The organism is Streptomyces sp. TAA486 (genome assembly GCF_000426165.1).
In genome coordinates, this window is sequence record NZ_AUEV01000018.1 from 1 (window position 1) to 115,343 (window position 115,343).

At 70.2% G+C, this 115,343-nt stretch carries 97 protein-coding genes, 3 tRNA genes and 5 pseudogenes (1 of these 105 running past the window's edge); 60 read left to right on the forward strand and 45 right to left on the reverse strand.

All coding sequences use genetic code 11. The features are described from left to right. From I004_RS35585 to I004_RS39155, 3 genes and pseudogenes are all read left to right on the forward strand, one after another. The coding region (locus I004_RS35585) for a hypothetical protein (protein ID WP_037977500.1) at positions 1-470 on the forward strand (470 nt) is incomplete at its 5' end. A gap of 622 nt (positions 471-1,092) precedes the next feature. After that, positions 1,093-2,688, forward strand: coding sequence for a sodium:solute symporter family transporter (locus tag I004_RS0123395; RefSeq protein ID WP_028437502.1), 1,596 nt, complete (start codon positions 1,093-1,095; stop codon positions 2,686-2,688). A 239-nt stretch (positions 2,689-2,927) separates the two neighbouring features. Next, positions 2,928-3,156: pseudogene (locus I004_RS39155) on the forward strand (tyrosine-type recombinase/integrase); the annotation flags it as partial. A gap of 227 nt (positions 3,157-3,383) precedes the next feature. Here the strand turns inward: I004_RS39155 and I004_RS40480 are convergent. The 3 genes and pseudogenes from I004_RS40480 to I004_RS0123410 all read right to left on the reverse strand — a co-directional run bounded on the left by I004_RS40480 (position 3,384) and on the right by I004_RS0123410 (position 4,055). Next, a complete protein-coding gene (locus I004_RS40480) occupies positions 3,384-3,509 on the reverse strand; it encodes a hypothetical protein (RefSeq protein WP_486580191.1) in 126 nt (41 codons plus the stop codon). 58 nt (positions 3,510-3,567) lie between these two features. Continuing rightward, positions 3,568-3,819 (reverse strand): annotated as a pseudogene (locus I004_RS40485) (PIN domain-containing protein); the annotation flags it as partial. Next, positions 3,816-4,055, reverse strand: coding sequence for a ribbon-helix-helix protein, CopG family (locus I004_RS0123410; RefSeq protein WP_028437503.1), 240 nt, complete (start codon positions 4,053-4,055; stop codon positions 3,816-3,818). The pseudogene I004_RS40485 and the gene I004_RS0123410, both read right to left, overlap by 4 nt. A gap of 139 nt (positions 4,056-4,194) precedes the next feature. Between I004_RS0123410 and I004_RS35600 the strand changes: the two genes are divergently transcribed. The 4 genes and pseudogenes from I004_RS35600 (at position 4,195) to I004_RS38425 (ending at position 8,338) form a co-directional block, all read left to right on the forward strand. After that, positions 4,195-5,244: a beta family protein gene (locus I004_RS35600; RefSeq protein ID WP_037977502.1), complete on the forward strand. Its 1,050-nt coding sequence runs from the start codon at positions 4,195-4,197 to the stop codon at positions 5,242-5,244. A 6-nt stretch (positions 5,245-5,250) separates the two neighbouring features. Then, positions 5,251-5,508 (forward strand): annotated as a pseudogene (locus I004_RS0123420) (transposase); the annotation flags it as partial. Between the two features lie 968 nt (positions 5,509-6,476). Next, positions 6,477-6,965 (forward strand): pentapeptide repeat-containing protein, encoded by a 489-nt coding sequence (locus I004_RS35605; protein WP_051345353.1) that lies wholly within the window; start codon positions 6,477-6,479, stop codon positions 6,963-6,965. Between the two features lie 662 nt (positions 6,966-7,627). Next, positions 7,628-8,338 carry a TIGR02391 family protein gene (locus I004_RS38425; RefSeq protein WP_158677076.1) on the forward strand — a complete coding sequence of 237 codons (711 nt, stop codon included), beginning with the start codon at positions 7,628-7,630 and terminating at the stop codon, positions 8,336-8,338. Between the two features lie 570 nt (positions 8,339-8,908). On the opposite strand, the gene I004_RS39605 is transcribed toward I004_RS38425, so the two are convergent. After that, positions 8,909-9,184 carry a hypothetical protein gene (locus I004_RS39605; protein ID WP_158677077.1) on the reverse strand — a complete coding sequence of 92 codons (276 nt, stop codon included), beginning with the start codon at positions 9,182-9,184 and terminating at the stop codon, positions 8,909-8,911. Between the two features lie 589 nt (positions 9,185-9,773). Here I004_RS39605 and I004_RS38430 point away from each other — a divergent pair. The 7 genes and pseudogenes from I004_RS38430 to I004_RS35620 all read left to right on the forward strand — a co-directional run. Continuing rightward, a pseudogene (locus tag I004_RS38430) lies at positions 9,774-9,938 on the forward strand (DUF2637 domain-containing protein); the annotation flags it as partial. A 19-nt stretch (positions 9,939-9,957) separates the two neighbouring features. Beyond that, complete coding sequence (locus tag I004_RS38435; RefSeq protein WP_078511716.1) at positions 9,958-10,149, forward strand: mobile element transfer protein; 192 nt, start codon at positions 9,958-9,960, stop codon at positions 10,147-10,149. Between the two features lie 15 nt (positions 10,150-10,164). Continuing rightward, the gene (locus tag I004_RS0123435; protein WP_028437505.1) at positions 10,165-10,359 is read left to right on the forward strand and encodes a hypothetical protein; all 195 of its coding nucleotides are present in this window, start codon (positions 10,165-10,167) and stop codon (positions 10,357-10,359) included. Between the two features lie 13 nt (positions 10,360-10,372). Beyond that, a complete protein-coding gene (locus I004_RS0123440; protein ID WP_028437506.1) occupies positions 10,373-10,651 on the forward strand; it encodes a hypothetical protein in 279 nt (92 codons plus the stop codon). A 150-nt stretch (positions 10,652-10,801) separates the two neighbouring features. Next, positions 10,802-12,142, forward strand: coding sequence for a replication initiator (locus I004_RS35615; RefSeq protein WP_037977503.1), 1,341 nt, complete (start codon positions 10,802-10,804; stop codon positions 12,140-12,142). After that, entirely contained in the window at positions 12,139-12,354 is a 216-nt protein-coding gene (locus tag I004_RS0123450; RefSeq protein WP_028437507.1) for a helix-turn-helix domain-containing protein, read from the forward strand. The genes I004_RS35615 and I004_RS0123450 overlap by 4 nt, the downstream gene beginning before the upstream one ends. Continuing rightward, positions 12,354-13,526 (forward strand): annotated as a pseudogene (locus tag I004_RS35620) (tyrosine-type recombinase/integrase). Before I004_RS0123450 ends, I004_RS35620 begins: the two are co-directional and overlap by 1 nt. A 60-nt stretch (positions 13,527-13,586) precedes the next feature. On the opposite strand, the gene I004_RS0123465 reads toward I004_RS35620, so the two are convergent. Next, positions 13,587-13,660, reverse strand: a tRNA-Gly gene (locus tag I004_RS0123465). 222 nt (positions 13,661-13,882) lie between these two features. Between I004_RS0123465 and I004_RS40490 the strand changes: the two genes are divergently transcribed. The 3 genes from I004_RS40490 to I004_RS0123475 all read left to right on the forward strand — a co-directional run bounded on the left by I004_RS40490 (position 13,883) and on the right by I004_RS0123475 (position 15,330). Further along, positions 13,883-14,074: a hypothetical protein gene (locus I004_RS40490; protein WP_078511718.1), complete on the forward strand. Its 192-nt coding sequence runs from the start codon at positions 13,883-13,885 to the stop codon at positions 14,072-14,074. A gap of 136 nt (positions 14,075-14,210) precedes the next feature. After that, complete coding sequence (gene dcd / locus I004_RS0123470; RefSeq protein ID WP_028437508.1) at positions 14,211-14,786, forward strand: dCTP deaminase; 576 nt, start codon at positions 14,211-14,213, stop codon at positions 14,784-14,786. A gap of 31 nt (positions 14,787-14,817) precedes the next feature. Next, positions 14,818-15,330, forward strand: a complete 513-nt coding sequence (locus tag I004_RS0123475) for a phosphoribosyltransferase (protein WP_028437509.1) — start codon at positions 14,818-14,820, stop codon at positions 15,328-15,330. A gap of 13 nt (positions 15,331-15,343) precedes the next feature. Here the strand turns inward: I004_RS0123475 and I004_RS0123480 are convergent, their stop codons facing one another. Then, positions 15,344-15,925, reverse strand: a complete 582-nt coding sequence (locus tag I004_RS0123480) for a DUF5994 family protein (RefSeq protein ID WP_158677078.1) — start codon at positions 15,923-15,925, stop codon at positions 15,344-15,346. A 153-nt stretch (positions 15,926-16,078) separates the two neighbouring features. Continuing rightward, positions 16,079-16,624, reverse strand: coding sequence for a GNAT family N-acetyltransferase (locus tag I004_RS0123485; protein WP_028437511.1), 546 nt, complete (start codon positions 16,622-16,624; stop codon positions 16,079-16,081). A 324-nt stretch (positions 16,625-16,948) separates the two neighbouring features. On the opposite strand from I004_RS0123485, the gene I004_RS35625 reads away from it, so the two are divergent. Beyond that, complete coding sequence (locus I004_RS35625; protein ID WP_037977504.1) at positions 16,949-17,203, forward strand: hypothetical protein; 255 nt, start codon at positions 16,949-16,951, stop codon at positions 17,201-17,203. On the opposite strand, the gene I004_RS0123495 is transcribed toward I004_RS35625, so the two are convergent. The 3 genes from I004_RS0123495 to I004_RS0123505 all read right to left on the reverse strand — a co-directional run bounded on the left by I004_RS0123495 (position 17,200) and on the right by I004_RS0123505 (position 21,528). After that, positions 17,200-18,174: a Yip1 family protein gene (locus I004_RS0123495; RefSeq protein ID WP_028437512.1), complete on the reverse strand. Its 975-nt coding sequence runs from the start codon at positions 18,172-18,174 to the stop codon at positions 17,200-17,202. The genes I004_RS35625 and I004_RS0123495 overlap by 4 nt on opposite strands. Before the next feature lie 162 nt (positions 18,175-18,336). Beyond that, positions 18,337-18,747 (reverse strand): ATP-binding protein, encoded by a 411-nt coding sequence (locus I004_RS0123500; protein WP_028437513.1) that lies wholly within the window; start codon positions 18,745-18,747, stop codon positions 18,337-18,339. Between the two features lie 453 nt (positions 18,748-19,200). Then, positions 19,201-21,528 carry a (Fe-S)-binding protein gene (locus I004_RS0123505; protein WP_028437514.1) on the reverse strand — a complete coding sequence of 776 codons (2,328 nt, stop codon included), beginning with the start codon at positions 21,526-21,528 and terminating at the stop codon, positions 19,201-19,203. Between the two features lie 320 nt (positions 21,529-21,848). Here I004_RS0123505 and dnaK point away from each other — a divergent pair, with 320 nt between their 5' ends. Genes dnaK through I004_RS0123525 form a run of 4 tightly spaced genes read left to right on the forward strand, consistent with a single transcriptional unit; the run spans position 21,849 to position 26,123 of the window. Further along, a complete protein-coding gene (gene dnaK, locus I004_RS0123510) occupies positions 21,849-23,717 on the forward strand; it encodes a molecular chaperone DnaK (protein WP_028437515.1) in 1,869 nt (622 codons plus the stop codon). Further along, complete coding sequence (gene grpE / locus I004_RS0123515; RefSeq protein WP_028437516.1) at positions 23,714-24,418, forward strand: nucleotide exchange factor GrpE; 705 nt, start codon at positions 23,714-23,716, stop codon at positions 24,416-24,418. Before dnaK ends, grpE begins: the two co-directional genes overlap by 4 nt. A gap of 57 nt (positions 24,419-24,475) precedes the next feature. Continuing rightward, positions 24,476-25,663 carry a molecular chaperone DnaJ gene (gene dnaJ / locus I004_RS0123520; RefSeq protein WP_028437517.1) on the forward strand — a complete coding sequence of 396 codons (1,188 nt, stop codon included), beginning with the start codon at positions 24,476-24,478 and terminating at the stop codon, positions 25,661-25,663. A gap of 1 nt (position 25,664) precedes the next feature. Beyond that, on the forward strand, positions 25,665-26,123 hold the full coding sequence (locus tag I004_RS0123525) for a heat shock protein transcriptional repressor HspR (RefSeq protein WP_028437518.1): 459 nt from the start codon (positions 25,665-25,667) through the stop codon (positions 26,121-26,123). Between the two features lie 186 nt (positions 26,124-26,309). On the opposite strand, the gene I004_RS35630 is transcribed toward I004_RS0123525, so the two are convergent. Beyond that, positions 26,310-27,134, reverse strand: a complete 825-nt coding sequence (locus tag I004_RS35630) for a methyltransferase domain-containing protein (RefSeq protein ID WP_037977509.1) — start codon at positions 27,132-27,134, stop codon at positions 26,310-26,312. Between the two features lie 76 nt (positions 27,135-27,210). Here I004_RS35630 and pdxR point away from each other — a divergent pair, with 76 nt between their 5' ends. Further along, positions 27,211-28,710, forward strand: a complete 1,500-nt coding sequence (gene pdxR, locus I004_RS0123535; RefSeq protein WP_028437519.1) for a MocR-like pyridoxine biosynthesis transcription factor PdxR — start codon at positions 27,211-27,213, stop codon at positions 28,708-28,710. Between the two features lie 182 nt (positions 28,711-28,892). Next, a complete protein-coding gene (locus tag I004_RS0123540; protein ID WP_028437520.1) occupies positions 28,893-29,744 on the forward strand; it encodes a trypsin-like peptidase domain-containing protein in 852 nt (283 codons plus the stop codon). 171 nt (positions 29,745-29,915) lie between these two features. Here the strand turns inward: I004_RS0123540 and I004_RS0123545 are convergent, their stop codons facing one another. After that, positions 29,916-30,413, reverse strand: coding sequence for a pyridoxamine 5'-phosphate oxidase family protein (locus tag I004_RS0123545; RefSeq protein ID WP_028437521.1), 498 nt, complete (start codon positions 30,411-30,413; stop codon positions 29,916-29,918). A 106-nt stretch (positions 30,414-30,519) separates the two neighbouring features. On the opposite strand from I004_RS0123545, the gene clpB reads away from it, so the two are divergent. Continuing rightward, on the forward strand, positions 30,520-33,159 hold the full coding sequence (gene clpB, locus I004_RS35635; protein WP_051345355.1) for an ATP-dependent chaperone ClpB: 2,640 nt from the start codon (positions 30,520-30,522) through the stop codon (positions 33,157-33,159). A gap of 91 nt (positions 33,160-33,250) precedes the next feature. After that, positions 33,251-33,784, forward strand: a complete 534-nt coding sequence (locus I004_RS0123555; protein ID WP_028437522.1) for a type III secretion system chaperone family protein — start codon at positions 33,251-33,253, stop codon at positions 33,782-33,784. Positions 33,785-33,838: 54 nt separating this feature from the next. Here I004_RS0123555 and I004_RS37680 read toward each other — a convergent pair whose 3' ends face one another. The 5 genes from I004_RS37680 to I004_RS37685 form a co-directional block, all read right to left on the reverse strand. Next, positions 33,839-37,594 (reverse strand): type I polyketide synthase, encoded by a 3,756-nt coding sequence (locus I004_RS37680; RefSeq protein WP_051345356.1) that lies wholly within the window; start codon positions 37,592-37,594, stop codon positions 33,839-33,841. Further along, complete coding sequence (locus tag I004_RS0123565; RefSeq protein ID WP_028437523.1) at positions 37,591-42,792, reverse strand: non-ribosomal peptide synthetase; 5,202 nt, start codon at positions 42,790-42,792, stop codon at positions 37,591-37,593. Before I004_RS0123565 ends, I004_RS37680 begins: the two co-directional genes overlap by 4 nt. Positions 42,793-42,986: 194 nt before the next feature. Next, positions 42,987-45,434, reverse strand: coding sequence for a SpoIIE family protein phosphatase (locus I004_RS35645; RefSeq protein ID WP_051345357.1), 2,448 nt, complete (start codon positions 45,432-45,434; stop codon positions 42,987-42,989). Positions 45,435-45,597: 163 nt separating this feature from the next. Continuing rightward, a complete protein-coding gene (locus tag I004_RS0123575; RefSeq protein WP_486580183.1) occupies positions 45,598-46,830 on the reverse strand; it encodes a pyridoxal phosphate-dependent aminotransferase in 1,233 nt (410 codons plus the stop codon). Positions 46,831-47,118: 288 nt separating this feature from the next. Beyond that, positions 47,119-47,613: a CHRD domain-containing protein gene (locus tag I004_RS37685; protein WP_051345358.1), complete on the reverse strand. Its 495-nt coding sequence runs from the start codon at positions 47,611-47,613 to the stop codon at positions 47,119-47,121. Between the two features lie 330 nt (positions 47,614-47,943). On the opposite strand from I004_RS37685, the gene I004_RS0123585 reads away from it, so the two are divergent. The 11 genes from I004_RS0123585 (at position 47,944) to I004_RS0123635 (ending at position 58,691) form a co-directional block, all read left to right on the forward strand. Beyond that, entirely contained in the window at positions 47,944-48,228 is a 285-nt protein-coding gene (locus tag I004_RS0123585; RefSeq protein ID WP_037977551.1) for a hypothetical protein, read from the forward strand. 275 nt (positions 48,229-48,503) lie between these two features. Then, positions 48,504-49,073: a DUF2617 family protein gene (locus I004_RS35655; RefSeq protein ID WP_051345359.1), complete on the forward strand. Its 570-nt coding sequence runs from the start codon at positions 48,504-48,506 to the stop codon at positions 49,071-49,073. 126 nt (positions 49,074-49,199) lie between these two features. Then, on the forward strand, positions 49,200-50,858 hold the full coding sequence (locus I004_RS0123595) for a polyamine aminopropyltransferase (RefSeq protein ID WP_028437526.1): 1,659 nt from the start codon (positions 49,200-49,202) through the stop codon (positions 50,856-50,858). Between the two features lie 102 nt (positions 50,859-50,960). Continuing rightward, entirely contained in the window at positions 50,961-52,181 is a 1,221-nt protein-coding gene (locus I004_RS0123600; RefSeq protein WP_486580184.1) for an SRPBCC family protein, read from the forward strand. A gap of 67 nt (positions 52,182-52,248) precedes the next feature. Next, positions 52,249-53,067 carry an aldose epimerase family protein gene (locus I004_RS0123605; RefSeq protein ID WP_028437528.1) on the forward strand — a complete coding sequence of 273 codons (819 nt, stop codon included), beginning with the start codon at positions 52,249-52,251 and terminating at the stop codon, positions 53,065-53,067. A gap of 32 nt (positions 53,068-53,099) precedes the next feature. Further along, positions 53,100-53,636 (forward strand): orotate phosphoribosyltransferase, encoded by a 537-nt coding sequence (gene pyrE / locus I004_RS0123610; protein WP_028437529.1) that lies wholly within the window; start codon positions 53,100-53,102, stop codon positions 53,634-53,636. Between the two features lie 224 nt (positions 53,637-53,860). After that, entirely contained in the window at positions 53,861-54,883 is a 1,023-nt protein-coding gene (gene fbaA / locus I004_RS0123615) for a class II fructose-bisphosphate aldolase (RefSeq protein ID WP_028437530.1), read from the forward strand. A 177-nt stretch (positions 54,884-55,060) separates the two neighbouring features. Continuing rightward, entirely contained in the window at positions 55,061-55,474 is a 414-nt protein-coding gene (locus I004_RS0123620) for a DUF3151 domain-containing protein (protein ID WP_028437531.1), read from the forward strand. 260 nt (positions 55,475-55,734) lie between these two features. Further along, complete coding sequence (locus tag I004_RS0123625) at positions 55,735-56,598, forward strand: tryptophan 2,3-dioxygenase family protein (RefSeq protein WP_028437532.1); 864 nt, start codon at positions 55,735-55,737, stop codon at positions 56,596-56,598. Next, entirely contained in the window at positions 56,591-57,928 is a 1,338-nt protein-coding gene (locus I004_RS0123630) for an aminotransferase class V-fold PLP-dependent enzyme (protein ID WP_028437533.1), read from the forward strand. Before I004_RS0123625 ends, I004_RS0123630 begins: the two co-directional genes overlap by 8 nt. Positions 57,929-57,953: 25 nt before the next feature. After that, a complete protein-coding gene (locus I004_RS0123635; protein WP_028437534.1) occupies positions 57,954-58,691 on the forward strand; it encodes an alpha/beta hydrolase in 738 nt (245 codons plus the stop codon). 87 nt (positions 58,692-58,778) lie between these two features. Here I004_RS0123635 and I004_RS0123640 read toward each other — a convergent pair whose 3' ends face one another. Together I004_RS0123640 and I004_RS0123645 are read right to left on the reverse strand one after the other, a co-directional pair. Further along, positions 58,779-59,240 (reverse strand): cupin domain-containing protein, encoded by a 462-nt coding sequence (locus I004_RS0123640; protein WP_028437535.1) that lies wholly within the window; start codon positions 59,238-59,240, stop codon positions 58,779-58,781. Between the two features lie 132 nt (positions 59,241-59,372). Then, on the reverse strand, positions 59,373-60,656 hold the full coding sequence (locus I004_RS0123645) for an adenylosuccinate synthase (protein WP_028437536.1): 1,284 nt from the start codon (positions 60,654-60,656) through the stop codon (positions 59,373-59,375). Between the two features lie 150 nt (positions 60,657-60,806). Here I004_RS0123645 and I004_RS0123650 point away from each other — a divergent pair, with 150 nt between their 5' ends. Then, positions 60,807-61,700: a hypothetical protein gene (locus tag I004_RS0123650; protein ID WP_028437537.1), complete on the forward strand. Its 894-nt coding sequence runs from the start codon at positions 60,807-60,809 to the stop codon at positions 61,698-61,700. A gap of 150 nt (positions 61,701-61,850) precedes the next feature. Then, positions 61,851-62,198: a hypothetical protein gene (locus I004_RS0123655; protein WP_028437538.1), complete on the forward strand. Its 348-nt coding sequence runs from the start codon at positions 61,851-61,853 to the stop codon at positions 62,196-62,198. A gap of 29 nt (positions 62,199-62,227) precedes the next feature. Here I004_RS0123655 and I004_RS0123660 read toward each other — a convergent pair whose 3' ends face one another. After that, positions 62,228-62,578, reverse strand: coding sequence for a DoxX family protein (locus tag I004_RS0123660; protein WP_028437539.1), 351 nt, complete (start codon positions 62,576-62,578; stop codon positions 62,228-62,230). A 115-nt stretch (positions 62,579-62,693) separates the two neighbouring features. Between I004_RS0123660 and I004_RS35660 the strand changes: the two genes are divergently transcribed. Then, complete coding sequence (locus I004_RS35660) at positions 62,694-63,269, forward strand: TetR family transcriptional regulator C-terminal domain-containing protein (RefSeq protein WP_051345360.1); 576 nt, start codon at positions 62,694-62,696, stop codon at positions 63,267-63,269. A gap of 82 nt (positions 63,270-63,351) precedes the next feature. Here I004_RS35660 and I004_RS0123670 read toward each other — a convergent pair whose 3' ends face one another. Beyond that, on the reverse strand, positions 63,352-63,780 hold the full coding sequence (locus tag I004_RS0123670; RefSeq protein ID WP_106965431.1) for a MarR family transcriptional regulator: 429 nt from the start codon (positions 63,778-63,780) through the stop codon (positions 63,352-63,354). Positions 63,781-63,998: 218 nt separating this feature from the next. On the opposite strand from I004_RS0123670, the gene I004_RS0123675 reads away from it, so the two are divergent. Both I004_RS0123675 and I004_RS0123680 read left to right on the forward strand, forming a co-directional pair. After that, positions 63,999-64,937 carry an ABC transporter ATP-binding protein gene (locus tag I004_RS0123675; protein WP_037977511.1) on the forward strand — a complete coding sequence of 313 codons (939 nt, stop codon included), beginning with the start codon at positions 63,999-64,001 and terminating at the stop codon, positions 64,935-64,937. Next, positions 64,934-66,649 carry an ABC transporter permease gene (locus I004_RS0123680; protein ID WP_486580185.1) on the forward strand — a complete coding sequence of 572 codons (1,716 nt, stop codon included), beginning with the start codon at positions 64,934-64,936 and terminating at the stop codon, positions 66,647-66,649. The genes I004_RS0123675 and I004_RS0123680 overlap by 4 nt, the downstream gene beginning before the upstream one ends. Before the next feature lie 52 nt (positions 66,650-66,701). Here the strand turns inward: I004_RS0123680 and I004_RS0123685 are convergent, their stop codons facing one another. Continuing rightward, positions 66,702-68,576, reverse strand: a complete 1,875-nt coding sequence (locus tag I004_RS0123685) for a serine/threonine-protein kinase (protein WP_028437543.1) — start codon at positions 68,574-68,576, stop codon at positions 66,702-66,704. A gap of 128 nt (positions 68,577-68,704) precedes the next feature. Further along, a complete protein-coding gene (locus tag I004_RS35665) occupies positions 68,705-70,648 on the reverse strand; it encodes a protein kinase domain-containing protein (protein ID WP_051345361.1) in 1,944 nt (647 codons plus the stop codon). A 222-nt stretch (positions 70,649-70,870) separates the two neighbouring features. On the opposite strand from I004_RS35665, the gene I004_RS0123695 reads away from it, so the two are divergent. The 4 genes from I004_RS0123695 to I004_RS0123710 all read left to right on the forward strand — a co-directional run bounded on the left by I004_RS0123695 (position 70,871) and on the right by I004_RS0123710 (position 74,731). Then, positions 70,871-71,527 (forward strand): DUF4956 domain-containing protein, encoded by a 657-nt coding sequence (locus I004_RS0123695; RefSeq protein WP_028437544.1) that lies wholly within the window; start codon positions 70,871-70,873, stop codon positions 71,525-71,527. Positions 71,528-71,791: 264 nt separating this feature from the next. After that, positions 71,792-73,189, forward strand: a complete 1,398-nt coding sequence (locus I004_RS35670; protein WP_037977513.1) for an aspartate aminotransferase family protein — start codon at positions 71,792-71,794, stop codon at positions 73,187-73,189. Between the two features lie 48 nt (positions 73,190-73,237). Next, positions 73,238-73,915 (forward strand): GntR family transcriptional regulator, encoded by a 678-nt coding sequence (locus I004_RS0123705; protein WP_037977516.1) that lies wholly within the window; start codon positions 73,238-73,240, stop codon positions 73,913-73,915. A gap of 162 nt (positions 73,916-74,077) precedes the next feature. Continuing rightward, a complete protein-coding gene (locus tag I004_RS0123710; protein ID WP_028437546.1) occupies positions 74,078-74,731 on the forward strand; it encodes a hypothetical protein in 654 nt (217 codons plus the stop codon). Positions 74,732-74,773: 42 nt separating this feature from the next. Here I004_RS0123710 and I004_RS35675 read toward each other — a convergent pair whose 3' ends face one another. Then, positions 74,774-75,463 (reverse strand): SLATT domain-containing protein, encoded by a 690-nt coding sequence (locus tag I004_RS35675; protein ID WP_158677084.1) that lies wholly within the window; start codon positions 75,461-75,463, stop codon positions 74,774-74,776. 212 nt (positions 75,464-75,675) lie between these two features. Here I004_RS35675 and purD point away from each other — a divergent pair, with 212 nt between their 5' ends. From purD to I004_RS0123740, 5 genes are all read left to right on the forward strand, one after another. After that, entirely contained in the window at positions 75,676-76,932 is a 1,257-nt protein-coding gene (gene purD, locus I004_RS0123720; protein WP_028437547.1) for a phosphoribosylamine--glycine ligase, read from the forward strand. Between the two features lie 413 nt (positions 76,933-77,345). Beyond that, complete coding sequence (locus I004_RS0123725; RefSeq protein ID WP_486580186.1) at positions 77,346-78,926, forward strand: hypothetical protein; 1,581 nt, start codon at positions 77,346-77,348, stop codon at positions 78,924-78,926. A gap of 82 nt (positions 78,927-79,008) precedes the next feature. Beyond that, entirely contained in the window at positions 79,009-80,505 is a 1,497-nt protein-coding gene (locus tag I004_RS0123730) for a N,N-dimethylformamidase beta subunit family domain-containing protein (RefSeq protein WP_028437549.1), read from the forward strand. A 159-nt stretch (positions 80,506-80,664) separates the two neighbouring features. Then, the gene (locus I004_RS0123735) at positions 80,665-81,615 is read left to right on the forward strand and encodes a phosphoribosylaminoimidazolesuccinocarboxamide synthase (protein ID WP_028437550.1); all 951 of its coding nucleotides are present in this window, start codon (positions 80,665-80,667) and stop codon (positions 81,613-81,615) included. A 272-nt stretch (positions 81,616-81,887) separates the two neighbouring features. Next, entirely contained in the window at positions 81,888-82,889 is a 1,002-nt protein-coding gene (locus tag I004_RS0123740) for a response regulator transcription factor (protein ID WP_028437551.1), read from the forward strand. Positions 82,890-83,010: 121 nt separating this feature from the next. On the opposite strand, the gene I004_RS0123745 is transcribed toward I004_RS0123740, so the two are convergent. The 14 genes from I004_RS0123745 to I004_RS0123815 all read right to left on the reverse strand — a co-directional run bounded on the left by I004_RS0123745 (position 83,011) and on the right by I004_RS0123815 (position 96,500). Beyond that, positions 83,011-84,477: a phytoene desaturase family protein gene (locus I004_RS0123745; RefSeq protein ID WP_037977522.1), complete on the reverse strand. Its 1,467-nt coding sequence runs from the start codon at positions 84,475-84,477 to the stop codon at positions 83,011-83,013. After that, positions 84,474-86,495 (reverse strand): ABC transporter ATP-binding protein, encoded by a 2,022-nt coding sequence (locus I004_RS35680; RefSeq protein ID WP_078511722.1) that lies wholly within the window; start codon positions 86,493-86,495, stop codon positions 84,474-84,476. Before I004_RS35680 ends, I004_RS0123745 begins: the two co-directional genes overlap by 4 nt. Positions 86,496-86,502: 7 nt before the next feature. Continuing rightward, entirely contained in the window at positions 86,503-87,261 is a 759-nt protein-coding gene (locus I004_RS0123755; protein ID WP_037977524.1) for a class I SAM-dependent methyltransferase, read from the reverse strand. Between the two features lie 288 nt (positions 87,262-87,549). Further along, entirely contained in the window at positions 87,550-88,266 is a 717-nt protein-coding gene (locus I004_RS35685; protein ID WP_199779454.1) for a hypothetical protein, read from the reverse strand. Then, positions 88,263-90,200, reverse strand: a complete 1,938-nt coding sequence (locus tag I004_RS0123770; protein WP_028437554.1) for an alpha/beta fold hydrolase — start codon at positions 90,198-90,200, stop codon at positions 88,263-88,265. Before I004_RS0123770 ends, I004_RS35685 begins: the two co-directional genes overlap by 4 nt. Positions 90,201-90,512: 312 nt before the next feature. Further along, positions 90,513-90,692 carry a hypothetical protein gene (locus tag I004_RS0123775; protein WP_028437555.1) on the reverse strand — a complete coding sequence of 60 codons (180 nt, stop codon included), beginning with the start codon at positions 90,690-90,692 and terminating at the stop codon, positions 90,513-90,515. A gap of 106 nt (positions 90,693-90,798) precedes the next feature. After that, positions 90,799-90,972, reverse strand: a complete 174-nt coding sequence (locus I004_RS39610) for a hypothetical protein (protein WP_158677079.1) — start codon at positions 90,970-90,972, stop codon at positions 90,799-90,801. 740 nt (positions 90,973-91,712) lie between these two features. Continuing rightward, positions 91,713-92,366 carry a response regulator transcription factor gene (locus I004_RS0123785; RefSeq protein WP_486580187.1) on the reverse strand — a complete coding sequence of 218 codons (654 nt, stop codon included), beginning with the start codon at positions 92,364-92,366 and terminating at the stop codon, positions 91,713-91,715. Next, positions 92,363-93,715: a histidine kinase gene (locus I004_RS35690; RefSeq protein WP_051345362.1), complete on the reverse strand. Its 1,353-nt coding sequence runs from the start codon at positions 93,713-93,715 to the stop codon at positions 92,363-92,365. Before I004_RS35690 ends, I004_RS0123785 begins: the two co-directional genes overlap by 4 nt. 21 nt (positions 93,716-93,736) lie before the next feature. Continuing rightward, positions 93,737-94,549: an ABC transporter permease gene (locus I004_RS0123795; RefSeq protein WP_028437557.1), complete on the reverse strand. Its 813-nt coding sequence runs from the start codon at positions 94,547-94,549 to the stop codon at positions 93,737-93,739. Then, the gene (locus tag I004_RS35695; RefSeq protein ID WP_051345363.1) at positions 94,546-95,529 is read right to left on the reverse strand and encodes an ABC transporter ATP-binding protein; all 984 of its coding nucleotides are present in this window, start codon (positions 95,527-95,529) and stop codon (positions 94,546-94,548) included. Before I004_RS35695 ends, I004_RS0123795 begins: the two co-directional genes overlap by 4 nt. Before the next feature lie 263 nt (positions 95,530-95,792). Continuing rightward, a tRNA-Gly gene (locus tag I004_RS0123805) sits at positions 95,793-95,868 on the reverse strand. Positions 95,869-95,970: 102 nt separating this feature from the next. Then, a tRNA-Gly gene (locus I004_RS0123810) sits at positions 95,971-96,042 on the reverse strand. A 140-nt stretch (positions 96,043-96,182) separates the two neighbouring features. Further along, a complete protein-coding gene (locus I004_RS0123815; RefSeq protein WP_028437558.1) occupies positions 96,183-96,500 on the reverse strand; it encodes a histone-like nucleoid-structuring protein Lsr2 in 318 nt (105 codons plus the stop codon). Positions 96,501-96,882: 382 nt separating this feature from the next. Between I004_RS0123815 and purS the strand changes: the two genes are divergently transcribed. From purS to purL, 3 genes are read left to right on the forward strand one after another with little or no spacing between them, the layout of a single operon-like run. After that, a complete protein-coding gene (gene purS, locus I004_RS0123820; RefSeq protein WP_028437559.1) occupies positions 96,883-97,140 on the forward strand; it encodes a phosphoribosylformylglycinamidine synthase subunit PurS in 258 nt (85 codons plus the stop codon). Then, positions 97,137-97,823 carry a phosphoribosylformylglycinamidine synthase subunit PurQ gene (gene purQ / locus I004_RS0123825; RefSeq protein WP_028437560.1) on the forward strand — a complete coding sequence of 229 codons (687 nt, stop codon included), beginning with the start codon at positions 97,137-97,139 and terminating at the stop codon, positions 97,821-97,823. The genes purS and purQ overlap by 4 nt, the downstream gene beginning before the upstream one ends. Beyond that, entirely contained in the window at positions 97,820-100,099 is a 2,280-nt protein-coding gene (gene purL, locus I004_RS35700) for a phosphoribosylformylglycinamidine synthase subunit PurL (RefSeq protein WP_037977527.1), read from the forward strand. Before purQ ends, purL begins: the two co-directional genes overlap by 4 nt. 144 nt (positions 100,100-100,243) lie before the next feature. Here purL and I004_RS39915 read toward each other — a convergent pair whose 3' ends face one another. Continuing rightward, entirely contained in the window at positions 100,244-101,776 is a 1,533-nt protein-coding gene (locus tag I004_RS39915; protein ID WP_028437561.1) for a GntT/GntP/DsdX family permease, read from the reverse strand. A gap of 341 nt (positions 101,777-102,117) precedes the next feature. Here I004_RS39915 and I004_RS35705 point away from each other — a divergent pair, with 341 nt between their 5' ends. Then, the gene (locus I004_RS35705) at positions 102,118-103,032 is read left to right on the forward strand and encodes a LysR family transcriptional regulator (protein ID WP_051345375.1); all 915 of its coding nucleotides are present in this window, start codon (positions 102,118-102,120) and stop codon (positions 103,030-103,032) included. 70 nt (positions 103,033-103,102) lie between these two features. Then, complete coding sequence (locus tag I004_RS0123845) at positions 103,103-104,167, forward strand: tartrate dehydrogenase (protein ID WP_028437562.1); 1,065 nt, start codon at positions 103,103-103,105, stop codon at positions 104,165-104,167. 144 nt (positions 104,168-104,311) lie between these two features. On the opposite strand, the gene arfA is transcribed toward I004_RS0123845, so the two are convergent. The 4 genes from arfA to I004_RS35710 form a co-directional block, all read right to left on the reverse strand. Continuing rightward, complete coding sequence (gene arfA, locus I004_RS0123850; RefSeq protein ID WP_028437563.1) at positions 104,312-105,841, reverse strand: arabinosylfuranosidase ArfA; 1,530 nt, start codon at positions 105,839-105,841, stop codon at positions 104,312-104,314. A gap of 67 nt (positions 105,842-105,908) precedes the next feature. Beyond that, complete coding sequence (locus I004_RS0123855; RefSeq protein ID WP_028437564.1) at positions 105,909-106,802, reverse strand: carbohydrate ABC transporter permease; 894 nt, start codon at positions 106,800-106,802, stop codon at positions 105,909-105,911. A 5-nt stretch (positions 106,803-106,807) separates the two neighbouring features. Beyond that, a complete protein-coding gene (locus I004_RS0123860; protein WP_028437565.1) occupies positions 106,808-107,746 on the reverse strand; it encodes a carbohydrate ABC transporter permease in 939 nt (312 codons plus the stop codon). Continuing rightward, positions 107,743-109,038 carry an extracellular solute-binding protein gene (locus I004_RS35710; protein WP_051345364.1) on the reverse strand — a complete coding sequence of 432 codons (1,296 nt, stop codon included), beginning with the start codon at positions 109,036-109,038 and terminating at the stop codon, positions 107,743-107,745. Before I004_RS35710 ends, I004_RS0123860 begins: the two co-directional genes overlap by 4 nt. A 493-nt stretch (positions 109,039-109,531) precedes the next feature. On the opposite strand from I004_RS35710, the gene I004_RS0123870 reads away from it, so the two are divergent. The 4 genes from I004_RS0123870 (at position 109,532) to purM (ending at position 114,364) form a co-directional block, all read left to right on the forward strand. After that, entirely contained in the window at positions 109,532-110,539 is a 1,008-nt protein-coding gene (locus I004_RS0123870) for a LacI family DNA-binding transcriptional regulator (RefSeq protein ID WP_028437566.1), read from the forward strand. A 103-nt stretch (positions 110,540-110,642) separates the two neighbouring features. Then, complete coding sequence (locus I004_RS0123875) at positions 110,643-111,461, forward strand: maleylpyruvate isomerase family mycothiol-dependent enzyme (protein ID WP_028437567.1); 819 nt, start codon at positions 110,643-110,645, stop codon at positions 111,459-111,461. 167 nt (positions 111,462-111,628) lie between these two features. After that, positions 111,629-113,230, forward strand: coding sequence for an amidophosphoribosyltransferase (gene purF, locus I004_RS0123880; protein WP_028437568.1), 1,602 nt, complete (start codon positions 111,629-111,631; stop codon positions 113,228-113,230). A 54-nt stretch (positions 113,231-113,284) separates the two neighbouring features. Continuing rightward, a complete protein-coding gene (gene purM / locus I004_RS0123885) occupies positions 113,285-114,364 on the forward strand; it encodes a phosphoribosylformylglycinamidine cyclo-ligase (RefSeq protein ID WP_028437569.1) in 1,080 nt (359 codons plus the stop codon). 150 nt (positions 114,365-114,514) lie between these two features. On the opposite strand, the gene I004_RS0123890 is transcribed toward purM, so the two are convergent. Beyond that, positions 114,515-114,766, reverse strand: coding sequence for a DUF3073 domain-containing protein (locus I004_RS0123890; protein WP_028437570.1), 252 nt, complete (start codon positions 114,764-114,766; stop codon positions 114,515-114,517). Between the two features lie 258 nt (positions 114,767-115,024). Then, on the reverse strand, positions 115,025-115,343 hold the 3' end of the coding sequence (locus tag I004_RS0123895) for a Glu/Leu/Phe/Val dehydrogenase dimerization domain-containing protein (protein WP_028437571.1). The gene runs 812 nt beyond the window's last position; 319 of the gene's 1,131 nt are visible here — the last part of the coding sequence; its start codon lies off the right edge, out of view; the stop codon is at positions 115,025-115,027.

Genomic DNA, 115,343 nt, shown 5'->3' on the forward strand with positions numbered 1-115,343 from the left:
CGCGACGGGCGGCACACCCGATCCGGCCCGGCTGGCGCACCGTGCTCGGCCTGCCGCGTGCCGTGTTCGCGGTTGCCACGTTCGTGGGTGCGATGGTGCTGGGAGTCGGCGCCCTGACAGCAGAGGGTCCCACCGCGCGGTACGGAGCATTCGTCCTGCTCATCGGGCTGTGCGGGGCCACGGTCGGTACGGTTGTCCAGCTGCGCCATGTTCTGACGCACCCGGTCGTGGCCGACGACGAGGTCTCACTGACCGCCGACCGCATCATGCGTGTCGAGGACGCCCGCGACGTCACCACGCCAACCGTGGTGTGGTGCTTGCCGGCCGCCTCGGTGTTCGACACCGCGCCTGGCTGGTGGGTCGCTGCCTGGTGCGTCTTCGTCGCCCTGAGCGCCGTCTCCCTCGCCCTGATCACTGTGTTGACCGGGCTGGCGGCACGGCGGCGCGGAACACCACTGGCACCCCGGTGAACCGATGATCGTCATCGATTCGACCTCCCCCGTCCCGCCGTTCGAGCAGCTCCGCGCCCAGCCCGCCCGGCAGATCCAGGACCACACACTGGCCGTGGGGACCAGTTGTCGACCATCCGCGGCCTGGCCGTCAGCACCGTCGGCCGGGCCTACCGGGAGCTGGAGGAAGCAGGGCTGATCGAGCCTCGCGGACCGGCCGGCTCGTTCGTCTCCGCAGCCGGCGGGCAGGGACGCGAACGGGCACGCCGCGCCGCCGAATACGCCACCGTCATCGCCGGCGTCGGCATCGACACCGACGAGGCCATCCGCATCGTCCCAGGCGGCACTGACCAACGGCACCACGCGGGGCACGGACTGATCGAGCTGCGGACGGTCAACTCACCTCCCAGTCCGCCATCTTGTCCGTTACATCCTCACAACACAGACCCGATCTCCGTGGCCACACCCACAAGCCCCCAAGAGGGCGACGCAAGGGGAAACCAAACTCACGAGTCATCAGATAACCTCCGGTAACACCGACAAGCCACGCCGAGACCGCGAACGCACGGGCGCCCCGCGGGGCCCGTGCTCATCACCGGAGCAACCAAGATGAACTCCCCTCACCGAGCAGGCTGTTCGGCATATGAGTGACTTCCTCGAGCCACGCTTCCTCGCCGTGAGCCTGTTCATGCTGTTCATCGCCGCCTGCCTGTTCCTGGCCATGTGGGTCAGCCCGGATCTGCGCAGCGGCGACGGATTCTTCCGCGAGGGCAAACAACTCGGCACCGTGCCCACAGGCTTGGCCGTCGCCAGCGAAGTCATGCCCACCGCCGCCGTGCTCTACCTGCTCGGCACCGTCGCCTTCAGTGGTGTCGACGGAGTCATCCTCTTGTTGTGCGCGGCTGCGTCTCCCGTGCTGATGCGGCGCTGGCTGGCCGGCAGACTGCCCGCGGCCAGAGGCCGGACCTTCGGCGAGATGGTCACCCGCCACCTGTCACACCGGCCCGCCAAGCGCTGGGTGGGGGCCGCGTGCCTGGTGGCTGTCGTACCCCTGCTCATCGGGCAACTCCAGCCGCTCGGCCATGCCGCCCAACTGATCGGGCTGAGCGATCCGTTCTCCCGGCGGCTGGTTGTCATACTTGCCGGCGGATTGATCCTCGCCTGTGCCGCGATCGGCGCGGCCCGCGGTGCGACCATGCACCAGATCGGCACGGCCGCTTCCTTCCTGCTGATTGCCCCGGTAATGGCGGTCATGGTGGTGCTGCGCTTCGACGGTGACATCGGCACTCTGTTGGAGGCCGCCGAGCGGCAGCAGGGGGGCACAGGGGCTTATCTCGGCATCGGCGGCCTCTTCGGAGGGGGCGTCGCCGGGCACCTGGACCTCCTCGCCTACGCCGGCTGCGTGCTGCTCGGTGCGGCCTTCCTGCCGCACATCGTCGTACGCCTGGCCGGAGCACCGGATGCACGCAGAGCCCGTAAGGCGGCCGGTGTGGGGGCGGCCGCTCTGTGCTTCCTCGTCTCCACCGCCGTGTTCCTCGGCTTCGGCATCGCTGCCCTGGTCGGGCGCGAGGAGCTGGCCCAGGAGGGGCCGTTCGGCGGTGTGAACCTGGCATTGCTCGCCACGGCCCTGGACGGCAGCGAGACAGGCGACGTGGGCAAGCTCATGTTCTTCATCATGTGCGCCGTCTTCCTCACGATTCTCGCCTCCGCCTCAGTGTTGCTGCTGTCCGGATCCGCGTCGATCGTGCACGACTTGGGCCGCGGAGGCGGCGCCGAGGTGCAACCAGACGCCCGCCGCGACGGAGGAGCGGTGCGGGCCCGGCTGGCCATGGTGGGCCTGGGTGTCTTCTCGATCCTGATAGCGGCGCTGACCATCGACGTGAGCCCGCAGTTCTGGCTGGTCCTCACCTACACGGAGACGGTGTCGACGCTGCTGCCGCTGCTTGTGTTCAGCCTGGGCAAGCGGTCGATCCCGGCCGCGGCAATCAAGTACTGCGTCCTGGTGACCACCGTGATCAACCTGGTCCTGATCTTCTTCTCCCCCTTGGTCTCGGGCACCACCCACGCGGTCTTCCCGTACGCAGACTGGAGCATGTGGCCGCTGACCTCGCCGAGCATTCTGAGCGTGCCGACCGGATTCTTCATCTGCTGGGCCTTCACCCGGCGCGCACAGGCCGACAAGGACGCAGCGGGCGATGGCGGGGATGGCCGGCCGGTCACTGCATCGCTTCGACACTGAGCCCCAGCCGGGGGCACTCAACTGCTGACGCAAGCATCGGGAGCGAGGCCGCGCCCGCAGGAACCAAAGCGGGCAGGCATAGGTGCAAGATCGGTCGACTCCCGGCAGCGACGAACGGAAATGGTGCCTCCTCTGTCGGGGTGGCGGGTTCTGAACCCACGGTCTCTTCGTGCCGAAGTAATCCGGCAAGAGCAACGACGTGCGGACTCAGGTGCGTTGACCTTGTGGGGGACGTCCCCGGACACACCCTCTCGACGCAGCGCGGGGCCACCCTCAAGGACACGATGGTCCGTGCGGGCCAGTCCTCCGAGCGGGCCGCGTTGATCTATCAGCACTCGAAGATCGAACTCGGAGCGGCAGCGGGAGGTCGCCGGCGGGATCGACGCGCGGGTACGCGCTGAGTGAAAGAAGGCGGCGCAGAAGGACGGCGACGCGCCTTCTGGTGCGGATCTGGTGCAAGACGCTTAGCGCGGTCTAGACAACAAACAAGCCCCGGGCCTCTGGCCTGGGGCTTTGCGCTGGAGCGGGTGACGGGAATCGAACCCGCGCTCTGAGCTTGGGTATCACCGTGCCGCTGGAGCCAGATCGAGGGCTGACCTGCACTCATGAAGGCTGTGTGCGGCCTGGTACTGGCCCACGCGCGACCGGAGTGACCGTGGCTGTCCGGCCGTTCTGGCACGGTCGCCCAGGTGGTTCTACAGGTCGTCCGGCAGAAGCCGAAAAGCGTGATCGCCGGTGAGAGGGGTGACGGCTCTGAAGTCCCGGCGGTCGAGGGTCAGGATGATCTCGGTGTCGTACGCCTCGGCCAGAACGACGTTCAAAGCAATCGGTCAGATCGAGCCGCAGGGCCGCGTAGTGGTTCTGGACCTTACGGGCCTTGCGAAGTGTGCCGGCGGACAACTCGGGAATGGCAAAGCGTCCGGTTCGCTCTTGACTCAGCACCCAGTCGTTCACCGCGTATGCGGCCTTGCGGTCGACGTTGCGCGTGGTGATGTGTTCGATCTCCAAAATCACCAACGGTGATACCACGATGAGTGCTGCCTGACGCATGGCGGTCCGAGCGGCTCCGTATTCAGGATCCGAGGTGTTCAGTGCGGCCACCAGGCCGGAGGTGTCTCCGACGACGATCACTCGGCGTCCGCCACGCCGTCCGAGACCGCTCGATCGATCTCCTCGGCAGTGACCGATCCGCCGAAGTCCACGCTCGGGATGTCCCAGTCCTCATCCCAGCGACGGGTGCGCAGGGCCGCGAGGTGGAACGCCTCCCGGAAGTACTCCGACTCCGAGCGTCCCTCCCGAGCAGCCGCCTCCTTGATCAGCGCGAGGTCTTCTTCGTCGACCATGACGGTCGTCTTCTTCAAAGCCATATGGTTATGGTACCTCAGCCATAACTGCGTATTCTCGGTCGGAAGTCTGAATCGCGTCCTGTCCGTCCCATGTGTCGGCAGGCAACCTCAAGTCAATCCCTCCGACGAGGGCGGGCGTGCGTGGCTCCTAGGGGCAGTGATGGCGTATGTACCGATCCTGAAAGGCAAACGAGGCGAATTCACCGCGCTCGGGCAGATGGAGCCCGGCGTGCAGGCCGAAGTTCATCCGATCATGGAAGTCGTCGATGACGAGCGACTGCGGGATGTCATGGAGACCTTCCGCAAGAACGCTTGGGGCCAGCTGCCGCAAGGGCTGGATATCGCCGTGGACTGTGGCGGCCTATGGCATCACGGTGTGGTCGGCGGCGTCTGGACTGGACGCCCGATGCACTGGCTCAGCGAGGCGTTCGGAGCCTGGCTCCTCGCCCTGATCCCGGTCTTCCGACCGTATGACCCGCCCGGAGTGCTGACCGAGGTGCGTGACGTTCAGCGCGCTCACGGGCGAGGAGCGGTGCTCCGCGTCGATGTCCTCCTTGTTCCGGTCGGGTCTCCCACGGTGTCGCGTGAGGTGCGCACGGCCTTGCGTGCCGTGCATCTGGCCCCTGAGCAGGTGGACTTGGTGCTGGATGCCGGCCACGTGTCCGGGGATGACGCGGTGACTGACGCGCTCCCGCCAATGCTGGACGCGTTGCGATGGGCGCGGCAGGCCACGTGGCGCAACGTGGTTTTGGCTGCAGGGGCCTTTCCCAAGACTCTTCGGAAGCTGGCGCGAGGAATTCCCAACCGGATGCACCGGTGGGACGCTGCGTTGTGGCGCAAGGTGGTGAACTCTACGGACGGCATGCCACCGCACTTCGGCGATTACGGCGTAACGCATCCGGTCGCGCCGCGACGTGGCCGTGGCAGCATCCCCAACATTCGGTACACGGTCGGCGAGGACTGGCAGGTCTACGTCGCCCCTCAGGCGCTTCCGGGTAATGATGACTTTTTCGTGATCGCGCGGGAACTTCTGCGCTCGGAGTATTGGCCTGCCCGCGGGGAGGCTACTTCGTGGGGAGACGCGGAGTTGGCCATGTGCGCACGGGGACAGCGGGCGAAGGCCGGTGGCGGAGCGGAGTGGCGTGCCTGGGCCACTTCCCATCACTTGGCGGTTACCGCGGAGGCCCTGCGAACGACGGGCCGGCCGTGACCTTTCCACAAAGCCGCCGGCTTACGGGAGTTCGCCGCCCCACGGGACTGGCTGACCATCTACTACCTACCGCCCTACGCACCCGACCTCAACCCGGTGGAAGGGATCCGGTCACTGCTGCGGCGCGGCTGGCTGTCCAACGTCGCCTTCAACACACCGGAACACCTCATCCAGCGCATCCGCCACGGCTTACGCCACATCCAGTACCGCCCCCGGCTCATCGACGGCTGCCTCACCGAAACTGGCCTCACCATCAGCCCCTGAGTCGCAGACGACACCACGAGTTCAACCTCAGTAGATCCGCCATCCCCCCAATGTGGCGGAACCTGCAGCTGGCCACAGCCGCGTCGACTGAAATTCACAGGATTCCCTCCTGCAAGGCGGTAGCCGAAGAGCGCACCTCTCGTGCAGTGGCGTGCTCTCTTGCGCGAGGACGGCACCGGGTGGCACAGAACCGTGCCAAGAGGACACGATGATCCGGGCAAACCCTCCTGCCGGCCTTCCAGGCTCAAGGTGGTGCGGGAGGTGTGCGAGGTGCCTGACCCGGGTTAGGGCCCAGCCCAGGAGAACTGCCTCTGAGCTGGGCCCTCTTGCTGGCATGAGGCGAGACTCGAACTAGCGTAGTGAGCCCTTATGGCGTCGGTACCCTCTGGACGTGCGGGGGTTGAGGCAGCGAGCCAGACAACGAACGCGACCACTCCCGGCGAGGGAGACTGGTCCGTTGAAACCCCCGGCTTGTGTCTGTTCGCTATGTTCGTCCGATGCTGCACCTGTAGGGGTGCTCAGGGGGCAAGGGGGAACGGGTGACTCCACGGCAGACGACACGCCGTACGGGTAGCGGAGAGCGAATAGGACGCGCGCCAAAGGTTCGCCGCCCTCTCCGCACAGCGGGCCCGGACGCTCGAAACCAGTCTGATTCGGCGGGCTCCGACAGGCACCAACGCCTCAACTCCTGGGGGACGGCACTCACCGGGGCGGCAGCCGTCGCGGCGCTGCTGTTCACAGGAATCTCCAGCTACCAGACACAGAATGAGCTCAAGAGCCGGACCCGCGAACTCGATATCGCACAGCAAGGCCAGGAGACCGACCGTCAAGGGCAGACCGCTGACAGGTTCACCACGGCCGTCTCCCAACTCGACGATGACAAGAGCGTAGATGTGCGACTGGGAGGCATTTACGCGCTACAACGCATCATGACGGATTCACCGGATGATCAGCCTACCGTCGTAAATGTGCTCTCTGCCTACGTTCGCACCCACAGTGAGGCCTCGAAACATGGGGGGTCGCAAGACGAAGAGGCCTCCGCGGAAGAAGACGTCCTCGCCGCTGCCCGCGCGCTGGGAGCGAGCGAGCCTGACTGGCGGGCGCAGGTCGACCTGCATGACACGTACTTGCGTGGGGCAGTTCTGCGCGACGCGGTTCTGGGCGGGGCGGTTCTGCGCGGGGCGGATCTACGCGACGCAGATCTGCTTGACGCGGTTCTGCGTGGGGCGGGTCTGCGCAACGTGGACCTGCGCGATGCGGACCTGCGCCGGGCGGATCTGGGTGGGGCGGATCTGAGTGGGGCAGATCTGCGCGGGGCGAAGCTGAGCGACGCGGATCTGGCCTTCGTGGACCTGCGCGATGCGGACCTGCGCGGAGCGGATCTGAGCGGGGCGGATCTGAGCGGGGTGGATCGGGAGGGGGCGAGAGGACTCCCGTCAGGTGACTCACGCTACTAACCTGAAGATCACTCAGGTGGTGCGGAGGTGGTGCAGGGTGCCTGAATCGGTCTAGACAACAGGAAGCCCCAGCTTGGAGACACTGTCCCTGAGCTGGGCCTTTTTCTATGGAGCGGGTGACGGGAATCGAACCCGCGCTCTGAGCTTGGGAATCACAGTGTCTGGGCGAGTAGTTGGCGCTCTGACGCAGCAGGCTGCACGTACGGGTCGTCTGGCAGGGTCCCCAACAGACCGCCGGTGACCGTGGTTTACCGACTCTACGGGCACGCGACGGGCACAGGGGCACGAGCACTCCAGGGAAGGTGACCCGACCCCTTGGCCCTGGCCGAGGGTGGAGGCAAGCGGCCGGCCGAGCGATACTTCGGATGCCTGGCGTCGGGCGGCGAGAAGTCAGCCCCACAGCGTCGACCCGTTGTGGAGGGGACCAGCCGTGGTCAAGCCCGGCAAGGGCGAGGCTCTCGGGCTACCGAATAACAGCATTGACTCAAATGAGTTCTCTGGGCTTCGGCATAGCCGTACCCGTGTCGCAGATCAACTAGAGAGCCCCATGCCGGAGCGGTGCGACGCCAGTCACCATCTGGAATCCACTGAGTCCAAACCCTGCCACATCAAGCCTCGTACGACTTACTGCGCTTAGCCCATGGTTGGACTACTCTTCCTCCGTGATTAAGTGGAGGAAGAAGCGGATCCTGAGGAATCTGCGCGATGAAATCGACCAAATGCGCATTAACCCGGGGACCGAAGGGCGTTGGTATAAATGGCATGCGTGGCACCGGACGGCTGAATTCGCGCTACGTCGTTTCTTTGGGAGCGACCATCCGCTTGTCGAAGAGTTCGGATCCATCTGGCCAGAAATGGCGAAATCCAGTAGCTATACGGTTTATCGAAGGGAGAACGCGTCTCAGTCGGTGGGGATTCTAAGTAACGCCATCTTGGAGTTGGATCTCGCGCATGGTCGAGGAGTGGAGAAGGAATTCGTATATGCGATAGACGAGGGTCTTAGAGCGCGCGTGCAGCACGCAATAGACGTAGAAGACTGGTCGGCTGTAGCGTCACTCGCTGCCACCTACGTTGAAGATCGTTTGCGTCTCTGGGGTGGTTTGGGGCATGACAGTTTCGGAGTAAATCTCATGACTCAGGTTCTCAAGCCTGAAAATGGAGTCTTGACCCTCGGCAGGACTTCTGGGGAAAGAGAGGGTTGGCATCAGCTGGGGAGAGGCTTCGCTGCTTCTTGTTCGAATGTGGACCGGCACAGAATTCAGGAGCGAGATGACCTCAAGCACTATGCGTTCGGGGTATTGGGCGCTGCGAGTCTGCTTATCACCCAACTGAAGCACGAGCGTGGAACGATTTTTGCATCACCTCGCCTCTAGGCAGCGATTATGGGGGCGTCATGCGTCGGTCGGTGGAGTCTCAATGGGCGAGTCAAGGTCGGCGGCAGCGTTGATCAGAAGTCGAAGAAGTGATGCGCCAGCTCTCTGACCTGCGGGTCAACAAGAGGCCCACAGCCTGACCTGCGAGTTGGCTGTGGGCCTCTGTCGTTGTCTGTCACCGTTGGGCTGCCTCGCACGGCCCCACGACGACCCGAACCTGCGTTCCGCCGGCCTCTCGTTGCGAACTTGAGGCGGGGCGGTCGCTGAGGTCTGCACAGGTCATCGACCCGGCTACTTGAAGGCCCTGAAGCGTGCCTACGGTCAAGGTGGTTGCTGTACTTCGCTGATGTACCGACTGCGAACGTCTGCCGAATTGCTTGCCTCGCGCTTTCATGAAGTGCTTTGTCCGATGGGGGGCAGCTCGGCGGAAAGTGCCTCCGAGCTCTGACCAGCGACAATGAGGAGTGGATCCGTGTTCTCGCTCCAGTCGGAGGCACATTCCAGTGAGCGGCCTATCGGGTCCTATCCGGTGTGCGCACCCCGGGCCGGGACCCGAGTCTAAACTCGCAATCAGCAGAAGTTGAGCTTGTTCATCAATTCTGACGCTTTGGGGGAGGGCCCGTGATTGTGCTGCCAGCGTGCCAGACGCTCTTTGATAACTCGTGTGTTGTTGGTCTTTGTCGCAACGCCGTGATGTCGAAGGAATGTCTTTGCCTCACGTGTCACCGAGGCGCACGATGAAGCTGCTTGACTCGATGCGGGTGCCGCAGATGCCGTGGACTGGGAAACCGCCGCCCCGCCGAGGATGACGAGGGTTGCGATCCCTGACGCCGCGAGCTTGCGCATGTCTTGCCTTTCCTTTAGGACGGAAAGCAGGAGTAACCTGCTCCTTCTGTCAAAGTTTTGCGGATGGCCTCGCCACGGTCAATGCATGCAGGTCGGATTAATTGACCCTGTGTCAGAATATTGAGTATGCGAGTATGAGGCGCCGCCCACCTGGCCAGCGTCAGCGCGCCGTTCCTTCGACCGGTAGATCGGCGAAGAGAACCAGAACCACGTACCGCGCTGTCTCCATCGAGATGTGCTCATGTCTCACGTGCCCAACCAGGGTCTACCGGCTTCCGAACCGTGCCAGCAGTCTTGCTAACTCGATAAGCCCCGTTCGACGCAGCCTTTCCGGCCCCGGCAGGAACCAGGGCGCCGCCCTGCTGCCATCCCGTCTGCCGTCGACCCGCACGTCAGTGGAACGGGCCTGCCCTCCCCTGTCCAGATGGAGCGCGCCGCTGTACAAACGATCTGGACAGGCCTCGCCCACGGCTCCAACGAGCCTGCGGCAACTGAGCGTTCGGAGCACACCGAGGCCCCAGAGAAGAAGCCGACGGTCCCGGTCGAGCGTGCGGTCTCGGATGAGCCGACCTCGATCAGCTCCGACCTTGCGCCGTCTGCGCCGCCCGTACCGGCCGCGCTCGTCGCGCACGCCCGGAAGGTCGCCGACGCACACCAGGCCCGTACCGGTTCCCCGATCGACACCGCGACCCTCCGCGCTCGCCTCGGTGTCCCTGCACCGCTGGCCGACCGGATCGCTGCCCAACTCACCTGACCAGACAGGAGAACTCGCCGTGTCCTTAAACCGCCGTTTCCGCCGAGTGACCCGCGTTGGCCCCGTCCAGGTCGGCACCGCACACGACCACCGCGGGCGAGAGAAGCACACCGCCGCTTGCACTGCGCCGCGCTGTGGCTTCTCCGCCGACTACGACTCTCGCGCCGCCGCTGAACTCGCCGCCCGCACGCACCGCTGCCCCGTCCGCTGAAAGGAGCCTCGTCCCGTGACCGTCAGCCTGCCCCTGGTCCTCGTCCTCGGCCTCATCGCCTGGGGAGCCGTGAAGTTCCTCGGCGTCCGCATATGGCTCGTCGTCGTGATTGCCCTCTTCGGCTTCTACCTGGTCGACACCTTCCTTGCTCCAGCGATCGACTCCGGCGCCCGCAACGGAGTCCAGGTCATCAACGGCACCCACGACTGAGAGGAGAACCGCCATGCTCTTCCGTCCTCAACTGCCCGACGCGCCGCAGTTTCCGGCGCCGTCCGGGACGCCCGTCGCCCCGGCCTCGGTCATCACGCATCACGCGTCGACCCCGGTCGTGCCGGCTCCCCGTCGGTCTCTGCCGTCCGTCAGCACTGGCGCCATCGGCCTCGTGCTCCTGGGCGGCGTTGTCCTGACCGCGCTCCTGACCGCCGTTGCGGTCTCGGCCATCTCCGTGGCCGTCGCTGCCGTCGTCCTGCGCTCGCTCCTGGGCGCACAGCACGGCCGCTGAGCGGCTACCGGGGCGGTCTCGATACCGCCAAGCATCCACCGCCCCGGCAGCCCGACCCCTTCCAGCCGAAGCCGAAAGGAGAAGACCATCATCACCCGCAAGAGCCCGACTCCACTCAAGGAACTCGGGACGCTCGCCTCAAACGGGGACCTGCCCGGTATCCTCCGCCAGCTCTCCACGCTCGGCGGCTGCACCAACCCCGTACGCCTCGCCGGGCAACGGACCGAACACCGTGTCGACACCGCGACGGGTGAGATCGGCGCTGTGCTGCACCGCCTCAACTCACAGGACATGCCCGCCGGTCACCTCCTGGTGCGATGCGGCAACCGCCGTACGACCCGCTGTGCAGCCTGCGCGGAGACCTACCGCCGGGACACCTTCCACCTGATCACTGCCGGTCTCCGCGGCGGCAAAGGCACACCCGAGACGGTCACCTCGCATCCGAGGGTCTTCGCGACGTTCACTGCCCCGAGCTTCGGACCGGTGCACAACCGGCCTACTGGGCCTGGTGGTTCAGTACGTCCTTGCCGGTGCGGCAGGCGTCACGACCAGGACGACGCCGTACTCGGCACGCCACTCGATCCCGACTCCTACGACTACGAAGCCGCTGTTCTGTGGAACGCGCACGCCGGGATGCTCTGGCGGCGCTTCACGATCTACCTGCGCCGTGAGGTCGCCAAGCGGGCGGGACTCACTCAGCGGGCCTTCCGGCACTTCGCCCGCGTCTCCTTCGCCAAGGTCGCCGAGTACCAGAAGCGAGGCGCCGTCCACTTCCATGCCGTCGTGCGTCTCGACGGGCCGACCGGCGGGGACAGTTCGCCTCCGGCCTGGGCAACCGCCGAGCTGCTAACCGACGCCATCAAGGCGGCTGCGGGGAAAGCCAGATTGGCCGGCCCCGTCGTCGACGAGCGCGCGCACTCCGTCACCTTCGGCCGCCAGCTCGACGTACGCACCATCCACGGACCCGACTTCGACGGCGGCCAGGAACTTACTGACCGCGCGGTGGCCGCGTACTTCGCCAAGTACGCCACCAAGGGGGCCGAGACGGCCACAGGAACGCTGGACCGCCGTCTGAGGTTCGTCGCGGAGCTGGCCCAGCTCGACATCAGTCCGCACGCCGAGCGGATGATCCGCACCGCCTGGGCCCTCGGTGCGCGTAAGGACCTGGCTCACCTGCGGCTGCGTGCCTGGGCTCACATGCTCGGCTTCCGCGGCCACTTCTCCACCAAGACCCGGCGCTACTCCACCACCCTCGGCGCACTCCGCAACGCTCGCGCCGAGTGGCGCCGTCTCCAAGCCGCCATGGCACGCGGCGAAAACGATCCACAGCCCGTGGACAACAACGGCTCCCGTGAAGAGACGACGCTCGTCCTCGCGCACTGGTCCTTCGTCGGAACCGGGCTCGATCCGATCGAGCAATGGCTGTCCGCGTCGCTTGCCGACCCCGGCACACCGACCGCCACCAGCACGGAAGGAGAGGTCGCACGATGACGGACCGATACCTCAGCGTTGACCAGGTCGCCGAACTCCTCGGCACAACAGCCCGGTTCCCGCGCCGGCTGATCGCCGAGCGGCGCATCACCTTCGTCAAGGTCGGCCGCCACGTGCGCATCCCAGAGAGCGCCCTGGCCGCGTACATCGAGGAGAGAACCGTTCAGCCGATGCGTCCGCGTCGTGCCCGCTCCCGGAAGGCGGCTGCCTGATGGCCAACAAGAGCGGGAAACGTCGCCGGTTCGGAGCTGTCCGCAAGCTGCCCTCGGGTCGCTGGCAGGCGCGCTATCCCGGCCCGGACGGGCTGATGCGTCCGGCTGATCGGACCTTCGAGACCAAGGCGGACGCCGAAGTCTGGCTCTCCCAGACCGAAGCGGACTTCACGCGCGGCGACTGGCAGGACCCGGATGCGGGAGCGGTCAACTTCGAAACGTACGCACGGCAATGGGTCGTCGAGCGCGGTCTGCGTCCGACAACAGCGGAGCTCTACCGCCGGCTTCTCCGTCTGCACCTGGTGCCGTTCTTCGGAGCGCTGGACGTCGACCAGATCACCGCGCCTCGTGTACGCACCTGGCGGACGGAGCGACTGGAGGAGACCGACGCACCGACCACCGTGGCGAAGGCGTATCGGCTGCTGAAGGCCATCCTCGAAACGGCCGTCGACGATGAGCTGATCCGCCGGAACCCCTGCCGCATCAAAGGTGCCGGGCAGGAGAAGGCACCGGAACGGCCGGTCGCAACGGTCGAGCAGGTCTACGCGATAGCCGACGCCCAGGGTCCGCGCTGGCGGCTGAATGGTTCTCCTCGGCGCCTTTGCCACGCTCCGCCCGGAGGAGCTGGCCGAGCTGCGCCGCGGTGACGTCGACCTGGACGCCGGAACGCTCCGTATCTCCCTCGCCTCACCGGAGCTGACAACCGGACGGCGGGTCACCGGCGAGCCGAAGTCGACGGCGGGGAAGCGCACGCTGATCCTGCCCGCGTTCATCCACACCGACCTGAAGCGGCACATCGAATGGTTCGCTGAAAAGGAGACGGACGGACTGCTGTTCGTCGGCGAAAAGGGTGCACCTTTCCGGCGCTCGACCTTCGGCCGAAGTGGCGGAAGGCCCGTACGAAGGCTGGCCTCTCGGAAGGCTTCCGCTTCTACGATCTTCGTCACACCGGAAACACCCTCGCCGCCGACACCGGAGCGAAGCTGAAGGACCTCATGGTCCGGATGGGACAGTCGTCTGTTCGCGCGGCGCTGATCTATCAGCACTCCTCGCTCACTCATCAGCGCGAGCTGGCCGACAGCATCGACGCCCGCGTACGGGCCCAGCGGGGGAGGGACGACGAAGCGCCGGCGGCCAAGCGTTCTGGCACGGATCTGGCACGCGACGCTTAGAACCATTGGAACAGCCTGCACAACAAACAAGGCCCGGGTCTGTGACCTGGGCCTTCGTCGTGGAGCGGGTGACGGGAATCGAACCCGCGCTCTGAGCTTGGGAAGCTCATGTTCTACCATTAAACTACACCCGCGAGGAGCCGTGCGATCATCGGCTTCAACGCCGGACACTCTACCGCATCACCGACCCCCGCCGCACAGGCTGAGGGGTCTTTTTGCTGCTCCGGGACGGGGTGGGGGCCGTCGGGGCAAGGGAGTTGGGGCGTAGCGTGGGTGGAGGGGAGCCGCCCGGAGGGCTGTCAGTTTGATCCCCTAATGTGGCTTTCGTCGACCACGTACTTGGGGAGAGGAGAGCGATGGAGGCCACCGTCGTTCAGTGTGCCGAGGGGCATGTGTTCAGTACCTCGCAGTTCCCGATGCAGAACCTCCGCAGCGGGCGCATCGGGCCGGGGCGGTTGCTTCGGTGTCCGCGGTGTGCGCGTCTGCGGCAGGCGGTGCCGGTGCCGGGCGCCCCGTCCGTGCCGCGTCCCGGTCGCCGCGAGCGGTAGCCGTACGGCGAGAGCCCGGGCGCGGGGTTGGGGAGCGGCGCAGACAAGTTCGGGCAGTGCGGGCGGTTCGCCTGCCGCATGAGGCCGGGGCCGGTGCGATTGGGCCGGCCCCTTGCCGTGCGCGTAGTCTCTGGCCGTGCTTCTCTCTGACAAGGACATCCGGGCGGAGATCGAATCGAGCCGGGTGCGGATCGATCCGTACGATCCCGCGATGGTGCAGCCCTCCAGCATCGACGTCCGACTGGACCGCTATTTCCGGGTGTTCGAGAATCACCGGTACCCGCACATCGACCCCGCCGTCGAACAGCCCGATTTGACGCGGCTGATCGAGGCCGAGGGCGACGATCCCTTCATTCTCCACCCGGGCGAGTTCGTGCTCGCGTCGTCGTACGAAGTGGTCACGCTGCCGGACGACATCGCGTCCCGCCTCGAGGGGAAGAGCTCGCTGGGACGGCTCGGGCTGCTGACGCATTCGACCGCGGGTTTCATCGACCCGGGCTTCTCGGGTCACGTGACCCTGGAGCTGTCCAACGTTGCGACGCTGCCCATCAAGTTGTGGCCGGGGATGAAGATCGGGCAGTTGTGCATGTTCCGGCTGACGTCGCCCGCGGAGCACCCGTACGGCTCGGCCCGGCACGGCTCGCGCTACCAGGGTCAGCGGGGGCCGACGCCCTCGCGTTCGTACATGAACTTCCACCGGACGCAGGTCTGATCCGGTCCGATCGAGAGGGAGGCACCGGAGCGTGAACGGCGAGGAGCGGGAGAACCTGACGTATCCGCTGTTCGGTGAGGCGGTACGGGAGTTGGCGCAGGCCGTCGCCGACGACGGGTACGACCCTGACATCATTCTGTCGATCGCGCGCGGTGGTCTCTTCGTCGCCGGCGGGCTGGGCTACGCGCTGGACGTGAAGAACCTGCATGTGACGAACGTGGAGTTCTACACGGGTGTCGGCCAGACCCTGGACATGCCCGTCATGCTGCCGCCGGTGCCCAACGTCGTGGATCTGAGCGAGAAGAAGGTGCTCATCGCGGACGATGTCGCGGATACGGGCCGGACGTTGAGGTTGGTGCAGGAGTTCTGCGCGGAGCACGTCGCGGAGGTGCGGAGCGCGGTGATCTACGAGAAGTCGCAGTCCGAGGTGAAGTGCGAGTACGTGTGGCGGCGTACGGATCAGTGGATCAACTTCCCGTGGAGTGTGGAACCTCCGGTACACAGGTCCGGAGAGGTGCCCAAGGAGAACAGGGAAGCGCTCTGAGCTGCCGCCTGGGTCACTCCCGGGAGCCGTGCCAGGCCGGGCGGGCTATGCCCGTGGCGACGAGGATCTGCTGACCCGTCTCCGTGTTGCCGATGTGCGTGGCCATGGTCATCGCGGCATGCGCCTCGTCGACCGTCGCGTCGGGGGAGATCGCCAGGAGCGAGAAGTTGTCGAGGGTGCCACGGGTGATGATGATCGTGTCGTCCCCGAGGGGAAACCAGTCGATCTCTATGAGCCGGCCTTCGACGAAGAGCGGCTCCCCGAGCCCGTCCCAGGCGTCGGCGTCCAGGCCGATGCGGTCGACGGGTCCGAGATGCTCGCTCAGCACACTCACCAGGCCGGGCAGCTCCGCGTGGATGTTGCGCGAGTGCGGCCACCAGGCCCCGTCGAACAGCCCGTCGTGGGAGGGCTCCGACTTCAGTCGCAGCGCCAACAGGCCCGGTTCGACGGGGAGATGGAGCGCGCTCAGCGCGGAGAGGTCCACGAGCGGCATGTTCGGCTCCGTGTCCGCGCTGCCCGCGATGTGGATGCCCGGTGCGCCCGGGGCGTCGGATATGCGCGGTGCCATGCCCGGGGTGCTCGGTTCGACCCTCATGGTGTCCGCCCCTCTGTCGCCCGGAGAGATCTGACCGAGGCCGACAGCCGGACGCCACTGGATCCGACGGCCGCCTCAATGGGCGTTTCCTCCCATTTTTTCCAAGGCTACTACCGGCGGATCAGGGCTACAGTGCGTCGCGCGCAACTCCTTCTACCTGCGAAGACGCCGGGTCCATGCCTCGAGTGGCGGGCGGTCGGGCGACGGCGTGATCTTCCCGAGGCTCTCCCAGCCCCATGAGCCGAGAGCGTCGCGGGCGGGCGCGTCCTCCTGGTCGATCAGCGTGACGGCGAGGCCGATGCTCGACGGGGACAGCAGGTGGTCCTGGAGGCGCGTCGCGATGCCGCGGCGACGGAAGGAGGGCAGCACCATCAGCTCGGTCATCACGAACACCCGGCCGGCCGCGGTGATTTCGGCCATCTCCTCGGGCAGCCGGCAGTGGAGTCCGTGCCACCACTGGTGGCTGCGTTCGGCGCGATAGCCGTAGACGCTGCCGACCAGTGCCCCGCCTGCGCTCGCGATCACCAGCTCGAAGCCGGCGAGCTGGACGTGCTCGCCGAGGCGGCGCAGATACTCCTGGCGGTCGTGGAAGGCTTCGCCGGCCGTGCCTCGGTACGCCTCGACGTACAGGTCGGCCACCGCATCCCGTTCCCGGTCCGCCTGCCACCGGCTGAGCCTCCGGAGGAACACCTCTGCCATCTCTCCGCCCCCTCCCCGCCTCGGCCACCCCCGTCTCGTGACCGACCTCGACCGGCATTGACCGGCCGTGACCGATCCTCCACAAGGAGAAGCTGAAAATACTGAGAATACTTTGTTTCCGGCGAATTCGGCTGGCTCGTTCCCTCTGTGAAGTGCCTGCCTTCAGCGGTGAGTTGCGGTCGCGGCACGTGCGACGTGGGACGCGAGGGGCCCTCTTACAGGCACGGGCGCTGTGTTTCGCGGGGGAAATGGGCACCCGCGCCCTGGAGAGGTATCCGCGCGGGCATGCCACGTACCCGCGCGAGCCGCATGAGAGGAGCGACCATGCTGGACATCCTCGTCACCGTCGGCGTCATCCTCGTGCTGATCGCGCTGGCGGCTTTGCTGCTGCACCTGATCAACACGCACCAAGAGCAGCGCATCGCCGCCACCCACTACGAGCGCTTCCACCCCGGCGACCCGCCGCCCACGGCGACGAACAGGGGAGAGGGGACAGCCCGCGGGGAGGGGCGTGAGCAGCGGGACGGTGAGGGACCGGAGAGGGGCGGCGGCGGACCGCCGCCCCGGGACACGCCTTAGAGCGTCCCCAGCTTGATCAGCACCAGCAGTGCCACGAGCTGGACCGCCGAGGCTCCCAGCGCCCGCGGCCACGCGATGTCGTGCGAGCGGCTGACCATCATGGTGAACAGCGCGCCGGCCGCCACCCATGTCGCCCAGCCGAGCACCTGGACGATCGGTGCGGTGCCGCCGAGGAAGAGCGCGACGAGCAGCCGCGGCGCGTCCGTCAGCGACATGATCAGCATGGACAGACCCACCGTCGGCGCCCATGCGCCGTCGCCACCGAACTGGCGGGCGAGCGTGTGCGTCACCGAGCCGAGGATGAGGCCGGCGAGCACCACCGCGATGCCCGTGCTGAGCACGTACGGGATCGCGCTGGAGAGCGTGGCGTGGATGACCTCCTCGCGGGCCTGGTCGAGGCCGAATATGGCCAGCAGCCCGTAGAGGAACGTGACGATGATCGCCGTGGCCCACACGCTGTGGTCGCGCATCTGCCAGAAGGTCGCGCTGGGGCGCAGCAGGATGCCGCTCAGCAGCTCCTTCCAGTGGAGGCGAGGACCGGGGGGCGATGCGGGGCGGCTGTAGTCGGGGCCGCCGTCGTAGCCGCCCGCCTGGCCGTACGGGTCGGGCACGGTGAAGGAGCGGGTGTGTCCCGCGGAGTTCGCATACGGGTCGGCGGCGGGGCCGGCCTGTCCCTGCCCGGGGCCTGCGGCGTAGGGACCGGGACCGAACTGCGGACCGCCGTTGCCGCCCTGGCCCGGTCCTCGGCCGTAGCCCTGTCCGGGGTGCGGCTGCCCGCCGCGCTGCTCACCGAAGTACTCGGGCTCCCCGTGACCGCGGCCCGTTCCGGGCCACTGCTGGGGCGCACGCTGTCCGTACGCTCCAGGGCCGGGCCCCGGAGCGGCCTGCCCCGGTCCCTGCGGTCCGCCGTACTGCCCTCGCTGCTGCGCGTTCCGGGAACCCCGGCCGCGTCCGATCCTGAAACCAGCCACGTCTTCGAACGTACCTTGTCCGCACGGCCGCAATGTCGGGCCGGAGAGATTGGGGACGGCTTTGTGGCCGATCCGGTACAACCCGTAGGGCTCACCCCTAGGGTCCGTCCTTCGGATCTCCGCGGGCCCACGACGCCGGCTACGGCACCTCGCTTCCCGGTCTCAGCCGCCTCCGGGCAGCTTCACCGCCAGCGTCACGACGGCGCCGGAGTCCGGGCCGGCCGGTTCGACGCTGAGCCTGTCGGTGACGAGGCGTGCGAGCCACAGGCCGCGGCCCGCGGTGGCTCCCGCGACACCCGGCGCCAGTTCGGGGATCACGTCCTCGGAGAAGCCCGGGCCGGAGTCCTCGACGCGGCACTCCAGTTCGCCCGCGAGGTGACGCATCACCAACCGCCCCGTTCCTCCGGCGTGTTCGACGGCGTTCGTCGCCACGGCGTCGACGGCGACCACGAATTCACCTCTGCGGGGCTCTGCGAGCCCGGCAGAGGCCGCGCACTCCTCGACCTCGATGCGGATGCGCGGGAGGTCACGGGAGGTGAAATGCAGTCGGCACAGGCGCTCGTTGGTCAGCATGCGCCCATCTCCTCGACGGTGGTCGGTCTACGAACCGGGTCCTCCCCTTGCCTGTACGGCGTGCAGGCCCGGTTACTTGTGCCCCGCACGTTATCGGGCTGTGTGCTTCGAGTGGAGAGGTGTAAGTGCCACTCGTCGGCGACCGCGGGCCGTATCGGGGCGTGACGCGTCTCCCGTCTCGCAGAGACAGGGGGGACAGGGCGGGTCTTCGCCGCCACGTCGCCGCCGTCCAGCAACGGGGTCGCCTCCTTCTGCTCGGGATTCTGCAGCCGCTGGTCAGCGAGGCTAAGGCGCGGGGTGCCGGTTGGGTATCCCCCGAAGGCGATTGACGTGTGAAGAACGCTAAGTGACTGAATAAGAACGGAGTTTGTCGCAAAAGAGCGGAGCCTGCCGTTCTGCACGGCAAGCCCCGCTCGTTCACGCGTATTTGTCCTGGGAGAGCGGCCCCGAACGCTACTTCGCGGGCTCAGGTTCCGTGCCCGTGCTCGCCTCCTTCTCCGGCTCCTCCGGCTCCTCCGGTTCGTCCGACGGGCCTTCGTCGTCACCGGGCGTGCGCACGGAGTCCAGCAGCAGCTGCGCGACGTCGACGACCCGCAGCTCCTCCTTGGCCTCCTTGTCGTTCTTCTTGCCGTTGACCGAGTCCGTCAGCATGACGAGGCAGAACGGGCAGGCGGTCGAGACGATGTCCGGATTCAGCGAGAGGGCCTCGTCCACGCGCTCGTTGTTGATGCGCTTGCCGATGCGCTCCTCCATCCACATGCGGGCGCCGCCCGCGCCGCAGCAGAAGCCGCGCTCCTTGTGGCGGTGCATCTCCTCGTTCCGCAGGCCCGGCACCTTGCCGATGATCTCGCGCGGGGGCGTGTAGACCTTGTTGTGCCGGCCCAGGTAGCACGGGTCGTGGTAGGTGATCAGGCCCTCGACCGGTGTGACCGGCACCAGCTTGCCCTCGTCGACGAGGTGCTGGAGCAGCTGCGTGTGGTGGATGACCTCGTAGTGGCCGCCCAGTTGCGGGTACTCGTTGGCGAGCGTGTTGAAGCAGTGGGGGCAGGTCGCGACGATCTTCTTCTTCGAGGCGGGCTTCTTCGTCGACTCGTCCTCGTCGTCCTCGCCGAAGGCGGCGTTCAGCGTGGCGACGTTCTCTTCGCCGAGCTGCTGGAAGAGGAACTCGTTGCCCAGACGGCGGGGCGAGTCGCCGGTGCACTTCTCGTCGCCGCCCATGATCGCGAAGTTGACGCCCGCGATGTGCAGCAGCTCGGCGAAGGCCTTGGTGGTCTTCTTCGCCCGGTCCTCCAGGGCGCCGGCGCAGCCGACCCAGTAGAGGTAGTCGACCTCGGTGAGGTCCTCGACGGTCTTGCCGACCACGGGCACCTCGAATCCGGTCGCCTCGGCGAGCTCCTTCGTCCACTCCAGGCGCTGCTTCTTGGCCAGGCCCCAGGGGTTGCCCTTCTTCTCCAGGTTCTTGAGCATCGTCCCGGCCTCGCTCGGGAAGGCGCTCTCGATCATCACCTGGTAGCGGCGCATGTCGACGATGTGGTCGATGTGCTCGATGTCGACCGGGCACTGCTCGACGCACGCACCGCACGTCGTGCACGACCACAGCACGTCCGGGTCGATGACCCCGTTCTCCTCGGCGGTGCCGATCAGCGGCCGCTCGGCCTCGTCCAGCGCCGACTGCGGTACGCCCTTCAACTGCTCCTCGGTCGCCTTCTCCTCGCCCTCCATGGTCTTGCCGCCGCCGGCGAGCAGGTACGGGGCCTTGGCGTGCGCGTGGTCGCGCAGCGACATGATCAGCAGCTTCGGCGAGAGCGGCTTGCCGGTGTTCCAGGCGGGGCACTGCGACTGGCAGCGGCCGCACTCGGTGCAGGTGGAGAAGTCGAGGATGCCCTTCCAGGAGAAGTCCTCGACCTGGGAGGCGCCGAAGCGGACCTCCTCCTCGTTGTCGTCGTCGAGAGCCGTCTCGAAGTCGATCTCCTTGCCGCCGGAGACCATCGGCCGCAGCTCGCCCAGCGCCGTGCCGCCCTTCGCGTCGCGCTTGAACCAGATGTTCGGGAAGGCGAGGAAGCGGTGCCAGGCCACACCCATGTTGGTGTTGAGCCCGACGACGATCATCCACACGAAGGAGGTGCCGATCTTGATGAGCGCGACGAGGTACGTCAGGTTCTGGAGCGCGCTCACGCTCAGCCCCTTGAAGGCGGCCACCAGGGGATACGAGACGAAGTAGGAGGCCTCGTAGCCGTGGACGCCGTGCAGCGCGCCCTCGAGTCCGCGCAGGACGAGGATGGCCACGCCGATGGTGAGGATGACGTACTCCACGAAGTACGCCTGGCCCGCCTTGGAGCCCGCGAAGCGGGACTTGCGGCCCGCTCGCGAGGGCAGGCTCAGCAGCCGGATGACGATGAGCGTGACGATGCCCAGCGTCGTCATCAGGCCGAGGAACTCCGTGAAGACCTCGTACGGCGCCCATGTGCCGATGAGCGGCAGCGTCCAGTCGGCCCGGAAGAGCTGGCCCAGGGCGTGGACGAGCGTCAGCACGAGCGCGAAGAAGCCGACGGCGACGAACCAGTGCGCGAAGCCGACGATGCCCCAGCGGTTCATCCGGGTGTGGCCGAAGAACTCGCGGGCCACGGTGAGCGTGCGCGCTCCGGGGTCGTCGGTGCGAAGGCCCTCCGGCACCGGCTGTCCGAGCCTGACGAAGCGGTAGATCTGCGCGATGGCGCGCGCGAACAGCGCGATGCCGACCGCGGCCAGCACCAGCGAAACGACGATCGCGGCGAGTTGCATGAGGGCTCCTCGGGCGGCCTTCGAGCGAGACCTGATCGATTGGCTTACTAAGCGGTAACTTAACTGATCCGTACGAGATTACCCACTCCCCCGGTCCTGCTGATACCCGGGCGGGCGGTGATATGCGTCGCGGGGCGCTCGGAGCCCTCCGCGCGCCCTCCGGTGGGGCCCGACCCCTTGCTCCGTTCCTGGTCGGAGGCGGGTGCGCATAAAGAGGGCATAAGAGTTGAGTGACCTCCGCTCAAGCCAGTTGACGTTATCGGGGCGGCCAGGCACTCTTGAGTCAGCTTCACTCAAGACATCAGCTGGAGGAAACCGAAATGGCACGTGCGGTCGGCATCGACCTGGGCACGACGAACTCCGTCGTCAGTGTTCTCGAAGGCGGTGAGTCCACCGTCATCACCAACGCCGAGGGCGCCAGGACCACGCCGTCCGTGGTGGCCTTCGCGAAGAACGGCGAGGTGCTCGTCGGCGAGGTGGCCAAGCGTCAGGCTGTGACCAACGTCGACAGGACGGTCCGGTCGGTCAAGCGTCACATGGGCACCGACTGGAAGATCAACCTGGACGGCAAGGACTTCAACCCGCAGCAGATGAGCGCCTTCATCCTGCAGAAGCTGAAGCGGGACGCCGAGTCCTACCTCGGCGAGAAGGTCGAGGACGCCGTCGTGACCGTCCCGGCGTACTTCAACGACGCCGAGCGCCAGGCCACCAAGGAGGCCGGCGAGATCGCGGGCCTCAATGTGCTGCGCATCGTCAACGAGCCGACGGCGGCCGCCCTCGCGTACGGCATGGAGAAGGAAGACCAGACGATCCTGGTCTTCGACCTCGGTGGCGGCACCTTCGACGTCTCGCTGCTGGAGATCGGCGACGGCGTGGTCGAGGTGAAGGCGACCAACGGCGACAACCACCTCGGTGGTGACGACTGGGACCAGCGCATCGTCGACTACCTGGTCAAGCAGTTCCAGTCCGGCCACGGCGTGGACCTGGCCAAGGACAAGATGGCCCTCCAGCGCCTCCGTGAGGCCGCGGAGAAGGCGAAGATCGAGCTGTCCAGCTCCACCGAGACCACGATCAACCTGCCCTACATCACGGCGTCCGCCGAGGGCCCGCTGCACCTGGACGAGAAGCTGACGCGCTCCCAGTTCCAGCAGCTGACGGAGGATCTGCTGGAGCGCTGCAAGACCCCGTTCCACAACGTGATCAAGGACGCCGGCATCCAGCTGTCCGAGATCGACCACGTGGTCCTGGTCGGTGGCTCGACGCGTATGCCCGCCGTCGCCGACCTGGTCAAGGACCTGACCGCCGGCAAGGACGCCAACAAGGGCGTGAACCCGGACGAGGTCGTCGCCATCGGCGCCAGCCTCCAGGCCGGTGTACTCAAGGGCGAGGTCAAGGACGTCCTCCTGCTGGACGTCACCCCGCTGTCCCTCGGCATCGAGACCAAGGGCGGCATCATGACCAAGCTGATCGAGCGCAACACCACGATCCCCACGAAGCGTTCGGAGACCTTCACCACGGCCGAGGACAACCAGCCGTCGGTGCAGATCCAGGTCTTCCAGGGCGAGCGTGAGATCGCCGCGTACAACAAGAAGCTCGGCATGTTCGAGCTGACGGGCCTGCCGCCCGCGCCGCGCAACGTGCCGCAGATCGAGGTCAGCTTCGACATCGACGCGAACGGCATCATGCACGTGTCCGCGAAGGACCTCGGCACGGGCAAGGAGCAGCGGATGACCGTCACCGGCGGCTCGGCGCTCCCGAAGGAAGACATCGAGCGCATGATGCGCGATGCCGAGCAGTACGCCGACGAGGACGCCAAGCGCCGCGAGTCCGCCGAGACGCGCAACCAGGCCGAGCAGCTCGTCTACACGACCGAGAAGTTCCTCAAGGACAACGAGGAGAAGGTCCCGGGCGAGATCAAGACCGAGGTCGAGACCGCTCTCGAGGACCTGAAGGAGAAGCTGAAGGGCGAGGACACCGCGGCGATCCGCGAGGCCAGCGAGAAGGTCGCGGCGACGAGCCAGAAGCTCGGTCAGGCCATGTACGCCGACGCCCAGGGCGCCCAGGGTGAGGCCGGAGGTGCCCAGGCCGGTGCCGAGGGTGCCGGTGAGGCCAAGGCCGAGGGCGACGAGGACGTCGTCGACGCCGAGATCGTGGACGACGAGCAGAAGCCGAAGGACGGTGCAGCGTGACGGAGGAGACTCCGGGCTTCGACCAGAAGCCCGACGTCCCCGCCGACGCCGCACAGTCCGATGACGCTGCGGCGCAGGCCGCCGGAGTCCCCGCCGACGAGGCGGGGGTTCCGGTGGAGCCGGCCGGGGACGTGACCGAGAACGAACAGGAAGGCCCGTCCGGAGAGACCCCAACAGGTCAGGGTCCCCAAGAAGCGGCGCTGACCGCTCAGCTGGACCAGACCCGCACGGCTCTGCACGAGCGGACCCAGGATCTGCAGCGGCTCCAGGCGGAGTTCCAGAACTACCGCCGCAGGGTCGAGCGTGACCGCGTGGCGGTCAAGGAAGTCGCCGTCGCGAATCTGCTCACGGAGCTGCTTCCGGTGCTCGACGACATCGGCCGGGCCCGTGACCACGGTGAACTCGTCGGCGGCTTCAAGTCGGTCGCCGAGTCGCTGGAGATGGTCGCGGCCAAGATGGGTCTGATGCAGTTCGGCAAGGAGGGCGAGCCCTTCGACCCGACTGTGCACGAGGCGCTGATGCACTCGTACTCGCCCGACGTCACAGAGACGACGTGCGTGCAGATCCTCCAGCCCGGGTACCGAATCGGCGAACGGACGATCCGTCCCGCGAGGGTCGGCGTCGCCGAGCCGCAGCCGGGTGCCACCGGTGCGGAGGAGTCCGCCGACGAAGAGGAGAACGGTGGCCCCGACCAGGGCTGACCAGGCAGAACAGGGCGGCACACGCGGACACGGCACCGGGGAGGAGGGACGTCGCGGATGAGTACGAAGGACTTCATCGAGAAGGACTACTACAAGGTCCTCGGCGTCCCGAAGGATGCCACCGAGGCCGAGATCAAGAAGGCGTACCGCAAGCTCGCCAGGGAGAACCACCCCGACGCCAACAGGGGCGACGCCAAGGCCGAGGAGCGCTTCAAGGACGCCTCCGAGGCCTATGACGTGCTCGGCGACGCCAAGCGCCGCAAGGAGTACGACGAGGCGCGCGCCCTGTTCGGCAACGGGGGCATCAGGACCGGCGGTCCAGGTGGTCCCGGAGGAGCGGGTGGCTTCAACTTCGACCTGAACGACCTCTTCGGGGGCGGTCAGCAGCCCGGAGGCGGCGGTGCGGGCGGCTTCGGCGGCGGTCTCGGTGACGTGTTCGGCGGTCTGTTCAACCGCGGCGGTGCGGGTACGCGCACGCAGCCGCGGCGCGGCCAGGACATCGAGTCCGAGGTGACGCTCAGCTTCACCGAGGCCGTGGACGGGGCGACGGTCCCGCTGCGGATGTCCTCCTCGGCTGCGTGCAAGGCGTGTGCCGGCACGGGCGACAAGAACGGCTCACCGCGTGTGTGCCCGACCTGCGTCGGCACCGGCCAGGTCTCGCGGGGCGGCGGTGGCGGCTTCTCGTTGACCGACCCCTGCGTGGACTGCAAGGGCCGCGGGCTCATCGCCCAGGACCCCTGCGACACCTGCAAGGGGTCGGGACGGGCGACGAGTTCGCGCACCATGCAGGTCCGCATCCCCGCGGGCGTCAGCGACGGGCAGCGCATCAGGCTGCGCGGCAAGGGCGCACCGGGCGAGCGGGGCGGCCCGCACGGCGACCTGTACGTCGTCGTCCACGTCGACCGTCACCCGGTCTTCGGGCGCAGGGGTGACAACCTGACCGTGACCGTGCCCGTCACCTATCCGGAGGCGGCGCTCGGCGGCGAGATCAAGGTGCCCACGCTCGGCGGCCCGCCGGTCACGCTCAAGCTGCCGCCGGGGACGCCCAGCGGCCGTACGATGCGGGCCCGCGGCAAGGGCGCCGTGCGCAAGGACGGGACAAAGGGCGACCTGCTGGTCACCATCGACGTATCTGTTCCGCAGGATTTGAGCGAGAAGGCGAAGGGCATCCTGGAGTCCTACCGCGACGCGACCGCGGCGGAGGACCCGCGGGCGGCTCTGTTCAAGGCCGCGAAGGGAGACTGAGGTGAACGGCCGAGGTGGACGACGCAACCCTTACCAGCTGACCGACGAGTCCCCTGTGTACGTCATCTCGGTCGCCGCTCAGCTCTCGGGCCTGCACCCGCAGACCCTGCGCCAGTACGACCGCCTCGGCCTGGTCTCTCCGGACCGCGCCGCAGGGCGCGGCCGGCGCTACTCGGCGCGCGACATCGAACTCCTGCGGCAGGTACAGGAGTTGAGCCAGGACGAGGGGATCAACCTCGCGGGCATCAAGCGCATCATCGAGCTGGAGAACCAGGTCGCGGCGCTGAAGTCCCGCGTCGTGGAGCTCCAGCAGGCGGTCGAGGGTGCTGCCGCGGCCATGCAGCAGCGCGAGGCCCAGGTCCACGCCTCCTACCGCCGCGACCTCGTCCCGTACGAGGACGTGCACCCCCAGTCGGGCGCCCTGGTGGTCTGGCGCCCCAAGAAGCAGCGCCGCGACTGACGCACCCACAGGCTCCCGACGGGCAGCGGCCCGCGGGGGCCGTGTTGCTGCCGTCGGGTTCTCAGTCCTTGCGCGGGCCCAGCACGCAGAAGTCGTTGCCCTCCGGGTCCATGAGCGTGACCCGGAGTCCACCATGACCTGGTCCCATGCGAGAGCCATGGCCGTGAGCGCACTGCTGCCGCCGGCTCAGACGGCGGCTCCGGGCGCGACGGCGACCGCCTTGAAGTACGTGTAGTGGAAGGTGCCGCCCGGTTCAGCGGTCCGGTGCAGATCGGCGATGCCGCGGTCCCAGTCGGCGCGGGTCATGAGGCCGGCGGCCAGGACGTCGTCGCGGATGAGTTCGTACATGGCGATGAAGGTGTCGCGGGTGAAGCCCTGTACGAGGTCGGGCCGGTTCTCGTCGGCGTAGACGGTGAGCGGCCGTACATCCACGTTCACGTAGCCCGCTTCGGTCAGGAGCGGGTGCAGCCGGCGGCCGATCAGTGCGTCGCCCCTGCCGGCGGACTGGAGCCGCACCTGGGTGTCGACCACCGCGTGTGCGCGAACGCTGTCGGGGTGGAAGAACACCGAACCGTGGTCTCCCTCGATCACGGTGACGGTGCCTCCGGGACGCAGCAGCCTGCGCAGCCCGGCCAGTGCGCGGTGCGGCTCGGGCAGATGCTCCAGCACGAAGCACACGAAGAGATGGTCGAACTCCCCGTCCTCGTACGGGAGATCGAGCAGATCGGCCCGGCGCCACTCCACCTTCGCCCCGGGCGCCCGTGCCGTCACACGTTCGCGGGCACGGGCCAGCGAGCTCTCCGAGGTGTCGACGGCCACGATGTGCGCCTGCGGGCTGGAGCCGACCAGGTGCACCGTCTGAGCGCCCGTTCCGCACCCGGCCTCCAGCACACGGCTGCCCGGGGGGTAGGCCGTGCCCTGGTGCAGGAGCGCCGCGAGGGTGTTCGCCTGGTCGCTGAGGCGGCCGGCCTCGCGCGCCGAGTAGCCGTGTACGTAGCGGGCCGATGTCACTGGTCGGCCTCCCTCCGGGGCGGTCCGCACCCGTCGTCGACGCTGTCCGGTCTCACTCTGCTGGGACCATGGACCTGTGGACAGGGCCAAAGGGAGTGCAGCTGACAGGTCCGTATCGGCGCCGGCCGCGGTCGGTTCCGACTTCCTCCAGCTCGACATCGCCGACGCACCGCGGGGAGGACTGGCCGACTGGCTGGCCCGGCGGCTCCGGCTCGCGATCTCGGACGGACGTCTCCCGGTGGGCAGCAGGCTCCCCGCCTCGCGGGTGCTGGCCGCGGAGCTGCGGGTCTCGCGCGGCGTGGTCACCGAGGCGTACCAGCGGCTGAGCGAGGACGGGCACGTCGCGGGCCGCGGGCGGGGCGGGACGGTCGTCGTCGCCGCGGCCGCAGGCCCGGCCCCCGCGGTGACGGAGCCGCGCCGGCTCCCGGCGCGGGGGGAGGTCTTCGACGCCGAGCCCCGTACGGAGATCCTCGAGACGCTCCGGGCCGTCCCCGCCCGTGTCGATCTGACGCCTGGGGTGCCAGACCTGGCGGCCTTCCCCCGTACGGCCTGGCTGCGCGCCGAACGTTCCGTGCTGGGAGAGCTCTCGGTCTCCGGCCTCGGGTACGGGGACCCGCGAGGAGAGCCGGAGCTGCGCCGAGCCGTGGCACGCTGGCTGGCCCGCAACCGCGGCATCGGGGCGGACGAGGACGAGGTGGTCGTCGTCGCCGGCGTCTCGCAGGGGCTCGCTCTGCTCGCCCAACTTCTGCGGGAGGAGGGTCTGCACGAGGTGGCCGTGGAGGAACCCGGCTCGCTCGGGGGCCGTCAGGTGCTTCGCAGATGGGGACTGAGCACGCCGCCCGTCGAGGTGGACGGGGACGGCGTCGACGTAGGCCGGCTGCGCGCCTCCGGAGCCGCGGCCGTGCTGCTGACCCCGGCACACCAGTTCCCCACAGGTGTGGTGCTCGGCGGCGACAGGCGCCGTGAACTCATGCGCTGGGCGGACGAGGGCGGGCTGGTCGTCGAGGACGACTACGACGCGGAGCACCGCTACGACCGTCCTCCCGTGCCGGCACTGCGGTCGATGCTGCCGGAGCGGGTCTGCTACGCGGGCAGCGTCTCCAAGCTCCTGGCGCCGGCGCTGCGGGTGGGGTGGGTGCTGGCGCCGCCGCGTTACCGGGAGGCTCTGGTGGACGCCAAGCGGCACACGGACCTCGGCAACGCGGTGCTGCCGCAGCTGGTGCTGGCGAGGCTGATGGAGTCGGGGGAGCTGGAGCGGCAACTGCGGCTCATGCGGCGGCGGCACCGCCGTCGCCGGGACGCGATGATCGGCGCTGTCGGGGCGCAGCTGCCGGACGCGACCGTGCACGGTGCCGCGGCCGGACTGCATCTGACGGTCACTTTCGACGAGGCGGGGTTCACCGACACCGCTCTGGCGGCGGCGGCGCTCGAGCGGGGGATCAAGGTGCAGCCTCTGTCCTGGCACCGTCAGCGTCATGGCCCGCCGGGGCTCGTCCTCGGGTACGCCGCGCGGACGGAGGCCGACATCCTTGAGGCGGTGAGGGACCTGGGCGAGGCCCGTCGGCTCATGTCCTGAACCGTGCCCGTCCTGACGGGCATCCCCTGACGGTGCCTGCCGTGGCGGTGCGGATCGTTGGCCGTGACGGCGGGGCGGGTGGTGCCCATGTTCCGGGGCGCGGGCCGGTCGTGAATCGCAGCTATGACCCGATCGGGTGTGTGCGGTTGGCCGCGGGGGAATTGGAGGCAGAGCGTATATGCATGACGTCGACACGTGCGGCGCTGGCCGCCCTCCTGACCTGCACCACGTCGCTGGCTCTCATGGGGGCTGCGCCCGCGCAGTATCCGCCCGCTTCGAAGGGGGAGCGCTGGCCGCAGGGAACGGTGCGGACGGTCGGGAAGCTCGTCGCCAAGCTGCCGGGCCATCAGGCGGAGTCGTGTTCCGGCGCCATCATCGACTCACCGAGCGGCAGCGTCGTCGCCACCGCCGCGCACTGCATCTCCAGCCCGGAGCGCCCTGCCAAGCCGGTGGCGATGTACTTCCAGCCCGCCTACAAGGGCCCGGACGCCGACAACAAGGGCACGCGCGGCGGCACGGGTGACGCACCGAAGGCCATCATCGCCCACGGGTGGAAGGTGGTGTCCTGGAAGACGGCGCCCGGCTGGGACACCGACAAGGACCTGGAGTCCGTTCTCCCCAACGACTGGGCGTTCCTGCGGATGGAGAAGCGCAACGGCCGCACGATCCAGCAGGTGTACGGGGCGAACAAGCTCAAGACCGAGCCCGTGCCCGGCGGTACCACCGCGACGCTCGGCTACCCCGCCTCCTCGCCGTACGACGGGGAGACGCTCAACTACTGTGCGGGCAAGGCACATCGCTACCGGAGCGGTGAGATCCCGTCCGCCAACGTGGGCGCCCTGTCGCTCACCCCGTGCCGGCTCACGCAGGGGGTCAGCGGCGGCCCCTGGCTGCGGGGCTTCGACAAGAAGCGGGGCGCTGGGACCCTGGTGGCCGTGACCTCGGTCGGCTCCGAGAACGAGTTGCTGGGGAGGCCGTATCCCAAGTCGGCACGTGGGCTTCTGAAGCAGTTCGGCGCCAAGCACGAGCGCTGAGCCGGACGTCAGGCAGGGACGCCGAGCAACGGCTCTGGGCCGGACGGCAGGCCATGGCTCTGAGCGGGACGCCGGGCACGAGCGGTGAGCGACGTCAGGCTCGAACGCCCGGCCCGGCCCGCCGTCGCTCCCTGCGTCCGGGACCCCGACCCGTGCCCGGCGGCCGGTGGTTCAGGGCTCGCGGCTCATGCCCAGAGTCCGGTCGACGGCGATCTCGATCAGTACGCGTTCGGGGTTGGGGCTGGGCCGCCGCCCGTACCGCTCCTCGTAGCGGCGCTCGGCGTCGGCGACCGATTCGGCGTCCGTGAGGATGCGGGCGGTGCCCTCCAGCGTCGACCAGCGTCCGCCGTCGACCTGGCAGAGGGCGACGCGCATGCCGCCGGCGCCGGCCGCCGCGATGTTGCGCGCCTTCCTGCTGGTGCGGCGGGTGACCACGCGCGCCGTGCCCACCGCTCCTCGCTCCACGCCCGTGCCGGGCGTCCCGTCCGACTGCGCCGGGCCGTCCGTTCGGCCCGCCGGAGCGGGTTCGTACGTCACGCTCACGGGCACCACGTGCGGTGTGCCGTCGGGCCGGAGGGTGGTGAGGGTCGCGTAGCGGCGCTCCGTCCAGAAGGCGGCGTGAGCGGACGCGGCGGACGGCTCCGGCGGGTGGGTTTCCATGCTCGTCATGGGAACGAATCTAGTGCCGTGATAGTTGAGTGGAATAGACTCAACTTGCTGGATGCTGAAGCTAGCAGCGAGAAAGAAGCCGCATACGAAGGAGGCACGCACGCCAGTGGACGCGGAGCTGACCAACAAGAGCCGTGAAGCGATCAGCGCGGCCAGCGACCGGGCGGTGACGGACGGGCATCCGGACATCACCGCCGCCCATCTGCTGCTCGCGCTGCTCCAGGGTGAGGACAACGAGAACATCTCCGACCTGATCGCAGCCGTCGAGGCCGACCAGGCGGCACTCCGCTCGGGCGCCGAGCGCCAGATCGCCGCGCTGCCCAGCGTCAAGGGATCGACGGTGGGCAAGCCGCAGCCCGACCGGCCGCTGCTGGCCGTCGTCGCGGACGCCACACAGCGCGCGAAGGAGCTCGGCGACGCCTATGTGTCCACCGAGCACCTCCTCATCGGCATCGCCGCCAAGGGCGGGCAGACGGCCGACCTGCTCAAGGAGCAGGGGGCCACGGACAAGAAGCTGCTCGACGCCTTCCAGTCCTCGCGCGGCAGCCGCCGGGTCACCAACGCGGACCCGGAGGGCACCTACAAGGCGCTGGAGAAGTTCGGCACGGACCTGACCGCCGCCGCACGCGAGGGCAGGCTCGACCCGGTCATCGGCCGGGACCAGGAGATCCGCCGCGTCGTGCAGGTGCTCTCCCGGCGTACGAAGAACAACCCGGTGCTCATCGGCGAGCCCGGCGTCGGCAAGACGGCGGTGGTCGAGGGCCTGGCCCAGCGCGTGGTCAAGGGCGACGTGCCCGAGTCGCTGCGCTACAAGCGTCTGGTCGCGCTCGACCTCGGCGCGATGGTGGCGGGCGCCAAGTACCGGGGTGAGTTCGAGGAACGGCTGAAGACGGTGCTCTCGGAGATCAAGGAGAGCGACGGCCAGATCATCACCTTCATCGACGAGCTGCACACCGTCGTCGGCGCGGGCGCCGGCGGCGACTCCGCCATGGACGCGGGCAACATGCTCAAGCCGATGCTGGCCCGCGGTGAGTTGCGCATGGTCGGGGCCACGACGCTCGACGAGTACCGCGAACGCATCGAGAAGGACGCCGCGTTGGAGCGCCGCTTCCAGCAGGTGCTGGTCTCCGAGCCGACCGTCGAGGACTCCATCGCGATCCTGCGCGGGCTCAAGGGGCGCTACGAGGCGCACCACAAGGTCCAGATCGCCGACAGCGCTCTCGTGGCGGCAGCGGCGCTCTCCGACCGCTACATCACCTCACGGTTCCTGCCGGACAAGGCCATCGACCTCGTCGACGAGGCCGCGTCCCGGCTGCGCATGGAGATCGACTCCTCGCCTGTCGAGATCGACGAACTCCAGCGCGCCGTCGACCGTTTGAAGATGGAGGAGATGGCGCTCGCCAACGAGACCGACCCCGGTTCCGTCGAGCGTCTGGAGCGGCTGCGCCGCGAACTGGCCGACCGCGAGGAGGAGTTGCGCGGTCTGACCGCCCGCTGGGAGAAGGAGAAGCAGGGCCTCAACCGCGTCGGTGAGCTGAAGGAGCGCCTGGACGAGCTGCACGGCCAGGCCGAACGCGCCCAGCGCGAAGGGGACTTCGAGACGGCGTCACAGCTTCTGTACGGGGAGATCCCCGGTGTGGAGCGCGAGCTGGAGGAGGCCTCGGCCGCCGAGCAGGAGGCCGCGTCACAGCCCGAACGCGAGACGATGGTCAAGGAGGAGGTCGGCCAGGACGACATCGCGGACGTCGTCGCCTCCTGGACGGGCATCCCCGCCGGCCGGCTGCTGGAGGGCGAGACCCAGAAGCTGCTGCGCATGGAGGAGGAGCTGGGCAGGCGCCTGATCGGTCAGACCGAGGCCGTACGGGCCGTCTCCGACGCCGTCCGGCGCACGCGCGCCGGCGTCGCCGACCCGGACCGCCCCACCGGCTCGTTCCTCTTCCTCGGCCCGACCGGGGTCGGCAAGACCGAACTGGCCAAGGCGCTCGCGGACTTCCTGTTCGACGACGAGCGCGCCATGATCCGCATCGACATGAGCGAGTACGGAGAGAAGCACTCCGTCGCCCGCCTGGTCGGTGCGCCCCCCGGCTACGTCGGATACGAGGAGGGCGGCCAGCTCACCGAGGCGGTGCGCCGGCGCCCGTACTCCGTCGTGCTGCTGGACGAGGTGGAGAAGGCGCACCACGACGTCTTCGACATCCTGCTCCAGGTCCTCGACGACGGGCGCCTCACGGACGGCCAGGGCCGTACGGTCGACTTCCGCAACACCATCCTCGTCCTCACCTCCAACCTCGGCAGCCAGTACCTGATGGACCCCCTGGAGAAGCAGGAGGAGAAGCGCGAGAAGGTGCTCGCGACAGTCCGCTCGTCCTTCCGCCCCGAGTTCCTCAACCGCCTGGACGACGTCGTCGTCTTCTCCGCACTCAGCGGGGACGAGCTCAGCCGCATCGCCCTGCTGCAGATCGAGGCGCTGCGGCGGCGGCTCGCGGACCGCAGGCTGGAGCTGGAGGTCACGCCCGAGGCCCTGGCCTGGCTGGCCCGCGAGGGCAACGATCCGGCGTACGGGGCAAGGCCGTTGCGCCGGCTGGTGCAGACGGCGATCGGTGACTCCCTGGCCCGCGAGATCCTCTCGGGCGAGGTGCGCGACGGTGACACGGTGCGCGTGGACCACGTCGAGGGCTGGGACGGTCTGATGGTCGGCGGCACCAAGCGCGATCCGGGAAGCGACGCAGACGCTGTGAGCGCCTGACCGGCGGCGACGCGGGCCGGTCCCGCGTCGCTTGCCAGGAAGGGCCCGGCATGGTGGAGGATGGCGACATCCGTACGAAGGGAAATACACGGTGAGCATCGATCCGTCCTCGATTCCGAACTTCGGGGGCCAGGAGCCCGACCCGGAGGAATCCGGCCCGACCGGCCCGGTCATCCCCGACCAGGAGCTGGTCAAGCAGCTGCTGGAGCAGATGGAGCTGAAGTACGTCGTCGACGAAGAGGGAGACCTCGCGGCGCCGTGGGAAGAGTTCCGCACGTACTTCATGTTCCGGGGCGAGGAGGAGCAGCAGGTCTTCTCGGTCCGTACGTTCTACGACCGCCCCCACCCGATCGAGGACAAGCCCAAGCTGCTGGAGTCCATCGACGACTGGAACCGGCGGACGCTGTGGCCGAAGGTCTACACGCACACGCACGACGACGGCACCGTCCGTCTGATCGGCGAGGCCCAGCTGCTGATCGGCACCGGCGTCTCGCTCGAGCACTTCGTCTCCAGCGTGGTCAGCTGGGTGCGGGCGTCGATCGAGTTCGACAGGTGGCTCGTCGAGCAGTTCGGTCTGGAGAAGGACGCGGAGTCCGGCGAAGAGGGGCCCGACGGCTCCGCGTGACGCACGAGTACGCCGGGCGGCCGGGCGCCCCCTTCCGGGGCGCCCGTCGCTGTCTCAGGCGTTCCGCAGCGCGTTCCTCACCTGCGTGATCATGGGAGTGAGGACGCGGCGGCCGCCGATCTCGTGGAACTCCGGGTCGTGGTCCTCGATGGCCCGCTCGACCGAGCGGCCCCACAGGACCGGGTGGTCGATCTGGGCGACGAGCTCCTCGGCGACACCGTCCGCGGAGTGCGGCCGTGCCGTCGTATTGGCGATGACCGGGACGGACGGCGGCGCCCAGCCGGACGCGGTCCTCTCCAGCACGGTGCGGAACTCGCGCGCGGCCGGACGCATCAGCCGCGAGTGGAAGGGTCCGCCGACGTCGAGCCTGCGCACCGAGCGGGCACCCCTGCCGAGCAGCACGGACGGCAGGTCGTCGAGCTCCTCGTCCGGTCCCGCGAGGGTGTGCAGACGGGGTGCGTTGGCTGCGGCGAGATCCACCCCTGCCGGTTCCCGCGCGTCGAGGACCGCCCGGATCTCCTCCTCCGCGAGACCGCTGACGGCGATCATTCCGCCGCCGGTGACGCGTGACATGGCCGCGCCGCGCTCCGCGGCGAGCCGCAGGCCCTCGGCGAACGAGAAGACCCCTGCGGCCTCCAGCGCGTTGTACTCGCCCAGGCTGTGCCCCAGTACGACGGCCGGCTGATCCGTGTTCTCCTCCCGGTGCTGCCGCAGCGCCAGCGCGCCCACGGTGTAGAGCGCCGGCTGGGTGTACGCGGTGTCCTTGAGCGGGCGCCGCGGATCCCCGGCGCACAGCTCCGCGATCGAGTACCCGAGAACCTCGTCCGCCTCGGCCGTCAACTCGGGGTAGCGGGCGAAGAGTTCACGTCCCATTCCCTCGAACTGGCTGCCCTGGCCGGGGAAGAGCAGCGCTGAGCGGCGTTGCTGCCCGCCGCCGGGCGCCGGGGTGCGTCCCGTCCGGCCCGCGCCGAGCGCCTGGTCGTAGGCGTACGCCAGCTTCGGCAGCCGGGGCGCGTCGAACATGCTGAAGTGGTGACCGGAGACGGGCGTCGCCTTCAGCTCGCCGGTGAGCAGATGCCGCCAGTCCTCGATCGTGCAGTCGGCGGCGGGCGTATCGGCCGCCGCGCTCAACAGCCCGTCCGGGAGGGGCTGTTCGGCCGTGAAGAGGTGTACGGGACCGTTGTAGCGGCGTGGCCGGTACGCGGCCAGGGCCCGGTCGCACACGCGCCACACCTCGTACATGGTGCGCAGTTCGCGGACGGTGGCCTCGCTCCAGCCCGACGGGCGCACCGACTCGATGGCCTCGTCGGCCGTGCGCGGCGGGGGGCCCGGCTCGGGGGCGGGAAGACCGAACATCAGGCGCAGCAGCCGGGGATAGAGATCGAGGAACTCCTGCTCGCTCAGTTCGCGGTCGCCCGGCTGCGGTGGCGGGGTGTCCCACATCAGCACCCGCTCGACCTCCTCGCCCGCCTCCGTGAGCAGTTGGGCGGCCTCCAGCGCGACCGCCCCGCCCAGCGAGTAGCCGCCGACGCGGTACGGGCCGTGCCCCTGCACCCGGCGTATGAGGCGGACGTAGTGCCGTGCCATGCGCGGGACGGTGGTCAGCGTGCCGGCGAGCGCGGACGGGTAGCCGATGCCGTACACGGGGCTCGCGTCCCCGCTGTGCGCGGCGAGTGCCTGGGCGAAGGAGACCGAGCCGCCCGAGGGATGGATCAGGAACACCGGGGTGTCCTTCCCGGAGCGGTCGGGGCGGCCCTCCTTGATCAGCACCATCGTGTCGCCGGCGTCGCCGTCCTCGTCGTGCGGCGCCGCGTACCACTCGGCCACCCGGCGGGGTGTGCCCAGCCTCGTGAACTCCTCCAGTGTCAGGTCGGCGCCCAACTGCCCGCGCAGCGCGTCGACGAGGCCGATGGCGTGCAGCGAGTCACCGCCGAGCGTGAAGTAGTCGTCGTCCGGGCCGGCCGAGGCGATGCCCAGGTGAGCCCGGAAGATCCCGGTGGCGGCCTCCAGCGGACCGGTCGCCTCTTCCGTGCCGGTACGATCCCGCTCCTCCCCGCGGCTCTCCGGCTGCCGGTCCTCGGGCTCCGGTTCGATCCAGTGGCGGGTGCGCCGCAGACGCAGTCCCGGCAGCCGTATCTTCCGTGCTTCGAGGGCGTCGCCCGTCGGCAGGGCGTTCGGGTCCGCGTCCCCCTGCGCGCCCCGTTCCCCCCGCGTCGCTGTCCCGCCGAGGTTGCTCTCACTCACCGCCCGCAGTTCTGCTTTCGCCTGTTCCAGGTCTCCGGCGGTCACGGTGGTGCGGCGCTTCAAGGGAAGCCGGCCGTGGGCCAGCGTGTACGCGAGATCGTCGAGCCGTGTCTGCGGATTCCGGTCCAGGTGGGCGAGCAGGTCGCTCGCGGTGTCGCGGAGGCGGTCCGCGTCGGGCGCCGACAGCAGCAGCACATGGCCGTGGTCACCGGAGTCCGGCCGAGGAGCCGCACGGGGCGGGGGTACCGGTGCCCTCTCCAGCACGCAGTGTGCGTTCGTGCCGCCGATGCCGAGGGAGGTGACCGCGGCCGCGTCGATGGACCGCTCGGGCCGGGTCAGTCGGCGGTGGACCACGAACGGCGTCTCCGGCAGCCGCAGTTCGGGGTTGGGCTCGGTGAAGTTGACCTGCGGCGGGACCGTCTGGTGGTGAAGCACGAGAGCTGTCTTGATGAGTCCGGTGACGCCTGCGGCCGCGTCGAGGTGCCCGATGTTCGCCTTGATGCTGCCCAGCGCGCACTCGCCGGGCGGGTCGCCCGTGCTCTCGTACGCGAGCTGAAGGGCCGCCACCTCGATGGGATCGCCGAGGTAGGTGCCCGTGCCGTGCGCCTCGACGAAGCCGACCGCCGAGGCGGGAACACCGGAGACGTCCAGGCAGGCGCGGACGACCTCGTCCTGGCCCATCGCGCCCGGCGCGCTGTAACCCGCCTTCGCCGAGCCGTCGTTGTTGACGGCGGTACCGGCGACGACGGCGTGTATGTGGTCCCGGTCGGCGAGCGCGTCGTCCAGACGTTTCAGTACGACCACTCCGCAGCCGCTGCCCCGCACCATGCCGGAGGCGGCGGCGTCGAAGGGACGGCAGTGGCCGTCGCGTGCGAACGTGCCGCCCGCCTGATGGCGGTAGCCCACGGTCTGCGGCGTGAACACGCTGACCCCGCCCGCAACCGCCACGTCGCACCGCCCGGACCGCAGTGCCGCGCACGCCTGGTCGACGGCCACGAGGGAGCTCGAGCAGGCCGACTGCACGGTGACGCTCGGGCCCCGCAGATTCAGCGCGTAGGACACGCGGGTCGCCAGGAAGTCCTTGTCGTTGCCGAGCAGGACGGGATAGGTGAACGCCTGGTCGCGGTGTTCCGCCGAGCGCAGGACGTTGTGGAGCAGGTACGAGCTGAGACTGGCGCTGCCGAAGACGCCGATGCGTCCGCCGTGTGCGGTCGGCGGCGTGCCCGCGTCCTCCAGCCCCGCCCACACGCATTCGAGGAAGATCCGGTGCTGCGGGTCCATGAGCCGGGCCTCGGCCGGGGTGATCCCGAAGAACTCCGCGTCGAACTCCTCGATGCCCGGCAGGTCGGCGCCGAAGGGCACGTAGTCCGGGTCGTCCGACTGGCTGTCGGGGACGCCGGCAGCGCGGAGTTCGGCGTCCGAGAAGCGGCGCACGGCCTCGGTGCCCGACGAGAGCATCGACCAGAGTGCGTCGATGTCAGCAGCGCCGGGGAAGCGGCCCGCCATGCCCACGATCGCCGTTCGTGCACTTCCCGTGCCCGGCGTCGTCGAGGTGCCGGTGTTCAACTCCCCTCACCCGCCTTCTCCTCCATGCACAGCCTGTGGACATGGGCGGCGTACGCGCGGACCGTGGGATGGCTGAAGACGTCGACCATGCGGAGCCGCGCCAGCCCGAAGCGCTCGGCCACCTGCTGGTGGATGAGCGTGACGTGCAGGGACGCGCCGCCGATGTCGAAGAGACGCTCGTCGGGGTCGAGGGAGTCGACCGTGATGACGTCCTGCCAGATCGCGGTGATCTGCTTCCGCACCGACGCCGGATCGGGCACCGCGGCCCCCGGCTCGGCCGTCGGCGCCTCAGCCTCCGTGCCTGGCTCCGGGGTCTCCGGCCCCGCTTCCGGGGCTCCTTCGCCGACCGCCTGCGGCTCGCCCTGCTGACCACCCGCGTCCTGCGCACCGCCCGCGGCAGGCGGGACGGGCAGCGCCGTACGGTCGATCTTGCCGCCCTCGGTGAGCGGGAAGCGGTCCAGGGGCGTGAGCACGCGCGGCACCATGTACGCGGGGAGCCTGGCGGCGGCCACGTCGGTCAGCTCCCGGGGAGAGACCTGCCGACCGGGGGCGGTCGTGTAGTACGCGGCCAGATAGGGGCTGCCGGGCCGGTCCTCGCGCCTGGTGACGACCGCGTGCGTGACGTGCGGGTGCGTGCGCAGGGCGGCCTCGATGTCGCCGGGCTCCACGCGGAAGCCGTACAGCTTGATCTGCTCGTCGGCGCGGCCCACGTAGTCGATGGTGCCGTCGGGCTGCCAGCGGGTGAGGTCTCCGGTCGCGTAGAGCCGTTCACCCTGGGGTCCGAACGGATCGTCGGTGAAGCGTTCGGCGGTCAGCTCCGGGCTGCCCAGGTAACCCTGGGCGAGTCCGGGCCCGCCCAGGTGGAGTTCGCCCACGACGCCGACCGGCACCGGCTGCCGGTGCCCGTCGAGGATGCGGACCCGGGTGTTGGGGGTGGGGCGGCCGATCGGCACCGGCGCTGTGACCGCGTCCGGGGAGTTCATGACGTGGTACGTGGCGTAGGTCGTGGCCTCGGTCGGCCCGTACGCGTCGATCAGCCGCATTCCCGGCGCCGCTTCGAGCGCGGCCGCGGCGAGCGCGGGATTGAGCACCTCGCCGCCCACCACGAGGGTGTCGAGACCGGACAGCGAGGAGGGGGCCGCCTCCGCCTGACGATGGAAGAGCGCCGTGGGCATGTCGGCGTGCGTGACCTCGTGCCGCTCCATGTGGGAGGTCAGCCCGTCCGGGGTGACCACGCCCGACGGCGGCAGGACGAGCCGCCCGCCGTTGCCCAGCGTGCCCCACATGTCGAACGTGACGAGGTCGAAGGAGAGGGACGCCACGAGCAGCAGCCGCGTCCCGGTGCCGAGTCCGGCCCAGCGCGGTGCGCCGAGCGCGAGGTCGACGACGGCGCCGTGCGGGATCTGGACGCCCTTGGGCTTCCCGGTGGAGCCCGACGTGTAGATGACGTACGCGACGTCCTCGCCCGTGATGGCGACGGCGGGAGGGCGGGACGGGCCGGCGGCGATCGCCGCCCGGTCCTCGTCGAGGAGTTCCTCGGTGAGAGTGACGACGAGATCCGCGTCCTCGGCCATGAACGAGAGCCGGTGCTCGGGATAGGCCGGGTCGAGGGGCACGTACGCGCCGCCGGTCTTGAGGACGGCGAGGAAGGAGACGACCGCGTCGCTGCCGCGTGGCAGGCAGACGCCCACCCGTGAGCCGGGCTCGGCACCCCGCTCGGCGAGATAGTGGGCCAACTGGTCCGAGCGGCACACGAGTTCCCGGTAGGTGAGCTCCTCCTCGTCCGTCACCAGCGCGACGGCGTCGGGCGTGGACTCCGCCCAGTGGTCGACCAGTTCGTGTACGCAGACAGCTGCGCCGGCCGTGCCATGCGGGGCCGCTTGCGGTGGTCCGCCCGCGAACGGGCCGAGGATCTGCGCCTGTTCGGCCCCCGTCAGCATCGTCAGCTCCTGCACGGGCAGGTCCGGCTCCGCGGTCGCCGACTCCAGGATCGTCCGGAAGTGACCGAGCAGGCGCTCGACGGTCGCCGCCCGGAACAGGTCGGTGCTGTACTCCGCCGTCAGGCGCAGGCCGCCCCGGGCGTCCGGGATCAGGTTGACGGTGAGGTCGAACTTGGCGATGCCCGTGTCGTAGTACTCGAAGGCCGACTCGATCCCGGCGAACGTCATCTCGTGCCGGTAGATGTCCTCGGGGACCAGGCACACCTGGAGATACGGGTTCTCCACCCCGGAGCTCCGGTGCAGATCCTCCAACAGCAGCCCGTAGGGCGCCTGTTGGCGGGCGTAGGCACCGGTGACCGTCTGACGGGTGCGGGTCAGCAGCTGCCGGAACGAGGGAGCGCCGTCCAGATCGGCCCGGAGCGGCAGCATGTTGAGGTAGTAGCCGACGGCTCCGGCCGTCCGTATCCGGTCGCGGCCGGAGAAGGGCGTGCCGACGGCCACGTCGTCGGTGCCGCAGTACCGGGAGAGCAGCACGTGGAGGGCCGCCAGGAACGCGCTGTAGCGGGTGGCTCCGGCGGACCGGGCCAACTCCTCGACGTCTTCGACCAGTTCGCGCGGCAGGTGGCTGCGCACGAGCGCCCCGTTCCCCGAAGCCGTCTCCGGGCGCGGGAAGTCGGTGGGCAGATCCATCCTGTCCGGCAGGCCCGCGAGCTGCTCCCGCCAGTACGCCACGTCCTCGTCCACGTGGCCGCCGGTGACCATCTCGTGCTGCCACAGGGCGAATTCGGCGTACTGGCCCTCGGGCGGGCCGAGGCCGTCCATGGAACCGGTCGTGTACTGCGTGTACAGCGTGGAGAGTTCGTCGAAGAGGATGTCCGCCGACGCACCGTCGAACGCGCTGTGGTGCAGGGTCAGCACCAGCAGGTGCTCCTCGTCGCCGCACCGCACCAGGTGCGCGCGCAGGTGCCGGCCGCGGGAGAGCTCGAACGGTCTGTGCACCGAGTCCCGTACGGCCTGCCGCAGCCCGGCGTCCCGGTCCGGGTCCGCCACGTCGCTCAGATCCTCGGTGGTCAGTTCCACGGGTTCCGCCGGGCGGACGATCTGCCGCAGCGCGCCGTCGCTCATGACGAGGTCGGTACGCAGGGCTTCATGCCGCTCGACGACGGTGTCGAGCGCGTAGGAGAGCGCGTCGCGGTCGAGGGGACCGCGCAGGCGCAGCGCGAGGGGTTCGTTGTAGACGGGGCTGCCGGGGTGCAGCGCGTCGTGGAACCAGAGGCCGCGCTGTCCGTACGTCGCCGGGACGGGTTCGCCGGGTTGTGCGGCCCGTATCTGCGGAGGCTCGGCCGGGGCAGGCCCTGTCACGGCGCTCGGCGGCGACGTCTCGGAGAGCGCCCTGCTCACCACTTCCTGGAGGTCGCCGAGGTCGTCCGTCAGCAGGATGTCGAGCACCGGCACCGGCCTGCCCAGGCGTTCGGTGAGGGCGGCCGCCATCCGGCCCGCGGCGAGCGAGTCCCCGCCGTTCGCCAGGAAGGAGAGCCGGGGGTCCGCGGCACCGGACGTGCCGCCCAGCACCTCGTTCCACAGGCTCACCAGTTCGGGCTCGATCCAGGTGTCCTGGGGGTGCTCGCCGGCCGCCGGAGCCAGGTCCGGGATGTGGGTGTCGGCGGCGAGGGCCGCCCTGTCGATCTTGCCGTGCTCGGTCAGCGGGAACCGCTCGCGCACGACGATCCGGTGGGGCACCGCATACCAGGGCAGCCGCTCGAGCAGCTGCTTGCGCACGCGTGCCAGGTCGAGCGACTGGCCGGCCGGGCCGGGTGCGGGGACGACGTACGCGACGAGTTGATCGGCGCCGGAAGTGCCGTTGGTGCCGCGGCGGGTTCCGTCAGCGCCTGCTGCGGTGGCCCCGGACGCCGGTCGCTTGAGCACGACGGCCTGCGCGAGACCGGGCTGGTCGAGCAGCGCGTGCTCCACGTCCCCCGGCTCGACCCGGTGACCGCGGATCTTGATCATGTGGTCGACCCGGCCGAGGAAGGTGTGCACGCCGTCGCCGTCCACCCGGACGATGTCACCGGTGCGGTAGTAGGTTCCTTGCGTGCCGTCCTCCGCCGTACGCGTGTAGAAGGCGGGCCGGTCTCCGTCCTGCGGATGTATGTAGCGACCGACTCCCACGCCGCCGATGTGCAGTTCTCCTCGCGCGCCCTCGGCGCCGTCCGCGGGCTCCGTTCCGTCCGTCCCCGCGGCTGCCCGGGCCGCCGTCCCGTCCGGTTCCGCCTCCAGCGGCTCGACGAGCAGGTCGGTGGCGCGGATCGCGGTGCCGATGGGCGTGCGTTCCGGCCCCTCGTCGGCCTCCGTCACCTCGTACATCGACACGCACACCGATGCCTCGGTGGGGCCGTAACCGTTGATCAGGGTGAGTCCGGGCAGCGCCCGCTTGATCTCGCCGAGCAGGCCCCGGGGTATGGGCTCGACGGCGACGATGATCCGCTCCAGCGACCGCAGATCGAGCCCGGACCGTAGCCCCTCCGCCAGGGCCGGGAGAAAGGCCGCGGGGACGTACGCGTGCCCTATGTGCTCGTCGGCCAGCCACTGCGAGAACTCCGCGGGGTGCCAGCGGCGGTTGTCCGGTGTGACGACGAGTTCGCCACCGGTGGTCAGCGACGTCCACGTCTCCAGGACGGCCGCGTCGAACCCCGGGCTCGCGCACGTGCTGTACCGGGTGCGGGGTGCGAGTTCGCGCCTGGCCACGCACTCGTCCAGGAGATTCAGGATGCCCTCGTGCCGGATGACGATCCCCTTGGGACTGCCCGTCGACCCGGACGTGTAGATCACGTAGGCGTCGTCGGACGTCACCCGTGCCGAATCCCCCCACGCCCCGGCGGAGACGTGCGAGTGCGGGTCCGGTCCGCCGATCACGGCGGCCGGTGCGGCGTCGGCGAGGATGCTGTCGATGCGCTGCCGGGGATAGGACAGATCGACCGGCAGATACGGCTTGCCACAGCGCATCGCGGCGAGGGCGGCGCTCACCTGGTCCGGGCCGGGTTCGATGAGTACGGCGACGGGACCGGGCCGGTCCTCCACGAGTGGGCCCAGCTGCCGGGCGAGTGCGCGGGAGGAATCACTGAGTGTCCGGTACGTCGCCTCGGCCGGGCCGGACCGAACGGCAGTGGCCGACGGGTCACGCTCCGCGGCTGCGTCGAAGCGGCGCAGCAGGGTGTCCGTGTCCGACTGTGTCCTGGGGGTAACTGCCTGCTGTGTCATGGCGGATGCTCGCAGGGTCGGCGTATTTCACCCTGGCCGCGCGGCCCCCGAGTTCCGATCGGACCGGTCACGATCGGACGTCTGCGGTCCGGTCCCGGTCCCTGGCGCCAGGTTCGTGCACTCACGTACCTCCAGCATATGCGCCGACGCGCGGAGGTACCGCTCAACTTCGGTACGGGATACGGCTCCCGTGGTCAGCCGTTGATCGGCAGCTCGAACCAGACCACCTTGCCGGAGGTCACGGACCGCGCCCCCCACTTCCCGGCGAGCTCATTGACCAGCACCAGTCCCCGTCCCCACTGGCCGTCGGAGGTCAGCTCGGTGCGGTGCGGCAGACGCTCGTCGGCGTCGGAGACCTCCACCACCAGGCTTCCGCCCTTGGCCATCTGGATCCCGACGTCTCCCCGTCCGTGCCGGAACGCGTTCGTGACCAGCTCGTTCGCCAGCAGCCGTGTCGTGTCCCGCAGCTCTTCGAGGCCCCAGTCGACCAGCGTCCGGTCTATGAGCCGTCGGGCACGGGACGCCATGGCGGCCTCGGGCGGGAGGGTCCAGCGGACGCTGCGGTGTCCGGGCATGGGCGTCGCCCGTGCCATGAGGACCACGAGGTCGTCGCCCGCCGACCAGGGTGCGAGCTTGCCGACCACGTTGTCGCACCAGTCCTGCACCGAGAGGACGGACGGCCCAGGCGCGGCCAGCGCCGACCTGAGGGTCTCGATGCCTTCGTCGATGTCCTTGCCCCGCTGTTCGATCAGACCGTCCGTGTAGAGCGCCAGCGTGCCGCCCTCGGGCAGCACCAGGTCGGTGACCGGGTAGTCGGGTTTCCCGAGCCCGATGCCGAGCGGCACCCCGGGCTCCACGGGGATCAGCCCGGTGGAGCTGTCCCGGTGCCGCAGCATCGGCGGCGGGTGGCCCGCGCTCGCGATGCTGCACTCCCGGGTCACGGTGTTGTACACGGCGTACACGCATGTGGCGTGCTGCATCGCGGGGCTGATCTCCACGATGTTGTCGAGCCGTGTCAGCAGGTCGACCGGCTCCAGGTCGAGTCTCGCGAGCGTGTGCATCGCGGTGCGGAGCTGGCCCATGCCGGCCGCCGCGTGGATGTCGTGGCCCATCATGTCGCCGACGACCAGCGCGACGCGGTGGCCCGAGAGCGGGATGACGTCGAACCAGTCCCCGCCGACGTCGGCGGAACGGCTCGTGGACCAGTAGTGGTAGCCGATCTCCAGGCCCTGACGTGCGGGTATGTCCTTCTCGCCCGGGAGCATGTTGCGCTGGAGCGCGAGCGCGGTCCGGCGCTCGTCGTCGTACATCCGGGCGTTGTCCAGATTCAGCGCGGTGCGCGCCGCGAGCTCTTCGGCGACCCGCCTGTCGTCCTCGTCGAGGGGGTCGCGCTCCGAGGACCGGCCGAAGGTCACGAGGCCGAGGCACCGGCCGCGGGCCACCAGCGGTGTCATCACCACCGACCCCGGGCCGATCTCCCGGAGGCTCGGCAGGGCTTCCTCGGAGGAGAGGGCGGCGGCCTGCTTTCCCTGCAGCTTCTCGGCGTGCCAGGAGAGCCCGGAGAACAGGCTCGTGTGCGCGTGCGACCCCACCGGGTGCACATGCCGTCCGCCGGATATGGCGGAGCGCGGCAGGCCCGAGGGGTCCTCCGGCGTGGCGCGCCCGGCGAGCAGGACGGTGGTCACCGGCTTGCCGGCGTCGGCGAACGCGCTGCCGTCGAGGAAATCGGTGCGTATCTCGACCGTGGCGACGTCGGCGAAGTCCGGCACGACGAATTCGGTCAGTTCACGGGCGGTCTTCGTCATGTCCAGGGTGGTGCCGACCTTGTTGCCCGCCTGGTTCACGATGTCGAGCCGCTGGCGCACGGCGGACGCCTCCAGCAGGGCGGTCTGCCGCTGCGTGACGTCGACGATCAGACCGCCCAGGCCCAGTACGCGGCCGTCCCGGGAGGTCAGACGGAAGAACGTCACCGACCAGACGTGGTCACGGTCCCGGTGGCCCTCCGTACGGCCGGATATCAGGACGTTGTGCAGCGGTTCGCCCGTCTCCAGGACCTTGCGCAGGTGCTTGTCGTACTCGCCCCGGTCCGCGGGCCGGACGATCTCGCTCACGCTGCGGCCGACGTGCTCCTCCGCGGGGATGCCGTTGAAGTCGGCCAGCACGTCGTTGACCATGACGTACCGCAGATCCGTGTCGAGGATCCCCATGCCGTGCGGGGAGGTCTGGACGAAGGCGTCCATGAAGTCCGGACGCTCGCCGTTCGGGAGCCACGCTACGGCGCCCCCCTCGGCCTCTCCTTGGCCGTTGTGCTGTGCGAGGTCGCTGACCTCGCACAGCAAGCCGGTGGCGGACTTTCCCCCCGGCTCGCCCATCGGGTCGCCCTGCCTCAGCGGCGAGCAGGTCAGCAGCACGTCCTGATGCGCACCGTCACCGAACGTCATGGGCACGACCCGGCTGTAGTCCTTACCGGTCGCGGCGCGCCTCTTGGCCTCGGCCAGCGCGCTCAGCGCGGTCTCCGCGAAGAGCACGCGGCAGTGGCGGCCGAGCACGGTGGCGGTCGACCTGCCGAACCATGCGGCGGCAGCGGGGCTCCACGACGTCACGTGCGCCGCGTGATCCAGCGTGAACGAGGCTCTAGGCATGTTCTTCCATGACGGTGGTGGACGAATTGCCCGTTTTTGTAGTGTATGGGGCGAATCACACTCCCGCCCGGCGGTCAGGTCGACGCCGGACCGCTCGGGCTTCCGCCCCCGAGATCAACCGTGAACCCCGTGACGAGCAGCTGCGGGGACAGGGAGGGCGCCCTCAGCCGGGCGCACCCTTCAGCCGCCTGACGGCGTCCGCCAGCACCTCCTGCTGCTTGCAGAAGGCGAAGCGGACGAAGGGGGCGCCCGCCGCCTCGTGGTCGTAGAAGACCTGCGTCGGCACGGCCACGACGCCGCAGCGCTCGGGCAGCGCGAGGCAGAAATCGATGCCGGAGCTCACACCCAGGGGGCGGATGTCGGTTGTGACGAAGTAGGTGCCGGGTGCGCGGAAGACGCCGAACCCGGCCTCGGCGAGGCCTTCGGAGAGCAGGTCACGCTGGGCCCGCAGGTTCTCACGCAGCTGCGTGTAGTAGCTGTCGGGAAGGGCGAGGGCCTCGGCGACCGCGTACTGGAACGGCCCCGCCGAGACGTATGTGAGGAACTGCTTCGCGGAACGCACCGCGCTCACCAGCTCCGGCGTCGACGTCACCCAGCCGACCTTCCAGCCCGTGAAGGAGAAGGTCTTGCCGGCCGAGCTGATCGTGACGGTGCGCTCGCGCATGCCGGGGAACGACGCCAGCGGGATGTGCTCGCCCTCGTAGACGAGGTGCTCGTAGACCTCGTCGGTGACCGCCAACAGGCCCCGCTCGACGCAGAGCTCCGCGATCGCGGCCAGCTCGTCGCGGCTGAGCACGGTGCCGGTGGGGTTGTGCGGGGTGTTGAGCAGGATCAGGCGCGTGCGGTCGGTGACGGCGTCGCGCAGCTCGTCCAGGTCGAGCCGGAAGGTGCCCTCCCCCTGTGCGCCGCTCTCCGAGGGGGACGGCCGCAGCGTCACCGGGACACGGGTGCCGCCGGCCATGGCGATGGCGGCGGCGTAGGAGTCGTAGTAGGGCTCCAGTGCGATGACCTCGTCGCCGGGCTCGAGGAGTGCGAGCAGCGCCGCGGTGATGGCCTCGGTGGCGCCGGCGGTGACCAGAACCTCGGTCTCCGGGTCGGGGTCGAGGCCCAACTGCCCGTACCAGCGCCGCTGGTGGGCCGCGACGGCCGTGCGCAGCTCAGGGATGCCGGGGCCGGGCGGGTACTGGTTCCCGCGTCCGTCGCGGAGCGCCCGTACGGCGGCTTCGCGCACCGCTTCGGGGCCGTCGGTGTCGGGGAAGCCCTGTCCCAGGTTGATCGCGCCGGTGCGGACGGCGAGAGCGGACATCTCCGCGAAGATCGTGGTGCCGAACTCCGCGAGGCGCCGGTTGAGCAGCGGGCGACCCGGGACTCCCTGATCAGCTGTCATGGCGGTCATCCTGAGGGAAGCGTCCGCGTTCCTCAACTCCCCGTCCGAAGCGCAGGGCGTCCGCTGCGCCACGACCGGTGGCGCCCGCGCTGAGTCTCGCCGGCCGACCGGCCGGGTCTCCCTCTTCGCGGTGATCACGGCACCGGTGCTCACCTGCGATGTGAGGACCATCTCCAGCTCCCGGCAGTTGGAAGGTCACCCGATGCCGCCGCGCCCGACTGCCGTGGCGGGACGCTCGGCCCCCGCGGTGCCGCGAGGATCCGTCGCGGCACCGCGGGGGTCGGGGCGTGTGAACCGTCAGAGCTGGCCGCGGATGGCTCCGGGGGGGAACTCCGCGTTGTGGACGTTGGCGTAGAAGAAGAACGGGTTCTGCTTGATGCCTTCCAGCTCCCAGTAGGTCAGTACGGTCGTTTGGTTGGCCGGGGTCTGCGTGCGCTGCGCGCGGATGCAGCCGCGGGACGTGCCGTCCGCGGGCGGCGTGTTCAGGGTGACGATGACCGGGCCCGCTTCGCCGCTCTGCCCGATGTGGATGTGGGCGGCGGTGGGAGCGGCGATGTCGTTGACGCTGAGCTTGTAGCAGAGCTTGCCGTGCGAGATGCGGTACACGAACCGGCCGGTGCCGTCGGGGTCACCCGGGCCGGGGACCTCCTGTGCACCGTCGAGCAGCACGACGTGCTTCTTGCCGTGACCGGCGGGGTCGGCCTGGGGGGCGGCGGTGGCGGTGCCGGCCGTTGAGGCCAACAGGGCGGCGGCGGCGAGCGCGGCCGCGGCAGCGGTGGTGGATACGCGCATGCGAATGCTCCTCTTCTCTCCGGGCACAAGGAGTGCCGGATCAAGCACACTCCGTACATGGCGGTCGTGGATGACGCTATGCACGGCCCGGGGCATCCGCATTCTCACCGGGCATTCGGCGCACGGGGGCACATCCTGACGGGGGCCTGAGCCGGGCCCGGGTCCGAACCTCTCGTCTTGCTCAACTGTGCTTTGAGGTGCAGAACTCGGGGGCAGGAGCGCCACACACACCGGCAAGGTGCCGGCGGGCTCGGGCGTCCGGGGGACGGCCCGAGCCCGGGTGCAGAGCAGTGCGAGGCGGCACTGCGGAGAGATATGGGGGACCCGCCGATGATCAACTTCGTAGAAGTCGTCGTGTTCGTCGTGTTCGTCGTCATCGTCATAGGGATCGTCGCGACCTTCTCGAGGAGGTCCTCGGGAGGCGGACGCAAGCGCCGCGGAGGCTACTCCGGCGGCGCGGCCGGGGGTGGCGGCTGGTGGGCCGGAGGCGGCCACGGCGGCGGTTCGTCCTGCGGCGGCGGTTCGTCGTGCGGTGGGGGCTCGTCCTGTGGCGGGGGCTCCTCCTGCGGTGGGGGCGGCGGCGGAGGTGGCGGCTGCGGAGGCGGCGGCGCCTGACCGTCCACGCGAGCGCTCCGCAGCCCGGCTCGCCCTACCGGGAATCCGTCCCTCCGTCGAGCGTCCGGCAGTTGAACATCTGAACTGCCTGGCCCCCGGGGGGATGGAAACCCGGAGAATTTGGGCGATAGAGCTGTGGTGGTACACATTTCATGATTCGGTGATTCTGTATCCCCGGAATTGGCGTGGGTACGAGCCGGCGGCGCACGACCCCTGGTCACTCGAGGAGAGAGCGCCGGGCTCGCCCCTCCACTGTGTGCCTGCGGAGCCGACCCATGCTCACCACTCTCTCCACCCCGTACACCGATACCCGCGCGGGCGACCTCGCTTGGGCCCTCGGCCGCGGGCCGCTGCCGGCGCTCGCCTGCCGCGAACTCGAACTCGACGGCATCACGGTGCAGTTGAGGCTCCTGGGTGCATCGCACCAGGTGATCCTCGAGGAGGACGGCCGCACCTGCTCCGAAACCGTCGCCTGCATGCCCGGCGGCACGCCGCTGCCGCTCGGCGTCTCACGGCGCACCGGCGCGTGGGACTACGACTTCGCGGCGCACGTCGAGACGCTCGCGCCTGACTCGTTCGCGGGCCGCGCACAGGAGTTGCTCGAACTCGTCTCCGACCATCCCGGCGGTCTCGCGGGTACGTTCCCGGGCGCACCGCACGCGTTCACCGCGCTGATGGTGCAGCGGTCGGCGGGCCAGGTGCGCTGGCGTACCTGGCACTCCTATCCGCAGGAGGGCCGGCTCGTCTCCACCCGTACATGCGTGGCGCGTTCGGTCGTACGTACGCGACGCTCACCGGCCTCGCCGCACTCCCGGGCGGCCGAACGATCCGCGACGGTGCGGTAGTTGACCGGCACGCACTCCAACTCCCGTGCACGCCGTGCTTCCGGCCGCTTCGTTGCGCGTGGTTTGACGCCGCGGCACGCGTGTGGGTGACGAAGAGCGCAGAAACCGTCACGTAGCGTTCGCACCATGACCGACCGCCTGATCGCCCCGCCCCAGGACGCGCGGCTGCCCGTGCCCGCCGGGCTCGGGCGCGGGCTCGTACTCGCGTCGGTCTTCGTCTGCGCGGCCTGCGGTCTCGTCTACGAGCTCGAACTCATGGCGCTCGCCTCCTACTTGGCGGGCGACTCGGTCACGCAGGCGTCAGTCGTCCTGTCCGTGATGGTCTTCGCGATGGGCATCGGCTCGCTGCTCGCCAAGAGGCTGCGCTGCCGTGCGGCGACGGGATTCGCCGCCGTCGAGGCGATGCTGGCCGTCGTCGGGGGCGGTTCGGCGATCGCGCTGTACGCGAGCTTCGCGTGGTTCGGCGGCGCGCAGGTCGCGCTCGTCGGCTTCTCGCTCGCCATCGGGGTGCTGATCGGTGCCGAGATGCCGCTGCTGATGACCCTCATCCAGCGCATCCGGCAACAGGACGCGGGCGGCGCGGTCGCCGATCTCTTCGCCGCCGACTACGTGGGCGCGCTCGTCGGCGGGCTGACCTTCCCCTTCCTTCTGCTGCCGTTCTTCGGCCAGTTGACGGGGGCGCTGCTGACGGGCGTGGTGAACGCGGGCGCAGGCGGAGTCGTCGTGCTGTGGCTCTTCCGCCACGACGTGAGCAGCCGAACGCGCTGGGGTCTGCTCGCCGCGAACGGTGCCGTGGTCGTGCTGCTCGTCGCCGCGACGGCCTTCGTCGCCTCGTTCGAACGGGCGGCGCGGCACGCGGTGTACGGGCAGGACGTGCGGGTCGCCGTCAGCGACGGCGAACGCGAGGCCGTCCTCACCGGCGACCCCGACCCCACCGCCTATCGGCACGGCGCCGAGCCGCTGCGGTTCTTCCTCGACGGGCGGATGCGGGCATCGTCGGCGGACGGCGACCGCTACCAGACCTCACTCGTGCGCCCCGCCATGACGGTCCCCCTCGGCCCTGGGGGGGCTGGGGGAACCCCCAGGCACGACCGGGTGCTGATCCTGGGCGGCGCGGACGGACTGGCCCTGCGCGAGGTGCTCCGTCACCGGGGCGTGCGGGAGGTGACGGTGCTCGGACGTGACGCGGAGGCTGTGCGGCTCGCCCGCACGGACCCGGGACTGCGGCGGCTCAACGAGGACGCCTACGGCGACCCGCGCGTACGCGTCGAGCACGACGGCGACATCTTCGAACGTCTGCGGGAGCGGTCACGGGACGCGGATGCCGTGCCGTACGACGTCGTCGTCTCCGACCTTCCCGACCCCGGAGTCCGGGACATGGCGAAGCTCTACTCGCAGGAGTTCTACGGGCTGTTGGACCGTGCGCTCGCGGTGGACGGCCGTCTCGCCGTGCACGCCGGCCCGGCCGCCGCCGACCCGCGCACGTACTGGACGGTGGAGGCGACGCTGCGGTCCGCCGGGCTGCGGACCTCTCCGTACGCGGTGCGCAGCCCGCGCGACTGGGGGTTCGTGCTCGCCTCGCCCGGCGGCCCGGCGGTGCCCCGCACCGAGATGCCCGCAGGGGCGTCGGAGCTGACGGCCATGAGCGGCGCCGGTGCGGGCGACGGCGCCGCGTCACCGCCGTACCCGCTGACTCCGCATCAGTTGCGTTCAGCGGAACTGCGGGCCGAGCGGAACCGGGTGACGGGCCTGCCTCCGTCGACCCTCACGCACCCTCGCTACTGAGCCCTGAGTCCGCGCCCAGGCGGGTGCGCTGCGGGGCGGAACAGTGCCGACCGGTCACATGTACGGGGTGTCGTGGGTAGGCTCCGCCCTATGGAGCACGAGGTGAACGTTCCGTTTTCCGTCGGATCGGTACGGGCGGCGCTCGCTGAGCCCGAGCGCGTGGCGCGCTGCGTGCCCGGTCTGCAACTCGACAGCGCCGAGGGCGTGAAGCCTGCCAAGACCGGCAAGAGCAGCGGAAGCGCGAACGCCAAGAGCACCGGGAGCACCGTCGAGGGACGCCTGCGCGTCCGGGTCGGCGGCTCCACGATCACCTACCGGGGCAGCCTGACCCTCACGCCCAGCGGTGAGGAGTTCACCGTCAAGGGCACCGGTACCGAGGCGCGGGGCAGCGGCTCCGTGCGGCTGAACCTCACCGTCGTACCGAGGCGGGCGAAGGACGGCGAGGGCACCCGCCTGGTCTTCTCGGGCACGGTCAAGGCCGACGGACGTCTCAAGGACGTCGAGCAGAAGACGGCGACGACGGCCGGCCACCGGCTGCTGGAACGGTTCGGCTCGGCGCTCGGCGAGAGCATCCAGCAGGACGCGCCGAAGGAAGTCGATTCCCCGGACGCGCCTGCGGCGGAACCGGCGACGGCCGGGCCTACGGGCGGCATCGGCGAGCCCGGCGACAACGAGCGCGTCATCCCCGGCATCCCGGGCCCCGACAACCGCGAGGCCCCGTCGGAGGAGAGGTCCGGGCAGGGCAAGGCGAAGGACGCCGCGAAGGGTGCCGCCACGGACAAGGCCGCCGACAAGGGCCAGGCCAAGGCCGGTGACAAGGCCGGGTCCGAGGGCACGGACAAGAGCCGGGACAAGGGCACGGCGAAGGCCGAGGACGCCGAGGGCACCGCCGAGGAGACCGGCAAGAAGACGGCCGGCGACCAGGCAAAGGGCGAGGCCAAGAGCCAGGAGAAGGACGCCGCCACGGACAAGGACGCCGCCACGGACAAGGACCGCAAGGCCCAGGACGGGGAGACACCGGACCGCGAGGGCATCTTCGGCACCGAGGTCCCGCCGTCCTCCCTCGACCCCTTCAACGAGGAGCCCCTCGACGAGGCCGAGGTGGAGGCCGCGGCCCAGGCCGAAGCGGCACACGCACGCCGCACGATGATCGGGCGCAGCGCCGAGGAGGTCGACCACGCGCCGCCGCGCGGCCGCTACGCCCCCATCCCGGTGCCGGAGCCGATCGCCAACTCGGCGGCGCTGCGCTGGGTCGCACCGGCCGCTGCGGCCGTCGTCGCCGGTGCCGTCGTGATCGGGCGTGCTCTGCGCCGCCGCCGCTGAAGGTGCAGGCCAGCATGTACGGCCGGGTCGTGCTCTGCCGGGAAGTACCGAGGTTTAAGGTCGCGTCATGACTGACACCGCCACCACTGACGCCGACGTCACACTGCGCGCCGGGGACGCCGAGTTGACGGTCGAACCGCACCGGGGTTGCCGGCTCGCCTCGATGAAGGTCGGCGGCAAGGAACTGCTGCGGCAGGGCAACCGGTACGGAGCGTTCGTCATGGTGCCCTGGTGCGGACGCACCGACCAGGGCCGTTTCCGCAGCGGTGGCGAGCTGTACCAACTCCCCCTGGACAGCGGCCCGCACGCGATCCACGGCACCGCACGCGACGGCGCGTGGCGCACCCTTCGGCACGACGAGCGTTCGGCGGCGTTCACCTACGAGCTGAGCGATCCCTGGCCGTGGGAGGGCCAGGTGACGCAGATCGTCGAGCTGGACGAGTCCGGGCAAGGGCTCACGCTCACTCTCGGCGTCGAGGCCACGGACGCCAGCTTCCCCGCTCAGGCCGGCTGGCACCCCTGGTTCCTGCGTAACCTCGGCGGGCGCGGCGGCGACGTGCGGATCGACTTCGAACCGGAGTGGCAGGAGGAGCGCGGCGTCGACCACCTCCCCACCGGCAAGCGCATCGCTCCTCGCCCGGGGCCCTGGGACGACTGCTTCGGCATGCCGCAGGGCGTCGACGTCACCCTGACCTGGCCGGGGGAGCTGGAGTTGAAGGTGGCGAGCCGGGCCGAGTGGGTCGTCGTGTACGACGAGCAGCCGGAGGCGGTGTGCGTGGAGCCGCAGTCGGGTCCCCCCAACGGCCTCAACTCGCATCCGCATCTGGTCACCCCGATCCAGCCGCTGGAGATCTCCACGACCTGGACCTGGCGGCCCCTCCCGTAGCGTCCCGGTCCCGCCCGCATAGGCTCCGGGACATGAGCACTGCAGACGCGCTGCTGCGGCAGATCAAGGAAAAGGCCGTCGTGCACGGCAGGGTCACGCTCTCCTCGGGGCAGGAGGCGGACTTCTACATCGACCTGCGCCGCATCACCCTCGACGGAGAGGCGGCGCCGCTCGCGGGCCAGGTCATGCTCGATCTGACGGACGGGCTCGAATTCGACGCGGTCGGCGGCCTGACACTCGGCGCGGACCCAGTGGCCTCGGCGATGCTGCACGCGGCCGCCGCCAGGGGCCGGAGCCTGGACGCGTTCGTCGTACGCAAGGCGGGCAAGGCGCACGGCCTGCAGCGCCGCATCGAGGGGCCGGACATCGCCGGGCGGCGGGTGCTGATCGTCGAGGACACCTCCACCACCGGAAACTCGCCGCTCACCGCCGTCGAGGCGGCGAGGCAGGCGGGCGCGGAGGTCGTGGCGGTGGCCACCATCGTCGAGCGCGGGGCGGCGCCCGCCATCGAGCGGGCCGGCCTGAGGTATCTGCACGCGTACGAGCTGGCCGATCTCGGGCTGGCCTGAGGGCCGCCGCCCCCGCGGCCGGGGGCCCGCGCCGGGGCCGATCGGCGGTGGACGGGGGCCATGACCTCCGATGGCTGAGGCACCGCGGTCAGTCTGGGAGTATGGGGGTGACGATGACGTCGTTCCGTTGATTTCGTTGATCCCCGTCGATCCGGCCACGGACTCCCCGTCGATCCGGATCCGGACTCCGCAGCAGAGCCGATACGCACCCAAGGAGCGGACAGATGCCCATCGCGACCCCCGAGGTCTACAACGAGATGTTCGACCGGGCCAAGGCGGGCAAGTTCGCCTACCCCGCAATCAACGTCACCTCGACGCAGACCCTGCACGCCGCCCTCCGCGGCTTCGCGGAGGCGGAGAGCGACGGGATCGTCCAGATCTCCACCGGCGGTGCCGAGTTCCTCGGCGGGCAGTACAGCAAGGACATGGTGAGCGGTGCGGTCGCGCTGGCCGAGTTCGCGCACATCGTCGCGAAGAAGTACCCGGTGAACGTGGGCCTGCACACCGACCACTGCCCGAAGGACAAGCTCGACGGCTACGTGCGTCCGCTGCTCGCGATCTCCAAGGAGCGTGTGGACGCCGGGCAGAACCCGCTCTTCCAGTCCCACATGTGGGACGGCTCCGCCGAGAACCTGAAGGACAACCTGGAGATCGGCCAGGAGCTGCTCGCCGTGGCCGCCGCCGCGAAGATCATCCTCGAGGTCGAGATCACCCCGACCGGCGGCGAGGAGGACGGCGTCACCCACGAGATCAACGACGAGCTGTACACGACGGTCGACGACGCGCTGCGCACCGCCGAGGCCCTCGGGCTGGGCGAGAAGGGCCGCTACCTGCTGGCCGCCTCGTTCGGCAACGTGCACGGCGTCTACAAGCCGGGCAACGTCGTTCTCCGTCCCGAGCTGCTGCGGGACCTCCAGGAGGGCGTCTCCGCCAAGACCGGCAAGCAGAACCCGTTCGACTTCGTCTTCCACGGCGGCTCCGGCTCCACGGACACGGAGATCGCCACGGCGTTGGAGAACGGCGTCGTGAAGATGAACCTGGACACCGACACCCAGTACGCCTTCTCGCGGCCCGTCGCGGACCACATGTTCCGCAACTACGACGGTGTGCTGAAGGTCGACGGCGAGGTCGGCGACAAGAAGACCTACGACCCGCGCAGCTGGGGCAAGGCCGCCGAGAAGGGCATGGCCGAACGCGTGCAGCAGGCGTGCGCGAACCTGCGCTCGACCGGCACGCGGCTGAAGTAGTACGCAGGGGCGCAGGGAGCCCGGGCAGTACAGGACCCGTCCCGTTCGAGGAGGACCGGACCGCGCCGCAGCGGCCGGTCCTCCCGCGCGCCGGACCGGATCCGCCCGGGCCGCGGGAGCCGAACGGTTCCCTCCAACCCGGACTGCGTCCCGTACCGACAAGGCAGACTGGAAAACATGAGCATTCACGAGAACCTGCTCGGGGGCCCGCCCCCGACCCACCTGCCCGACGACCCCGGTCCGCGCGAGCTGCTCGCCTCCGGGGCCGCACCCGTCGAGGTGGCGGCGGAGTACCCCACGTCCTCGCTGGCGTGGGCGCTGCTCGCGGACGACGCCTTCGAGGCAGGACGGGTCGTCGAGTCCTACGCCTACGCGCGTACGGGCTACCACCGCGGTCTCGACGCGCTGCGGCGCAACGGCTGGAAGGGCCACGGTCCCGTGCCGTTCGAACACGAGCCGAACCGCGGCTTCCTGCGCGCGCTGCACGCCCTCGCGCGGGCCGCGCAGTCGATCGGGGAGCACGAGGAGTACGAGCGCTGCTCGACGTTCCTCAAGGAGAGCTCGCCGACCGCCGCGGCGACCCTGTCCTAGGCAGGTCGGGGGACGAACCGTGGCTGGTCGCGAGCCGTGGATCGCGGTCTCGGCCGCGGGCGGAGACGCACTTGCGGACCCGTCGGGCATATGACCAAGGCGCTGACCAGGTGCCCTTGTCCCGGCGGGCCGCCTCCCCGATGATGAATGGCAGGCCCGTGTTCCCGGGGATCCGGGGCGGGCCTGAGGGGACCGGGGCTCCAATGCCGATCGAGAGATGGGAGCGGACCGCTACCCGGACACCACGTTGAGGAGAAGCGATGTCTCACGACGTCGAGGACCCCGCGGCCGGTTTGCAGGCCCCCGATCTGGACTTCGAAGGCACCACCCCGTACGAGGACTACGTGCAGGCGGATGTCCTCACCCACCTCCAGCACCCGCTCTCCGAGGACCCCGGCGAGATGGTCTTCCTCGTCACCACGCAGGTCATGGAGCTGTGGTTCACCGTCATCGTGCACGAGTGGGAGACGGCCGCGAAGTCGCTGCGCAAGGACGACCTTCCCGGCGCTCTCGCCGCGCTGAAGCGCTCCACGTACGAACTCCGGTCGCTGAACGCGTCGTGGGAGCCGCTGGCCCATCTGACACCGGCGCAGTTCAACTCCTACCGCTCCGCGCTGGGCGACGGCTCCGGCTTCCAGTCCGCGATGTACCGGCGGATGGAGTTCCTGCTCGGTGAGAAGTCCGCCTCGATGCTCGTACCGCACCGCGGAGCGCCGCGCGTGCACGACGAGTTGGAGAAGGCTCTGCACGAACCGTGCCTGTACGACGAGGTGTTGCACCACCTCGCGCGCCGGGGCGAGGCAGTCCCGCAGGAGGTCCTGACCAGGGACGTCTCGCAGGTGTACCGGCCGCATCCCGAGGTGGAGGCCGTGTGGGCGCAGGCGTACGCACGTCAGTCGGACGAAGCCGCCGCCGGCGGCGAGAACGACGCCGTACGCCTCGGTGAGGCGCTGACCGAGGTCGCCGAACTCGTGTGGCGATGGCGCAACGACCATCTGGTGGCGACCCGGCGGGCGATGGGCTCGAAGGTCGGCACCGGCGGCTCGGCGGGCGTGGCATGGCTGGAGAAGCGTGCCGCGAAGAACGTCTTCCCGGAGCTGTGGACGGCGCGCAGCCATGTCTGACGCGGCGGGGCCGGGGGCGGACGCTTCCACCGCCGCCGAAGAGCTCGACGCGCGCGACGAACTCGCCCACCGGCGTAAGGACTTCCTCCTCGACGATGACGGCGGCACCGTCTATCTCGACGGCAACTCCCTCGGCGCGCTGCCGCGTTCGGTGCCCGCGCGCCTCGCCGAGGTCGTGGAGCAGGAGTGGGGGCGGCTGCGCATCCGCTCCTGGAGCGAGTCCGGCTGGTGGAGCGCGCCGGAGCGCATCGGGGATCGCATCGCACCCCTCGTGGGTGCGGGCGAAGGACAGATCGTGGTCGGAGACTCGACCAGCGTCAACGTCTTCAAGGCCGTCGTGGGTGCCGTGCGTCTCGCCCGCGAGGAGCACGGCGGGTCCTCGTCCTCCGGGGCCGCTTCGGGCGGCCGGGACGAGATCCTCGTCGACGCCGCCACCTTCCCGACCGACGGCTACATCGCCCGCTCGGCGGCGCGGATGACGGGAGCGACCGTGCGGGCGGTTCCCGTCGCCGAGATGGGAGCCGAGGCCGGTCCGGGCACGGCCGCCGTGCTCGTCAACCAAGTCGACTACCGCACCGGCGAGTTGCACGACCTGCCGTCCCTCACCGCCGACGTGCACCGCGCCGGCGGCCGCGTCATCTGGGACGTCTGCCACAGCGCGGGGGCGCTCCCCGTCGGACTCGACGCGCACGGCGCCGACTTCGCCGTCGGCTGCACCTACAAGTACCTCAACGGCGGTCCCGGATCGCCCGCGTTCCTGTACGTGCGGCGCGAGTTGCAGTCCCGATTCGACACGCCACTGCCCGGCTGGACCTCGCACGCCGACCCGTTCGCCATGTCCGACGGATACGTGCCGGCGGACGGCGCCGTACGCGGGCGCGTCGGCACACCGGACATCCTGTCCATGCTCGCGCTGGAGGAGGCGCTGAAGGTCTGGGACGGCGTCGGCATCTCCGCGGTGCGCGCCAAGAGCCTCGCGCTGACGGACTTCTTCCTCCAGCAGGTGCGTACGCACGTCCCCGAAGGCCGGGCCGGACGGCTTCGGCTGCGCTCGCTGACGCCGGAGGCGCACGAGCGGCGCGGCAGCCAGATCTCGCTGCTGTGCGAGGGGGAGGGGGCGGACTCCGGTGGACGGACGGCCGGCGCGCCACGCGGACCCGACGTGGCCGAAGAGTTGATGGCGCGGCTGCACGAGCGCGGCATCGTCGGCGACTTCCGCCGCCCGGGCGTGCTGCGCTTCGGATTCACGCCGCTCTACACCTCGTTCGGCGACGCCGGTCGCGCGGCGAAGGTGCTCGCGGAACTGCTGCTCGCACGCGGGGACGCGTGAGTGGCGGTGGAGCGGTGGTGAAGCGTTGACCCCCGGGGAGGAGCCGGCGCTGCTGGGCCTGAAGCCGGTGCCGCCGGAACGCACGGTCGCCTACGGCGAACACCCGTCCCAGGTCGTGGACTTCTACGGGGTGGGGGCGCCGGGGCCGCGCATCACCGTGCTGCACGGCGGCTTCTGGCGCGAGGCGTACGACCGCACGCACCTCTCCCCCTTCGCCGCCGCCCTGGCGGAACGCGGCATGGCGGTCGAACTCGTCGAGTACCGGCGCGTGGGCGGCGGTGGCGGCTGGCCGGAGACGGCCCGGGACGTAGCCGCTGCCCTCGCTCTGCTCGGGCCTCCGGACGTGCTGCTGGGGCACTCGGCCGGCGGCCAGCTGGCGCTGTGGGCGGCATCGGAATCCGTGGGATCGGTGCTCCCGCGAGGGCGCGATCGCGCCGCGGACCGGGTCGTCGCCGTCGCGCCCGTGGCCGATCTCGCCCGTGCGCACCGTCTCCGGCTCAGCGCCGGAGCGGTGAGCGAATTCCTCGGCGGCGAGGGGGCGTTGGCGGAGCGGCTGCCGGAGGCGGACCCGATGCGTCTGCCGCCGCGAGTGCCGGTGGAGGTCCTGCACGGCACCGCCGACGACGTGGTCCCCGTCGAGTTGTCGCGCGGCTACGCCAACGACTGGGGCGCACGCCTGAACCTCCTTACGGGCGTGGGCCATTACGCGCCGTTCACGCCGGGCACGCCCGCGTTCGGCGTGCTCGTCGACGCGCTGAGGTGAACGGCGCCGAGGTGAACGGCGCTGAGGTGGACCGCGCTGAGGTGAGCCGCGCCCAGGTCGACGGCCCCCGTGGGAGCAGGCCGTCGGTCAGGGCAGCATGCGGAAGTCGGCGAAGTCGAAGCCCGGCGACACGAGGCAGCTGACCAGGGTCTCCCCTTCGTGGTCCACGGGACGGGCCCGCTGCCAGACGCCGGGCGGCACAACTGCCTGCGGTGCGTGGCCCGTTGCGACGTCCGGCCCGAGCGTGAGCGTCTCCGGTTCCTGCCCGGGGGCTTCACCGTCGCCGCCGAGCTGGAGGTGCAGGGGCGAACCGGAGTGCCAGAGCCAGATCTCGGCGGACCGTACGACGTGCCAGCGCGACTCGTCCCCCGGCCCCAGGAGGAAGTAGATGGCGGTGGCGCTGGCCCGCTCTCCGTCGTAGCCGTCGGGGTGCAGCGCGATGCCGCTGCGCCACGTCTCGCGGAACCAGCCGCCTTCCGGGTGCGGTTGCAGCCCGAGCGCTTCGACGAGCGGCGGTGCTGAACGGGACTGCTGGCGGTGGTCCGGCATGAGCGGGTGTCCCTCGTTTCTTCCGGTGGCTGGGCGTCGGTACGGCGTCGGCCCTCACGCCGGGGTGACACGCCCACTCGTGCTTGCACGGGCCTATCACCCCGGCAGACCGGTCACCCGGCAGATCCGCTCCTACAGAAAGGAGTTGATCTGGATGGTCTCGTCCCGTCCGGGGCCCACCCCGATCGCGGAGACAGGCGCTCCGGACATCTCCTCCAGCGCCTTCACATAGCCCTGCGCGTTCTTCGGCAGGTCGGAGAAGGTCTTGGCCTGGGTGATGTCCTCGGACCAGCCCGGCAGGTACTCGTAGACCGGAGTCGCGTGGTGGAAGTCGCTCTGGCTGAAGGGGAGTTCGTCGATGCGCTTGCCTTCGACCTCGTAGCCGACGCATACGGGGATGCGCTCCCAGCCGGTCAGCACGTCGAGCTTGGTGAGGAAGAAGTCGGTGAGGCCGTTGACGCGGGTCGCGTAACGGGCGATGACGGCGTCGAACCACCCGCAGCGCCGGTCGCGGCCGGTGGTGACGCCCCGCTCGCCCCCGATCTCGCGCAGCGCCTCGCCGTCGGCGTCCAGGAGTTCGGTGGGGAAGGGGCCCGCGCCGACCCGGGTCGTGTACGCCTTGAGGATGCCGATGACGCGGCTGATCTTCGTCGGCCCGACGCCCGACCCCGTGCAGGCGCCGCCCGCCGTGGGGTTGGAGGACGTGACGAACGGATACGTGCCGTGGTCGACGTCGAGCAGCGTGCCCTGACCGCCCTCGAAGAGGACGACCTTCCCCTCGTCCACCGCGTTGTTGAGGATCAGGGTGGTGTCGGCGACGTAGCCGCGCAGCGCGTCCGCGTAGCCCAGCAGTTCCTCGACGATCTGCTCGGTGCGCACGGCACGCCGGTTGTAGAGCTTCGCGAACACCTGGTTCTTGAAGTCGAGGGCGGCCTCGACCTTCTGCGTCAGGATCGACTCGTCGAAGAGGTCCTGGACGCGGATGCCCACTCGGTTGATCTTGTCGGCGTAGGCGGGGCCGATGCCGCGGCCCGTCGTGCCGATCTTCCGCTTCCCGAGGAACCGTTCCGTCACCTTGTCGACCTCGGTGTGGTACGGCGTGATCAGGTGGGCGTTACCGCTGATGAGGAGCTTGGACGTGTCGACGCCGCGCTCGTTCAGCCCGCTCAGCTCGGAGAGCAGGACCGACGGGTCGACGACGACGCCGTTGCCGATGACGGGCACACAGCCCGGCGAGAGGATGCCCGAGGGGAGCAGGTGCAGCGCGTACTTCTGGTCGCCCACGACGACCGTGTGGCCGGCGTTGTTGCCGCCCTGGTAACGCACCACGTAGTCCACCGAACCGCCGAGGAGGTCGGTGGCCTTCCCTTTGCCCTCGTCACCCCACTGAGCACCGAGCAGCACAAGTGCGGGCACAGGCGTACACCCCTTCCGGGCGGGGCATGTCCCACGTGCGTGGCGAGTGCCATCGCAAGAGCCGCGGACCGGTGCCCCAGATAGAGGAAGCCCCTGACGCAACAGCGACAGGGGCTCTTGCACCGAGAGGTTACCTGAGAGAGGAACAAGGTGTCGGCTCCAGACCCCGCGGGGACCTCGCAGCCCTCGCTGCTCCTGGTCATCGACCCCGTCGCCAAGCTCTGGGACGGAGAATCCGTGCGCATCGCGCGTGACGTGCTCTGTGCGGGCGCGTCCGGCGTGAAGGTGTGCCTGCCGGAGAGCCCGGAGGAGACCGAGCGTGCCCTGGCCCGCCGGGGAAGCCGGCGCCCGGTGGTCGTGGGCGACGACAGAGCGCTGCTGCGGGCCGTCCGACTGCTGCACCGCGAGCGGGAGTTGGAGGAGGCGGTGCTGTCGGTGGTCCCCGTCGGCCCGGAGGAGACCGTTGCGCTGATGTGCGGTCTGGGTGTGCCGGCGGACGCGGTCTCGGCCGCGCGCACCGTTCTCGACGGTGCCGAGCGGAGGCTGGGTCTGCTGATGGACGACAGCGGTGGTGTGGTGCTGGGCGGCATCCGCATTCCGGGGCCGCCGTGCTCGGGCGAACTCCCGGGGCTCGCGGGCGCGCTGAGGGCGAAGGCGGCCCTGTCGCGCGCGCGGCGCCCGCGGGCGGCGGCGCAGCGGCTGCGCGTCGAGGCGGACGGCGAGCTGCTCGCGGATCTCGACCGGCCGGTGACGGAGGTGTCGGTCTTCTCGCCCTCCTCCGCGGGCAGGGCGGTCCCCGGCCCTCGGTCTTCGTGCCGGGGAGATCCTGACGCGGGCTCCGGCAGTGAGGGCGCGAGGGAACCGAGCCTGGCGCAGGTGACGGTGCTGCCGCAGGGAGCGGACCGTGTGCAGGCACGGGCGAAGGCGGTGACGGTGTCGGGGCCGGATTTCCGCTACCGCGCGGACGCGCTGGACGGCGGGCCGGTGCGCGTACGGACGTGGACGGCGCTCGCGGGGGCCTGGACCCTCACCCTTCCCGCGTGACGCGGTGCCGCGGGGCCGGCTCCTGCCCGTGTCGTGGCGCCCGTCCCGTACTCCGGTCCGCCGGGAAATCCCGTTGTGGGGCCATGAGCACGGCCATATGGTCCGGCCATGTCCCTACGCGTTCGAATGCGTCAAGCCCTCCCTGAAGCGATGCGTGCCCGCGACAAGGCCACGGTGAGCGCCCTGCGCGCAACGCTTGCCGCACTGGACAACGCGGAAGCGGTGCGGGTGGAGGACACCGAGGTGCGCGGCTTGGCCCTCGAGGAGTCACCGGTCGGTGCCGGTGCGACCGAGGCCGTGCGGCGTGAGCTGAGCGAGAGCGGTGTTGCGGACATCGTGCGGGCCGAGGCCGCCGAACGACTGCAGGTCGCCGAGCAGTTGACCGCGCCTGCCCACGCCGACCGGGTCGCGCAGCTCCGTGCGGAGGCGGCCGTGCTGCTCCGCTTCCTGGACGACGGACACCGGGCCTCGCCCCCTGTTCGCACCGACGGCCCGTAGGCGCGGCGCGAGTCAGCGGCGCGTACGCCTCAGGCCGACGCGAGGCGCAGGGCCAGTGCTCCCGCGGCCAGGACCAGCAGCACGAGCGGCATGGCCAGGCGGCCCCGGTCGCCGGCCCGCACGTGGGCCGCCACCGCGAGCAGGAAGTAGCAGACGAGAACGAACGCCGCGGCCACGCCCAAGGGCGTCCAGAAGAGGCCGCAGACCAGTCCGGCGGCTCCCGCGAGGAGGAGGACCGCCAGGGCGTTGAGCCTGCTCTCGGGCACGCCTGCCTTGGCGTAGCTGCGTACGACGGCCTCGTTGTGGCCGAGCTTCTGCGTCGCCGAGAAGACCAGCACGGCGGCGAGCAGAACGGAGACGACGGCTGTGGCTGTGAACACGGGCACCTCCCCGGGCACGCCGGAGCGCTGGGGCGCTGGAGCACGACGTGCCGACCGGACTCCAATCTAAACACTTGTATAGTTTCCTTGGCAATCGACAGGGATCGGGGAGATCATGAGCCCGCAGCGCAGCAACCGTTCACAGCTCATCGAGGGCACACTGCGCTGCCTGGAGCGGCTGCCCCCCGAGCGGATCACCGCGCGGGCGATCGCCGACGAGTCGGGAGCCAACCTCGCGTCGATCGCCTACCACTTCGGCTCGAAGGACGCCCTGGTGACCGAGGCGGCGATCGCGGGCCTCGACCGGTGGCTCGCCGAAGTCGCAGCAGCACTCGGAGACTTGGCAGACCGGACGCCCGAGGAGCGCTACCGTGCCGCGTCCGAGGCCGTCACGAGCACTCGGGGCAGCCGTACGGGCCTCGCCAGGCACTACGTCACCGCCCTAGCCAGAGCGCAGCACGACGACGCGATCAGGGAGACTCTCGCCGAGGGATTCCGGCGTACGCGCCCCGAGGTCGCGGCGCTCCTGGGGCTCGGCGACGACGAGGAAGGCCGGGACGCGGCCGGCCTGGCGCTGGCTCTCTTCCATGGACTGCTGATCCAGACCCTGCTCGCGCCCGACCTCGCGATCGAGGGGAAGCGGATGCACCGCGCCCAGGTCCGCCTGCGCGGGGCGCTGCCGGAGGCCTGACCGCTACGTCGGTGCGCGCCGAGCGCGTCGCGCCCTGTTCTCGCCAGGCGTCGCAACCCGGACGGGACTCGTCCGTCACGGCCTACGGCCCCTCGCCGTTGCGGGCAGCGCGGTGGGCGCGCCAGCGCTCCAGCATTCCCTCCAGCTCGCCCTGCATGAACTCCAGGAAGTCGTGGGTGTCCCTCACCCGGCGTCCGGCGGGAGTCTCCGGCCCCAGAGCCTCCTCGCCCGAGCGCAGCGTGGCTGTCCACCGGCTCAGGAGCTGGTCGCGGTCCAGGAGGGCCTCGTACCAGACGTTCTCGTGCACGCGGTAGATCTCGCGACGCGATCCCGGCTCGCGCTCGCGGCTGACCATGTGGACCTGGGAGAGGTAGCGCACGGCGCCCGAGACCGCGGCCGGGCTGATGCGGAGCCGTTCCGCGAGCTGTGCCGAGTTGAGCCATCCGTCACGGGAAGCCAGCAGGCATGCGAAGACCCGGGAGGCCATGCGCTGCATGCCCGCCTCCGTCATGTCTGCGGCGAAGCGCTCGACGAAGGCGGCCGAGGCCGCGTCGTATCCCGCGTCGTATTCGGCGGGTCCGGTGATTCCGGCGGTTCCGGCGGTTCCGGACTCGGGGTCCGGTCTGTCTCCAGTCACCGGCTCGGCTCCCTCCCTGCTCAGCTGCGTACCGCAGATCCTAACGCTTCCTTAACTTCACAAATTTATGAAACAAGCGTAGCTTCCTGTCCATGGACACATCCGCCACCGCGATCTCGGTAACCGGTCTCGTGAAGACCTTCGGCCGGGCACGTGCACTCGACGGGCTCGACCTCGAAGTCCGCACCGGCGAGGTGCACGGCTTCCTCGGGCCCAACGGAGCCGGGAAGTCGACCACCATCCGCGTCCTCCTCGGCCTGCTGCGCGCCGACTCCGGAACCGCCCGGCTGCTCGGCCACGACCCGTGGGACGACGCCGTCACCCTGCACCGGCGTCTCGCCTACGTCCCCGGCGACGTCGAGCTGTGGCCCGGCCTCACCGGCGGAGAGGCGATCGATCTGCTCGCCCGCCTGCGGGGCGGCCTCGACACCGCCCGCCGGGACGAGCTGATCGAGCGCTTCGACCTCGACCCGACGAAGAAGGGCCGCACCTACTCCAAGGGCAACAGGCAGAAGGTCGCCATCATCGCGGCGCTCGCCTCCGACGCGGAGCTGTTGCTGCTGGACGAACCCACCGCGGGACTCGACCCGTTGATGGAGGTGGTCTTCCAGGACGTCATCTTCCAGGCGAAGGCGGCGGGCAAGACCGTGCTGCTCTCCAGCCACATCCTCGCCCAGGTCGAGAAGCTCGCCGACCGCGTGAGCATCATCCGGCTCGGCAGGATCGTCCAGTCCGGGACGCTGAGCGACATGCGGCACCTGACGCGCACGACGATCGAGGCCGAGACCGAGCGGCCCGTGACGGGACTCGAAGCGCTGCCGGGCGTGCACGACGTACGCACCGACGATGCGCGGGTGCACTTCGCCGTCGACGGCGAGCACCTCGACGGAGCAGTGCGCCACCTCAGCGGGCTGGGCGTCCGCAGCCTCACCAGTCATCCGCCGACGCTCGAAGAGCTGATGCTGCGGCACTACGGCGACGAGCTCGCCGCCAACGGGCACCTCAACGGCGCCGGGGGAGCGGCACGATGAGGACCGAGACGGGCTCAGGGCCCGCGGGAAACTCCACGGAGGACTCCCGGAGCAGGCCGCGGGGCGCAACACCCGCGGCGAACGGCACCGGTGGCCGGCGCGCGCCGCACCGCCTGCTGGCGGGCACGGGCACACTCATCCGCTTCGCCCTGCGCCGCGACCGCATCCGCGTCCCCGTGTGGATCGCGGCTCTGCTGATGGCCAACCTCTCCACGGTCGCCAAGCTCGAAGGGCTCTACGCCGGGGCGGCCGAGCGTGTCTCCGTCGCGAAGACCATGGGCAGCCCGGCCGCGCTCGCCATGACCGGGCCGCGTCACTATCTGGAGGGCGGCTACGGCCTGGGCGCAATGCTCGGGCATCAGGTGATCGGCTTCTACGGGGTGCTCACCGGCCTCATGGCGGTGCTGATCGTCGTGCGGCACACCCGTGACGAGGAGGAGACCGGCCGCGCGGAGCTGCTGCGCTCCACCGTCGTCGGCCGGCACGCCGCGTTGACCGCCGCCCTCGCCGTCGCCGTGGCCGCATCGCTCACGCTCGGCGCGCTGCTGGCCGTCAGCCTCGGCGGGTCCGGCATGGCGGGAGTCAACTGGGAGGGATCGCTGCTGTACGGGGCGGTGTTCGCGGGGCTCGGCATCGTCTTCGCCGGCGTCGCGGCCGTCACCGCGCAGATCACGGAGCACGCGCGCGGCGCCTCCGGCATGGCGCTGGGCGTGATCGGGCTCGCGTACGTGCTGCGCGCGGCCGGCGACGTCGGCGACGGCACGCTGTCGTGGCTGTCGCCCATCGGCTGGGCGCAGCGCAGCTATCCGTTCGTCGACGACCTGTGGTGGCCGCTGCTGCTCACGCTCGCCGCCGCGGTGGCGGCCGGCGGCACGGGCTACGCGCTCAGCGTGCGTCGTGACGTCGGTGAGGGACTGCGCACGCCGCCCGCGGGACGCCGGACGGCTTCGGCGGCGCTGGTACGTCCCTTCGGTTTCGCCCTGCGGTTGCACCGCGGCATGATCGCGGGCTTCGGCGCCGGGGTGTTCGTTCTGGGAACGATGTACGGGTCGATCCTCCGCGACGTGGACGACATGCTGAAGGACGTCGAGATGATGGACCAGGTCCTCGCGAAGGCCGGGGGATCCTCGTTTGTGGACTCCTTCGCGTCGATCGTCATGATCGTCAACGCGGTCATCGCCGGCGTCTACGTCGTGGTCGCGGCGCTGCGTCCACGCGCCGAGGAGACCGCGGGGCGGGCCGAACCGCTGCTGGCCACGGGCCTTTCCCGCACGCGGTGGGCGTGGAGCCATCTGTCGGTGACGCTCGTCGGCGGTACGTTCACGCTGCTGCTGGCAGGACTCGGCTTCGGCATCGCGGGCGCGGCCTCCACCGGCGACGGCGGTCTGGTGCTGTCGCTGACCGGTGCGGCACTGGCCTACGCACCGGCGCTGTGGGTCACGGCCGGCGTCGCCGCCCTGCTCTTCGGGTGGCTGCCGCGCGCCACGGCGGCCGCGTGGCTCGTGCCGGTGTACGCGTTCCTCGTCGGATACCTGGGCCGCATCCTGCAGTTCCCCGACTGGATGAACGACCTCTCCCCCTTCGGGCACGTTCCGCAGCTGCCCGCCAAGGAGATGGACTGGACGCCGATGGCGGTGCTCACCGCGGTCGCGGCCGTCCTCCTCGCCGCGGGGCTGGCCGGCTTCCGGCGCAGGGACCTGGAGACGAAGTAGTCGCCGAAAGCCGTCAACCGGGGGCGGTGGCCGGGCCGTTCACCCGCGTGGATCAGTTCGCGCGGGTGTAGGCCAGTTCCTCGCCCTTCGGGAAGGTGCGCATGAGGCCGCCCTTCTCGACGCGCAGAGTGGAGGAGGGGCCGGTGGCACAGGCGCCGGAGGAGGCCGTCTTGTCGAGGCCGGGTGGGCCGATGCGTACATCGTCCCCGCCCGCCCCCACTGAGAACAGGTCGGCCTTCGCCTCGCAGTGCTCGTTGGGGGCCTCCGAGACCATGGAGACCGACCTGCCGCCGGCATCGACCTGCTTCACGGTGATCCGCTGGGTGCCGCCCCTGGGCAACTGGCGCTGCCAGGTGCCGAGATACTCCTCGGGCAGCTTCTCCGGCTCGCCGACGCGGTGCAGGGTGGCGCTGCGGCCCGCCGCCTCCCACTTCAGCGTCGTGTCGGAGGCGTTGCTGAGCTTGTGGGAGCCCAGGGCGGAACACTTGCCCTCGGGCACGCTCTTGACGACCTTGGTGTCCAGCTCGACCGAATCGCCGGCCGAGACGAGCTTGCCGTCGCTCTTGCACTCGTAGCTCTTGCCGAGGCTGATGCTGTTGGCGACGACCTCGCCGATCTTGCCGCGTGTGACGACGAACCGCCGGTACTGGCCCGTGGGTTCGCCGTCCCGCTCGACCTCGCCGCTCCAGGTGCCCACGTAACTCTCCGGGATGTCCGAGGACTCGCCGGTGCCCGTGGTCTTGTCCGAGTTCAGCAGGGGGAGTTCGGCCCCGGATGCGGCGAAGGCGACACCCGCCACGACGACCGCCGCCAGCGCACCGATCGCCAGCCGCCTGCGCGGCCGGGGAGCGGGAGCCGGTGGCGCCTGCCGCTCCGATGTCTGCTGGGCCGGCGGCCGGGGCAGCGCGGAGGTGTGCGATTCCCCGGTCCCGGCGCCGGGCACGTTCGGGGCCCCGGAACCCGACGGCGGGGTGTCGGTGTCCAGCAACTGCACGGCGTGACGGCCCAGTTCGGCGATGAGCGTGGCGGGCAGCCAGGGCGCCGCAGCGGTGCCCGTGGAGATGGGCTGCACTCCCGCGATGACGTCCTCCGGCGCGGGCCGGTCCGCAGGGTCCTTGGCCAGGCACGAGGCGATGAGACCGCGCAGCGGCTCCTCGACCCCCTCCAGATCGGGATCCTCGGAGGCGATGCGGAACATCACGGCATGCATGCCGCCCCCCTCGCTCCCGAAGGGCGTGCGGCCCGTCGCGGCGTACGCGAGGACGGAACCCATGGAGAAGACGTCGCTGGCCGGGGTGACCTGCTGTGCGCGGATCTGCTCCGGCGACATGTAGCTGGGGGAGCCCACGATCACGCCGGTGCCCGTCACCGTCGAGTCGGGAAGTGCGTCCAGGGCGCGCACGATGCCGAAGTCGATGACGCGCGGGCCGTCGATCGTGACGAGCACGTTGGACGGCTTGAGGTCGCGGTGCACGACGCCGGCGCCGTGGATGTCGAGGAGGGCGCTGGAGAGGCCGTAGGCGAGCGTGCGGATGGAGTTCTCGGGCAGCGGGCCGCCGCCCCCGCCGTCGGCACCGCCGGTCGATCCGGTGGACGTCCCGCGCTGCATGCGGGTGGATACGACCTGTTCGAGGGAGGGCCCGGCGATGTAACCGGTGGCGACCCAGGGGTTCTCGGCCTCGGTGTCCGCGTCCAGTACGGGTGCCGTCCAGCGCTCCCCCACGCGCCGTGCGGCCTCCACCTCCAGGCGGAAGCGCGTACGGAACTCCGCCTCGGCCGCCAGCTCCGACTTGATGAGCTTCACCGCGACCGTACGTCCGCCCTCGGACCGGGCCAGGTAGACCCGGCCCATTCCGCCGGAGCCGAGCCTGCTCAACAGCCGGTAACGGCCGATGGATTGCGGGTCGTCCGCCGCCAGCTCCGCCATTGCATCCCCCACGTCGGTCTTTCCAGCCGGTGAGCTGGAACCCTCTCACTCTCTTTCGCGAAGGTCACAGCCCGGCTGCCAACACGTTCCCGTTTGATGGTCGCGGCCCGATGACGGGCGCCGGTCCTTCAGTTGAGCCGGCCGGTGAGGCGGTCGTCCTGCATGGAGGTGAGCCGGCTGACGAGGACGAGGGCGAGGATCGTGGCCGGGATGCCGAAGAAGTCGGTGAAGACGGCCACCGAGATGGTCTGCTGGGCCGCCTCGACGCTGTCCTCGCCGTACCAGCTCTCGTAGTCCAGCAGGAAGAAGAAGAAATAGACGAGCCACATCGTCCACCAGCCGTTGACGATGCCCCGCCGTACGCGCGGCTTCGGCCCGTATCCCTGCCACTGCGGTGCGGCCGGATCGCTCGCGGTCCACACGTCGTTCAGGACCTGCTTGGGCATGAACAGGTTGCACACCGGTATGAACCACGCGCCGACCGCCATGGCCGAGGTGTAACGGATGCGGCCGGGCGCGAAGTGCGCCGAGTTGACCCGGACCCGCCAGAACCAGATCAGCCAGAGGATGATCACGCTGATCCCCAGCAGGGACTCGATCACCTCAACTCCGACCGTGGCGCCCTGCAGGCGGCCGTAACCGTTGATGTCCTCCAGTTCGTCGGCGAAGCCTGCGTTCGCCTGCACGCTGTCGAGCTTGTTGATCACGAGGCCGTCCACGACCACGGCGATCGCCCCGATCAGCAGATGGAGGCTGAAGAGCACCGTGAGGGCCTGCGCGCTCCTGCGGGGAGAGGCAGTCGGGCGGAGCGGCTGTGCGGGCCGCACGCCGGCGGGCCCGCCCGGCCCACCCCGAGTGGGGCCCGGGCCGGGAGCCGGGGCCGGAGCGGCGTGCTGACCTGGGAAGCCCGGCTGCCACTGCTGCTGCGGTGGCGGCGAGTACGGGGAGCCGGAGGGCGGGCCGTAGAGCCCGGGCGGCGGCGGGGTGGACGGCGGCGACTGTCCGGAGGGCGGCGGCGTGGACGACCCCTGGTGCGGTGAAGGCGGCGGCGTCGACGGTCCGTGGGGCGCGGAGGGCGGAGGCGTCGACGGCGTGGGCTGCGCGACGGGACCGGACACCACGGGCCCGGCGGTGCGCACGGCCTCGGCGCGCGGCTGCTCGACGCTCTCCGGGTCCTCGCTGTCCAGCAGTTGCACGGCATGTCTGCCCAGCTCGGCGAGCACCTCGCCCGGGAGCCAGGTGCCCTTCAGCTCGCCCTCGGTCTGCTGCAGCAGCATCTCCACGGTGGGCCGGTCGGCCGGATTCTTGGTGAGGCAGGCGGCGACGAGGTCGCGCAACGGACCGTCCAGCCCGGACAGTTCGGGCTCTTCCTCCGCGATGCGGAACAGCAGGGCGTGCACTCCGCTGTCCGCCGTGCCGAACGGCATCCTCCCGGTCCCCGCGTACGCCAGTACCGCACCGAGGCAGAAGACGTCGCTGGCGGGCGTGACCTGCATGCCACGGACCTGCTCCGGCGACATGAAGCCGGGGGAGCCGACGAGCGCGCCCGTCCGCGTCAGCCCGCCCGCGGACTGCACGGCGGAGTCGAGGGCCCGGGCGATGCCGAAGTCGATGACGCGCGGACCGTCGATGGTGATGAGGATGTTGGAGGGCTTCAGGTCCCGGTGGACCAGCCCGGCACGGTGGATGTCGCTGAGCGCGCGGACCAGTCCGGAGGCCAGCGCCGTCACGGTCCGGTGCGGCAGCGGCCCGAACTGGTCGTCCACGACCTCGGAGAGGGAGGGCCCGGCGATGTAACCGGTGGCGAGCCACGGCGTCGCGGCCTCGGTGTCGGCGTCCAGCACGGGCGCCGTCCACTCGCCGCCGACCTTGCGGGCAGCCGTGATCTCCTGGGCGAAGCGGCGCCGGAAGTCGGGCTGCCGGGCGAGTTCGTCCTGCACGGCCTTCACCGCGACCGTGCGGCCGCGCCCCGAACGGGCCAGATAGACCCGGCCCATGCCCCCTTCGCCGAGCCTGCCGAGCAGCCGGTAGTCGCCGATCCAGCGTGGGTCCTCGGCGCTGAGCCGCTTCATCTTGGTACCTCTTCCCCCCGGGTGCTTGGCTGCCACGAGAATAGAGCGGCGGGCGTCGCGGATCGATCGGAGCCCCGAATCCGATCCGATAACGCCGTTACGCCCGGCACGGGGGCGCACATCGAGGGCCTGAATTGAGATGACAAGCTCTCAATTCGCCCTTATCGGTGGGGTGAAGGGCGTAGCGGCACCGCCGTTGACCGGCTCCCCTATTTTCCCGCTATGGACCCGATCAGCCAGATCCTCATCCATTTCGCACTCGACCTCGTCTCCGTCTGCGTGCTGACGTTCGCCATCTACTATCCGCGGCACCGGCGACGGGATCTGATCCCCGGGTATCTGGCGCTGAACGTGGCGCTTTTCGCCCTCGCCGCGGTGCTCGGGCGCAGCGGCGACCAAGGCGGCATCGCGCTCGGCTTCGGTCTGATCGGGGTGCTCTCCATCGTCGGCCTGCGCTCGGACTCCATGCAGAGCGAGGAGATCGCCTACTACTTCACGGCCCTCGTCCTCGGCCTCATCTCCGGCCTGCCGAACGTGAGTCTGATGCTCGCCGCGCTGCTGTGCACGCTTCCGCTCGCGGTCGTCTACATCGCGGGCCACCCGCGGCTGTTCGCCCGTACGCTGCGTGCCCTCGTCACGGTCGACGAGGCGGTCACCGAACCGGCGGCCATCGAGGCCTTCGTGCGGGAACGACTGGGGGAACCCCTCGCGTGGAAGATCCAGGAGGTCGACTACGGGCGTGACCTCACCGTCGTCGACGTGCGGTACCGGCGTCCCGGCAACGCGCGTCACGGCGGCGGGCGCAGGCTGCGTGCGGTTGTGCGGCCGCCGCGGCCGCGCCGACCGCGGGAGTCCCCGGGGGAGACCGTCCCTTCCTAAGGGCCCCGCCTCCGCATCGAGTTCGTCGGGAAGCTCCTGCACGCGAAGGTCGTCGAGCGGCAAAGGTGACGTGGGCCCGGGACGCCGACGCCGGCCGGGGCCATGAGAACGCGAACCCGGGGCAGCCGTTCAAGGGGCGCTGAGGGGCCGTCGCACGGAACGGCCCAGGGCATGGCGATGCCGCGGTGTTGATTGCCCTGCTGGGGCACCCCCTAGGCTGTGCCCGTCCCACCCGGCGCCTTCCCCGAGCTGAGGAGCCAGCACGTGACAAGCACGAGTACGAACCCGTCGACCCCCGCCGTCGCCCCCGACCCGGCCGCCGGCCAGGCGGTACGGGCCGCCGACCGGGCGCACGTCTTCCACTCCTGGTCCGCGCAGGGGCTCATCGAGCCTCTGCCCGTGGCAGGCGGCGAGGGCTCGTACTTCTGGGACTACGACGGCAACCGCTACCTGGACTTCTCCTCCCAGCTGGTCAACACCAACATCGGGCACCAGCACCCCAAGGTCGTCGCCGCCATCCAGGAGCAGGCGGCCCGCATGTGCACGATGGCGCCCGGGTTCGCCGTCGACGTACGTGCCGAGGCGGCGCGGCTCGTCGCGGAGCGCACCCCCGGCGACCTGGACAAGATCTTCTGGACGAACGGCGGCGCCGAGGCCGTCGAGAACGCCGTCCGCATGGCCAAACTGCACACCGGCCGCCCGAAGGTGATGAGCACCTACCGCTCGTACCACGGCCACACCTCGGCGGCGATCCACATCACCGGCGAACCGCGCCGCTGGGCCAACGACACGGGCTCAGCGGGCGCCGTGCACTTCTTCGGCCCGCACCTGTACCGCTCGCACTTCTACGCCGAGACGCAGGAGCAGGAGTCGGAACGCGCCCTTGCCCACCTTGAGGAGACGATCGTCTACGAGGGCCCGGGCACGATAGCCGCGGTGATCCTCGAGACCGTTCCCGGCACCGCCGGCGTCCTCGTGCCGCCGCCCGGATACCTCGCCGGGGTCCGTGAGATCTGCGACCGCTACGGCATCGTCTTCATCCTCGACGAGGTGATGGCCGGGTTCGGGCGCACCGGGGCCTGGTTCGCCGCGGACCACTTCGACGTCACCCCTGACCTGATCACCTTCGCCAAGGGCGTCAACTCCGGCTATGTGCCACTGGGCGGCGTGGCCATCTCCGCCGAGATCGCGGGCACCTTCGACAAGCGTCCGTACCCGGGCGGGCTCACCTACTCCGGGCATCCGCTGGCGTGCGGTTCCGCCGTGGCGACGATGAACGCCATGGCGGAGGAGGGCATCGTCGAACGGGCCGCGCAGATCGGCGAGAACATCATCGGCCCGTCGCTGCGGGAGATCGCGGGACGCCACCCCTCGGTCGGCGAGGTGCGCGGCATGGGCGTCTTCTGGGCACTGGACCTCGTACGGGACGAGGAGACCCGCGAGCCTCTCGTGCCGTACAACGCGAGCGGCGCGGACAACGCACCGATGGCCGAGTTCGCGGCCGCCTGCAAGCGGGGCGGTGTGTGGCCGTTCGTGAACATGAACCGCACCCACGTCGTACCGCCGTGCACGATCAGCGAGGCGGAGGTCAAGGAGGGGCTGGCCGTCCTGGACGAGGCACTCGTTGCCGCCGACGCGCACACGACCTCGGGGCGGGGCTGAGGCCGGGTCCGGGCGAGTTCGTCTCGCGAGTCGATTCGAGCCGAGCCGATGATCAAGCGAAGTACGCTGCGGGCGCAGATCGCCAGCGCCCTGCGGGACGAGATCCTGGCCGGGAGACTCCCGGCCGGGAGCCACTTCACGGTCAAGGAGATCGCCGAGCAGTACGGGGTGTCCGCCACACCCGTGCGCGAGGCGCTGGTCGACCTGGCCGCGCAGGGGCTGCTGGACGTGGAGCAGCACCGGGGCTTCCGGGTCCACGAGTTCACCATCGACGACTACCGGGCGATGGTGAAGGCCCGGATGGTGGTCCTCGACGGGCTCTTCCACGGCTACTTCGCGGAGGACGGACCGGTGCCGATGCTCACGCTCGATGACGCCGTCCTCGCCTCCGTGCGGCGCCGGGCGGAGGCCGCGGTGAGGGCGGCCCGCGCCGGCGACCTCGACGTGCTGATCGGCTACGACCTGCGCTACTGGCGGGAGTTGGGCGACGTCATCGGGAACCGGTACATCTGCGATTTCCTGGACCGGCTCCGCGTGCAGTGCTGGGTCTTCAGCGTGCCCTGCCTGCGCGCCGAGCGGGACCTGGCGAACCGGCTGTGGTCGGGGCACCGGGAACTGGTGGACGCGGTGGAGCTGGACGACGCACAGGCGACGCAGCGGCTCGTGGCCGACTACCACCAGCATGCGCTGGCGCTCGCGGAGAAGCCGCTGGGGTCCGGTCCGTGAGTCCGTTCCGCACGATGACCGGCATCGCGACCGGCATCGCGACCGGCATCGCGAGTGGCACCGTGCGTCCCGCACTCTTCAACACGGCCCCGGCGGGCGGCATTACGCTGTTGCGACCGGGCTGGGGGCGTCCCCCGGCGAAGCGAGGCTGGAGAAAATCCCTTGGCATGTGATCTCTGGTTGGTTCCCCTCGTCGACGTGCTGTGCCACAGCCCCGACAACCCGTTCGCCGAGGAGATCGCTGCGTACGACAAGGCCCTGACGGAAGCCGGGCTGCCGCCCGTCCCCGTCTACAACTACATGCCGGGCCTTTCGGGGGACGTCGCGCCGGTCGCGGGTTTCGACTACGAGGCGCTGCACTTCCTGCGCCGCGCGCACATTCTGCAGATGTGCAATCTCGAGGTCACACCAGTCGACGAACTGGGTGGCGACTACGAGCAGTTGCTGGAGATGTTCGAGTCGACGGTGCAGCAGTCCCATCTCGTGTGGCACTACGACCACGCGGGTGCGTACGTCCCCCTCGACTTCCCCGTGCCGCTCGCGAACGACGAACTGATCGACGGCGGCGGCCCGTTGGGCTCCAGCCACGGTCTGCTGCGCGAACTCGAGACCGTCGCCCCGTACGTGGGCATCGACCCGGCTGCACCGCCGCCTGCCCCGCAGTCTCCCTCGCGCCCCACGGATCTGGAGGAGCCGGCGGAGATGCCGGTGGCCCCCGAGGACGGGCCGTTCGCGCGGGAGCGGCACGTGTGGCTCGGGCTGCACGCGGCGGCCACGCGGAGCCTGGCGCAGGGATCGATGATCGTCTTCAGCTGACGCGGGATGCCCGGCGCCCGCCGTCCGGACGGGGACGCAACGTCACAGCGGCCCCTCGGGCGGGCGCTGGCGGGGCATGTTCGGACGGAAGCCGGGCGGCGCGGGGAAGCGATGCACGTTGTGCCCGGCGGCGCAGATCTCCGCGGGGCGCGCCGCCGGAACAGCCACGGGCTGCGAGGCCAGCGGTGAGGGACCGGGCCTGAACTCCAGCATCCAGTCCGCGGTTTCGCTCCGGACGATCTCCGAGACGTCCTCGGTGAAGCGGCGCAGCAGCGACAGTCCGCGTTCGGCAGCCTCACCCGCCCCGCCCTCCGTCGGACCGAGCATCTCGCGCACGGACTCCGAAGCCCAGTCGTACTGGAGCGTCTCCAGCCTGCGCTGGATCGCCTGCGCCGTCGCGACGTTGCGGATCCAGCCCGACGTCAGCCCGAAGTACCGGTCCGCGCAGATGCACACCAGGGCGCCGAGCAGCGCCACATAGCCCCACACGGCATGCCGCACGGGCAGCACCCCGGTCAGGGTCAGCAGCGGAAGCACCGCCGCGCCGACGGCCCCGAGCGCCGTACCGGTGCGCAGGGCGCGCGCGCCCCACTGCTTCAGCGTGCGGTCGGAGAGATACCAGTCGGCGATGAACAGCGCACGCTGCTCCACCCATACGTACAGCTCGTCGAGGCGCTCCCCCGGCTCGCCCCAGTCACCGAGCGGGAACGCCCGTCCCGCCCCGGGTCGCATCTCCGGCTTGCTCACCGCCACACCCCACAACACACGCGCCACGACGACGACCGTTTCGAAGGGCCCTTCCTACCGCCATAAGTGGGGGCGCAACGCCACTTTGCGGCCGAACTACCACCGAATTGTGCACTGCTCAGGTATAGGACGGATTCCGCTCTCACTCGAAAGAGTGCCCCGCGAAGCGCTCGGACGCCGACGTCTAGGCTGCTCCCGTGAGGATTCTGGTCATCGGCGGCGGCGCCCGCGAACACGCCCTGTGCCGCTCTCTTTCGCTCGACCCCGAGGTCACCGCGCTGCACTGCGCACCCGGCAACGCCGGAATCGCCGAGGTCGCCACGCTGCACGCCGTGGACGCTTCGGACGGCGCCGCGGTCGCGACGCTCGCGGAGACGCCGCAGGTGAACGCGGACCTCGTCGTCATCGGGCCGGAGGCACCACTCGTCGCCGGTGTCGCGGACGCCGTACGGGCGCGCGGCATCGCCGCGTTCGGGCCGTCGGCGCAGGCGGCACGCCTGGAGGGTTCCAAGGCGTTCGCCAAGGAGGTCATGGCGGCGGCGGGCGTGCCGACGGCCCGCAGCCACCTGTGCACGACACCGCGGGAGGCCGACGAGGCGCTGGACGCCTTCGGCCCTCCGTACGTGGTGAAGGACGACGGGCTCGCCGCCGGCAAGGGCGTCGTCGTGACCGACGACATCGAGGCCGCCCGGGCCCATGCGCACGCCTGTGAGCGGGTCGTCATCGAGGAGTTCCTGGACGGTCCGGAGGTCTCCCTCTTCGCGGTGACGGACGGCGAGACCGTCGTGCCGCTCCAGCCCGCGCAGGACTTCAAGCGCGCCTACGACGGCGACGAGGGGCCCAACACCGGTGGAATGGGCGCCTATTCACCTCTCCCGTGGGCCGACCCGAAGCTGGTGCAGGAGATCGAGCAGACGGTGCTCAGGCCGACCGTCGACGAACTGCGGCGCCGCGGGACGCCGTTCTCGGGGCTGCTCTACGCGGGGCTCGCGATCACGTCGCGCGGCGTGCGAGTCATCGAGTTCAACGCCCGCTTCGGCGACCCGGAGACCCAGGCCGTGCTGGCGCGGCTGCGCACGCCGCTGGCGGGGCTGCTGCACGCCGCGGCCACCGGCCGGCTGGCCGACCTCCCGCCGCTCAACTGGAGCGAGGAGGCTGCGGTCACCGTCGTCGTTGCGGCGCACGACTACCCGGCGACGCCCCGCACGGGCGACGTGATCGAGGGGCTCGACGCGGTGGCGCAGCAGGACGCTCCCGAGGCGTACGTACTGCACGCGGGCACCAAGCGGGACTCGGAGGGCCGCGTGGTCAGCGCGGGCGGCCGGGTGCTGTCCGTCACCGCGACGGGTCCGGGGCTCTCGGGGGCACGCGAACGGGCGTACCAGGCTCTCGGGCGCATCCGGCTCGACGGCTCGCACCACCGCACGGACATCGCTGCCAGGGCGGCGGAGTAGGCGGCTCCGGTTGGCGGGGCCGGCGGCCCGCCCCGGGGGAGGCCCGCAGGGCGATCGTCCGCGGCGGTCGGTCGGACCGTGCACGCATAAAGGGCACACGGGGACGGGGCGGACACTCCTCTCACCCCCCGATGACGCAAGAGCTCTACCCAAAGCCATTCCATCGAGTGACCGGACAGCGGAGCGGCTGACGGCTGAACGGCCCCCAACTAGGGTTCCGCGCAAGCCGCATGGGCGTCCGTGGCCTGTGCCGGGCTGTGTCCCGAGTGGCCCTGCGCACGTTGCGGTGTCGGCGCGCGGTGCCACAGTGGGACCACCGAAACCCGGGAAACCGGACACGTCGTGATGGGGGTGAGCAGTTCGTGGTGGGCCGCCAGGCAGGGACGCGCTCCGCGCGCTCGCATGCTCTCTCCGTGCTCCGCATCCGCGGCACGGCGCTCGCTCTCGCGCTGCTGCCCGCCGCGGCCGCGGTGATACTCCTCGCGGCCGAGACGACGGGCCGCATCGGCGCCGACTGGGCGGGGGTGCGGCTCGCAGTGAGCGGTGTCGCGCTGCTGGCCCTGGCGGTGGCCGGGGGCGTCGCGGCCGTGATCGCGCGGTCGCGCCCGGCCGTCTCTCCCACCGTCCCCGTCGAGGAGAGCTCCGCCACCGACCTGTACGACCTGGTGCGGGATCTGGCCGAGCGGCTCGAGGTCCCGGTGCCCTCCGCCGTGGCGCTCACCCCGGACTGCGACAGCTGGCTCGAGGACCGCTCGCACCGCACACGCGGGCGTGTGGCTCCCGTGCTGGTCATCGGCTCGCCGTTCCTGTGGTGGATGAGGGTGGCGGAACTGCGCGCCCTGCTGGCGCCCGTGGTCGCGGGAACCGGTCCTTCCCTGCATCCCGACATAGCCGCGGCTCGCCGATTCGTCCGGGGGCTGGACGCGGCGGTCGCCGTCGCCGACAAAGCACGCGCCGGGCGGTCCGGCACGTCAGGGCCGGGTGCCGCGCTGCGCCGGGCCGGTCTCCGCTTCGCGGGCGGCTGCTCCCGGTTGATGCTCCGGTCGTGCGGGCCGCACGCGGCCGAGATGGAGCGCGGGGTCGCCGCCGCGGCCGCCGCTCGTGCACAGGGTGTGGATCACGCGCTGCGCACCGCGGCCCAGGAGCAGGTCGGCCTCGCCTACGCGGGCTGGGACAGGCTGCTGACGCGGGTAGCCCTGCCCGCCTGGCGCATCGGCCGGTGGCCGGCCCGTCTCGATGCCGGAGTGGTCTCCGCACTGACCGACCTCTCCCACCGGGACAGGCTCGCGGAGAGTTTCACCTCGCGCCTGGGTGAGCGCCCGGCCTGCGATCTGCTCGACGAGCCGGGCGCCGTCGACGAAGCGGTCTCGCTGCTCGCCGCCCGCCTCTTCCACGGAGGACCGCCGGAGCCGGGGCCAGACTGGGCGCCGGTGGACTGGCAGGAGTACCCGGAGGAGGTCGTCGACCGCATCTGGCGCACCCGCGCCTCCCGGCTCTTCACACATCTGGCAGCGCTCGACCGTCCAGGCAGCGGCTCTGTGGACGGCGGAGCGACCCCGGCCCGGATCATGGAGTGGCTGGCGGGCGGCGCGGAGGCCCGTACGGAAGAGCTCGCCGCCGGCATAGGCGCCGCCGTCGCCCGTGAGACCACGCACGAATCGTGGGAGGACGCGCTAGTGGCGCCGCTCATAGCCGGCCCGGGTGACGGAGCCGGCGTCTCGCCCATGGGCCTCCCGCTCCAGGCGCCCCGCAGCGGGCGCGAGTTGATGCTGGAGCACATCACCGCGGTGATCTGCTGCGCCGCCGTGGACACGGCGGGCGCCGTCCCCGGTCTCGACTGGCTCGACGGGCCGGCGCTCCTCGTCGACGGTGCGCGCGCGGCCGACCTGACGGGCCCCGTGCACGAACTCGTCGAGGCAGGTGACGCCCAGCCGCTCCGGGAGTGGATGGCCGCGGTGGGCGTCCGCCCGGACAAGCCCGTTCGCCTCGTATGATGCCGGGCGGTGACACGCCGCTCGCGTAATGTGATGGTGTGGCTCTGTCGGGGGCGTCGACAAGCAGGGGGGTGAGTCACAAGTGGGCAAGGCAGACATCCGGCGCTGGGAGTCCGGGGCGCTTGCGCACGCGGTCACGGACCCGTTCGGTCAGGGGCCGCTGCCCTGGCTGCGCTTCGGCGAGCAGTACTTCGACAACGGCCGCATGGTCCCCTGGTACGTGGACCACACCGGCCTCGAGGACGTTCTCTCCGGCGAGCGGATCCGGCGCAGCCCGGGCGTCGGCCGCCCCCGCACCGCGGACGACCTGCACTGTCAGATCAAGGGCTTCGCGGGCAGCGACGGTGGCACGGCCCCGGGTGATTCGCTCGACTTCCGCATCACGGTCGACCCGCCGCAGTCCTTCGGCGTCGACATCTACCGCATCGGCCACTACGACGGCGACGGTGCCAGGAAGATCACCACCAGCCCGCGTCTGTCGGGCATCCGCCAGCCGGCCCCGCTCACCGCCGGGAAGGCGGTCTCCTGCCACCACTGGTGGCTCTCCTGGCGCCTGCAGATCCCCGAACACTGGTCCACCGGCGCCTACGTCGCCGTCCTCACCACCGCCGACGGGTGCCACCGGTCGCACATCCCCTTCACCGTCCGCGACCGCACGCCCGGCGACCTTCTCCTCGTCATGCCGGACGTCACCTGGCAGGCGTACAACCTCTTCCCCGAGGACGGCCGCACCGGTGCCAGCCTCTACCACGCCTGGGACGAGGAGGGCCGGCTGCTGGGCGAGGAGGACGCCGCCGTCACGGTCTCCTTCGACCGCCCCTACGCGGGAGCCGGCCTGCCCCTGCACGTGGGCCACGCCTACGACTTCATCCGCTGGGCAGAGCGCCAGGGCTACGAGCTCGCATACGCCGACGCCCGCGATCTGCACGCCGGACGTGTCGATCCGGCCCGCTGCCGAGGCGTCGTGTTCCCCGGCCACGACGAGTACTGGACGGTGCCCATGCGCCGTGCTGTGGAGCGGGCGCGCGACGCGGGGACCTCGCTGATCTTCCTGTCCGCCAACACCATGTTCTGGCAGGTCCAGTTGGACCCGCTGCCCGGCGGTTCCCCCGACCGGCTGCTGACGTGCCGCAAACGCCGGGGCCCCGGCCGCGCCGCCCAGTGGCGCACGATGGGCGAACCCGAACAGCTCGTGCTCGGCATCCAGTACGCCGGGCAGGTGCCCCGTCCGTACCCACTGGTGGTGCGCAACAGCGACCACTGGCTGTGGGAGTCCACCGGGGCGGCCGACGGCGACGAACTGCCCGGCCTGGTCGCCGGGGAGGCCGACTGCTACTTCCCCCGCACGAGCCTGCCGGAGTACTCCGATCGTGCGCTGCTCGCCCACTCTCCGTACACCGACGTGCGAGGCGTCCGCCGCCACCAGGAGACGTCGCTCTACCGGGCTCCCTCCGGAGCGCTGGTCTTCTGCTCCGGCACCTTCGCGTGGTCGCCGGCGCTCGACCGGCCCGGCCACGTCGACCCCCGCATCCAGCGGGCCACGGCGAACCTCCTCGACCGGGTGAGCAAGAAGGGCTGAGGGAGCCGCAGGCGAAGACCCCGGGCCGCCGCGCTCCACCTGCCCCCGAGAGGTGTGCGAACCCCTCGTACGGGACAATCGGGAGTTGAAGCGCTCCCCTTCTCCCCCACTGTTCGCCGGGGGCACCGGAGGGACACCCTGACCGACCCCGGAGGACCCGTGTCCGGATTCGTGGAGAAGCCCGACCCCGTGCAGGTCCCGGGCCTGCTGCATCTGCACACCGGCAAGGTGCGCGATCTGTACCGCAACGAGGCGGGCGACCTCGTGATGGTGGCCAGCGACCGCATCTCCGCATACGACTGGGTGCTGCCGACCGAGATCCCCGACAAGGGCAGGATCCTCACGCAGTTGTCCCTGTGGTGGTTCGAGCAGCTCGCGGACCTCGCCCCCAACCACGTCCTCAGCACCGAGGTGCCCGAGGGCGCCCCGGCCGACTGGGAGGGGCGCACCATGGTGTGCCGCTCGCTGCGCATGATCCCCGTGGAGTGCGTCGCGCGCGGCTACCTGACCGGTTCGGGTCTCGCGGAGTACGAGCAGACCCGTACGGTCTGCGGACTCGCGCTGCCCGAAGGGCTCACCGACGGCTCGGAGTTGCCGGGTCCGATCTTCACGCCCGCCACGAAGGCGGCCGTCGGCGACCACGACGAGAACGTCAGCTACGAGGAGGTCGCCCGCGAGGTCGGAGCCGAGACCGCTGCCCAGCTGCGGCAGTTGACGCTCGCCGTCTACCAGCGCGCCCGCGACGTCGCCCTCGACAGGGGCATCATCGTCGCCGACACCAAGTTCGAGTTCGGACACCGGACCGGTGACGAGGACGGCATCGGCGTGCAGGCCGAGTCGGACGTGGGTCTGGTGCTCGGCGACGAGGTGCTCACCCCCGACTCGTCCCGCTTCTGGCCCGCGGACAAGTGGAAGCCTGGACAGGCGCAGGAGTCCTTCGACAAGCAGTTCGTCCGCGACTGGCTCTCCGGGCCGGAGTCCGGGTGGGACAAAAGGGGCGACGAACCTCCGCCGCCGCTGCCGGACAGCATCGTGGAACAGACCCGCACGAAGTATGCGGAGGCGTACCGGATGCTCACCGGGCTCGAGTGGTTCTGGCCGCTGCGCTGACGTGCCGGTGCGGCCGCCGGACGACCCGTCGTGATCCACGAGCCGAACGCAAGGCGCGATTTCCGGAGTTGAATCCTCCGTCCGGGACGGTGCATACGGGGGCAGATGTGCACCATACGAAGGGCCCTTTCGAAAAGGTCTCCCTCCGAGGGGTGTTCGGCGCCTTCGTTTTTTCTATGCTCGGAGACCTGTTCCGCATGTGGGTTCCCAAGTTCTGACCACCTCCCATGTGCACGGGTCCAGGCGGGGCGACCGGACAGGGGGAATTCACCTTGGGTACGAACGAGATGTCCTATCTCGGTCTCACCGAGGAGCAGGAACACATGTACCGGCTCTGTCTGCGTGAGCCCGGCATAGGACTCGACGGCCTCATAGACCAGCTCCGGCTGCCGCCGAACGCGGCACGCAGGGAGTTGCGCAGGTTGCGTGAATTGGGCCTGCTGCGAAGACAGGCCGACGGACTCGCCGCTGCGGATCCGGACGTGGCGGTGGCCAGACTGCTCGACCTGCGCCTGCACGAACTGCACGAGAAGCTGCAACGCGTCACGCAGCTCCAGCCGTTGGTGGCGTCGCTGCGCGCCGAGCGAGGCGAGGAGAGAGAGCCCGCCGCCCTCGGCATCGAGCAGGTCACCGACCCGGCGAAGATCCGCGACCGCATCGACGATCTGGCCTTCTTCGCCCGCGAAGAGGTCGCCCTCGTGGAGCCGGCCGTCGCGCTGCGGCAGGACGAGATCGACGAGGCACGCCCGCGTGCGCTGCGCTGCCTGCGAAGAGGGCTGACGGTGCGCACCGTTCTCGTCCGCAAGGCTCTCGACCACGAGCCGACGGTGGCGTATCTGCGGGAACTGGAGTCGTACGGGGCACGGGTGCGGCTGGTCACCCACACCACGGCGAAGATCCAGATGTACGACCGCCGCACGGCCGTCGTCCCCGTCGACCCCGTCGACCCCGAAGAGTTCGCCGCCGGCGCGCTGTTCGCGCAGGAGAGCGGACTGGTCTCCAACATCCTCGCCCTCTTCGAGTCGATCTGGGCCGAGTCGGAGGACCTGGCGACGCTGCTGGGGGAGTGGAGATCCGAGGAGGACTCGCCTTCCGAGCTGGAGCGGATGGTGCTGCGGGCGATGTGTTCCGGGGGCAAGGACGAGGCGGGGGCGCGCGACCTGGGTGTCTCCGTACGTACCTACCGGCGCTACATCGCGGACCTGATGCAGCTGCTCGGCGCGGGGAACCGGCCGCATGCGGCGCTGCTGGCGCGGGAGCGTGGCTGGATCTGACGGGCGGTCGCGTCGGGGCCGGGCTCGTCGGGTGGTTGAGAAGGCCGGAGGCGGTGGTGGGCGTGCCCAGCGCCGCCGTCGCTCCCCCGCCCGGGCGGCTGGGCTCAGGCCCGGACCGGGCTCAGGCCCGGACGCCCGACGAGGTCGGCCCCAGCGCCGGCGCCTCACGCACGCCGAAGCGGTGCCGGAGAGCCGAAACCGCGGCCAGATGGCCGCACATGCCGTGCACGCCGGGCCCGGGCGGCGTCGAGGCGGAGCACAGGAAGACGCCGGGCAGCGGGGTGCGCCAGGGGTCGAGCCTGGCGACAGGCCGCGCCAGCGACTGGTACAGCGTCATCGCACCGGCTCCGATGTCGCCACCCACATAGTTGGGGTTGTACGACTCGTAGTCGCGAGCCGCGACGCCGCGCGCCGCGAGCACGGTGTCGCCGAAGCCCGGCGCGTACGTCTCGATGCGTGAGCGCAGAAGGGCCACCGGGTCGCGCGGATCGCCGTTCGGAACGTGCGCGTACGCCCACACGGGCCGCTTGCCCTTGTGCGCCCGCCCGGGATCGGTGGCCGCCGGGTCGACGAGCAGCACGAACGGCTCGTCAGTGGGCTTGCCCCGTACTGCCAGCCGCTCCCTGCGGGCGATCGCGGTGTGGCTGCCGCCCAGGTGGACGGTGCCCGCGCGGCCCACGTCCGGATTGGTCCACGGGACGGGCTCCGAGACGAGGAAGTCGGCCTTCGCCGCGCCCGGCCCGTAGTGGAAGCGCCTCAACTGCCGTGCGTAGCCCGCCGGGAGACGCCCTTCGGCGAGGGTGAGCAGCTGGGTGGGAGTGGTGTCGAGCAGGACGGCGCGCGCGTGGTCGAGCTGGCGCAGGCTGGTGATGCGCGAGCCGGTATGGATGGTGCCGCCGTGCGCCCGTACGTCGTCCGCCATGACCCGGGCGATGCGTTCGCTGCCCCCGCGCGGCAGCGGCCAGCCGCTCGCGTGCGCGAGGTGCCCCAGCAGCATCGCGACGGCGTCCGAGGCGAGGGAGGGCAGCTTGCCCACGGCGTGCGCGGCGACTCCCGCGAGCAGCGCCGGGGCGACGTCCCCGCGGAAGCCGCTGAGTGCCCTCCTGGGGAGCAGCCGCGCCGCGAGCAGCAGGACCGCGGTGGGATCGTCCGGCAGGGAGCGCTGGCCGCTCATGATGAAGTCCACCAGGCCCGTGCTGTGTTCGACCAGCGGCTCCATCAGCTGCCGCCAGCGCCGGCCGTCCTCGCCGAGACCGTCGCAGGTGGTGTCCAGGTCGGGGTGTGCGAGGCCGGCGCGTCCGTCGTCCAGCGGATGCGCGTAGCCGATCTCGGGGCCGAGGAGTTCCACACCGCGGGCCGTGAGGTCGAACTCGCGGAAGAACGGCGAGGCGGCGGCCATGGGATGGACGGCGGAGCACACGTCGTGCCGGACGTCGCTGTCGAAGTACGCCTCGCCCCGCAGGCCGCCGCCGATGGAGGCGGCGGCCTCGTGCAGCTCGACCCGCAGGCCGGCCCGCGCCAGGGTCACCGCTGCGGCAAGCCCGTTCGGACCGGTGCCGACGATCGCCGCATCGACGGTCTGCGTCACCGCGATCCGCCGACGGGCGTGCCGTTGTGCACCGGCGTCCCGTTCCCGTTCTGGCCCGCGGCACCCGCGAACCCCGGCATGCCGGACGGGTCCGTGGGCCATGAAGCGGCCGAAGTGGCGGCCTGCAGCTGGGAGTTGGCGAGCCGGTGGTAGAGCGCGTCCCGCTTCATGAGCTCGTCGTGCTGGCCCACGGCCTGCACACGGCCCTCGTTCATCACCACGATCATGTCGGCGTCGACGACCGTGGAGATGCGGTGCGCGATCGCGATCACGGCGCAGCGGGCGGAGACCTTGCGCAGCGTCTCGCGGAACTCCCGTTCGGAGTCGGAGTCCAGATGGGAGGTGGCCTCGTCGAGGAGGAGCACCGCCGGCCTCTGCAGCAGGGCGCGAGCGATGCACAGGCGCTGCCGCTGGCCGCCGGAGAGACCGCTGCCCTGGTCGCCCAGTTCGGTGTCCAGTCCCTGGGGCAGCTCGCTGACGACCTTGGTGAGACCGGCCAGTTCGATGACCTGGCGTACGTCCTCGTCGTTGGCGTCGGGCGTCGCGTACACGACGTTGTCGCGCACGGAGCCGCGCATGGCCGCGGTGTCCTGCTGTACGTAGCCGACGAGTCCGCGGAGCGTGGACAGCGGCATCGTCTCGATGTCCTTGCCGCCGACGGTGATGCTTCCGGAGTCCAGCGCGTGGAATCGCTCGATCAGCTGGAAGAGCGTGGTCTTGCCGGCGCCGGACGGGCCGACGACCGCGGTCATCCCGCGCGCGGCCACGGAGAAGGTGACGTCGGAGAGCGTCTCGGCCGGCTGCTCGGCGCTGCCCCCCGCGCTTCCCTCGCCGCCCTCGCCGTTCTTCTCGTCCTTGCCGCCGTAGCTGAAGTGCACGGAGCGGAACTCGACGGCGTCCTGGTCCGCCGAGAGCGACGAGGTGGACGGAGGCTTCGGCCGGTGCCGCATCCTGTCGAGCACGCCGCCCTCCTGCGGAAGGGTGGTGAGCTCGTCGACCCTGCGGATCGCGGCACGCCCCTGCTGGAACTGGCCGATGGCCAGGAAGAAGAGCACCAGGGGGGAGACCATGTAGAAGAGATACATCACGAAGGCGGTGAGGTCCGCCATCGACATCGTCCCGCGGGTCACCCGGGTCATGCCGACGCCGACGACGACGGCGAGCGCCGCCTGCGTACCGACGTTCATGGCCGGCATGAAGAGCGCGTTGAGGCCGTTGACCCGCACCCCGGAGTTGCGTGCCCGCCAGGCCAGCAGGCCGATGCGGTTCGTCTCGCGGTCCTCCGCGCGGGATGCCTTGACGGTGGGCAGCGCCGACAGCGCGCGCTGCACGTCCGAGCCGTAGGCGCTGGTGTCCTCGCGGTTGACGACCGCCGCCCTGCGCACGCTGCGCGCCAGCACCAGCGAGACGCCGCTGGCGATGCCGAGGCAGGCGAGCGTGATCAGCATCATCCACACGTCGATCAGGAACATCACGACGACGCCGCCCGCCACCGTGAATCCGTTGATGACGAGCTGCGCCAGGCTCTGCGACAGCGCGATCTTCGCGAGCGAGGTGTCCGAGACCGTACGTGTGAGGACGTCGCCCTGCTGCTGCTTGCTGTAGGCGGACAGGTCCACGTGCAGCAGGCGTCTGGTGAGGAGCATGCGCACGTCGTAGACGACGTTCTCGCCGGCCCGGCCGATCAGATACGACTGGAGCGCCGAGAACGCGCCGTCGACGCAGAACAGGCCCACGAGGATCAGGACCGCCATGGTCAGTGGCTTGTTCGCAGCCGCCTGTTTGATCAGTTCACCGATCGCGTACGGCTGCGCGAGCTGCGCCGTCACACCGATCAGGCCGATGACGATGCCCGCGGCGAGCAGCCCGCGGTGGCGCCGCGCCAGGTACCAGACGGCGGCCGGACTGGTGCCGCCCCGCCGTCTGCGCGCGTGCGCCGGGCCCAGGTGCTCCGGTGGCTCCTCCGCACGGGGAGTCTCGGAACCCGTCGTGTCCTTCGCCTCCACGGTGCTGCTCATGCCGGGGTCACCTCGCCGTGTAGGTGCTGACGAACATGGGGGAGTCCTCCGCGTAGGGCGTCTCCTCCCAGTCCGCCCAGCGGTCGACCGGCTTCAGGCCGGCGGCTGCCGCGTACCCGTCCACCTCCTCCGGGGTGGTGAGCCGGGCCAGTTCGGAGCCGACGGAGGACTTGCCGTCCTCGAACCAGATGTGCGAGGCGTGCCAGAGGCTGCGGTCCTCGAAGACGGTGGAGTACGTCAGCAGCCCCGTGTTCGGCTCCGGGTAGGGGATGAAGTACGAGGTGCGCTGCTGCCCCTCGTGCAGGGCCCGCAGGCCGCCCGGGTTCGACGTCTCCACGACGAGGACACCGCCGGGAGCGAGCCGGTCGGCGGCGTGCTGCATGACGGCCCGCTGGTCGTCTGCCTCGAGGATCATCGAGAAGGTCGCGCAGACGCAGTAGACCAGCTGATACTTCGCGTCGTCGGTGTACTTGCGGATGTCGCCGTGCACCGCTTCGACGTCGGCGTTCGCCTCCTTCGCCTTCGCCGTGAGCTGTTCGAGCATCTCGGGCGAGGAGTCGACGCCGGTCACGGGGAAGGCCCGTTGGGCCAGGGGTATCGCCACCCGGCCGGTGCCCACGCCGAGTTCCAGGGCGCGTTCACCGGGGTCGGGGTGCAGGGAGGCGAGCTTGCGCACGGTCGGCTCGGTGTACGCGCCGCTCGGGAAGATCCGGTCGTAGAAGTCTCCGAACTGCCGCCCGTAGCCTATGTCGTCCACAGAGCTCATCAGGGGCCCCCTCTCGGTCTCGTGGTGCGGGCCTTCCGCTGTGCTTCGCCGGGGGTTTCAGGCCCCCGGCCTTCCGGTCGTCCGGCTTCCTGTGCTTGCGGGAGCCGGGGGCGGCTACTTGTTCTTGCTGTTCTTGGAGACGTTCAGCGCGATGGCGGCGACGACGATGATGGCGATGACGGAGATGACGATCGAGCCCATGGACATGTGCTTCGACCCCTTTCGGAATCCGGTGTTGGTTCACCCGCCGACGCAGGCGCGCAGGCGGACACTTGTGCGTACTGCCGGTCAGGCCGGCTGTGCGGGTACCTCCCCGCGTGAGTCGTCCCTTATGTGCGAGTCGTAGGAGGGCCCCCACCCGGAGGTTCCGTCGGCCGCCGTCTCGTCCGGGGCCTTCATCTGGGTGTACGGGGAGACGAAGACGACCTCGGGGTCGGTCTCCTCGTAACCGGTGGCCCGCACGAGCGTGAACTGGAAGCCCTTCACGCCTTCCGCGTTGCCGTCCTCACGGATGCGGTGGCGCAGATAGGCGCAGAGGATCCGGTAGGAGGGCAGCTTCATCATTCCGCTGAAGCCCTTGTCCAGCTGGGTGATGAGCTCGGTGACGATGTCGAAGATGGCCTTCTCGGGGCGGCGTCCAGGGAACCAGAAGATCTGCGGGAGCTTGCGGCCGACGATGACCTCCACCATCCGCCAGGGGGAAGTCTCCCCTTCGTGGTTCAGCGTCCTGTAGAGGATGTGGTAGTCGTGCTGCGCCGGAGTGGGCGCGAAGAAGCGCCAGTTGGGGAACATCCCCGAGAAGATGTCCATCTTCTGGGCCTTGTTGAACAGCGGGTTGGGGTGCTGCGCCGACAACGTGCCCAGCAGCAGCGCCGCCCCCGCCGCGCGGGTCAGGCCACCCGGTCCGGTGAACGCGCGGGAGAGACCGGACCGGGCTCCGCGGGCCGCGCGGACCACAGTCCCGGCGACTGCGCCGGGAACAGCCAGAGTTCGGGTGCTGGTCATCGTGCCTCCTTGGACTGGTTCCCCTTGGAGCCGTGAGTTCCCTTGGCCGATCCGCGGCCGCCGCCGGCCGCGCCGTCGGCGTCGCCGTCGTGGCCCTCGACCTCGCGCAGGAACTCCAGGATCCGGCGGCCCACGTCCCCGCCCAGCCGGGCGTCGGTGAGCATGGTGTCGTGATCGGCTCCCTCGATCACCGAGTTGTGGACGATGCGCCCCTCGCCCCGGTGGGCCGCGCCGAGTTCGTTGTGCATCAGCAGCTGTTCGGGGTCGCGGTCGACGGTCCGCTGCGCCGACAGCACCAGCGCGTGCGCGCCGATCGCCGGCAGGTCTCCGCTGAACCGGTGGAAGTCGGCCTCGGTGGCGTCCCATTCGCGCAACCCGGCCCGCCACAGCCTGCTGTCCGCGTACTGCGCGAAGGCGCGGCTGCGCACCTCGGCGGGCAGGTCGTGGACCCAGCGGGGACGGACCAGCGTGGCCCCGAGACCGGCGCGCAGGCTGCCGCTCAGCATGTTCAGGCCGTCCTTGAGCCGGTCGGCGGAGTCCTGCTGCTGCTTGGAGCGGGTCAGCTCGTCCGGGTGCGAGCTGTCGAGGTAGATCACACCCCGTATGCGGTCGCCGAGTTCGGCTGCCGCCCGTCGGCCGATCTCGCCGCCCAGCGAGTGTCCGACCAGATACACGGGCCGGCCCTTCGCCACGGCGCCCTCGACCAGGTCGACCAGGTCGTCGACCGACTCCTGGAGGGTGAACGGGCTGCTGCTGCGGCGCTTGCTCGGCCCGTAGCCCGCGCGGCTGTAGGTGATGATCCCGTAGTCGCTCTCCTCGACCAGCTTGTCCGTGATCCAGCCGAAGTGCTCCATCGTGGAGATCATTCCGGTGCCGAAGACCAGCACCGGAGAGCTGTCGTCCTCCGAGACCCGCTCGTTGTAGTGCAGTTCGTTGCCGTGGCGGGTGGTGAGCACCCGGCCGTGGGGCCAGGGGTCGGTGGCCCGCATGCGGCGCATGGCGGCGAGGAATCCGGCGACGGTCACGCCGATCGCGGCCATGGACGCCGTGGCCTTCAGCATCCGGTCGTCGCGCCCCGCCACAGCGGGGTGGCTCTTCGGTGCGCTGGTGTAGGCGACCATCGGGTGCATCGCCTCGAAGGCCGTGATGAAGCGGCCCAGCCCCATGAAGTAGCCGTTGGCCACGTGGAACGCGGCGGCGCTCGCCATGACGGGCCGTGCGAGCGCTCCGCCCTTGAGGTACGCCACAGGGAAGAGGCATTCAAGGGCGAGCACGCCGTGAGCGAGGTAACGGGCGGGCACCGGGTAGCGGTTGGTGAGGTTCCACAGCCCCTCGTGCCCGTACGTGCGGGTGCGCATGATGCCGTTGAGCGCGGAGCCGTCACGCCAGGGCTGCCCCAGCAGCTTCACCCAGCCCGAGACCAGGTAGGAGAGGTTCGCCTGGAGTGCCACGTACCACAACAGGGCGTCCTGGACGGCTGGTTGGGGCGAGAGGCGGGCGAGACCGGCGGCCGTCTGCACGAACGAGGAGACCTGGTCCGAGCCGTCCGTGCCGTAGCGGTGGCGCGGATACAGAGCCGCGTTGCTCAGGCCGAGGAACACGTTGGCGGCGCCGCGCCAGCGGGCGTTCCCGGGCGCCAGCAGGGCCGCGCTCGCAGCGATGCGTGCGACGTGAAGTGCCCGGGTCGTCCTGGGATTTCCGACCGCATCCAGAATGCGCCGCGTGGGCCGGGTCGACGAGGCGTGCATTCCGCGGGCGATGGTCCAGTCGTTGAGGCCGCCGCGCCGTATCTGCCGCTGGTGGGTGATGTATTCGAGGCTCGACGTCAGCGACGTCACCGCCGTCAGCCGCTCGGAAATGGCGAGTGCACGGCTGCGGGAGACCGGAACAGGCCCGAGAAATGTCGAGGTCAGCTTTTTGGCAAGCGATTTCACGTCGGTCTCCTCGGTTCCCGTGTTCCGGAGTGGGGGGTGGCGGTCGGAGTGGGGGGTGGCGGTCTGAATCGCGTGAAAGTTTTCCGGCGTGGTGCGAAGTTCCATTGGTTCGACAAGTGCAAAGAAACAGAAAGGAGTTGGAAAAGCCCTGGCCCAGGGCCGTGCGACGACTTGAAAGAAACATTCAGAGGTGATGGTGTGACCCGGTCGGCCGGTGTCAGGACCGGCCGACCGGGCGGAGCCCCGATCTCACAAGGCCCTGCAGAAGGGGGTACCGCGGGGCCGCGTGCGACTAGCGGGTTCGAGTCAGGATCAGTCCTGGCCCGCTTCGAAGGCCGCAACCGTCGCCGAGGCGATGGCGACGCCGCCGAGGAAGGCGCCGGGGGTGCCCATCACCGGGGTGTAGTCGGTGAAGACGACACCCTCGGCGTCGGTGATCGCGACGGAGGCGAGCTCCGCCGACTCGTTGATCTGCGACGTCACATCCTTCATGTGTGTACTCCTGTTCTGTTCTGGACCCTCCGGAGCACTCGTGTCCCCCGGGGAGCAAGTGGTCGACGGCCGGACCGAGTTGGCCGGCCGGGGATGTTGCCGGTGGTCAGCCGACGGCCTTGCCGGCCGCGTAGGCGCCCGTCACGACGGCCGCGCCGCCGACGAAGGCACCCGCGAGGGCGGGGGTGGCGAGAACCGGGGCTGCTTCTTCGGCGATCTCGCCTTCGTGGGCCTCGTGCAGCTGGTCCTGAATTTGAAGATTCAGCTTCTCTTCCAGCATGGGATTTCCTCCGAGCCTGTGAGACATGACTGGCTGTTTCTCGCGAAAGTGGTCGAAGCCAGGTAGCCCAGGGTGGTCATCGGGCGCGGAGCCCCCGTCGATTGAGCTTTCGGTCGTCACCGTAAACTGCAGCGAAGCGGGTCTAGCGCACGCTTGCCTCCCCGTGAATGCCCAGGTTCGCTTCCGCAGGAATGAAGATGCCAGCACGGGGTGCGCGGCAGAAGGGGAATCCGTGACAGTTTTATGCAACGCGAAGCGTCATCTTCATGCCACGACAGAGAATGGCCTGGACCATCGCGCCGCTGGTCAGAGCCTGTTTACGGTTTGCCGCTCAGCAAGCTCAAGTAAACCTCAATCTTTGAGAATTGGCACAAGGGTAAGCAACCGATAACGAAAGATATCCGCCTCGGGAATGCATGTCCTGTCATGGCCTGGCACCTCGGAATGGTCCGAATTCGTCCGTGTGTGAGGGTTGTTGACGGATCCTTGCGCGATTCCGGTGCTGTCCCGGTGCCCTCCCCCGCGCAGCCCGGCCGTGCCCCCGGTGCATCGCGGCGCACCGCGCACGGGGACCGGCCTCCGTGGAGGGCGCGTACAGGCCGGAGCCCGGGGTGAGTTGAGGTCGCAGCGCCGGGCTGCAGCACGTTCTCCTGCCCCTCGACGGAGGCAGTTCGGGGCCGCGTGCTCGGTCGGTACGGTAGGTGCGGCCGCGCGCGGCCCCGTGGCCCTGGACCCGCCGCTCAGAGCCAGCCGCGCTCGCGCGCCTTGCGCGCCGCCGCGTGCCTGTTCTCCGCGCCCAGCTTCGCGGTCGCGGCGGAGAGATAGTTGCGGACGGTTCCGGGTGTCAGAGAGACCCGCACCGCGATGTCCGCGACGGGAGCACCGTTCGCCGCCAAGGCCAGCAGTTCCGTCTCGCGGGCGGTCAGCGGCGAGTCGCCCGTGCTGATGGCGTCCGCCGCCAACTCCGGGTCCACGTACCGGGTTCCCTCGTGCACGGCCCGGATGATCTCCGCGAGCTGCTGCGCGGAAGCGGTCTTCGGCACGAAGCCCCGCACGCCTGCCGCGAGCGCGCGCTTGAGATGGCCCGGCCGGGCGTGACTCGTCACGATCATCGTCCGGCACGCGGGCAGTTCGTCGCGCAGCTGCGTCGCGACCTGTACGCCGTCGGCCCCGGGCATCTGCAGATCCAGTACGGCCACGTCCGGCGCGTGTGCGCGGGCCATGGCGACCGCCTCGGGTCCGGAGGCCGCCTCCGCGACGATCGTGAGGTCCTCCTCCAGCGCGAGGAGAGCGGTCAGCGCGCCGCGGATCAGATGCTCGTCGTCGGCGAGCAGCACGCGGATGCCGCCGCCCGGTCCGCCCTCGTCGTTCCGCCCGCCTTGCGCGCCGCTCACTCCGCCGAGTCCTTCCCGTCCGTGCCGGTGCCGTGGGTGCTGGTGGTGCCGGCCCGGGCCGTGCCTGCCGGGTCCGTGACCGCCTCGTCCGCGCTCGCGTCGTTCCCGGCTGCCAGCGGGACCTCGGCCGTCAGCCGGAATGTACCGCTCTCGCCGTCCCGTGCCACGCGCAGCGTGCCGCCGACCCCGTCGAGACGTTCGCGCAGTCCCGCGAGCCCGGAGCCCGCACGCCCTCCGGGCGCCTGGCCGCGTGCGCCGTCGTTCTCCATGACCAGCAGCGCGCTGCGGCCCGCCGGGTCCGTTCCCACCCACACCGTGCACCAGGTCGCGTCCGCGTGCCGCAGCACGTTCGTCGCCCCCTCCCGTACGACCCACCCGAGCGCGGCCTGCACGGGAGCCGGCAGCAGCGAACCGCCGTTGTCGGTACGGCAGTCGACACCTGCCGCGCGCAGGATCCCGCGCGCGCCTGCGAGTTCGGTGGGCAGGTCCACGTCGCGGTAGCCGCGGACCACCGCCCGCACCTCCGACTGCGCTTCGCGGGCGATGCGCTGCACCTCGGTCATCTGGTCGACGGATGCCCCGGTGTCGGACCCGCGCTGCACCAGCTGCGCCGCCAGCTCGCTCTTGAGAGCGATGGCCGACAGGTTCCGTCCCATCACATCGTGCAGGTCCCTGCTGAAGCGCAGCCGCTCCTCGGCGACGGCCAGCCTCGCCTGTACGCCGCGGGCCTCCTCCAGCTCCCTGATGACCGCTATGTACCAGGCGGAGGAGCGGCCGGTGAAGACGGACAGGAGACCGCCGAGGCCCCCGACGACCAGCGCCGCCAGCAGGTCCGCCCCCGGCAGCCCCGCCGCGGCGAGCGCTGCCGTCGTGGCCGCGAGGTAGCCGCACAGCGCGAGCGCCGCCGTACGCCTCGGCACCGCCACACCGAAGGTGACGGCGAACGGTGCGAGCGCCCCGTGCAGCCCGAGGCCCACCTCCAGCCCGACCTCGACGGCGCCGATCGCGACGAGCGCCACCGTGAGGGCGGTCATCGAGGCCATCAGCACGGCTGGCAGTGCGAGCCGGGCGCCCGCGATGGTGCGTGTGCCCAGATAGCTGTCGATGGCCCGGTGCAGTACGCCCGTGCAGAGCAGGCACTGCACCAGGCCCAGCCCGAGGACCGTCCAGGCGAGGGTGCGGGGAAGAGCACCGGGGCCCGCGTTCGGCACGAGCTGCACGACGAAGCCCACGAGTGTCAGCCAGGCGTACGCGACGAGCATCCACCGCGTCGACGCCTCCACCTGTTCGTGGCTGCTGCGCTCCTGCCAGCGGCGGTACTTCGGGGCCACCCCCCACCAGCCGATCACGTGCCCGTGCTCCTCACCTGTCTAGCGTCGCGGCTCCCAGCGGAACCAGCGCCGCACGGCGACGGTCCCGAGGATGATCCACACCACCAGGACGGCCAGCGCCTTCACGGTGTCCATGCCGCTCAGTGTGCCGACCCAGCCGTTGCGTACCAGCTCCATCGTCGGTGACACCGGGAGCAGAGAACACACATTGGCGAGCGCGTCCGGCATGACGTCCAGCGGGACGACGACCCCGGACCCCACGAAAGAGATCGCCATGAACGGGAATGTGGTGATCTGCGAGGCTTCTGTCGTGCGCGTGAAGGCGGCGGACACCGCGGCCATCAGCACCATCAGCAGCAGGCCCAGCAGCAGCCCGGCAGCGACGAGTTCCGGCCGCTCCGGCGGCGCGAGGTCGAGCAGGACCGCGCCGCCGCCGAGCAGCAGAACGCACTGCCCGAGCGCCAGCACGAGTGACGGCAGGGCGCTGCCCGTCAGGATCTCGCCGTCGCTGGCCTCACCGGTACGCAACCGCTTGAGCACCAGCTCCTCGCGCCGCGTGACGTAGATGCCGGTCAGATTGGCGTAGACGGCGAAGACCAGCACGTAGCCGATCGAGCCCGGGACCAGCACCGTCCCCAGCGAAAGACCCGTGCCCTCGAGGTTCATGCCGCTGGCGGTCTGGCGCATCAGGACCGTCAGCAGGGCCGGAGTGGCCAGGGCGACGAAGAGCATCGCCTTGTTCCGCATCAGGAGCGTCAGTTCGGCACGCCCCAGCGCGCGCAGGCGGCGCCACATCGCCGAAGTGTCCACCCTGCCCGGCGCCTTGACCGTGGCCGCGTCCGTGCTGCTCATACCCGCTCCACCTCCATGCCGCCGGATGCCGCCCCGGCCCGGTGCTTGCCGGGTGCGCCGGCCTGGCCGTCCTCGTCCGCCTCGTCGGGAAGCTGCGCGATCTCCAGGAACACCTCTTCGAGGGTCGCGGTGCGGGCGTGCAGCCCCGGCAGTTCGACGCCCGCCTGCCGCGCCCAGAGCAGCAGATCGGTCAGCGCCGACTGCAGCTGCGGCGTACGGATCTCCACACGCCCCTCCCGCAGGGTGGGCTGCAGCGTCGGCGGCAGATGCTGCGGCGAGAGGCCCTCGGGCAGCGTGAATCGGATGCTGGACGGCCGCTCCGCGACGCCCTGTTCGGGAGTGCCGGCCGTGACGATGCGTCCCCCACGCATGATGGCCAGCCGGTCGGCCAGCTCCTCGGCCTCCTCCAGGTAGTGCGTGGTCAGCAGCACCGTCGTGCCGGCCCTGCGCAGTTCACGCACCAACTCCCAGGTGTCCCGGCGCCCTTCGGGGTCCATGCCGGTGGTCGGCTCGTCCAGGAAGAGCACCTCCGGGTGCCCGACCAGTGCCATCGCCAGGTCCAGGCGCCGTCGTTCACCGCCGGAGAGTTGTTTCACCCGGACCTGTGCGCGCCGGTCGGAGAGTCCGACCTGTGCCAGCACCTCGCCGATCGGACGGGCGTCGCTGGTGCAGCCGGCCCACATCCGTATGGTCTCGGTGACCGTCAACTCGGAGGGGAAGCCGCCTTCCTGGAGCATCACTCCGGTACGGGGCCGCACCGCGGTGCGCTCCGAGTACGGGTCGAATCCGAGCACTCTCACATTGCCGCCGCTGGGCCGTGCCAGGCCCTCCAGCAGCTCGACCGTGGAGGTCTTGCCCGCTCCGTTCGTGCCCAGTAGCGCGAAGATCTCGCCCTCCCGTACGGAGAACGAGACACCGCGCACGGCTTCGAAGCCCTTCGCGTATCGCCGTTTGAGTCCGTCGACCTCGATCGCATCCATGTCCTCAGTTTTCCGCGGGAACCCGCGGTCACTCGGTGCGTGCTGTCACGAGTGCGCATGACGAACCTCATGCGCGGGCAAGGCGGCTTGCACACGGAGGCCGGCGCGCCGGTGGGTGAGAGGTGCGCCTGGAGAACGGTCTTTCGGACCGTGGATACGGGGCGGCCGGATTCCGGTCCGGAAACGGAAGGAACCCCGGTCCGGGGACCGGGGTTCTCTCACTGCTGAATCGCGGGTCCGGTGGAACCGGATCCCGATGAGCTTGGAGCGGACGACGAGGCTCGAACTCGCGACCTCAACCTTGGCAAGGTTGCGCTCTACCAACTGAGCTACGTCCGCGTGCTTCCACCGGCATTCTTCCCGGCTTCCCGGGAGGCCCTGCTGCGTGGTGCGCCCCCACTGTACCTGATCGTTACCGATGCCGGTCCATGTGAGAACGAGAGCGGGTGACAGGAATCGCACACTGCGCCTCCCCCTTGGAAAGGGGGCGCTCTACTACTGAGCTACACCCGCGCGCTCCGTGAGGTTCCCCTCGCGGCGACGGGCCCGACTCTAGCGGATCACCCGGGGTCCGTGGCAAGTCGGGCCGCCCGGCCCGCGGTACGGATGCGTCGCGTACGCCGCAGGCGTGCCGCAAGGGCCGGGCACGGAGGTCAACGGGAGGCGTTGAAGGCGTCGTAGACCTTCTTCGGGATGCGGCCGCGGGCGGGTACCTCGAAGCCGTTGGACTCGGCCCAGGCGCGAACGGCGCGCGGGTCGGGAGCGACGGCTGTGCGGTGGTAGGCCTTGCCGGACTTGGCCCGCTTGCGGCCCGCTTCGACGAAGCGCGCGAGGTCCTCACGCAGCTTCTTCGCGTTCTCGATGTTGAGGTCTACCTCGTACGACTTCCCGTCGAGTCCGAAGGAGACCGTTTCCGATGCTTCTCCGCCGTCAAGATCGTCGGAGAGGGTGACCACTACACGTTGTGCCACGGATATCGGACCTTCCATCAGGATCGCGAATTGGATCACAGGATTCTCCGCGCTGACATGCAAGGACCAGGAGGAGCTGCGAGTGATCCGCAGGATTGAGGTGGGACTTTCCTTTTGTACAGCCGCGGACTTTGCAATGTGAAGCGAGAGTATTTCGACTCGCGTGTCAGACCGCAATCGGGACCATACTTTTTTCACGGCATTTTTCCCAGAGCTCCGGCGGGTGCCGGAACCGGCGGAGGGTCGTGGAAAGCGTGTGCGGCGAGTGGGCGGGGCAGATATCTACGCGCGTAGATTTTCGTGGCCGGTAGGCTGGCTGGCGCGTCGCTTCGCTGGCAGCACGCACCAACGCTCAGCAAAATCACCATCACCGGGAGTACCTGTGGCTCGCGTCGTAGTCGACGTCATGCTGAAGCCGGAGATCCTCGATCCGCAGGGACAGGCGGTGCAGCGAGCACTGCCGCGTCTCGGCTTCGAGGGCATCGAGGGCGTACGCCAGGGCAAGCGCTTCGAACTGGAGGTGGCGGAGCCCGTCACCGACGAGGCGCTGGCCCGTATCCACGAACTGGCGGGGACTTTCCTCGCGAACACAGTGATCGAGAACTACACGGTGCGCGTCGAAGAGGGAGCCGCTGCGTGAGCGGCGGTCTCGGACGCATCGGCGTCGTCACCTTTCCCGGATCACTCGACGACAGCGACGCCCGGCGCGCGGTGCGGCTCGCGGGCGGTGAGCCCGTCGAGCTGTGGCACCGCGACAAGGACCTGCGTCAGGTGGACGCGGTCGTGCTGCCGGGCGGCTTCTCCTACGGCGACTATCTGCGCTGCGGCGCCATCGCCCGCTTCTCGCCCGTCATGGAGCCCCTGCTGGAGCAGGCACGCGCGGGCATGCCGGTGCTCGGTATCTGCAACGGCTTCCAGGTGCTGTGCGAGTCGCATCTCCTTCCGGGCGCGCTCACCCGCAACGACCATCTGCACTTCATCTGCCGGGACCAAAGGCTGCGCGTCGAGCGCACGGACACCGCCTGGACGTCCGACTACGCCGAGGGCCAGGAGATCACCGTCCCGCTGAAGAACGGCGAGGGCGGCTACGTGGCCGACGAGCGCACCCTCGACGCCCTGGAGGCCGAGGGCCGCGTCGTCTTCCGGTACCTGAACGGCAACCCCAACGGCTCCCGCCGCGACATCGCGGGCATCTCCAACGAGGCCGGGAACGTGGTCGGTCTCATGCCGCATCCCGAGCACGCCGTCGAGACCCTCACCGGGCCGACGACCGACGGGCTGGGCTTCTTCACCTCGGTACTCAAGAGGCTGGTCACCGCATGACTCCGTCCACGCAGCCCACTCCCCGCACGGCTCTCGACACCGTCAAGCACGCCACCGACACCCCCGACACCGAGCAGCCGTGGGCCGAACTCGGCCTCAAGCAGGACGAGTACGAGCGCATCCGCGAGATCCTCGGCCGCCGCCCCACCGGGGCCGAGCTGGCCATGTACTCGGTGATGTGGTCGGAGCACTGCTCGTACAAGAGCAGCAAGGTGCATCTGAAGCAGTTTGGTGAGAAGGCCCCCGAGAGCGACGCGATGCTCGTGGGCATCGGCGAGAACGCCGGCGTCGTCGACATCGGCCAGGACTACGCCGTCACCTTCAAGGTCGAGTCGCACAACCACCCCAGCTACGTCGAGCCCTACCAGGGCGCCGCCACCGGCATCGGCGGCATCGTGCGCGACATCCTCGCGATGGGCGCACGTCCCGTCGCCGTGATGGACCCGCTGCGCTTCGGCGCCGCCGACCACCCGGACACCAGGCGGGTACTGCCCGGCGTCGTCTCCGGCATCGGCGGCTACGGCAACTGCCTCGGCTTGCCCAACATCGGCGGGGAAGTGGTCTTCGACGACTGCTACCAGGGAAACCCGCTGGTCAACGCCCTGTGCGTCGGGGTGATGAAGCACGAGGACATCCACCTCGCGCAGGCCTCCGGCACCGGCAACAAGGTCATCCTCTACGGGGCGCGCACCGGCGGCGACGGCATCGGCGGCGTATCGGTCCTCGCCTCGGAGACCTTCGAGGCGGAAGGACCGGCCAAGCGCCCGGCCGTCCAGGTCGGCGACCCCTTCCAGGAGAAGCTGCTCATCGAGTGCACGCTGGAGATCTTCAAGGAGAGGCTGGTCGCCGGCATCCAGGACCTGGGCGGCGCCGGACTGTCCTGCGCCACCTCCGAGTTGGCCAGCGCCGGCAGCGGCGGCATGCGCGTCGAGCTGGACACCGTCCCGCTGCGTGACTCCTCGCTCTCCCCCGAGGAGATCCTGATGAGCGAGTCGCAGGAGCGGATGTGCGCCGTGGTGGAGCCGGACAAGGTGGGCCGGTTCCTGGAGATCTGCGAGAAGTGGGACGTGATCGCCACGGTCATCGGCGAGGTCACGCCGGGTGAGCGGCTGGAGATCTACTGGCACGGCGAGCAGATCGTCGACGTACCGCCGCGCACCGTCGCGCACGAGGGCCCGGTCTACCGGCGTCCGTACGAGCGCCCGCCCTGGCAGGACCGGCTGCAGGCCGACGACGCGGCAGCGCTGCCCCGTCCCGGCACGGGTGAGGAACTGCGGGCGGCAGCGCTGGCGTTGGTCTCCTCTCCCAACCAGGCCGCCAAGTCCTGGATCACCGACCAGTACGACCGTTACGTACTCGGCGACACCGTTCTGGCGCAGCCCGAGGACGGCGGCATGATCCGCGTCGACGACACGACGGGTCTGGGGGTCGCGGTCGCCACGGACGGCAACGGCCGCTACGCCAAGCTCGACCCCTACCGGGGCGCTCAGCTCGCGCTGGCCGAGTCGTACCGCAACGTCGCGGCGACGGGCGCCCGCCCGCTCGCCGTCACCGACTGCCTCAACTTCGGCTCCCCGGAGGACCCTTCGGCGATGTGGCAGTTCGCCGAGGCGTGCCGGGGGCTCGCCGACGCCTGCCGCACGCTGGGCACCCCGGTGACGGGCGGCAACGTCTCCCTCTACAACCAGACGGGCGACGCGGCGATCCACCCGACGCCGGTCGTGGGAGTCCTCGGTGTCATCGACGACGTGAACCGCCGTACGCCGATCGCCTTCGCGGAGCAGGGCCAACTGCTCTACCTGCTGGGCGAGACGCGGGAGGAGCTGGGCGGCTCCGCCTGGTCCCAGGTCGCACACGGGCACCTGGGCGGGCTGCCGCCGGCCGTCGACCTGGAGCGGGAGCGGCTGCTCGCGGAGATCCTGATCGCCGCGTCCCGTGACGGGATGATCGACGCCGCGCACGACCTGAGCGACGGCGGCCTGATCCAGGCGCTCGCCGAGTCCTGTCTGAAGGGCGGCAACGGCGCGCGCGTCGTCGTGCCGGACGAACTGTCCCCGTTCGTCTTCCTCTTCTCCGAGTCGCAGGGGCGCGCGCTGGTCGCGGTGCCCCGCAGCGAAGAGGTCCGCTTCAACGACATGTGTGGTGCGCGTGGCCTGCCGGCGGCGCGGATCGGCGTCGTGGACGGTGAAGAGATCGAGGTACAGGGCCAGTTCAGCGTGTCACTGCGTGAGCTGCGTGAAGCTCACGAGGGCACGCTCCCGGCTCTCTTCGGCTAGGCCGTGCCTTCCGGACCGCCGGGCAGGAGCGTGCCCGGCGGTCCAGGACGACGAGGCGCAGGGTGGCAACGGCCGGTCGTGGCACGGCCGTTGCCGTCACCGTCGAGCCCCGGACGCTGCCGAACCCTCGGCCCTCGGGCGACGTCAGACGAACACCGAGATCGTGAGGATGATGGGCAGCGAGATGACCGACGCCAAGGTCATCGGTACGGAGTGGGTCTTCATCGTCCCCCGGGTGGAGAACCCGAGCAGGGACTGGAACATCCAGAAGAAGTTGCTGGACACGTGCGGCACGAACAGGGCGCCCGAACCGGCCGCGAGGGCGACCAGGACCAGCGGCTGGTCGAGATCGCCGGCGATGGGCGCCAGGATTCCCGCGGCGGTGATGCCCGCGATGGATATGGAACCGAGCGCGACGTGCAGCACCGCCGCCACGATCCAGATCAGCAGCAGGGGCGGCAGGATCCCGGACGAGAACGCGCCGCCCAGAACCTTGGCCATCCCCGAGCGTTCGATGACGAGTCCGAGGGAGCCGCTGATGCCGCTGAGTACGAGGATCGGGCCGCACTGAGCCAGCGCCGAACCTATGGCCCCGGCGACCTCTTCCCTGGACCGGACGCGGCTGGCCAGTACGTAGGCGAGGCTCGCGCCCAGCAGGATGGCGACCGCCGGGTCGGTGAGGAACGCCAGCGCCGGGACGTCGAGGGACACGGCCTCCGCGAGCGCTCCACCGGCAATCAGGACCAGCGTCAGCAACACCGGTGTGACGGCGAGGAACAGCGGCAGTTCCCTTGCCTTCTGCCGGAGCGGTGTCCCGGCCTGTGTCCCCGCCTGCGCCTCGGCGGGTGCCTCGGCGGTGGTCGTCCCACGGTCCTGGGCAGCCGCTGCGGCGACGGTCGCGCTGCCGGCCTTCGGACCCTCGCCGGTGGCCTGAGGGTTGTCTCCGTCCTGGCGGCGGACGCCCCCGCCGTCGGAGCCGTCGGAGCCGTCGAGCGCGGAGGGCTGAGCCGACGAGGACGCGTCGGCCTCGGTGACCTCGTCGAACTCGGGCCGCCACGTCATGACGCGCAGGATGGTGGCGAAGGCGAGCGTGGTCAGCAGTGTCGTCGGCAGACCCACCGCGAGGCCGACCAGGAACATCTGGCCCAGTGGGACGTCCAGAATGCCGGCGATGGCGACGGCGGCGACGCCGGGAGCGATGAAGACCAGCCCCACCTCGATGCCCGCGGTGAGCGTGCCGCCCATCATGGCGCGGCCCTTGGGGCCCAGCCGGGGTCCGAGCCGGCGGGCGAGCGGCGCCGAGAGAACCAGCAGAACATCCGCGTAGATCGAGGAGAAGAGCGAACTCAGCGTCGCCGCGAAGACATACGGGATGCTGCGCTCGCCGAAGATCTTGAGCATCGCCTCGACGAGCCGCTGCATCGTGTTCGTCACCGTGAGCAGCGCGCCGAGGATGACGCCGAACGTCACCATGATGCCGATCTCACTCATGACGTCGGCGAATCCGTCGGTGACCGCCTTCGGAGTGCCCTTGGCCCCGACCGCGGTGGTCAGGCCGAGGTAGAGGGTTCCGAAGAGGAGCGCGAACACCGGCGGGAACTTCAGCCAGGTGATCGCGACGACGATGCCGACGATGGCGATCGCCGTGTTGAGGAACAACAGGGCCTCGTCAGGCACGTGATACTCCGCTCGTCCAGTTCCGGGCGGTCCGGCGGATCCGTGAGGTGCCCGCCTTCCGGACCTCAGGGACGCGGCCACCGTCCGGCTCGTCGAGCTCGTCGGACCGTTGACCGCCGCAGGAACTGTGGGTGGGTGAGGTGCGGGTACATCGTGACGACGGTCACCTGTGCTGTCCAAGACTCATTTGCAGCCCGACCGATAAGGTTCGCCTATCCGACGACTGGTGGACGAACCATCGCAGGTCAGGACGCTGAGGGGACTCGCTCCCGTACTCGCTTCGCCTGTGGATCCGGCCTGACGGGCAGCCGCTGCCCGGGCACATCAAGGCGGTGAACGGCTTGGACATACGACAGCTGCGCTGCTTCCTCGCCGTGGTGGACCACGGCAGCGTGCACCGCGCGGCCGAGCACCTCTTCGTCGCCCAGCCGTCGGTGACCCAGACGATTCGCCGACTGGAGGCGCAGCTCGGGACCAGCCTGTTCCTGCGGCAGGGCCGTGGGCTCGTGTTGAGCCCGTCGGGCGCGGCCCTGGTCGCGCCGGCCCGCGAGGTGGTCCGGTCCCTCGATGTCGCCCGCGAGGCGGTCGCGGCCGTGGACGACCTGAGGGGTGGGCAGCTGCGTATCGCCTCCATGCCGTCCCAGGTCGTCAATCCGCTCACCGGGCTCGTCGCCGCCTACGTCGACGCATACCCCCACGTGCAGGTGGCGGTGGTGGCCGCCGCACGGCCCGACGACGTACGTGACGCCCTCCGCAGAGGCGTCGCCGAGGTCGGCGTCGTCGCAGCGGCCGGCACTCACGAGGTGTTCGCCGACCTCGACCATGTGCCCATCGAGACGCAGTCGTTCGTGCTCGTCGCCCGCGACGACGTCGAACTGCCGCCCGGCGACCACCCGTTGGCGGTCGACGAACTCTCCGGCCTGCGCCTCGTCTCCGGACAGCCGGGAACGGGGATGCGCCGGGTCGCGGACGCCATCGTCGCCGCGACCGACTGTCGCGTCGCCATCGAGATCGAGCACCGCGAGGGCCTCCTGCCGCTGGTCCTCAGCGGGGTGGGAGCGGCCGTCGTCGCCGACTCCTGGGGACCGCTCGCCGAAGCGGTCGGGCTGCGCGTACGGCGGTTGGCCGTCGATGACGCCCTCGACGTGGGCCTGGTCTGGCAGCGCCACAGGCTCAGCTCGGCCGCCGCGGCGTTCGTCGCCGTCATCAGGGGCGAGCAGGGCACCGGTGAGGGCGGGACCCGGCGCAACCGATAGGCAAGCCTTATCGAAAGGGTTGCAAACAGGACTTGGACAGCCGCGATTCCCTGAGCGTTCCATGGGGACCATGACCACTCGCTACCGCATCGCCCTGATCCCCGGCGACGGCATCGGCGCCGAGGTGCTGCCGCCCGCCTGCGCCGTCCTCGACGCCGTCGGCAGCCGTCATGGACTCACGTTCACCTACGACTCGCTCGACTGGTCCTGTGAGCGCTATGCCGCCGAGGGCGCGATGATGCCCGCCGACGGCCTGGACCGCATCCGGCACCACGACGCCGTCCTCCTCGGCGCCGTCGGATGGCCCGGCGTGCCCGACCATGTCTCCCTGTGGGGTCTGCTCATCCCCATCCGCCGCCAGTTCCGCCAGTACGTGAACCTGCGTCCGATCAAGGTCCTCGAGGGCGTCCCCAGCCCGCTGGCGAAGGCCACCAGCGACGTCGACTTCGTCGTCGTACGCGAGAACGTCGAGGGTGAGTACTCCGAGATCGGCGGACGCCTCAACCGTGGCTTCCCCGACGAGATGGCCGTCCAGCAGTCGGTCTTCACCCGGCCCGGCGTCGAGCGCATCCTCGACTACGCCTTCACCACCGCTCAGCGGCGCAGCGGCGACGTGGTCTCCGCGACGAAGTCCAACGGCATCATCCACACCATGCCGTTCTGGGACGAGCTGGTGAAGGAGGCCGGTGACCGGTTCCCCGACGTGACCTGGCGGCAGGAGCACATCGACGCCCTCGTCGCGAAGGTCGTCCTGGATCCGTCCCGGTTCGACGTCATCGTCGGCTCGAACCTGTTCGGCGACATCCTCTCCGACCTGGCGGCCGCCGTCGCCGGCAGTATCGGCATCGCTCCCGCGGCGAACCTCAACCCCGAGCGCGAGTACCCCTCGATGTTCGAGCCCGTACACGGCTCGGCTCCCGACATCGCAGGCCAGGGCGTCGCCAATCCGCTCGGCGCGATCTGGAGCGCCTCGATGATGCTCGACCACCTCGGTCACCCCGAGGCCGGCGCCGAGGTCCTCGACTCCTTCGCGTCCGTGCTCGCCACGACCGATGTCCGCACGCGTGACCTCGGCGGGACGGCCGGCACCAAGGACTTCACCAACCTGGTGCTCGAGGGCATCGCCGGCCGCTAGTGGAGCCGTCCTCCGGAGCACTGGCCGGCCCGGGGCACCAGGCGGCCCGGAGCGAGAGGTGCGGGCCGCACCGCACGTGGGTGGACCCGCGTCCGCTCGGCTCCGGAGCCCGCACGGCTCCGGAGCCCTACCGCTCGGGACCCGTCACCGTTCCGGCGTCAGCCTGATCAAGCTCCAGGAGACGGGCGGCAGCACAGCCTCAAGTTCGCCCTCGGCGCTCACCGCCGTCTCCGGGACGGGCCGCGGCGTGACGCGCTCGGGTTCGGCCTGCGTGTTGACCGCGTCCGGGTCGTCGTCGGCGATCAGGAGGTGCTCGACGACGCGGTACGGCGCCCCCAGCCCGCGGAGCGCCGCCCGCAGGCCCAGACGCTGCTCCTGGTCGCGGTTGACGGCCAGCACCGTCAGCTCGCCGGTCTCCTCGTCGAGCGTGGCGGCCGTGTCGAGCGCCTGGACGGCCCCGTACCGAGGTGTCTCGACGACGGGCCCGGACACCTCGGTCCGGAGCACGGTGCCCCGGGCGTGCCGGGCCGTCAGTGCGAAGGGATGGAAGGTGGTCTGCCGCCAGCTGGCGCCGCCCGGCTCGCTGCGGATCGGACCGATGACGTTGACGAGCTGCGCGAGGCAGGCGACCGGGACCCGGTCGGCGTGACGCAGCAGCGTCATCAGCAGGGAGCCGACGACGGCCGCGTCCGTAACGCTGTAGGTGTCCTCGATGAGCCGGGGCCGCTCCTCGAGCGGCAGCGCGCGCTCGCCCGGGAAGCGGGACTGGTACCAGACGTTCCACTCGTCGAAGGAGAGCATCATCCGCTTCGAGGAGCGGCGCACCGCCCGCACATGGTCGGCGGTGGCGACGACGTCGGAAATGTAGGCGTCCATCTGGGCGCCGCTGGCGAGGAAGCTGGCCCGGTCGCCCTCGGTCTCCTCGTAGTAGGCGTGCAGGGAGAGGTAGTCGACCTCGTCGTAGGTCTCGTGCAGGACCTGCCGCTCCCACTCGCCGAACGTCGGCATCCGCGCGTTCGAACTGCCGCACGCCACAAGCTCGATGGACGGGTCGACCTGGCGCATCGCCTTGCCGGCGGTGGCGGCGAGGCGCCCGTACTCCGTGGCCGTCTTGTGGCCGGTCTGCCAGGGGCCGTCCATCTCGTTGCCCAGGCACCACAGCTTCACGCCGTGCGGATCGCGTACGCCGTGCTTCACCCGCAGATCGGACCAGGCGGTGCCGCCGGGGATGTTGCAGTACTCGACGAGGGCGCGGGCCGCGTCGATGCCGCGGGTGCCCAGGTTGACGGCCATCATCGGCTCGAGGTCCTGGCGGCGGGCCCAGCCGAGGAACTCGTCGGTGCCGACCTGGTTGGACTCGAGGCTCCGCCAGGCCAGGTCGAGGCGGCGGGGGCGCTCCGTGGCCGGGCCGATGCCGTCCTCCCACCGGTAGCCGGAGACGAAGTTGCCGCCGGGGTAGCGCACGAGGGGCGTGCCCAGCTCGCGTACGAGCTCTGCCACGTCGCCGCGGAAGCCGTGCTCGTCGGCGGTGTCGTGGTCCGGCTCGTAGATGCCCGTGTAGACGCAGCGGCCCATGTGCTCGACGAATGTCCCGTACACGCGGGGGTCCACGGTGCCGAGGGTGAAGTCGGGGTCGATGGTGACGCGGGCGGTGCCGGCGGGCTGTTCGGTCATGCGGTGGGTGCCTCTCTCGGTGCTGTTCCTGGTCCGGGCTCGCTCATGAACGGGCGCTGCGCCGCTGTCACTTCAGGCCGGTGCCCGCGATGCCTTCGACGATCCGCCGCTGGAAGAAGAGGAAGACGGTCAGCAGCGGCAGGGCACCGAGAACCGCCGAGGCCATCAGCTGGGCCTGTGGCAGCCCGAAGGCGTCCTGTACGGAGTTGAGGCCGACGGGCAGCGTCATCATCTGCGGGTCCGTGACGGCCAGCAGCGGCCAGAGGAAGTTGTTCCAGGACCACACGAAGACGAAGATCGTCACCGCGGAGATGGCGGGACGGGACAGCGGCATCACGATCTGCCAGTAGATCCGCAGCCAGCTCGCGCCGTCCGCGCGCGCCGCGTCCGTCAGTTCGACGGGGATGCCGTCGAAGAACTGCTTGAAGACGAAGACGGAGACGACGTTGGGCACCTGCGGCAGGATCACGGCCCAGTACGTGTTGAGCATCCCGGTGGACTGCAGCGTCAGGAACTGCGGAATCATCAGCAGCTGCGGCGGGATCATGACGCCGGCGAGGATGACCAGGAAAACCGGTCGCCGGTAGCGGAACTTCAGCCGGGACAGCGCGAAGGCCGCCAGGGACGTGGTGCACACCGCGAGCAGCGTCGTCAGCGACGAGGTGATGAAGCTGTTCAGGTACCAGTACTGGATGCGCCCGGCCGAGAGGATCTCCTGGTACGAGGAGAGAGTCGGGTTGTCCGACACCCACGATGTCGGGTTCGTGGCGATGTCGTTGGGCGGTCGCAGGGATGTGGCGAGGGCCCACGCGATCGGGACCAGCCACAGCAGCGCGAGGGCGATGAGCACGCCCAGCGTGACGCGGTTGAACAGGCTCTCCGAGTCGGTGCGCTTGCGGCGGGGCTCGGAGGGTGCCGCCTCCGTGGTGGTGCGGCTCGCCGCCGGGGTGAGGGTCGTCATCGTGCTCAGACCTCCTTCTCGGTGCGCCGGATCAGCGCGAACCAGACGAGCGAGATCAGCAGGATGATCAGGAAGAGAAGCAGTGCGACCGTCGAGGCGTAGCCGGCGCGGCCGTCGGTGAAGCCGGTCTGGAAGATGTACAGCAGCGACGGCCGGGTGGCGTCGTCAGGGCCGCCGTTCGTCATCATGTAGATCTGGTCGAAGACCTTGAGCGACGCGACGAGTTGGAGCACCGCCACCAGCGTGGTCGCACGCCCCAGCATCGGGACGATCACGAGCCGGATCCGCTGCCACGGGCCCGCGCCGTCGATCGCGGCGGCCTCGTGCACGTCCCGCGGGATCTCCTGGAGCGCGGCCAGGTAGATGACGAAGTTGAAGCCGATCGTCCACCAGATCGTCGCGACGGCGATCGAGATCATCGCCCAGTTGGGGTCGCCCAGCCATGAGGGCGCCGCCTGCACACCGAGCAACTTGACCGCGCCCTGCGCCAGCCCGATCTGGTCCGCGTAGATCCACATGAAGAGCAGTGCGATCACCGAGGACGGCAGCATGAACGGGGCGAAGAACGCCAGCCTGAAGAACCATTTGCCGCGCGAGAAGCGGTCCGTCATCAGCGCCAGCGTCAGGGCGAGCAGCATCAGCGGCACCGTGGTCAGCACGGTGAACCAGAGCGTATGGCCGAGGCTGGACCAGAACTCCGGGGAGCCGAGCGCCTCCGCGTAGTTCGCCGTCCCGACCCACTTGCCGGGTCCGTCCTTGACGAGGCTGTCGTTGAAGAAGCCCGCGACCGCCGTGTAGAGGAGCGGGCCCAGGAGGAACATCACGTAGAAGGCGCCGAAGGGGAGCAGCATCCCGGACGCCGTCCACCGGGTGGACCCGGCGGTTGTTGCGGATGCCGGTACGCCGGTCCCGGCGCCCAGGTGCACGCTCGTACCCGTGCTCATACGGGTGCCTCCATCCCTGCCAGATCCTTCGCGGCGGCGAGCATGCGTGTCGCGCCGGGACCCGGGCGGGTGTGCCCGCCCACGACGGAGGCGACGACGTCGCTGAAGCGCCGGTAGAGGTTGCTGTCCGCGCCGGAGTACCAGGCGGCCGGGTCATACGCCGCTCCGTCGGCCGCGTCGGCGTAGTGCGCCTGCGGCAGCAGCTCGTGGTATGCGTCGGAGTTCGCCGTCGGCTGCCAGGCCGGTATGTGGCCGCCCTTGGCCCAGTCGAGGCTCGCCTCCAGCATCGAGCGGGAGAAGTCCAGTGCGTGGTCGGCCCGCTGGGCCTTCTCGGACGGTGCCTTCGGCAGGATGAAGGCGTGCGAGTCGGCGGCGCACGCGTACGGGGCGTCGCGGAAGATCCGCGGGAAGGTGCGCATGTCGAACTTGTCCTTCACCGCTCCCTTGACGGCCAGGAGCTGCCACTCCCCGTCCATCAGGAACCCGGCCTTGCCCGAGGTGAGCAGCGTGATCGCGCCGCCGTCGCCGTCCGCGCCGGGTGGGATGAGCTTCTCCGCCGACATGCGCCGGATGAAGGCGAGTGCCTCCTCCGCGGCACCCACGTCCATGACGACCTTCCGGCCGCCGTCGGTGACCAGGTCGGCGCCGAGCTGCCGGTACAGGGACCAGAAGAGGCGCCAGCAGGTGGCAGGGTCCTTGACGGTGGCGATGGAGCCGCCCCAGACGCCGGTGACCTCCTTGGCGGCCCGCATCGCGTCGAGGAACTTGTCGGGCCCGTCGACGTCCGTCAGCTGGCCCTTGTCGTCGAGGAGCCCGGCCTTCTTCGCGACGTCGGTGCGGTAGTAGAGCACGAACGGGTGGGTGTCCAGCGGCAGCGCGTAGAGCTTGCCCCCGTGCTGCGCCGACTCGAAGGCTCCCTTGGCGAACCGGTCCGGCTTCAGGCCGTGTTCGTCCAGCTCGGAGCGGGATATCTCCCGCAGCAGTCCGGAGGCGGCGAGCGTGGGCAGCCGGGAGACGTGGGTGATCGCGACCTGGGGCGGGCGGTTGCCGAGCGTCGCCAGGGTGAGCTTCGTGTAGTACGGGGAGCCCCAGACCAGCGTGGTCGACTTCAGTTCGACGTCGGGGCTGGACTTGCGGTAGCCGCTCTGCATCGTCACCAGCTGTGCGCCGTCGCCGCCGGTGAACGGGTGCCAGAAATTGAGCAGCGACGCCGGACCCGCGGAGCCCGTGAACGCCTGCCCGACCGGGCTGCTGCACCCGCCGAGCGCTCCCGCGGCCGTGAGCGAACCCACGGCGCCGAGGAACCTCCTCCTGCCATGCACACGCACCACGCCCATTCAGCGTCGGGGGGTCTGTTCGAAATATCGTTCAACGTGCGGTATTTCGATGGGAAGATAGCGATCCTGTTCGGTCACGGCAATGCCTGTGACGTACGGGATCAACATGAGTAGGGCAACGGTCGGGCCGGTCGGTCCGAACACAACGCCACGCTCGTGCTCTGCGTGGAGCCGTGCGGCGGCTGGACGCTTGATCGACGGAAAGCGGGTCTCGCCCCAGGCAGGCTTGCCGGAAGCGAAGTTCCAACGTTGTACTCATGCCGCTAGTCTGTCGTCAACACATCGGAGGGGCTTCTGTCCGCCGTGTACGGCATTGGGCGCCCCGGAGCGTGTGCGCGCGCCGCCGCCCCGGCGGCCGGCCGAGCGCCGAGGCCGCCCGGTGCCGAGCGGCAGGCCGAGGGCGCGACGAGGGGGGCGGGCACGTAGCAGCCCGTACGAGGGGAGCGGAATGGCCGGGACGAGGCTGAAGGACGTCGCCGAACGGGCGGGCGTATCGATCAAGACCGTCTCCAACGTCGTACGCGGCAATGTGCGAGTCGCCGAGCCCACCCGTCAGCGCGTACTGAGCGCCATCCAGGAGCTGGACTACCGTCCCAACGCCTCGGCCCGCCATCTGCGCACCGGCCGCAGCGGCGTCATCGCCCTCGCCGTGCCGGAGCTCGTACAGCCCTACTTCGCCGAACTCGCCAAGGCCGTGATCGACGCCGCACGCGAGCACGACGTCTCCGTCCTGATAGAGGACACCGGCGGCGACCCCGCGGCCGAACTGCGCGTCGCCTGCGGCCTGTCCGACCCGCTCATCGACGGCGTGCTGCTCTCCCCCCAGCGGCTCGACCAGGCCACGCTCGCGCGCCGTGAACGCCGCGTCCCCCTCGTCCTGCTCGGCGAGCGCGACTACGAGGTGCCCGCCGACCACGTGCTCATCGACAACGTCCTCGCCGCGCAGGAGGCCACCGCGCATCTGATCGCGGGCGGCCGGCGCCGCATCGCCGCCGTCGGCTTCCAGTCCGACCCGCTCTTCACGACCTCGCAGCAGCGTGCGCGCGGCTATCTCAAGGCCCTGGAGTCGGCCGGCCTGCCGCACGAGCCGGAGCTCACTCCCCTCGTGCCCGCGTTCACCCGTACCGACGGCAGGACGGCCATGCGCGGACTGCTGGCGCTGCGCGAGCCGCCGGACGCCGTCTTCTGCTTCTCCGACCTGCTCGCCTCGGGTGTCGTGCGGGCCGTGTACGACGCGGGTCGCACCGTGCCGCGCGACATCGCGGTGATCGGCTTCGACGACATCGAGGAGACCGGGTTCAGCGTCCCCTCCCTCAGCACGGTCGCGCCCGACAAGCATCAGGTGGCCCATCTCGCGGTCGAGGCCCTGCTCGCCCGCATCGCGGGGGACCCGGAGGCACCGCACACGACGCTGCACGCCGAGCACCGCCTGGTCGCCAGGGAGAGCACGGCGTAAATCGTGGCCGGGATCACGACCGGGGCCGGGGGACCTGCCGGGTTGCGGGTGACCTGGCAGGCTCCGCTCACCGGCCGTCCCTCCAGCCTCTAACCTCTTGACCATGCCGCCCGCCAAACGCAGCAAGGCCCCCGCAAGGCGCAACTACGACCCCGCCCGTGTCCGCCAGGCACTCATCGGCCAGGTCGAGGCCGTCGCGGCCGCCGCGCACGAGCTGACCGACGAGCAGCGCGCACGCCCGTCAGGGCTGCCCGGCTGGGACGTGCACCGTCTCCTCGTCCACATCGCGCTGCAGATCGACGCGGTGCCCCGCTTCCTCGCCGGGCCCGAGTCGAAGGCGGCGGCCCCCGAGGTGGACCTGCCGACCTGGGCGCTCTCCACGGCCGGCGCCGCCGCGGAACTGGACCTGGAGACCCGCGAGGAGGCCGACCGCGCGGCCCGTGGCGGCGCCGCCCGCATCGACGACGCCGTGGCACAACTGGAACCCGTGCTGGAGTCGGCGGTACGCGGCGACCTGCTCATCCCGCACGGCGCCGGGGCGATGCGGATGCTCGACTTCACCGTGACGAGGCTCGTCGAACTCGTCGTCCACAGCGACGATCTGGCCCGCGCCACCGGCACCGCCGTCACCTTCGACCGGCAGGCGCTCGCCGGCACGGTACGGGTGCTCACCGACGCCCTTGCCGTGAAGGCTCCGGGGTCCTCGGTCGAGGTGCGGGTGCCGCCGTTCGCCGTCGTCCAGTGCGTCGAAGGGCCGCGGCACACGCGGGGCACGCCCCCCAACGTCGTCGAGACCGATCCGCTCACGTGGATCAGGCTCGCCACCGGACGCGTCGGCTGGGAGCAGGCCCGCACGGCTGCCGCGGTCTCCGCGAGCGGCGAACGGGCCGACCTCAGCGGCCTGTTGCCACTGCTCGGCTGAGGCGGGAATGCCGGAGCCGGACGAGTCGGCGTGAGGCGCGACATCGAGCGGACGACCACCCTCCGTCCCCCTGTTGCCTGGTAACCCCAGGTAGTGGTGATGTCACCCGATTCGGCGGGGGTGTCCCCGATTCGGAGCAACGCGCCTCCTGTCCTAGACTCGGTGTCGTGCCACGTGGTGACGGACGACTCAGTCACGATCTGCTTCCCTCCGAGAAGGGCCCCCAGGACGCATGCGGCGTCTTCGGAGTCTGGGCCCCCGGGGAAGAGGTCGCGAAGCTCACGTATTTCGGTCTGTACGCGCTGCAGCACCGCGGGCAGGAGTCCGCGGGCATCGCAGTCAGCAACGGCTCGCAGATCCTTGTCTTCAAGGACATGGGCCTTGTCTCGCAGGTCTTCGACGAGACCTCCCTCGGCTCCCTCCGCGGCCACATCGCCGTGGGCCATGCCCGCTACTCGACGACGGGCGCGTCCGTGTGGGAGAACGCGCAGCCCACATTCCGTGCCACCGGGCACGGTTCGATCGCGCTGGGCCACAACGGCAACCTGGTCAACACCGTCGAACTCGCGGACCTCGTGGCCCAGCAGGCGACGGGCAACAACGGCCGTGCCACGCGCGTCGCGGCCACCAACGACACCGACCTGGTCACCGCCCTCCTCGCCGGCCAGACCGACGAGGACGGCAACCCCCTCACCGTCGAGCAGGCGGCCCCCGTCGTGCTGCCCCAGGTGAAGGGCGCCTTCTCGTTCGTCTTCATGGACGAGCACACCCTCTACGCGGCCCGCGACGCCCAGGGCGTGCGGCCGCTCGTCCTCGGCCGGCTGGAGCGCGGCTGGGTCGTCGCGAGCGAGACGTCGGCGCTGGACATCGTGGGTGCGAGCTTCATCCGCGAGGTCGAGCCGGGCGAGATGATCGCCGTCGACGAGGACGGCCTCCGCTCCACCCGGTTCGCGGAAGCGAAACCCAAGGGCTGTGTCTTCGAGTACGTCTACCTGGCCCGTCCGGACACCGACATCGCCGGGCGGAACGTTTATCTCTCCCGCGTCGAGATGGGCCGCAAGCTCGCCGCGGAGGCGCCCGCCCCCGACGCCGACCTGGTCATAGCGACACCGGAGTCCGGCACCCCCGCCGCGATCGGCTACGCCGAGGCGAGCGGCATCCCGTACGGCAGCGGCCTGGTCAAGAACAGCTACGTGGGCCGCACGTTCATCCAGCCGAGCCAGACGATCCGGCAGCTCGGCATCCGTCTGAAGCTCAATCCGCTGAAGGAGGTCATCAGCGGCAAGCGCCTCGTGGTCGTGGACGACTCCATCGTCCGCGGCAACACTCAGCGCGCGCTGGTGCGGATGCTGCGCGAGGCGGGTGCCGCCGAGGTCCATGTGCGGATCTCGTCCCCGCCCATCAAGTGGCCGTGCTTCTTCGGCATCGACTTCGCCACCCGAGCCGAGCTGATCGCGAACGGCCTGACCGTCGACGAGATCGGCAAGTCCCTGGGGGCGGACTCCCTGGCGTACATCTCCATCGACGGCATGACCGAGGCGACGACGATCCCCAAGTCGCAGCTGTGCCGCGCCTGTTTCGACGGCGAGTACCCGATGCCGCTGCCCGACCCCGAACTGCTGGGCAAGCACCTGCGTGAACCGGACTCGACGGGCGCCGGGCACGCAGCCGGTGAACCCGGCACCGAGCGGGCCTCCGTGCCCGATGTCGACGGCGTCGGCAGCCTCACCGCGGGGGTCGGCGGCACCGACGCCCTGCGACGCCCGTAGCCGGTCCGACCATGCCGGCCCGCATGCCCCCACGACCTGAGAGAGCCGACCACGATGCCTGCCGAGCCTGCTGAATCTTCCGGCGCCACCTACGCGGCCGCCGGCGTGGACATCGAGGCGGGCGACCGCGCCGTCCAGCTCATGAAGGAGTGGGTGAGGAAGGCCCAGCGCCCCGAGTCGGTGGGCACGCTCGGCGGCTTCGCCGGGCTCTTCGACGCATCCGTGCTCAAGCGCTACGAGCGGCCCCTGCTGGCCTCTGCCACCGACGGCGTCGGCACGAAGGTCGCCATTGCTCAGCGCATGGACCAGCACGACAGTATCGGCCACGACCTGGTGGCGATGGTCGTGGACGACCTGGTGGTCTGCGGCGCCGAACCGCTCTTCATGACGGACTACATCTGCGTCGGCAAGGTCGTCCCCGAGCGCGTCGCCCAGATCGTCAAGGGCATCGCCGAGGGCTGCGTCCTGGCGGGCTGCGCCCTCGTCGGCGGCGAGACCGCCGAGCACCCGGGCCTCCTCGGCCCCGACGAGTACGACGTCGCGGGCGCCGGCACCGGCGTCGTCGAGGCCGATGCGGTGCTGGGCGCGGATCGTATCCGTACGGGGGACGCTGTGATCGCCATGGCCTCCTCCGGCCTTCACTCGAACGGGTACTCGCTGGTCAGGCACGTGCTCTTCGAGCGGGCGGGCTGGGCCGTGGAGAGGCATGTGCCGGAGTTCGGGCGCACCCTCGGCGAGGAGCTGCTGGAGCCCACCAAGATCTACTCGCTGGACTGCCTCGCCCTGACGCGTACGGCGCAGGTGCACGCCTTCTCGCACATCACCGGCGGTGGACTCGCGGGCAACCTGGCGCGGGTGGTGCCCGACGAACTGCAGGCGCACGTCGACCGCGGGACGTGGACGCCGGGTGCGGTGTTCGATCTGGTCGGCCGGGCCGGGGACATCGAGCGCCTTGAACTGGAGAGCGCCCTGAACATGGGCGTCGGCATGGTCGCCGTCGTACCGCAGGAGTCTGCAGCAGTGGCGCTCGCCACCCTCACCGACCGCGGAGTCGAAGCCTGGGTGGCGGGGGAGATCACCGAACGCCCGGCGGGCGGCGAAGCCGTGACGCTCACAGGTGACTATGCCGCGTGACCTCGGCGACGGCGGTGAGCCGGGTGGAAGCGACGACCAGGCCGGCCTCCCGGACCTGTCGCGGTTGTTGACACCAGCCGCACGCGCACGTCCTGGAACAGCACAGAACCCGGTCCGGCATCAGCCGGACCGGGCAGGGATCTGTGGACGTCAGCTCCGGCGCCGTTGCGCCGAAGAGTCGGAGGACTCGCCCTCGTCCTCCTCGTCGTTGTACACGTCCGCGTACTGTGCGTACGGGTCGTCGTCATGCTCATCGTCCTCGAAGCGGTCGCCGTTCGGCGGCTCGTTCGACGTCGATGCGCCCAGCTCCTCAGCCAGGCGCGAAAGGTCCGTCCCACCGCTGTTGTACTTCAGCTGGCGGGCGACCTTCGTCTGCTTGGCCTTGGCCCGGCCGCGCCCCATGGCTCGACCCCCTCAACGACGGGGCTCGACGGCCCCAGAGTCTTGACACGCGTTCACAATTCAGAGCGGACCCTCGAAGGAGAGACCGGCCCGTAGGGCTTCAACGGTACCTGCTTCCGTGGCCGTACGGTACGCCGCCCGTACGACACGGCCGCCGGCAGACGCGTCCGGTGGCTCTCTCTTCGCTGGTCAGCTCTCATTTTACCGTGCGTCCGAGTGTCGACCCGCCGAGGGGCCGTGAGAAGACCCCCGACAGGCTCAGCTTCCGGACTCCTCTGAGCCTTCACCGCCCGGCCTGCCGCTCGCCATACGCATCTCTGCGATCCGGTCCGCAGCCGCCGCCGGCGGTACGCCGTCCGTCGTGGCACGTTCGAAGATCGAAAGCGTGGTGTCGAAGATCTTTGCAGCCTTTGCTTTGGCACGTGCGAAGTCGAAGCCGAGGAGCTCGTCGGCGACCTGGATGACGCCGCCCGCGTTCACGACGTAGTCCGGCGCGTAGAGGATCCCGCGGTCGGCGAGGTCCTTCTCCACGCCCGGGTGGGCCAGCTGGTTGTTGGCGGCCCCGCACACGGCCTTG

Excerpts from the sequence above, each read along its gene's own strand:
- I004_RS0123395 (WP_028437502.1), top strand. The coding sequence starts at position 1,093 with ATGAGTGACTTCCTCGAGCCACGCTTCCTCGCCGTGAGCCTGTTCATG.
- I004_RS0123410 (WP_028437503.1), bottom strand. The coding sequence starts at position 4,055 with ATGGCTTTGAAGAAGACGACCGTCATGGTCGACGAAGAAGACCTCGCG.
- I004_RS35600 (WP_037977502.1), top strand. The coding sequence starts at position 4,195 with ATGGCGTATGTACCGATCCTGAAAGGCAAACGAGGCGAATTCACCGCG.
- I004_RS39605 (WP_158677077.1), bottom strand. The coding sequence starts at position 9,184 with ATGCGCAAGCTCGCGGCGTCAGGGATCGCAACCCTCGTCATCCTCGGC.
- I004_RS0123440 (WP_028437506.1), top strand. The coding sequence starts at position 10,373 with ATGCTCTTCCGTCCTCAACTGCCCGACGCGCCGCAGTTTCCGGCGCCG.
- I004_RS0123450 (WP_028437507.1), top strand. The coding sequence starts at position 12,139 with ATGACGGACCGATACCTCAGCGTTGACCAGGTCGCCGAACTCCTCGGC.
- I004_RS40490 (WP_078511718.1), top strand. The coding sequence starts at position 13,883 with ATGGAGGCCACCGTCGTTCAGTGTGCCGAGGGGCATGTGTTCAGTACC.
- I004_RS0123480 (WP_158677078.1), bottom strand. The coding sequence starts at position 15,925 with ATGAGGGTCGAACCGAGCACCCCGGGCATGGCACCGCGCATATCCGAC.
- I004_RS0123485 (WP_028437511.1), bottom strand. The coding sequence starts at position 16,624 with ATGGCAGAGGTGTTCCTCCGGAGGCTCAGCCGGTGGCAGGCGGACCGG.
- I004_RS35625 (WP_037977504.1), top strand. The coding sequence starts at position 16,949 with ATGCTGGACATCCTCGTCACCGTCGGCGTCATCCTCGTGCTGATCGCG.
- I004_RS0123500 (WP_028437513.1), bottom strand. The coding sequence starts at position 18,747 with ATGCTGACCAACGAGCGCCTGTGCCGACTGCATTTCACCTCCCGTGAC.
- I004_RS0123505 (WP_028437514.1), bottom strand. The coding sequence starts at position 21,528 with ATGCAACTCGCCGCGATCGTCGTTTCGCTGGTGCTGGCCGCGGTCGGC.
- dnaK (WP_028437515.1), top strand. The coding sequence starts at position 21,849 with ATGGCACGTGCGGTCGGCATCGACCTGGGCACGACGAACTCCGTCGTC.
- dnaJ (WP_028437517.1), top strand. The coding sequence starts at position 24,476 with ATGAGTACGAAGGACTTCATCGAGAAGGACTACTACAAGGTCCTCGGC.
- I004_RS0123540 (WP_028437520.1), top strand. The coding sequence starts at position 28,893 with ATGACGTCGACACGTGCGGCGCTGGCCGCCCTCCTGACCTGCACCACG.
- I004_RS0123545 (WP_028437521.1), bottom strand. The coding sequence starts at position 30,413 with ATGACGAGCATGGAAACCCACCCGCCGGAGCCGTCCGCCGCGTCCGCT.
- I004_RS0123565 (WP_028437523.1), bottom strand. The coding sequence starts at position 42,792 with ATGACACAGCAGGCAGTTACCCCCAGGACACAGTCGGACACGGACACC.
- I004_RS35645 (WP_051345357.1), bottom strand. The coding sequence starts at position 45,434 with ATGCCTAGAGCCTCGTTCACGCTGGATCACGCGGCGCACGTGACGTCG.
- I004_RS0123575 (WP_486580183.1), bottom strand. The coding sequence starts at position 46,830 with ATGACCGCCATGACAGCTGATCAGGGAGTCCCGGGTCGCCCGCTGCTC.
- I004_RS37685 (WP_051345358.1), bottom strand. The coding sequence starts at position 47,613 with ATGCGCGTATCCACCACCGCTGCCGCGGCCGCGCTCGCCGCCGCCGCC.
- I004_RS0123585 (WP_037977551.1), top strand. The coding sequence starts at position 47,944 with ATGATCAACTTCGTAGAAGTCGTCGTGTTCGTCGTGTTCGTCGTCATC.
- I004_RS35655 (WP_051345359.1), top strand. The coding sequence starts at position 48,504 with ATGCTCACCACTCTCTCCACCCCGTACACCGATACCCGCGCGGGCGAC.
- I004_RS0123595 (WP_028437526.1), top strand. The coding sequence starts at position 49,200 with ATGACCGACCGCCTGATCGCCCCGCCCCAGGACGCGCGGCTGCCCGTG.
- I004_RS0123605 (WP_028437528.1), top strand. The coding sequence starts at position 52,249 with ATGACTGACACCGCCACCACTGACGCCGACGTCACACTGCGCGCCGGG.
- pyrE (WP_028437529.1), top strand. The coding sequence starts at position 53,100 with ATGAGCACTGCAGACGCGCTGCTGCGGCAGATCAAGGAAAAGGCCGTC.
- fbaA (WP_028437530.1), top strand. The coding sequence starts at position 53,861 with ATGCCCATCGCGACCCCCGAGGTCTACAACGAGATGTTCGACCGGGCC.
- I004_RS0123620 (WP_028437531.1), top strand. The coding sequence starts at position 55,061 with ATGAGCATTCACGAGAACCTGCTCGGGGGCCCGCCCCCGACCCACCTG.
- I004_RS0123625 (WP_028437532.1), top strand. The coding sequence starts at position 55,735 with ATGTCTCACGACGTCGAGGACCCCGCGGCCGGTTTGCAGGCCCCCGAT.
- I004_RS0123630 (WP_028437533.1), top strand. The coding sequence starts at position 56,591 with ATGTCTGACGCGGCGGGGCCGGGGGCGGACGCTTCCACCGCCGCCGAA.
- I004_RS0123640 (WP_028437535.1), bottom strand. The coding sequence starts at position 59,240 with ATGCCGGACCACCGCCAGCAGTCCCGTTCAGCACCGCCGCTCGTCGAA.
- I004_RS0123655 (WP_028437538.1), top strand. The coding sequence starts at position 61,851 with ATGCGTGCCCGCGACAAGGCCACGGTGAGCGCCCTGCGCGCAACGCTT.
- I004_RS35660 (WP_051345360.1), top strand. The coding sequence starts at position 62,694 with ATGAGCCCGCAGCGCAGCAACCGTTCACAGCTCATCGAGGGCACACTG.
- I004_RS0123670 (WP_106965431.1), bottom strand. The coding sequence starts at position 63,780 with ATGACGGAGGCGGGCATGCAGCGCATGGCCTCCCGGGTCTTCGCATGC.
- I004_RS0123675 (WP_037977511.1), top strand. The coding sequence starts at position 63,999 with ATGGACACATCCGCCACCGCGATCTCGGTAACCGGTCTCGTGAAGACC.
- I004_RS0123680 (WP_486580185.1), top strand. The coding sequence starts at position 64,934 with ATGAGGACCGAGACGGGCTCAGGGCCCGCGGGAAACTCCACGGAGGAC.
- I004_RS0123685 (WP_028437543.1), bottom strand. The coding sequence starts at position 68,576 with ATGGCGGAGCTGGCGGCGGACGACCCGCAATCCATCGGCCGTTACCGG.
- I004_RS35665 (WP_051345361.1), bottom strand. The coding sequence starts at position 70,648 with ATGAAGCGGCTCAGCGCCGAGGACCCACGCTGGATCGGCGACTACCGG.
- I004_RS0123695 (WP_028437544.1), top strand. The coding sequence starts at position 70,871 with ATGGACCCGATCAGCCAGATCCTCATCCATTTCGCACTCGACCTCGTC.
- I004_RS0123705 (WP_037977516.1), top strand. The coding sequence starts at position 73,238 with ATGATCAAGCGAAGTACGCTGCGGGCGCAGATCGCCAGCGCCCTGCGG.
- I004_RS35675 (WP_158677084.1), bottom strand. The coding sequence starts at position 75,463 with ATGCGACCCGGGGCGGGACGGGCGTTCCCGCTCGGTGACTGGGGCGAG.
- I004_RS35680 (WP_078511722.1), bottom strand. The coding sequence starts at position 86,495 with ATGAGCAGCACCGTGGAGGCGAAGGACACGACGGGTTCCGAGACTCCC.
- I004_RS0123755 (WP_037977524.1), bottom strand. The coding sequence starts at position 87,261 with ATGAGCTCTGTGGACGACATAGGCTACGGGCGGCAGTTCGGAGACTTC.
- I004_RS35685 (WP_199779454.1), bottom strand. The coding sequence starts at position 88,266 with ATGACCAGCACCCGAACTCTGGCTGTTCCCGGCGCAGTCGCCGGGACT.
- I004_RS0123775 (WP_028437555.1), bottom strand. The coding sequence starts at position 90,692 with ATGAAGGATGTGACGTCGCAGATCAACGAGTCGGCGGAGCTCGCCTCC.
- I004_RS39610 (WP_158677079.1), bottom strand. The coding sequence starts at position 90,972 with ATGCTGGAAGAGAAGCTGAATCTTCAAATTCAGGACCAGCTGCACGAG.
- I004_RS0123795 (WP_028437557.1), bottom strand. The coding sequence starts at position 94,549 with ATGAGCAGCACGGACGCGGCCACGGTCAAGGCGCCGGGCAGGGTGGAC.
- I004_RS35695 (WP_051345363.1), bottom strand. The coding sequence starts at position 95,529 with ATGGATGCGATCGAGGTCGACGGACTCAAACGGCGATACGCGAAGGGC.
- purL (WP_037977527.1), top strand. The coding sequence starts at position 97,820 with ATGACTCCGTCCACGCAGCCCACTCCCCGCACGGCTCTCGACACCGTC.
- I004_RS0123845 (WP_028437562.1), top strand. The coding sequence starts at position 103,103 with ATGACCACTCGCTACCGCATCGCCCTGATCCCCGGCGACGGCATCGGC.
- arfA (WP_028437563.1), bottom strand. The coding sequence starts at position 105,841 with ATGACCGAACAGCCCGCCGGCACCGCCCGCGTCACCATCGACCCCGAC.
- I004_RS0123855 (WP_028437564.1), bottom strand. The coding sequence starts at position 106,802 with ATGACGACCCTCACCCCGGCGGCGAGCCGCACCACCACGGAGGCGGCA.
- I004_RS0123860 (WP_028437565.1), bottom strand. The coding sequence starts at position 107,746 with ATGAGCACGGGTACGAGCGTGCACCTGGGCGCCGGGACCGGCGTACCG.
- I004_RS0123870 (WP_028437566.1), top strand. The coding sequence starts at position 109,532 with ATGGCCGGGACGAGGCTGAAGGACGTCGCCGAACGGGCGGGCGTATCG.
- I004_RS0123875 (WP_028437567.1), top strand. The coding sequence starts at position 110,643 with ATGCCGCCCGCCAAACGCAGCAAGGCCCCCGCAAGGCGCAACTACGAC.
- purM (WP_028437569.1), top strand. The coding sequence starts at position 113,285 with ATGCCTGCCGAGCCTGCTGAATCTTCCGGCGCCACCTACGCGGCCGCC.
- I004_RS0123890 (WP_028437570.1), bottom strand. The coding sequence starts at position 114,766 with ATGGGGCGCGGCCGGGCCAAGGCCAAGCAGACGAAGGTCGCCCGCCAG.